Below are 115,343 nucleotides of genomic sequence, written 5' to 3'. Positions count from 1 at the left end.
TAATAAAATTGTAGCTGTACCTGCTGATAATGACATAGCACTTATGTACTTGAGGAAGGATCTTCTTGAAGATCCTGAAATGAAGAAGAAGTATCAGGATATGCATAACCGTACATTAGGAATACCAGGTACCTGGGATGAGTACCTCGCCCAGGTAGCCTTCTTTCATAACTATAAGGATGGGTTTTATGGTTCTTGTGAGCAGCGTAATCCATTAACGGGTTGGATGTTCTGGATGCCCAGATATGCATCGCAGAATGTAAATTCTCAAAAACTATTCGATTCCAACATGGATCCACTTATTAATTCTCCAGCTGGAGTCGAGGCTACAAAGAATTATTTGGCGACAATCCAATATTCTCCAGCTGAAATATTAAAAGAGGGCAACGACTATAGCTACACTCTTCCATTTTTTAAACGGGGTGATTGCTATTCATTCATTTTGACGCCAGCAGGGGCAAAGGTTTTCAACAGTAAATCCTCTAAAGTTAAGTCAAAATTTGTCACCGTACCTTTACCTGGAACATTGAACGGTAACCAACTCACCAAAAGAACAATGTATATTTATGGCAACAACCTGGTGATCTCCTCAAAAAGTAAGAACAAAGAATTGGCTTTTCTCTATTTAATGTGGCTTACCGACCCCGAGGTATCCGCAAAAAGCGTAGGGGTAGAAAAAGGGTTTGCTGATCCATTCAGACATAACCACTTAAACATAAGTTCGATTCAAAAGATTTATGGCAAGGAGACAATGGATGCTTTAGCTGTCTCCATAGATCAGACAATATTTGCAGGAACAGGGCTGCCAGGAGATGCTGAATACATGAATTCGCTCAATCATAACCTGATACTGGCAGCAGAAGGGAAAATCTCTCCCGAGATTGCAATGCAAAAAATAAGCGAGGAATGGGATGAAATAACTGATCGTTATGGTCGTAATAAACAGATTGAACTCTGGAGAAATCAACAGAAGTTTTATCCCTCAAACTGATGATAAAATTAAACTGATAAGGTTGGAAAGTAGAGTAAATGAAATTTCGTTTCTTTCATAAATTGTTTCTCGGTTTTGCAATTATTGGATGCTTTGTTTTGATAGTAGCAATTATTGGTCTGTCAATAATCAGGGGTAATAGCAAGGAGATGAAAACTCTGATTGATCAACAGATTAAGCCTCTTGCAGAAGTTGCCATACTACAAGGGCATGCGAACAATATTCGTAAGCAAGAAGCAGAGTTGGTTAGAGTGACAGATTACTTTGCTATTACTGCTAATATAGATATCCTCTCAGAGAATAAAGATAAATTTGAACAAAAGTTGTTTGAGCAATTCAAATTAAAGAACTCCAATGATGATTCTGTTAAAAAATTGTTGTTAGCCTGGGAATTATATAGGGCTGATCTGGATCAAACCATAGTTTTAATGAACAATGGTGACACCGCCGAGGCCCGCAATCACACTATTTACTCCTCAACTCCACGATTTACTGTATTTGAAGAAAGCCTTCAGGGAATGGCAACTTCAATACAGAGGCAGGCGACAAATATATATGCGGAATCCGTGGAAGCGCAGACTTATAGACAGAAACTTTTTCTTGTTTTTTCGGGTGTCGCAATTGCTTTAGGGATTCTGCTCGCGTACCTGTATACAAGGTCATTGACCTTGAGGGTAAAACTCTTAAATGAAGAGGCCAGGCGACTTTCGACAGGTGCTTTGCATGTACCAATCACTCAGCAGGGAAGTGATGAACTCAGCGAGCTGGCGGGCAGTTTAGAACTAATGAGGGGAAATTTAGAAAAACGTGAACTGGAGCTCCAAAACGCGAAATTATCATTGGAAGAAAAGGTGGCTGAGAGAACACAAAGCCTAAAACGAAGTAATGAATTTTTAAAGAAAGAAATAAACGAACGTAAACAGATTGAACGTGAGTTGCGTGAAAGCGATGAGAGACTAAGAAAAACCCAACGTATTGCGGGCCTGGGTAGCTGGATATATGATGCGGAAAATGTACAAGTTCAATTTCCTGATAACCTAAGAGAAATATTTGGTATTAGTGAGTCATATGTTTCAGCAGATCTTGATAAAATATTGGAGCGATTTGTTCCATTGGAGGAACAGGAAAAAATCCGTCAAATAATTAAAACGGAACCGCCTGAAGGACAGATCACGCCATTTGAGTCAACAATCATATTGCCTTCTGGCGATAAAAGAACAATCTGGATAGAAGGTGAATGCATATATAATGGCAATGGCAAGCTTTTAAAGGTCATAGGTACTGTACTCGATATTACAGAAAGAAAAGCATTTGAGGAACAGTTGTTAAGGTCAAAGCGTGTTGACTCAATAGGTCATCTTGCAAGTGGTATCGCTCATGATTTCAACAATTTGTTGACTGCTATTTCAGGGAATGCCCATCTGGCCGAAACTTCTAAAGACCCCGTTGATCAAAAAAAATACCTGCATGAACTTGTACAAGTTACCGATAGGGCAAAAGATCTCGCGGGAAAATTGCTGACCTTTGCAAAAGGTGGAGTACCGAAAAATGAAACGGTTTCTATCAAATCTTTGATCGATGAAACCACCAAGATTGCTTTTGCTGGCTCATCTATTTTTCCCGAGATTATTCTGGATAATGACCATATGGCTGTTGATATTGATCGAAGTCAGATTGGGCAGGTTCTGCAAAATCTTTTCATCAATGCAAGAGATGCTATGCCTGAAGGAGGTGACCTTCTGGTAACTGCCAAGAAGACTGTGGTTGATAATGACAACTTAATGTCTCTAAACCCTGGTGAATACGTTGAGGTTACTGTCAAAGATAGTGGTGTTGGTATTCAGGAGAAAGACTTAACGCACATTTTTGATTTGTATTTTTCGAATAAAAGTCGTGGCCCAGATAGGGGTACAGGTCTGGGATTAGCGATTTGTCATTCAATTATTAAAAAACACCATGGTGATATAAGAGTAGAAAGTAAGTATGGTCAAGGAACGACATTTACTTTCTATCTTCCTGCATCTAAAAATAGATTTGAGAAGATAAGAAAGCAGGATGTCGAATTAATTGCAGGGAAAGGAAAAGTCCTTTTGATGGACGACGAGAAAATTGTGAGGGATGTCGGAATTAATCTTCTTGAAACTCTCGGTTATCAAGTAGAGCTTGCTGTTAATGGTGAAGAAACTATAACTTTGTACTCGGAAGCGATTAAAGATGAATCAAAATTTGATGCTGTTATTCTCGACTTAACAATAAGAGGTGGAATGGGAGGCTTTGAAACTTTAAAAAAATTGAAGGAGATTGATCCTGGTGTAAAAGCCATTGTCTCAAGTGGTTATTCCGATAGTAATCAAAACAAAGATTACTTAGAACATGGGTTTTCTGCTGCAGTGCCTAAACCATATAACCTTTCTGAGCTGAGTAGTACACTTCATGAAGTCATAACCTCATGATGGAGAGGGCCCTTTGGTAATAGTTCGGAGGCCTTTGTAGCGTTCTACTCGAAGTAGATCTACCTTAACCTCGATTCAATACAGCTTTTTGAGCGTTATACTCTTTTTCATTGATCTCACCAGCAGCAAAACGATTTCTCAATATTTCAAGTGAGCTATCATTCAGCTTGGAACTGGTGTTGGAAAATAAACCTTTGATAATGCTGAATACCAGGTAGGCAATCAGACCCCAAAAGATGAGAGGGAAGAGCCAGCCCATAAACCAGGGGCCATGGCCAAAAGATGGTCCCCAACCGCAAAAAGAGTTACTCCATTCAGATAAGTTAGCTCCCCACATGATTGCTCCTTGTTCGATAGAAAGAAAATGCTGTCTAGGTATATAAGTATTTAATTGATCACTGTATTGACTATACCACGATGTGCTGTATTTGCACCTGATTTATAAGGAGTACGAATAGACGATTTTTAAACGCTCCCGGAGTCTGCGCTTACCTCTCGAAATTGATGCATATTAAAAGAAAGAAGTGGGAGTAGAACGAAATTTATCATTTTGCGAAATGGTACGCCACCCAGTCGCGAGACTTGATCTGGTTCTCTACGTTTTTCGGGAGCGTGATGAGAGGTGGTGAATACAGAAAAATAATATTTTATAGATCTGCCTTGAATCCTTGCAGAAGTAATCTGATCATAGCGACACCCCGCTCAAGCCCCTGTTCAAAGTTATATTCTCCGGAGATCTCAAGGTAATTTGGCCAGAAAAGTGTCAACATCCAACTCATCTCTGCAAGCAATTGCCTCTCCTCGGCATTTAAATGGCGTAACGCACCCCCAGTGACAGTACCGTCGATTAGGGTACGAATTAGACCTAAGGTCTCTACATGAACTGCATTGAAACGCACTTTCAACTCAGGGTCACGCCTCAATAAGATTGGTAGTTCTCGTTTAAAGAAAATATAGCGTTGATTAAACTGCTGGATAAAACGAAAGGTTTCCTCGAAAGCCTGTATTCCAAGATCATGTGCACCTGTTGCAATAGGCTCGAATCCTTCTCTGCTTTCAGCCTCCATTCGCTTGAAAATATGTAGTATGATCTCCTCTCTGTTACGGAAGTGGTAATAGAGGTTTCCTGGACTTATACCCAGTGCTACGGCAATATGGTTGGTAGTAACTGCTGATGTTCCCTTTTCATTATAGAGAGCCAGAGCTTTTTCCAGAATTTTATCTCGTGTTTTTAACTTTACTTGTTTTGTCATGGACTACATCATAGCTCATTTTCTAAACGTGATCCAGATGGGCCGAACGCATTGTCTTCATGGCTTTTCTAAGAAGTCGAAAAGTTCCTGGGAGTCGTCTAAAGCCGTATCGAGAGAAGGTTTTCATTGCTCGATGCGGAGGGATAGCGCTTTGCCAGAGACGCGCGAATTCGGTATAGAATTCTTTCAAAGGCAGATTGGTTGGTAGTACAGTGTGCAGAAAGTCGAACATCTCTGGGCGATAAGGCAGTAACTTTTCATGATACTCTTGGTACATTTGGGTGCCTGGTAATGGTGTGAGGATCGAAAAGGAGGCGTATTGCAGCTTGAGACGGCGCACATAACTGGTCAATGAACGAAAATCTTCCCGAGAAAAGTTCGAATCTACAACAAAGGATGCATAGAGCAGAATCCCCAGTTCTTTCAGGATGCGTACTGCCTGTTCCTGTTGTGTTGTAGTAACGCCTTTATTCATTGAGCGTAAACTGGCATCTGAAAAACTTTCCATACCAACGAATACCTGTTGCAGGCCAATATCCCGCCATTTTTCAAAAAGTTCAGGGTGTCGGACGATGGTGTCAACCCGTGCATAAAGAAAATATTTTTTGTGGATTTTATTTTCAGCAATAAGGTCAGCCAATAGATCCATCCTTTTAACATCACACATTGATTCATCGTCACAGAAGAATACATTTTCCTCTCGAATAGTTTTAAGCTCCTCAACCACTTTCTCATTGTTCCGTTTTAAGTACTTGCCTCCAGTGAGGGACCATAAGGCACAGAAGTTACAACGACCTACACAGCCTAAAGACGTTCGGATAGAAGCAAGAGGACGCAACCACTCACTAAAATAGTGGTTACGATAGCGAGCCGATAGACTACGATCAGGTGTGGGCAAGTCATCGAGATCGCAGTGAGGACGAACAGTGGTATGTCTTAATTTTTCACCAGGGATAGCCAATCCGTCAATGGATACGAAATTCTGCTCTGTCTCCACTTCACGAACAATTTCTCTCAATGCTGTAACTCCCTCGCCGATAACTATCAGGTCAATATCTGGAACGTTGAAGTCGGCAGGATGTACGGTTGCATGATGACCTCCCACGACAACAAATGGGATCGGATCAAGAGCCTTTAGTTTTCCTGCTAGTGTTCTAATGATATTAACCTGGCTCGTATACGCGGTAAGAGCGACGATGTCAGGGAGGAAATCGTTTGCCGCCGTAATTATATCACTGTCAATACGGGCGTCGAACAGCATTACTTCATGATCGTCTAATTTCAATCCAGCCCCAAGGTATTCTAAAGCCAAAGGTTCATGCATAAAGACGCCATCTATGAAATCGATACTGCTCGGTGGCTGAATGAGCATAATCCGCATGATATTCTCCGTTTGTTTTGATTTTGTGTCTGTTAGCTGTTTTAACAATTAGAGTAATTACTCTAAAATGTCAAGGACACAAAATATGAGAGAGTTTTTAGGTTTGAATAAAAAACGTGGATTGATGTGGTGCGGTCTTTGGGGGTTATCTGGGAGTGTGTCGGAGAAAACTTTTTTGAAAATGTCTCGATTTTGACCAAAACCCTTATTCTCGGACAGCCTCCTGATATGGCTGTTACCTTTCGGTTAGCGCTGGCAACATCAAATTACAGGTGCTACAGGTAATTTGATGTTGCTGTCTGAGCACCCACCAAATCCCGTGGAAAATAGTTGAGATGATTTGTAGACGGTCATGGAGCCTGTGCTTACCGCTCGAAATAGATCCATATTAGAGGAAATAGGCAGGGATAAAACGAAATTGCTGATTTTGCTAACCCCTTCATATCATATAGTAACGGTATGTTGGTGATACCCCTGTTTTGAGGGTTAGACCATTTTCTACTGCACTTCTTTTTCTGTGTTGCATTCATCCACTGCCATACTTGATCGCTGCCATTATTGGATTTTTATGTACACGGCTCATTTCCGTAGCTCTAAATTGACCAACCTGAGCAAGGTATGAGTCGTATTCTGTCAATGCTGACGGGTGCATCATAACCTTACCATCGAGTGTTGCGGACAAGATTCCCTTATCAATCAGACTTTCAATCGCGGGATCTTCTAGATCAACTTTTATTCCAGCTATGGCATAGTCGATAATTACTTCAGCAATGGCATCTTTTTCAATGATTGATAGCTGTTTGAATGCCTTATGGAGATCAACCGTCCCATTTGGTATCCGTTCAGTAAGAGACATTGCTAAAAAGACTTCTTGTGGTGTTCCGTCATTAATTAGCTGGGGATAACTCCAGAAGCCAAACCTGCTGAAATATGCAGGTAAACCAATAAGTACAATGCCTTCGCTACTCATAGATTTCAATAACGTTAACCCGCTATTGACCAGTATTGTACCTATTCGGCGTCCTTGAAATTCCGGCACAATAGCTACAGGGCCAAGGTTATACCAATTTTTTGTTCCATCGGAAATTGTAACGGGTGAAAAGGCAATATACCCAACAATACGTCCATCAACTTCAGCTACAAGTGATACGGTTAGTGCACCATCGGCACGTAGGTCTTGAATGGTGAAATGCTCAGTGTTGAGACTGAAAGAGCGATCTTCAAAAGCGGCCTTCGTGATATCGGTGATCACCTCTATGTCTGAAGTATTTTCGCTCCTGATAATCAATTTGTCTTTCCTTTGTCTCCAGTAACTATCTGTATTGTTATCACTTGTTAAAAAGTTGGAGTTGTATCTATGTTGAAAATAACAAGGAATATCTATTTGTCCTTAAAGCAATTAAGAATAATAATTGTTATCGATCTTGCAACGTGGAACTGTTGAAGCAGAAAAGAAAGCTGATGTATGTGAATATGTAATTAGGAATCAAGTCTCATCCGATTACTCCACTGATGTGAGATCAAATAGGAGCTTTTTTTTTAGGTTGCCCACTGTTCGTAAAAATCGTTCCGATGATGAATGGGCACCGTCATCGTCCTGTAGCTTCAGCAAGCTGCTTTGACCACACTCTACCCAATAATTCATTCTGGGCTTTAGTGCCGTTGTCGATGTGCCCTGCGTTGTTAATCAGCGTGCAAATTAGTGTAAAGCCCATTACATGGTCCGTCCCATAGCGAGTTTGAGGGTGCGATTGCTCACAGGGAGTCCGCCTTAACCAGGGGAGCCATTTAAGCCTTTTATGTTTTGTCCGGGAAAATAGGATCGGGAACCGGCGAAAGGGTTACACACAACGGTGAGGTGATTGGTCTTCAGGATAGTATATTGCTCTTTACGTCATGATCCTAACGATATCGTTATCATTTAAAGACGCTAACTCCAGATGAAAGCTACTTGGTTACAACTGTGTATATTTTGCAAATAGCATTCTCAAGAGCATCTCCCAAGGGCGTCATATACCGTGAGGGGTCAATGGTAATAATCCGATCGAGGAGTGAACGTATCTCCAGAAGGGCATTCTCATGGGCCTCTATGTCGGATGTTCTAGTTGCCATCACCTGTTTTGTAATCGTCTCCAGATTCATATACAACGTCTGAATCTGTTGCTGTTGTTCTTCTGTTAATGCCTTGGCGGCCAGCGAGGATTTGGGTATCGGCCGTCGCACATAACCATTTTTTTTCGGAATAATCTCCGCAGCCACCTTTCTGACACCTGTATCGCCGTCCAGTAAATCTCCTTTTGATGGGACTCCCTGCTGTTCAGAATCAGCTTCTTTCCTTTTTCTTTTAACTGTAGTCCATTTCATATCCGTCATAAGCTATCTCCAAACTCATCCCCTCTTTTTTAAGGGGAAAGTATTTCTTTCTAAAATGCGACTCTTCATCCACTCCGGTGAATGAAGAGTCGCGGGAACTAAAGGAAGTAATCTCTTACAGCATTGTATCGAAGCAGGCAATGAATTTGAACGATTAATCGCAATGTTCAACGCTTCTCAGATGCTATTTTGATTACTTGCCGGGCAATTGTGATACCAATGTGAAATACTCGTCATACAGGTTCTTGTAGATAGGTTCCTGTTTCAGTTTTTTGAGTTCGGCAGAAAATTTATCAACAAATGATCCATCAATATTGTTTTTATTGAATATAATATACAAACCGTCTCTTTTAAGTGGGTTTCTCATTAGTGGTTCAACTGTGTTAAGACCCAGCTTATTAACAAGGTAAAGACCGTTACCTAATTCTGCAGGAATAACATCGATACGTCCAAAATTCAATTTGAGGAAGTTTTGTTTATCATTACTAGCTTCCTCATATATCTCATGTTTTTTTACAAAATCCCAGAGTTCGGGGGTGTAGCTATACCCACGCACCATGCCAACAATTTTTCCAATTAGATCATTCAATGAGTCAAACTTGAGTCTATCCTCTTCGCGTGACCACATGACCCAGGGAGATAAAATAATAGTTTCTTTGGGATATAAGGCGAACTGGGATCTACTCTTTTCAAAGTTTACAGAAAATAGTGCGTCCGCTGTTCCATTTTCAAGCATTGTTATTGCCCGCTTCCAAGGATATACCCTTATGGTTCCGATATCGACTCCCATCCTCGAAAAAACCGTTTTGACAACGTTGGTACTGAAACCGTCAACCTTATTATCATCTATTATCTGATATGGAGGCCACTCATCACATATAACATTAAGAGTTTGAGAGACAGAATCTGTCGGTGATGTCAAAGCGACGAAAAAGGCAAACATTGCAACTGTATAGGTTTCAAATATCTTCACTTTTATACTCCAGGGGCGACAATCAATAGCCCATATTCCTGTTGAACCTTTTGGTCAGTCCTAATAATTTCCTCTGCTTGAGCTTTCATTATACATAAATCTCATAAATACCCGAACTCTACCAGTGTTTTCAGGCCCGGGTGGGGTAACATCCAGATATCGTGAAAAAATTTGTCTGGGATACAGGGTAATCAAGACGTGTGGCAAGACATTGGGGTTCTATCTGTCGCATACTCGTAAGGCTACAGGTGCCAAAAGATTCTTAGGTAAATTGCTTGGCCTTTTCAGGATGGGAACTTGGTAGAATGAAGGAGCACGAGAAACCTGTCACCATCAATACTGGCCATGTCCCGAGCTGTGAGCAAACAATACGTGAACTGAAAATGGAGAGCCTCGTTCATAAACAGGTACACCATCGGAAAGCGACATATCTCTAGTATTGCATTGAAGCCGATCATGCCAAATTGAAACGCCTTATCAAACCTACTTTGGGCTTTAAATTCGATGAAGACAGTTTATGCAACCAGTAAAGGGTTTGAAATCATGATCTGTTGGTTTGAATTGGAGTGTATTTATAGGATATGATGAAAGTGTGATTTGCTAAGAGGTGTTTTGATAGTGAACAGAAGAAGAGAGGGTCATGGCCAGCGCTAGTGAAATCTGGGATGTTTTCGAACAATTTCTAAATGTTATCAACGATGAAACAGGCTTGTCTGTTCTGATTTACGATACAAAAGGCATAATCGTAAAAGCAACTGATATCTCAAGAATTGGTGATCTGCATTCAGGTGCTCTCAAAATAATGCAGGGTGAAGTGGAGGAGTGTGCGATTACGCATGAGGAGGCGGCAACAAACCCTTTGGTAAGAGAAGGGTACAGTTGTCCGATTTATGACGGAGATACGATTGTTGCGGGTTTTGGTATTACAGGAGAACTTCGGCTTGCAAAACCGGTGGCGAAAATTGCAGCAAAGATTATCCAGTCCTGGATCGCTGAACTCGAAATCCAAGAACGATTGAGGTTATCAGAAAAAAAATATAAGGCCATTTTCAATGGCTCGATGCATGGAATATTCCAAGCAACCCTTGATGGGACATTTATTACAGCCAATAAAGCTCTTGCCAATCTGCTTGGTCACAACACGGAGAAATCTCTTTTAACTACTGTTGATGATATTGGAAAACAAATTTATGTCGATCCAACCGATAGGCAGCTCTTCCTTGATACAATCATTAAGGAAAGGCATGTGTCTGGTTTCAAAACAAAATTTAAACGCAATGATGGCGGGGTAATAGATGTCAAAATATATGCGCGAATGGTGGAGCATGAAAATGGATTTTTCTTTCTGGAAGGACAGATTGAGGATGTCACAGCCCAGCTAAAAGCGGAGAAGGCGATACGGTTTTCTGAAGAAAAATACGCCAAAGCGTTTAATAACAGTCCAGTATGGGTTGTCCTTAGTTCGTTGGAAGACGGTAGGTATATAGAGGTTAACGAATGCTTTCTCAAAAAGATGGGGTTCAGTCAAGATGAGGTGATTGGTGAGCCATCTCTATCTCTTAATACTTGGGAAAATCCTGAGGATCGAGATGCCATAGTTCGGGAAATACGGACCCATGGCCGTGTGACTGAGCATGAAGTCAGGCGACGGACAAAAAATGGTGAAGTCCTCATTATGCTGTTTTGGGCAGAACGTATTACTATTGGGGATGAAGTGTGCATGGTTTCTGTATCTCTTGACATAACACAGAAAAAGATTGCCGAGAAAGAAGCCATGAGACTGGAGTCGGCGCTAGTCCAGGCACAAAAAATGGAGGCAATTGGCACCCTGGCAGGAGGGATTGCCCATGATTTCAATAATATGCTCGGAGGGATAATGGGTGGTGCCGAGATGCTGACGCTCTACCTTCCGGATGAACCACAGGCCAAGCGATATCACGACATGATCATGCAAGCGGTTAAACGGGCGGCCGGGCTTACAGACAAACTCCTGACGTTTGCCCGAAGCAATCCCAAGTCTTCAACAGCAATCGATATCCATGACCTCCTTAATGATACTATTTTGCTACTCAGCAACACAATTGATAAGCGCATAATCGTTCAAAAGAATTTTCGTGCAGAAACAAGCACTATTGTCGGTGATCCATCTCAACTGCAAAACGCTTTTCTTAATCTCTGCATTAACAGCTCTCAGGCCATGCCAGACGGTGGTGCTATTAATATCAATTCCCGGTTGCTTGAACTTGACTCATTATTTTGCCAAAAATCAGCATTCGACCTAGAACCTGGTAAATATATCGAGATCGAGGTACAGGATACAGGGGAGGGAATAAGCCCGGAGATACTGGGAAAAATATTCGAACCATTTTTTACGACAAAAGAGCCAGGCAAAGGCACCGGCCTCGGTCTTTCATCGGTATACGGCACTGTTCAACAACATCATGGTGCAATTACCATAAACAGTGAACAACGTATTGGAACAACCTTTCATGTGTATTTACCAACTGACAACAGTGATACTATGGCTGCTCAAACCCACGCTGTCCTTAAGAAAGGGAGCGGACGGATCTTGGTTGTCGATGATGAGGAAGTTATGCGAGTGACGGCAAAAGCTATCTTAGAGGAGTTGGGTTATCTCGTGTCGCTTGCAGAAAATGGTAGAGAAGCCTTGGATCGCATACAGCAAGATAGAAAAGGGTATGATCTTGTGCTGCTCGACATGGTAATGCCGATCATGAACGGCAAAGATTGTTATATGGCGTTGAAGAAGATTGATCCAGCCATTCGAGTGCTTCTTACGTCAGGTTTTACAAGGAATGAAGACCTGAAAGAGATGAATCTCAACGAACTAAAAGGTTTTATTCGAAAACCATATCGCCGTTCAGAGTTGAGTCTGGCTGTCCACAAGGCATTGTCATAAGCTTCGTTACCGAAGCTTTGACTTCATTCCATTCAATTCTTAAGAAGGTCGTTGATAAACATACCGAGTTCTTGATTACAATCTTGCTGTCTTGAGTAATATTTACCCGGGGTGCCGTTGACATAGGCCATGATTGTTTTATAATTCGAAACATGTCGAATTCGAAAATACACCATATTGCGCCAAGTGAAGTGGAAGAGCTGGCAGTAATGTTCAAGGCGCTGTCAAATCCAAACAGATTACGACTCTATTTGGAGCTTCTCCCTCATCTCCAGTCAGGTAGGATTTGCTCAAGTAGTGAAGAGCAGGTGGAAAGCTGCCAAAAAGAGATAGCGCAGAGAATGGAGCTTGCACCTTCAACAGTCTCTCATCATTTCAAAGAACTCAAGAATGCAAAATTAATATTTCTAAAACGAAGAGGGAAGAGCGTTGATATACAGATTAATATTCACGCTCTGAAACAGATCAGGTCTTTCTTAAATTTGTGACAATACATGGAGAAAAGAAGATGAAAATAGTATCCCTTTTAGGCAGCCCCAGGAAAAAAGGTAACTCTACCCAATTGGCTGGGATTGTAACCTCTACTCTTAAAGAGAAAGGAAATAGTGTTACAGAATATTTTCTTAATGAACTCGTTTTCAAGGGTTGCCAGGCCTGTATGGCCTGTAAGGGGAAGAGTGAGAGTTGTGTGGTAAAAGATGATCTGGCACCGGTTCTGGAAGCAGTAAAGGAAGCAGATGTGATAATGATGGCCACCCCTGTTTACTGGGGTGAGATATCTGCTCAGCTCAAATCCTTCATAGACAGAACGTACTCATATCTTACGCCGGGTTTTATGACTGAAGAGATTAAGCACCGGCTTCCCAAGGGGAAAAAACTTGTTTTTATCCAGTCCCAGGGGGCGCCCCAAGAGCTTTATGCTGATGTATTTGAGCGATATAATGCTTTTTTTAAGATGTTGAACTACTTTGATGAAACACATCTACTACGGGGTTGCGAACTGAACGAATTGGGTCAGGCGATGAAGAGAGATGATCTGGTGACGAGGGCCAAAGAGATCGCCGAAAAACTCCTGTAGAAATATATTTCCTGTTCAGGAATCAATCAGCTGGTTGGGCCATGGGAGCCTGGCGGGGTGGTCGATTCCTACGGCACCGGCCACTTAGAGAGAGCGACAAAGCCACTTCAAGATGTGGTCTTTAAGTGGCTTTGTTGTGTCTGGCTTATGATCACTGTGGGCAGTGTGGCCGCACCTGTAGTCCATATTTTTATAAGAGCATTGTGTCAGTCCATACAGCATCTTTTTCTTCACTATTTTAGTAATGAACATAGCCAAGCCTTACAACCAATATTGTATCCACAATAAAAGTTGTATGGCACACTTTCAACAACTTCACTACCTCAAGATAATCTCCAGTTATAACCCTAACACTGAAAATATTAGTAGTTGGGAATATAGCTCATGGAAGAAATATATGTAGTCATTTTTCACTCCATGGTTCTTGTTTTGCCTAACATCACTAGCACTCTATAATACTGGCACAAAAACATCTATATCACATATTGCTACAACCTTGGTTGTACATCAATGGTCTTGGTGAAATCCTTCCAAAACGGTTATTTACAAGGAGTTTGCAAACAACCTAAGGTGGCGTCTTTCTTGCATGTTTACTAGCGTGATATAAGTCGTGTTGGGGGGGGGATTGACGACTTCAACTAGTATATCTACAGGAGAAAAAATAATGAGATGCTTTGCCAAGTTGTTATTGCCCGTTACCCTCTTGTATTTGATTTCCCTTACCAATCCTGTATTTGGGAGTAAGATTAAAATCGGTTTTGACATTCCTCTCACTGGTGAATTTGAGGTTGTAGGCAAGAACGCCAGGCAAACGGGCGATTTAATACTAAAACAGGTTAATGATGCAGGAGGATTGCATGTAAATGGACAGGTCCATGAGATTGAATTCATTTACAATGACAACCAATCGACTTCTACGGAAGCGTCTGGTCAAGTGCTTGACCTGGTGAGCAGGAAGAAGGTCCTCGCAATTGTTGGTCCTTTAAGTTCAAGGCAGGCTGTGCCTGCAGGTGGAATAGCCAACTCATTTTCCACTCCGCTGATATCCCCATGGTCGACTTCTCCCGATACCACCAAGAAAAGACCATTTGTTTTTCGCAGTGGTTACCTTCTCGAAGTACAGGCACCAGTACTGACTAAGTTTATAACGAATGAGTTTAAAGCAACAAAAGCGGCGGTTCTTTATGATATCGTTAGTACTTACCCAAGAATCATGGCAAAAAGTTTTAGGGATATATTTGAAGAAACGAACGGAAAGGGCTCTGTCGTCGTTTATGAAGAATTCAGGACAGGTGAAACAGATTTAAGTAAACAGTTACAGAAGATTGTTGATTCCGACGCGGATATCCTCTTTACGCCACAGCATTATAATGAAGTACCGGGTATCGTCAGGCAGGCTAGAAAACTTGGCTGGGAAAAGCCGATTATCGGGAGTAATTCCTGGGCGGGCGGCAATTTAACGAAAGAATGCGGTTCGGCATGTGACGATCTTTTTTTCGTGGGGAACTACGCGGCAGGAAAGGCAACTGGTAAATCAAAGGACTTTGTCGAAGTATACAAAAAGGCATACGGTGAATTGCCAGACGAGGTAGCGGCCCTTACCTGGGATGCCGTCCAGGTCCTATTGCTTTCCATTGAAAACAGTGGGGGGCTCACCGGCAATTTGATAAAAGACAGGGCCACGATACGTGAGAGATTGACACAGATAACAAATTATGAGGGGGTTACCGGCAAAATGAGTTTTAACGAATCGGGTGACCCGGCAAAATGTGCGGTAATTATAAAAATTGAAAATGGAATCAACACGCATTATTCAACAGTCTGTCCTTAATCAAAGAGAAAGAGACTCTTTTTGAGCCTTCAATGGGAGAGTTATTATAAATTGTTTCATCCGGGGGGATGCTCTTGAGGTGCAGTGCTGGAAACCTCTCACGATGAGAACGCTGTGTGCTCATCTCTTCAGTCATGTCGTCGGGGTTGCCATGCTTGCCGGCATTGGCTTTACAATGTCCATATTCATTGGCTCGCTGGCCTTTGAGGTCCAGCCCGAACTGCTGCTCAATGCCAAGATTGGTGTGGTGTTCGCTTCGCTGATAGCTGGTGTTTCCGGGTATGTCTGGTTCTTGAAAACAGGTAAGTCGGAGTGACTATGGCGTTCGCGTGATCCGGTAAAATGGTTCTCCTCTTTTTGTGCCCTCTTTCTCTTTGCTGCAAACCCAGGGGAAGAGGGCACGCGTTAAAGATGCATGTTCGGCAGTTCCGAGGTGCTCTTTTCAGTACTCAAGAGATATCTTGTTACGTGGTTGAAGAACAATTGGTGTGCGTTGTTTGTGCCAGATCTGTTGACCTGCCCAGTGGCAGGTGGGACTTTACATCTGTAAACCGTTCTGGTGTCAGGTGATCCTGCAAAAAAAACGTTGGATATCAGAAAATTCTATTTTGGATCTTTAGCCAGGCGAAACCCAAGACCCATGAGGCGCAATCCCGGTCGTCGATAATTACGGTTGGTACAGCGAAGTATCCAGCCTTGGTCGGCCCAATTTCCCCCTCGTCTGACCTTGAGTGTCTCTAAGCGTGTTTTAAGAACAACCGGATTATTTACAGGGCTTTGTCCATAGTGGTCGCGATCATACCAATCCATAACCCATTCAGATGCATTCCCCGACATGTCATAAAGTCCAAGTTGGTTAGGGGGGAAGCTGCCAACAGGCATAACTGTCATGCCGCTTTTCTCATCTCCCAGATAGAGAGCCAGATCTTTTGAAAGCGTACCATCTTTCGTCCCATATTTTAGTTCCTTCCCGCCGGCCCGGCAGGCAAATTCCCATTCTGCCTCTGTTGGCAGGCGGTAATTCTGGTTTGTTTGAGCGTTCAGCTTCTCAATAAATTCCTCGATATCCCACCAACTCACGATATCAACTGGAAAATTGGAATCAGATTGGTTCAATGCGGGATTATTGTTCATGACATGTTGCCACTGTTGCTGGGTCACTTCATATTTTGAGAGGTAATAATCCTGTAAGCATACCTCATGAACAGGGCGTTCATGCTCACCTCCATCACCAAAAACATCTCCCATTTGAAAACAGCCACCTTTCACCAGCACCAGATCCTTTTCGAAAAGTTGTTCTGCATATATCGCTTCCCCCAAAACAGATATGAAAACAAGGGTAAAAATTTGAATGCATATTGGCCGCAAAGCACATTTTAACAACAGTTTCATGTAATCCTCCTGATAAAGAGCGACAAGCCATAACGTTGATAGTTTTGTCTGTAGGTTTTTTTCACCTTGAGATGATTGGCAGAAATGCAGTGTATCTTCAATCACTGAATTCTATGGATGCAAACGTCCTGCGTATTCCCTTTTGGTAATGAGACTTGTGATATCCAAATGCGACAAAGAGTCCTTCCCTGCTTTTACATTTGATATTATGATCTTCTCGGAATTTTTTGGCTTTTCGTCCATTCTGGATAAATGGATGGACAGCTCCCAGCATGCATGTCCCCAGGCCAAGGGATTCTGCAGCAATCATCGCATAGGTAGCGGCGATAATCGGATCTGCAGGGTCGCAGTAGGGAGAACCGTAAAAATACATGGCCAGAGGAGCATCATAGTTGATGTTATTGATGCCTTTATCCATCCCATCTTCTGTATATGCTTTGTAAAGTGGTTTGAGAAATTTTCTGAATACTTCATCGGTCTCTTTCCCCCATACCGGACGCATCAAAGCCAAAAAGAGCGTGTTGAACATGAACCTGATACTTTTCAAATAGAGAGAAAAATCCTTCGCAAATGCTCTTGTTTTCTCTGTCCCGTTAAATATCAAGACGTTCACATCGGAAGGCGGTAACCCCATTGGCGCGGTTTTCGCAGCTATCAGAATTTTATCAATAATTTCGGGCTCAACATTTCTATCTTCAAACGCCCTTATACTTCTACGGTATTGCAGCGTTGCTAAGAGCTGTTCGTAGTTTGAGGTTTGGTCTTTTGCCGGTAAATTGTACACATCTTCCGGGGAGAGTTCTCTGCCATAAATCTCTATTGCTCCTGTTGGACAAATTGCCATGCAATGCCCGCATCCAATACATTCAAAGAGTGATACGTCACTTCGCTTGACCGTATCATTTTCGATTATAAGGCTGGAGTCACTGCAGACCGAAACACAAAGGCCACAGCCATTGCATGATTCGGAATTTATTCTGATTTCAGGACTTTCTTTTGTTCTTGATGTCGGGATTGCCATTGTATGATCCTGTTATTTACATTCTGAGGCGCATAATGACCGCTGGGAGTGCCAGTGCTTAGCAACCGAAGGGTTACGTTCAAAAAACATGTCTCTCCCACTTTGGTCAACACCATTAAGGGGGCATGCAAAGTTCATGCATTTCGAGCAGAGAAAAAGTTTAAGCGTTACAAAAAAGGCTGTAGTCGCCAGTATGTATAGTGCAAGCAATAGCCAGGCATCGGTGAGAGCAAAAAACGGAAGAGGATATCCCCAAACGACTACCAATCCACCGAAAAACAGAATTTGTTCAGGTGTTGACATAGGTCCCGGCCGATACTTCCACAGTTTAGGGGAGCCATGGTTTGCCCAGCAGGTCAAGGTTTTTCCTTCTTCGGCATAGTGAGGGCAGTGGGAACACATGACCCGTATTTCAAGAAGTCCGAAAAAACCAATGATAAAAGCTATATATAATGCAAAAAACCACTGGTTGTAACCGTTAATAACAGCACCACCGATTATGATTCCCGGGAAGCTGATGAGCAGAAAATGGACGAGATCTTTTAACCGGAAATGGCAATGCACCTTTGCGGAAACCGGGCAATCTGTACATGAAGTGGCCGAGCAGGTGGCGATGGGAAGAGTAGGATCCGGAAATGCCATATCATGATCTCCTGGCTCAAATATATGTCATAGACAGGGATGAGTGAGTCTGCCTGGTATCTCCAGAACAGGTGGGGCAAGGCTATCGTTTCTGAATGAAGGCTTGCCACTGGTTACGGGTGTAATCTTACCACAGTCTGAATCTTCATCCGGCAGTGTGAGTTCTGACCATTGTGTTGGCATATTATATCTCCAATGTTCCAGATTGCCTGAGGTCCAATCATCTCCCTTTTTGAAATAGAGATTATTTTCAAGTAGCATGGCGAGATCGATACCAAGTGGCCCGATAACCAGTAACACCTCCTCTTCAGGAGGTGTCTTTTCTGTAAATAAATGCCATTGAGCGTTCATGGTAACCCTTATTTTCATTCTCTGTTGTTCACATGTAACAGGTTTAGCCCCAATATTTCATGAAAAATCTTCTACTATCCATATATGTTAAATGATATCAAATTTTTAAGCTTTACTGTCTGTGAATTTTGTCGGGTACAGATTGTACCGCGATAGACCGCTTGCACTCAAACTCTCTTTTCACCCTGCGGGCGTGACTGCTGAGTCCATCCTCTTCGTTATCAAGGGTTTGCGGTAGATTATTACAGCTGCACCCTTGATGCCTCGACTATGAACTCAGCAGATACGTGAAATATGGGGTTTAGAAATCTATCTCAAACCAGGTGTTATGATTCACCATGCCAAACTCCTTGAGAGCTGCGCTTATGCGTAAACCGAGTGAGCTCTCACTTTTTGCCCCTGGGAGGATGTCATGCCAAAGGAGGATGCTCAAATCAGTATTCACATGTGCTCTCCTGTACATATGTACCTCCTGGCACGAATCTTCCTCGCTGGCATCCTCTGCAAGTTGCTGTAGGATGGGGATGATTTGCTCAGGGTCTGGTTTCGTGATTCGTAATTGTATCACCTCAACCCATTGCATCATTTTCTCACTGTTGCGAGACGGGTGCTCTCAGGGAAGAGGGTTCTCCAGAATCTCTTCGTGCTGGGGGCATCGCTGGACTGCTCACGGGCCATGCGACGCATCCTCTTTCGTTCGCTTTCTTCCAGCTCCAGCTTTTGCCGTTCCTTAATCATGTAATCGATAGAGTAGAAATTCATTTACATCTCCTTGTGACTTCGATATTTCTCCGTGCTCCTCAAAATATTGCGGGGGGTGAAGTGACAACTCGTGGATTCTATATGTCCAGGATTAGCAAAAGAGATGCCAGAATACATTTGCAGTGTTTTAAGGTGATTAGCGTTATACGCAGGCTTATTTGCCGAATATGGCAGATTTTTTCTGTCTTATACGGTAGCTTGGAGGAAATGACCATATATGGTAACCAGGGTGTGGGAGGAGGGACGTGAATAAAAATGAATTGTTCCGGGAAGCTACATTACGAATTTGCGGCAATTTGGAGATAGAGGAGGCGTTGCGGGAGTTGCGCTTGTTTCTCCAGGAAGCAATGCCGGTTACGCACATTTTTTTGCAGCATTATGATGCAGCATATCGGGCCATGCGGACTATAGCGTATGCCAGTGAGTCCGGATATGGCAAACTGGATTTACTCACACCTCTCTCTGCCAAGGCAAGGGAGTTGGCTGCCAATGCTCCGGCCGATCAGGATGCTTTCCTGTTAACAGAGCCTATGGCCTTTCCGGTGAGTGAGGAAATGACGGCCTTTCATGGCATACAGAGCTCTTCCGTAATTGTCATGACCTTGAGGAACAGGAGGGACACCATAGGCTATCTTGTCCTGGTTTCCGAGGGGAAAGAGACCTTTGACGATGATGATCGTGTGATGATTGAACAACTCAAGGTGCCTCTGGTCCTTTCAATGTCCAATGCCCTGAAACACAGGGAGGTTGTTGCGCTCAATGATTTGCTTGCGGATGATAATCGGTTTCTGCATGGAGAACTTCGACGGCTGTCTGGCGATGAAATTATTGGCGCTCGTTTTGGTCTCAAAAAGGTAACGAGAATGGTCCAGCAGGTAGCCGTACTTGACAGCCCGGTGCTGCTGATGGGTGAGACCGGAACGGGCAAGGATGTGATTGCAAATGCGATTCATTATACCTCATCCCGCAGCGAAGGCCCATTTGTCAGTGTTAATTGTGGAGCAATTCCGGATTCACTGCTCGACAGTGAATTATTCGGCCATGAAAAAGGTGCTTTCACCGGGGCATTGTCACTCAAACGAGGTCGTTTTGAGCGAGCACACAAAGGCACTATCTTTCTTGATGAGATAGGGGAGCTCCCACTGCACGCTCAGACCCGCCTGCTCAGGGTCTTGCAGAACAAGGAGATTGAACGGGTTGGTGGGGTAGATACAATCTCATTGGATATTCGAATTATAGCGGCGACCAATCGTCACCTGGAGACAATGGTGGAAAAAGGAGATTTTCGTGAAGATCTCTGGTTTCGATTGAATGTTTTTCCTATCCTGGTGCCACCGCTTCGGGATAGAACTGTGGATATCCCCGCTTTAATCCAGCACTTCATCAATATGAAAGCAAAGGAGTTGAAGCTTACATCCATACCTTCATTAGCTCCCAGAGCTATTGAAAAAATAATGAACTATGGGTGGCCTGGTAATGTCAGAGAGCTGCAAAATGTCATTGAGCGAGCCCTTATCCTCAACCCACAAGGCCCTTTACAGTTTGAGCATCTTGGGGCAGAGATTTCAAAACCGGTTGTGAAAGTGGAAAGCCCCTCAACAGAATCATACAATCTTGATAACCTGATATCTCATCATATAAGCCATGTCTTGAAAATCACCAAGGGCAGAATTAACGGAGCGAAAGGCGCTGCTGCTCTGCTCGGCGTCAACCCCAGCACACTGCGTAACCGGATGAAACGGTTGGGAGTCAGTTATGGTAGAAAACAAGTGCCATGACAAACAGAGGACAGGGGAAATGAGATTTCACGAACCTGTAATTTTGTTCTTTTCTGTATGGAGGGCTGTTCGTATTAATCGGGCCATATGTGACCTGGGTACCGGTTTATAGGCAAAGCCATTTATGCCTCTGGACTGTGCCAGCTCTTCATCCACCATTTCACTAAAGCCAGTGTAGAGTACGATGGGAATATCCCGGCGAATCTCGCGTAAGCGGTCTGTAAGTTCAAGGCCGGTGAGTTTGGGCATGTCGTAATCTGTAAGCACGAGATCATAGTCCTGGGCGGTGTTTCTAAATAATTGAACAGCGTCGACACTACTGTTTTGCGATGTGACTTTATAGCCAAGTTGCTCTAGGGTCAACTGTGTGATCTGTGACAACATGACATCGTCATCCACAAGCAGGATGTGCTCTTTACCCTGTTCAACAGTGTCACTTTTATCAACCTCTATAACATCTGTCTCCTTGCATAAAGGTAGGTAGACATGAAAGGTGGTTCCAGCTCCGGCACTGCTTTTTACGGTAATGTCTCCCCCCATATCATGAATAATTCCATAGACAACAGCTAAGCCCATTCCTGTTCCCTTGTTCTGCTCTTTTGTAGTAAAGAACGGGTCAAATATTTTATCCTGGACTTCCGGTGGCATACCATGCCCGGTATCTGTTATGGAAAGTAAGAGGTATTTACCGGATGGACTCTGTATATCTTTTTCCACTTCTTCGGGAAGAGACTCAATAGATCGTAGCGAGAAAGTAAGGTCTCCTCCTGTCTTCTCCATTGCGTGAAAGGCGTTGGTTGAGAGATTCATTAAAACCTGATGAATCTGTGTAGGGTCTGCCTCGACGACATCCGGTTCATCGTTTATCTCAAGACGTATCTCTATGGTTACCGGTATGGACGAACGTAAAAGTTGAGAAACCTCTTGGAGTATCGGCCCGATTCTGATCTTGTCAATTTCCTGCTGTGACTGTCGGCTAAAAGCGAGAATCTGTTTTACCAGATTACGTGCCCTGTAACCCGCTTTCTGAATTTGTTGCAGATGTTTTCTCGTGACATCAGCTTCCTGATTATTGACAAGCAGAAGGTCGGTATAACCAAGTATTGCCCCCAGGATATTGTTAAAGTCATGGGCTATACCTCCGGCGAGAGTGCCAATTGCCTCCATTTTCTGGGATTGCTGGCGTAGCTTTTCACTATCCCGAAGTGCTTTTTCAGAACGCATCAGCGAGTCGAAGCGCGAACGTAACTGGGATAACATGCTTTCCAGAGCATATTGGACATTGCGAATTTCAAGGGAAAATCTGCTGCTGTCGATGGGAATCTCCGCCATCTCGTTTCTGCCGATCTCAATCGCATATTGCTCTACCTGCTTTAAAGGCTGGATGACTCGTTTACGCAGCACGATGAACATAGCTAAAGAGAGTGTAATGGTGAGCAGGAGCAGGGTCGCAATGTTAGAGATAATCGCTTTGGTCAGGGTCTGTTGTATAAATTTGTCAGTATAAACCATATCCAGCAAACCAACTTTGCGTTGCTGAAAAATGATAGAGTATGTATCGGCAAATTGTGAGGAACCTGGGGCTTCGTCAATTTCCTGGATAACAGGCTCCCAGTTGGCATCTCTTCCGGCAGCAACAAAAATTGTATGAGGTGGGTAAATGTCCCGAACAATCATTTTCTCGATAGTTTTGTTGTTCATAAATCCCTGGATGACCTGACGGATCTGGTAAGTATCGAGATTATACATCGGGATTGAAAGGCTGTTTTGAGCCTGTGTTCCCAATGTCTTACGATCATTATCCAGTGACTCGTAATAGGACCTCTTAAGGGTCAGGTAGTTATGCAGGGAAAATGGAATCAGGCACACGACGGTAGTGCAGATAAGGGCAATGATGATTTGCCTTGTCAGGGATCGCTGTTTCATTAAGGGTGTCAGTTGACAGAAGTTGTTCTTCATTCAAGAAGATTGAATAGTGTGCTATGGTGCCGACATTAGAGTGAGTCGTCATACATGTCAAACCATATTTAAAAGAGGTTGAAGATGAGAAATTGTATCCTGGTCCTGCTCATGATGTCGGTTACTCTGGCATATCGCGTACCTCAGGCGAATGGTGGCGAGCTGCCCGTCATAGAGTGGAAGGTTTTCTATATCCAGGCCATATACAATAAACCCGGAACAGGAGAGGGATTTGCTGATGAGCTCTTTCGTTTTTATCAGGAACATTTGCCGGAATATTCTCATCAAGCTGAAGGCATGCCGATAAAACGGATTTTTCACGATATGGCAAACACTCATTCCGGTATCTACTGTTGTCCTGGAAAAACCCCTGTGTCTCCTGAGTTGAAAGGGAAGGTGATTCCCTCGAACAGTTCTCTGGAACTTGCCCCCCCTGGCATCGTTGTCCGGCAACGCGATATTGCCACCCTGTTTTCAAGGGGAGAAAATGTTTCCGTGGCTGACCTGATAGAAAACAAGGGCTTACGGACGAGTTGGGTTCGCGGAGCCACTTACCACCCTGAAATTCGAAATGTCATCGAGAGAAATGAAGAACGCCCCAATGTGACGATGCAGGCAACTGTTATCGGTGAATTTCAGGAGATGCTGCTGCGTGGGAATATCGATTTTTATGTTTCTCACGCACTTGATTTTACCTGGCATTCCAATAACAATCCCAAAGTCCGGGACGAACTGGCCTTTTTACAGGTAGCTGAGGCACCGGGTACTGTAAGCACTTTGGCATTTTGCAATAATACCCCGGAGGGGCGGGAAGTAATTTCGAAAATTAATGATTTGCTTCTTACTGATGAGTACAGGATCTTCAGGGACGATCTGATAAAACGCTACTACCCTGCCAGTTTGGTTGGCCATTTTCTTGAGCTGCATAAAAAGCCGTTACCGGAGAATGTGTGGCCGGAATAACAAAAAATCTTAACAAAGACGCCAGACTGCGTTTGAGGTTTTAGTCATACTTGTCAATACCAGACTGGGCAGGAGGGGACGGAATCTCTTTTGAAATATCTAATCGCATAACGTAGCGAGTATCCATGTTGCATTCAGGTGGCTGTTGTCCGTGAAAATGTTACAGGTGCTGTAACAGCTGTATGCATAGTCCGTCATGCCTGCAGTCTTTTCTGATGAGCTGAAGGAAAGTAAATTGTATGGTGTGAAGGTCAGGAATTAACTTAGTTACTTGTCCTGAATCTACCATTTTCCTGATATCTTCGTTATACTCAGGATAATATTTTTGCAGATTTTACCCTCGAACAATACTAGTAAGTTGGGGATAGGAACGACTAAACATCGATTCCACATTCGCCACACCGCTTTGGAAGACTGTAAAAAGAAACTTTCATCATGAGGAAAACCGGATGTAATAATTATCTCTGATGGAAGCTTTCTGGAAGCCTACGGAGAAAAAGCCATGTATGTCAGGAGACAAACACGAGTTGGCAAGGTTCTTCTGGCCTGCCTCTTTATTCTCTTTTTAATTGGCATCCAGATATCGGGTTGCAGGGATAGAAAACCGATAAAGATAGGTTTTATTGCGGGCACCTCCGGGCGGGTTGCCGACCTTGGCATTTCCGGCAGGGATGCAATCCAGATGGTTGTTGAGAAATACAACCAGAACGGTGGCATCAACGGGAGCCGGATTGAACTGGTCATCAGGGACGACCAACAGGATCCGGAGCTAGTAAGGGTCTTAACGCAGGAGTTAATAGATAGCGGGGTCGTTGCCATCATAGGACCCATGACCAGTGATATGGCCATGGCTGTCACCCCCCTGCTGGATAAGCATCAAGTTGTCGCTATCAGTCCAACGGCAACCACCAGGCTTCTTTCCGGCCGGGACGATTTTCTCTTCAAGGTTTCTTCAACAACTTTGATGCATGCTACAAAAAGTGCCATTTATCATATCAATAATACGGATGTGCGACGGATTGCCGTAATCTATGACCAGACTAACAGCTCCTTTAGTGAAGACTGGCTGAAATGTTTTAAAGACACTTTCTCAGCGAATGGCGGGGAAATAATTGCTACGACCGGATTTGACAGCAGTAAAGGCAAATCCTTCACCCAGATTTCCAGCGAGATGCTCCGGCATGAGCCGGATGGAATTCTTATTATCGCTAACTCTCTGGAGTCCGCAATCCTCTGCCAACAGATACGACGGGTAAACCCGGATATTTCAATTTCGCTGGCAGACTGGGGAGCTACCGAACGCCTGCTGGAGTTGGGAGGTAAGACAGTTGAAGGCGTTACTGTGGTTCAGACCTTCGACAGAAATCACCCGGGCAAGAGATATCAGAACTTCCGCAGGGAGTATCTGAAGAGATATAATAGAGAACCCGGTTTTCCAGGTGTTTATACCTACGATGCGACAGATCTGCTGCTGGCCGCTCTTGCCCGGCAGGAGGGGAATAACCTGAAAGAAACAATCCTCTCAATTAAAAATTTTCCGGGTTTACAGAGTGATTTCAGCTTCGATACCTTTGGTGACGTAACCCGGTCGCATGTTTCCATTAGTGTTGTTCAAAACGGTAAGTTTGTGGTACTGGAATAGTCACGTGAAAACGACTCCTTCCCTGCATCGCTACCTATCATTACGGTTTAGCCTGGTCGCCATCCTGCCTATCCTCATCATTGGCCTGGGTATGTATTTCATGGTTCCCAGGATGAAGAGACAGATTGCCATCCAGCATGAGGGAATGGCTCATACAATTGCAGGCCTGATTGACACCCACCTGTCGGGCGGAGAACGCCAGCTGCTGTCTCTTGCACAATTCCTGGAGCAGGAAAACAGCACGGATCCAGGCCTGGTTGGCAGCCTTTTGGATGCCCAGTGCGGTGAAGGCGACCTCTTTGAAACTATTTACATCGCATCCAGACAAAAGCAGGCTATCCTTCACGTCGGCCTTGCCCAAAAGGGGAGGTTTATACGTCGAATAAAGCGAGAGGACCTGAAAGGTCTCGATCTCTCGGGACGACCGTTCATGTTCAGTGGTGGCAATGCCGACCATCCGACCTGGTCTCAAACATTTCTCTCCACAGTCAGCAGTCGTCTGGCTGTTTCCCTGATGGTGCCTGTCTCGGATAACGTTATTATAGGGGAAATTACTTTGCATCGCCTCTCCGAACTGATCGGTCACCTGCCGGTTGAGGCAGGGTTCCAGACTCTCATACTTGACAAGAGCGGACGCATTGTAGCGGATCACAAACAGAGAAAATGGGGTATGCAGCTTAACCTGAAAACTTTTCCACCCCCAAATGTACGGGGTAAATCGCTCGTTTCCTCTATAGCGTTTGAGTTGGACGGAGTACCGATGCTCGGATCCGTGGTGCGGGTACATAATCTCGGGTGGGACGTGCTGGTGTCCCAACCGCTCGATTTGGCGTACCGACCTATGACTGTTATCTATATTGCCCTTGCCCTGGGGCTGGGTTTTGCCTTGTCACTTGCCCTGGTAGTTGCCTGGTCCCAGGCCTTCAAACTCTCAAATATCTTTTATCGTTTTGCCGAGGAGAAGCAGGAAAAGCAGGACAGTCTGCTCCGGAAGAAGCAGGCTGCGGAAGCTACGAACCAGGCAAAATCAGAATTTCTTGCCAATATGAGTCATGACCTCAGAACCCCCCTCAATGGCATAATGGGCATGTTACAGCTCCTCGATCGCACCATCGAAACAAGCGAACAGCAGGAGTATGTTAAAATTGCCCTGAAATCATCCAGACGACTGAGCGTGCTGCTTTCTGATATTCTGGATCTCTCCCGGGTAGAGGCGGGGCAGATGTCGCTTCGTAATGAACCGTTTGATCTGGCTGAGACCGTCAAGCAGGTTTGTGACTTATTGTATATAACCTGCAAAGAGAAAGGTCTTGAACTTAACCCAATGATTCATCCGCCTCTGCCCGAATTGATGCTGGGTGATGGAACAAGGTTGCAGCAAATTCTCAATAACCTGCTGGGCAACGCGATTAAGTTTACCGAAACAGGCGGTGTGACTATTGAGGTCTGTCCTTTGCCGATACAGCAGCCGGGCAGTCATCGTGTGTTGTTTGTCGTGGCGGATACCGGGGTGGGGATTAACTCCCGTGAACTTAAACACCTTTTCGAGCCATTCCGGCAAGGGGGAGACAACTGGGAGAAACGGGATCAGGGGGCAGGGCTTGGACTTGCAATCTGTAAACGGCTGATCGGCTTGATGGGAGGGAATCTTTTTGTCGAGAGTGAACCGGGAAGAGGAACAACGATCAGCTTTTGCCTGAACTTCGGATTGTGTGAATTCTGCCCTGAGGAGAAGGTAACCTCACGTAAAGATACGGAAGCGCAACTTTTTGGTCTTGATCTTCTGGTGGCCGAAGATGATGGCATCAGCGCTCTCACAATTGAGATGTTACTGAAGAGGTGCGGCTGCACCGTCACGACCGCGGAAAACGGTGCCGAAGCCTTGGATGCCATGATCGGTAATCACTTTGATGCGGTTTTTCTAGATATCCAGATGCCTGTTCTGGACGGGTTGAAAACTGCCCGAGCCATACGTCAGGGTAAAGCGGGTCCTGATAATACTCATACTCCCCTTATTGCCTTAACTGCCTGTGTCATGAAAGGTGATGAGGAGCATATACTCGACAAAGGTATGAACTATTATCTGCCCAAACCTGTCGATCTGGAGAATCTGTACTCTGTGCTCAACACTATTGTTGCCCAACGTACACAGAAGACTCAAACGATAAAATGTGCACCGGGTTTTTAGCTCTGATTTTTCATCAGGTCAGGTGGGCCTGTATTCAAAGTGTAGTGAGAGAAGTCGTAATTTTATATATTGATTAGTAATGAGCTGTCGAGGATGGTACAGCGTGGACTTGCTATTGATGAATCTTGTTTTATGATCTGGTGGTGGGGTGTAAGAATCTGATATGTTGGCATAGTGTGGATTGGGACCTGATTCGACCTAATGCTCTCGAGAATTCCAGATGATACAACAAGCGGGAAAAAGATATATGAAATTTCTGGAAGAAAATCTTCTTGACCATCTGCAACTTCCTGCATTTGCAGATCTGCACTCAGTTCTGATCCATCACAAATTTCCGAAAGGTTCCTATATCTGCCAGCCGGGGCAAGAATCTAATCAAGTCTTTATTGTCCAGAGCGGGAAGGTCAGAAAATACCTTGGTTACGAGGAGAAGGAGTTTAACCTGGGCATTCTTTCAAAAGGCGATATTTATTCAACACATACAGGAACATATGTTCAGGCATCCTTACGGATGCTGTTGTCCTGATGACCGATGTGGCAACATTCAGGCAGCGAATGGTTGGAGATCCTGAGGTGACAAAGGCGATGGTCCGGGTGTTGGGTAATATCCTGAAAACGTCCTTTACCATTATTGATGGACTGGCCTTCAAGGATGTAAATTCTCGCCTGGTTGCCTTGCTTTTAAAATGAGGCTAGACGGCATGGTGTCTCTTTGGATGACGGACGGCAGTATAGAGATCACCATCGACTTATCGGTCGAGCAGATTGCCCGATTAGTTGGTTCTACGCGGCAAACAGTATCAATGCTCCTCAATGATCTCGTAAGAGAAGAGCCGATCTCATCGAACGACCCGGCCGCGTGATGTTCCTTATTCCGAATCTTCGGGCCCTGGAATCGGTTGGGGGCGTTACCGCCCCCTGAAACAAGAGCAAAAGAAAGACTAAATTGCGATCTGTCAGCCAGATGACAGTATTTTTGTTCTTTTGACAGTAGCCTGCTCAGTAAGTTGAAGAATTCCAGCTGCTGCATCTACCCGGGTGCAGTATGGCAGGATGACAATTTATTGAGGAGCTGCCGTGTCTAAACAACCCACACCTGCGAAAAATTTATCTATCTGGGATGACGCCCGGAAAATGATTGAGAAGGCAAGACGAGACGGGGTTGAAACCGTCTGGGACCGCTTCGAACAGCAACAACCCGGATGCAAGTTTTGTGAACTTGGACTGACGTGTAAAAATTGCAATATGGGACCTTGCCGCATAAGCATTAAAGAAAATGGCAAAATGCAGCGAGGGGTTTGCGGGGCCGACGGTGATGTGATCGTGGCGCGAAATTTCGGCCGCTTTGTAGCGGGTGGTTCAGTCGGACATTCGGACCATGGTCGTGACCTTATTGAAGTACTTGAGGCCATAACAGAAGGTGCGGCCCCCGATTACAAAATCACAGATGAAGAAAAATTGCGAAATGTCTCTGCTGATCTCGGAATACCCATTGAAGGCCGCGCCCCCCTGGCAATCGCCAAAGACCTGGTAGATGCCTGTTTCTCAGATTTCGGCAGCCGCAAAAAAGAGCTCGGGTTTGTCAGTCGTGTCCCCGAGTGACGTAAGGAGATCTGGCGCAAATACAAAGTAATGCCTCGGGGGGTGGATAGGGAAATCGCCGAAATGATGCACCGCACTCACATGGGTTGCGGCAACGATGCCGTGAGTACGATGTTACATTCTGCAAAAACCGCGTTGGCTGACGGTTGGGGAGGGTCCATGGTCGGCACCGAGCTCTCCGATATCATCTTTGGAGTCCCGACACCTTCGAAATCCCAGGTGAATCTGGGAGTGATTAAAGCTGACATGGTCAATATCCTCGTCCATGGTCATAATCCGGTAGTCTCTGAAATGGTACTTGCAGCCGCGCGTGATCCGGAGATGATTGCCAGGGCAAAAAAAGTCGGTGCAGCGGGTATCAATATCGGAGGACTGTGCTGTACCGGCAATGAGCTTCTGGGAAGACAAGGCATTCCCATGGCAGGCAATAACCTGATGACCGAACTGGCTATTGTCACCGGTGCGGTAGAGGCCGTTGTGGTTGATTACCAATGCATCATGCCAAGTATGGTTCAAGCCGTCGCCTGTTATCATACAAAGTTCATTACTACAGCCGATAAAGCCCGGTTCATCGGAGCTACTCATATTTCCTTTAACACCGCCACAGCAGCTCAGCAGGCAATTGAAATCATTGAGCTAGCTATTGATGCATATGCTGTACGTGACCAGTCAAGGGTGGAGATCCCGGTTGCTCCGGTAGACGTAGTCACCGGTTTTTCGAATGAAGCATTACTCAACATGCTGGGTGGGAGTCTTGAGCCACTGCTCGACGCCATAAAGGATGGGTCTATTCGTGGAGTGGCTGCAATCGTGGGCTGTAACAATCCAAAATTCCAGCACGACTCCCAGAATGTGGGCCTGGCAAAAGAGCTGATTAAGCGGGATATCCTGGTTCTGGCAACCGGCTGTGTTACAACGGCTGCCGGGAAGGCGGGACTGCTTGTCCCCGAGGGCAGTGACATGGCTGGTCCCGGCTTACAAAAGATCTGCTCCGCCCTTGATATACCGCCTGTTCTCCATTTTGGTTCCTGTGTCGATAATTCAAGAGTTATTCATCTCTGCGGCCTGATCGCGAACGCACTAGGGGTTGATATCTCCGACCTTCCGGTTTGGGGGGCTTCCCCCGAATGGTATTCGGAGAAAGCTGTTGCTATTGGCTTATATTGTGTGGCATCCGGGATTTCAGTACAGATTGGTATTCCACCGCAGATTAACGGCTCAAAACTCGTAACCGATATTGCCCTGAATGGTTTGGAGGATTTGTTTGGAGCTGCATTCCTGGTCGAGCCTGACTATGTAAAGGCAGCGGCAAAGGTGGATGAGCGTATCATCGCGAAACGGTTGGCCCTGGGGCTTTCTGCCTGATTTGGAACACGAACTCTTTCTATGTTCTTATAAAGGTACGGGGGAGGAATAAATGTTTTATCTGGTAAATAGATTTTTTATGCAGCAGGTCTCTAACATCTATTCCTCTTCCGGTGTTCTGAGCAATCTTTAGATTTTCTGCTCAACCGTTTCAAAACAGGGTATGCATAAACATTGACCATCAAAATAGCGTGATCGCGACTCCATGAGTTTCTCCAGGCAGGACTCGCATCGTACAGAGTTGAGGATTTTTGCCGGACGTGGCATGTGTATCTGGGGTTCTGAGATGGAGAACAACTCGTCAAGATCTGCGGATAAATATTCCTGTTCACAGCTCGCGCGCAGTGAGTCGCATTCCGTAACCTCCTCGGCGGATGCAGTGCCGGAGAGCTTTTTCTTCATCAGTTGGGTCATGCGAAGGCCCTTGTCGCCGAGGAAATCAGGATCGAGTGTAGCACGGAAGCCCTTGGCATCTGAGCGGCGAAAGAAGGTAAAACTGCTTTTACCATAGTCGAGAAAGATCAGGTTGCCTTTCCCAACCGAGCAACCCGTGAGCATTTGTATTGCATCTACGCCACACATATCGGTTTCGCAGATTGCCACCAGGGCTGACTGACTGTTATGGCCAAGCTCTCGTAAACAAAGCTCAGCTGCGCGTATGCCGATGGCCAGGCCTGGGCAATTGTGTCCGTGAAAAGATATGGTTTTTTCTATATCCCCTGAGGGTATCAACGTTTTCATTGTGGAGTCCTTTTTGGATTAGTGTGTGCCTGTGGCTCTTTGTTTCAGATGATCATTCACAGGAAAAACGAGTGGTAGACCGCGTCGAACTTCAATTTCAACCGGGACACCGTAAACAGCTTCTATGACATTGGTTGTTATACACTCCTTTCCGCCGGCAGCATAAATATCTCCTCTTTTCAAAAAGAGAAATTTATCGGCATAGCGAATGGCGTTGTTTATATCATGCATTGTCATAACCGCAGTAACCCTGTGACTGGTTACTATCTGCCTTATGGTGGTCAAGATCTCCAGTTCATTCTTCATGTCCAGGCTGGAGGTAGGTTCATCGAGGAGCAGGACAGAGGGTTCCTGTACAAGAGCTCGGGCTATTGATACTTTTTGAAGCTCACCGCCACTTAGTTGATTGATGTTGCGGAGACTGAGATGCTCCAGAGAGAGGAGCCTTATGGCTGAATCTACAATACGAATGTCTTTTTGGGCAACTCTCCACTTTATGTGGGGTTTTCGTCCCATGAGTATGGAGTCGAAAACGGTTAGTCGGGCGGTATCCAATCTCTGTGGGACATAACCCAGCAGGGTGGCTACAGTATCGGAGCTGAGTTTGAAAACGTTTTCTTCCTTGATAAAGACGGATCCTGCTTCAGGTCTGTGGATACCATTCAAACATTTAAGCAGGGTAGTTTTTCCGGCTCCGTTGGGGCCAAGGATGGCCAGTACTTCACCTCTTTCAACCTGGAAATTTATATCCTTTAACACCCTGTGACTATTGTATTTAAAATGGAGATTGTGCACTCTCAGGTTCACTTTTGCTTTCCTCCGATAATGAGCCAGATAAAAATCGGTGCGCCGAGAAAGGCTGTGAGTACTGACACGGGGATAACATTAGGTGTCAGGATGAGCCTGGCGGCAGTGTCCGCCGCCAGGAGCAAGGTTCCGCCGAATACACAGGAGGCCGGAAGCAGAAACCTGTAATCATCGCCAATGATCTTTCTTACGATATGCGGGCAGACGAGGCCAACAAAACCGATAATGCCAAGAAATGAGACAATGACAGCGGTGACAAGCGATGAGATGAGCATACCTGTAATCCGGATCCTCTCGACCTTTACACCAAGCCCTTTGGCAGTTTCTTCTCCTGCTTCAATGGCATTGAAATTCCAGCGATTAGCCGTAAACCATAAAAAGGCTGTAATCGTACAGACTGCCATAATTGCCACATCCTGCCAGGAGGCCCTGGCAACATCCCCAAAAGTCCAGAAAACCATGGCGGCCAACTGAATGTCGTCGGCAAAAAATTGGAGAAACATTGTCCCCGCGGTGAAGAGTGAACCAAGTGCTACACCTGTCAGGACCATCATTTCAGGAGTGGTATTACGCATCCTTGAAATCAGAACGATGAGGAGGGCAGCAAGCATGCTGAAGAGGAAAGCAACAGCGGTTGTGAGGTAGGGACTGTCCAGGTTGATTGCCCCAACACTGGAACTGCTCATTGTGCCCAGGTCGAGAATCATTACGGAGAAGGCGGCCCCAAAGGCAGCCGCGTGGGAAATGCCAAGGGTGAAAGGCGAGCCTAAAGGATTGCGCAGGACAGCTTGCATGACCGCACCACAGACTGCCAGTCCGGCTCCTGCAGTAAGAGCTGCCAAGGCCTGGGTTAAGCGAATGTTCCAGACGATCAAATCATACTGCCTGGATATGGATTTTCCTAGCAAGGTAATCAAGGTGTCTGCGGCAGATATGTGGACCGGCCCGGTTCCTATGGAAAAGATGAGAGTAGCTGCTGCCAGCGCAAAGCCGAGTAAAATGAATATGTACTTGGCTCGAATGTGGTTTGTATAATCAGCCGGAATCTGCCCGTCTACGAAATGCAATTTCTCACCTCAAGTTAATTTTTTCAAAGGGAGCCTTACCAAAAGATTTGGCCATGTTTTCAAAAACAGGCTTGCCAAGCAAAAAAGTATAGATTTCATCTGCTTTCTCTTTAGGGGCAATGTCCATGAACTTTTCCGGGTAGAGAACTTTACCAGCATAGTAGGCATCTGCCAGGATAGAACCATAATTTATGGAGTAGAAATTGTAGGGGAGCAGGGTGTAAATCCTATTGTTTTTCAGGGCCTGTAATCCCTGGTAAACCGGGTCTTTTTCAAGTTCATGGAAGCCACTGGCCTTCGTTCCCATCTGGGTTGTGGAGAGATCCATAAATATTATTTCCGGATCCCATGCAACAATCTGCTCTTTCGATACTGAGGCATGTGAGAGAGGTTTGCCGGATTGACCTGGGGGACAAGCTATATTTTTCGCATGAATGAAGAGAAAAGGAGGATAGGCTGGTTCCGTTGACTGAAAGCCATGGGGGCCTTTCTTGGCGACACCGCCGAGATAACAGGAGCGCCGTTGTGAGTCGGGGATATGTGCTGTCCTGGTATTGAGGTCATCTATGGTCCGGTTAAAAAAGGATTGCACGTCTTCTGCTCTTTTCTCTCTGCCGATGATTTTTCCCATGAGACTCAGGGAGGCATAAATCTTTGCCCGCTGAGTCGCAAGGTTGCCGTATGTCAGGCAGATGACAGGAATGCCGGTCTTGGTCTGCAGCTCATCGGGATCATAGCCGATATCCTTATATGTTTTAAAAATTACCTGAGGTTGCGGATTGAGCCCCAGGATACGTTCGGGATTATCAAATCCTCGAAATTCCCCAAAGAGAGGCAAGTTTTTAAATTGTGGATTGGCAAGGGCATAGGGACGCCCCTCGTATGTACTGTTCCTCTTTTCAATACTGTCAACTGCCACCACCATATCCTGGGCACCCAGATAGGAGAGATAGCGCAGGCAGCCTGCACCGGAGCAGATAACATGAAATACCGTCTCTGGAACTTCAACCTGGCGACCTGCCATGTCTGTAATTGTCATGGAGTGTGCAAAGGGAGCCTCAATAAGTGACAGGCTAAGAAAGAGAGAAAAAAGGAGCAGTTTTGATCGTATCATTGGTTTTCCCCCTTGTTTACAGCAGGTAAGAGATTATTTGTAAGGATGGTAACACGTTAATCGGAAAAATATTACTGACAATCATTACACGACTGGTGACTGGAGTCAAGAATAAATGTTACGAAATATGAAAATGTGTTACTAGCGTGGAGGGGCAGGCTGAACAGTTCTTGTGCAGAGGTTGCAGAACTAAGGAAGTATCACCCGAGAGCAGGATTGTTTAAAAAACAATGTGCCCAGCCTGTAAGAAACTGTGTTGGAGCGCAGATAAAAATGGCTTTTTTTCAAAAAATGATAGTTCCAGGAAAATCATTATGGTATTATCTTACGTGTACGTAAACGTGAAAACAAGAGATGTTATTCCTGGAAAGCTTATGACAACTACAGACAGAGTACAGCTCGACATTGAAGAGAATATTGCTTATGTGACATTGAATCGACCGGATAAGCACAACGGGCTGGATGAGGAGATGTTGCTTTCACTTATCCATACTGCTCGAACAATTCGTAAAGACAGGTCGATCCGGTGTGTCATTCTACAGGGTAATGGTCCTTCTTTTTGTGCCGGTCTTGATTTTGGGTACGTGGCCAAGCACCCGATCATGGTTCCGAAATATTTTGCCAAGCTTCCCTGGACCAAGGCCAACAATTTTCAACGGGTAGCCCATATCTGGCGGGAATTGCCTATTCCGGTCATCGCGGTTATTCACGGGAATTGTTTTGGCGGTGGCATGCAGATCATCCTGGCCTGCGACTATCGAATTGCCGAGCCGGATGCAAACCTTTCCATCCTGGAAATGAAATGGGGGCTTATACCGGATATGAGCGGTATGGTAACACTGTCGAGACTCACCAGAGTGGATATAGCCCAGGAGCTGACCATGACCGGGCGCTTTTTTTCAGGTCAGGAGGGCGCGGAGTATGGTCTTATCAGCAAGATAAGCGCTGACCCGCTTGCAGAGGCCCGGGAGTTAGCCCGGACAATCTGTGAAAAGAGTCCCGATGCTATCGCGGCGACGAAATATCTTTTCAAGAAAACATGGAAGAAGGACACCAGGATGGCGCTTTTATGGGAAAGGTTGACGCAACTGCGCTTGTTCGCCAGTAAGAATCAGCGCATTGCCATGCATAACGCTCTGAATAAAGACAATGAGCCTAAAGCATTTAAGAACCGCAAGAGTTTTACCGGTTTTTCATCCTGAATGTTATGCGTTATCCGTTGATGATGTTGACATAAAGTAGTAGAATTCCCTTATAATAGCGGTTATATACTGAAGGACACTCTGGAAATCGAGAAACTATATTCTTTCGTTCCCTAAAGAGAGTCTGAAATGAAAAGCCTACTCTTTTGTTTGCTCATCCCTTTCATCTCCTGTTCATGTTCATACCTTAAATATGCCTCTATCCAGGCAGAGTATTCGCGTATTCAGCGGGCAAAGCCGGGGCAGGTAAATGTAAAACACATGATAGATCAGGATACCTTTTTTGTGCTCGGTAAGACCATTGATGAGTCGAGCCTCTATTCAGATTATTATCTGGCAGTTGCCGCATACTCAAGCAAATTTAAGGAGAATGAGCGTGTGGATACAATGTACTTTGCCGGAGCAGGAACACATTATGGACTTAATTTGCCAGAAGGTGTTTTTACCTTGCTGGTGTTTGCCGACACAAATGATAACAAAGTTTTCGATCAAACAGAAGTAGTAGGTGAGAGAACGATAGAGGTAAATGAAGAGATTGTTCCGGGGAAGGTTTTGGGGCATGTGGATATCACATTGGCAACAGCCAAACGGGTAGATTGGGTTGGGGATATTCCTATGCCCAAGGTTGCTCAACCGAAGAAATCCCAGTTTTATCCGGTTGGCACGATCCGAAGTCTGGATGACCCTCTCTTTGATGACAATGTCGCTACCTTGGGCATGTATGATCCAGCGTCATTTGGTGAAAAAGCACCCACCATGTTTTACGCTCTTGAGGAAGATATGGCGCACAAAATACCTGTTCTTTTTGTCCACGGTATCGGGGGGAGTCCGAGGGCATTTTTACCGATTGTCGACCGTCTTGATCCTGACAGGTATAAGCCATGGTTTTTCTATTACCCATCGGGGGGTGACCTGGAACAATTGGCCGATCTTTTTTATCGCATATTTCTATCCGGCAAGGTTGCAAACCTGGGTGAAATGCCGATAATTATTGTGGCTCACAGCATGGGAGGACTCATCGTTCGAGAGGCCTTGAATAAGCACGGTGACAGGTCCGGAGATAATAAAGTTATGCTGTTTGTCAGTATCGCAACTCCTTTCGGGGGGCACCCTGCAGCTGCCTCAGGTGAAAAACACGGCTTAATAGTGTTGCCTGCGTGGAGGGATGTAAATCCGTCCAGCCCGTTTATCAGGGACCTGTATCGAAAGCCATTGCCTGACTCTTTCAATCATCAGCTTATTTATGCATACCAGAATCCCGATATCTTGAAAATACGCGAAAATAGCGATGGTGTCGTGCCACTATCAAGTCAATTGCATCCCATTGCCCAACAACAATCCAAGGGGCAGTTCGGATTTGACAGCAGTCATACCTCCATTCTTGAAGATGAGGAAATGATAGCCTATCTTCTCAATCGTATAACAGAAGTCAGAAATATCTTTCCGGAAGAGCATCTGCAATATCTTATCGATGGTGGTTACGATGTCTATTTAAGCGATGATTACAGTCCGGATGTTCAATATATCATCCACAATTACGGGAAGTATTTTATGGCAGTGACAGACGGAAGTCTCAAGCCGTTTTACCCGGAGCAGGAGTACTTTCTGAAAGTTACGAAGGGTGAGGCCCCTGCAATCACTGAAATAGACAAAGGATGGCTGAAGTTTTTACGTGATTATCCCGATGTCGGACAGTAAAATTGGCGGTTCCGTCAAAGGACCGTAAGCTTTTGACCGGTTTTTTCCTTCATTTCAGAACGTGATCTGCCAGTTATAGCCTTCGCAGGGCTATCCATAAGTTTTCTTGCTTCTTCAGTTCCTGATTCATATAGTCGTAAATAATAACTACTATCAAAATGTGATTTTCATGGATACAACTGAAGAAAAACTTGCTGAACACCGAATTACTCAGGAACCGTTTTACCTTCCCCAGGGTGATGAGATAGACATAGCCCTTGCTGCCCGTAATAATAATCTGCCCCTCTTGTTGAAGGGGCCCACCGGATGCGGGAAAACCAGATTCATGCAGTATCTGGCCTGGAAGTTACAGAGGCCTCTCATCACGGTCTCCTGTCATGATGATCTCTCAACATCCGATCTCATTGGCAGATTCCTCATCCAGGGAACCGAAGCCGTCTGGGTTGATGGTCCGCTCACCATGGCGGTGAAAGCCGGTGCAATATGTTATCTCGATGAGATTGTCGAGGCGAGAAAGGATACCACTGTTGTGATTCATCCACTGGCTGATGATCGACGTGAATTGCCCATTGAAAAGCTTGGTGTACTCTACTCGGCTCCGGACGATTTCATGCTGGCAGTCTCTTATAATCCCGGATATCAATCGGTACTCAAGGATCTCAAACCATCTACCAGGCAGCGGTTTGTCTCATTGGCTTTCGATTACCCGGAAGAAAACCTTGAAACAAGGATTGTTATGCAGGAGGCAGGAGTTGAAGAGTCATTTGCCCGACAGCTGGTTCAACTCGGTCATATGACAAGGGGGTTAAAGGAGTCTGGGCTGCCGGAAGGTGCCTCCACCAGGCTGCTTATCCAGGCCGCACTTCTTACCGGGACAGGTATTGATAAGACCGTTGCCTGTAAGGCCGGTATTGCCGAAAGCCTCACTGATGATCCGGAACTTTTAACCGCCCTTAATGAGATGATACTCTCTATCTTTTAGCCCCTTATTCTCAACGGCCTATGGACCGACAGGACATTTCCGATACTTTTTATTCCCTGGTTGCCCCCTCTCACCCGAACGATTGGGAGCTGGAGGAGGTCGTCGAGTATCTGGCTACCCTATCTGATCGCTCCTGCCAGCAACTGCTTAATCATATCCCGGCAATATGGCCTATCAGTAACAGCCTCTGTTATGGCTATCTCAGGTATGGATCCGCCCAGATTAATCATCTGGGTGCATCATTGCTGCCGGAGTGGATCCGCCAGATTCTCGCTACCTATGAAAAAGGCGGACTGCGACAGGCGGAGACCTTTATGGCCGATATTCAAAAGAACTTCCTCTGCCGGCAGGAGAGTAGTTCAGAGGTCGCCCTGGCTTCAGTCAATGCGAGTATGACCCACTATATCCGCGGGGTCTCTGCAAGCTCTTTACGACTTGACGAGGACACTGCGGTCTGGACGGATACGGAAACGATATACCTGCCTTCCCAGCTCGATATCTTTTCAACAAAAGATCAGAACAGGCTGTTGTATAAGTTTTTGGTTACCTACCAGTGGGTAATAACGAAACTTGGGATATTTGCCCTTTTTTCCGGACAGGATCCTGCTGCAGGAAGATTGAAAACGCTTGTTAAGGAAACGGAAAATGCCGAACTGCTTCTACGAGTGTATCTGCTCATTAAGGGATCACTTCATATACAGGAAAATCTTCCCGGTCTCTGGCACCGTTGTTCACCTCTTCTGCAATCGCAGTTTGAATTCGGTCGTATCCCGTCTTCTTTGCCGACGAAGAGTCATTCAATCGATCATTTGCTCGTCCGTGTATGGGGAGTGGAAGGGAGACCCTGGTTTGATGATGAGGGGGTGTCTGTCGAGTCAGGACTTGATGTTGAGGAGTGCCTTGCCTTTATCAAACAGCGGTTGGGTGTGGGGGCGGGAAATTTAACGCAGGTGCAGCAGTATATCCTGGGAGCATTAAACCTGTCACGGGCCGAAATGGTACTGCGTGAACGCAGGGAACGGGAGAAGAAGGCCTTTGTCACGATGCTGGCACGACTTGTACCCGCACAGAAGACAGGGCGCAATCCGGATGGTGTATTGGCTGAAAATGTCCAGGCAGGCCAGAAGCAGGAGCTTGAAGGCTCGGTTGCAATTCTCTCGGAGTTTACCCGGAAGATGCTTAGTCAAGGTGGCAAAAAGACACTGCAAATAGACAATGCGAACGTGACGGTCCCTGATGAGCTCGTCCGTCTCGCGGCACAAATCTCCACTGATATGGGAGCCATTCCTACAGGGTATATCCAGGCTGCTGCCGGCCTTGCTGGGCAGGGTCTAACAGCTGAAGGACCTATGCTCACAGGCAACGACAGTATGCAACAGGCCGGTAACGGTCAGTATATCTACGACGAGTGGGACTGCCGGAGACGTGGTTATCGGCGGGATTGGTGTACTATTATTGAAGAGGAACTGCCTGTCACGAAAAGTAATTTTATCCCGAGGACATTACAAAAATATGGGGGGTTGCGTAAGAGATTACGTGCCCAGTTTGAGCTGATGCAGACCACTCACAGGTTCGTGCGCCGACAACGCGACGGTGATGACCTGGATCTGGATGCCATAACCGATGCGATCGGTGACCAGGTTGCCGGGAAGACGGTCAGTGAAAGATTGTTTATAAGACTTTTACGGGATGACCGTTCCATAACGACGCTGTTCCTGATCGATATGTCAAACTCAACCTCGGGCTGGATCAGCACCTTCATCAAGGAATCGCTGGTTTTGCTCTGTGAGGCCATGGAAAAGGTCGGTGACAGCTATGGAATATACGGCTTTTCGGGAATGAAGCGCTCACGATGCAAAATGTATCATATAAAAGAAGTCGGCGAGCCGTACGATGAAGCAGTGCGAGAGAGAATTTCGGCAATTGGCCCGAAAGATTACACCCGGATGGCACCGGCCATCCGGCATCTTACTTCCCTCCTGGAAAAGTCAGATACCAAAACCCGTCTGCTCATTAGCTTATCAGATGGGAAGCCTGAGGATTATGATGGTTATAACGGAGAATATGCAATAGAGGACACCAGGAAGGCGCTGCTTGAGGCACGGGGGAAAGGGGTCAGCCCATTTTGCATTACGATCGATAAGCAGGCCCACGATTATCTGGAGCATATGTATGGTACCGGGAATTATATGTTTATCAACCGGATCGAGAGCCTTCCCGCAAAAATGGCGCAGATATACCGGATGCTGACTCGATAGCTACCGTCCTGAATTGATTCTTCTTTCCTGTTCCGTTCCCATCCGAAAACTACCCTTCTTTCCAATCTCAGCATTGCGACTCTCATTTTTATCTTCAGAATATCAATTAAATGCTTGGGGTAGAAATGAGAGTCGCGCCTCGATTCTGAACAGAATGCCGGGGTCCAAGATGGCAACCCGAAATCTTGCGGTGACGATGAAGGAATATTTCAGAATTGAAAGATGGTTTCAATTTATGACATTGTTCGTTGACTGTCCGCTCGACTGTACGAACTTGAAAATATAGATATTATCCCTGTCAAACGGGCACATTTTCAGTGAGATGAAGAGAGCCCAACGAAAACTGGGTGTCACTCGCGTGTGCGACTCGTTTTTGGGGCATGGATTTTGCTAGCTATCGGGAGTTAACAAGTTGCTTACCGGGGGGCATCTGTGGTATCAAATAGAGTGCCTCTGAAGTATATGTTATTGCATTTTTTTTATTGGTTGTTTTGCAACACGAGATCTTGGTCTCGTAACCTGTCACTTTTTATGGAGGGAAAAATGAAAATGTGGAAGAGCCTGTTTGTCGGATGCACCTTGGTTGCAGCCTCAGTCGGAATGGCATACGCAGGAAATGGAGATACCCTGAAAGCAGTTCAGGAAAAGGGTTATATCCAGGTAGGCGTAAACGGTGACCTGTTTGGATTCGGTAAGGCAGACCAGAAAGGCGTATGGAAAGGCCTGGATGTTGATACTGCCAGGGCAGTTGCCGTAGCAGTTTTTGGTGACCTGAAAGATCGTTTGCGTTTTACCCCGTTGACCGCGAAAACCCGTTTCACTGCACTGCAGTCAAAAGAGATTGACCTCCTTACCAGAAATGCGACCCAGACACTGAGCCGAGATACCGCTCTTGGGTTGGATTTCGTACAGGTCAACTATTATGATGGTCAGGGCTTCATGGTACCCAAGTCTCTTGGTGTAAAAAGTTCAAAAGAACTCAGTGGCGCAACCGTCTGCGTACTGCCGGGTACAACAACGGAACTGAATGCTGCCGATTACTTCCGTTCGAACTCCATGGAGTGGAAAACAGTTACGATTGAAAGTACTGCAGAACTTTCGCAGGCATTCTATGCGGGTCGATGCGATGTGATGACCTCTGATGCATCACAGCTGGCAGGAATTCGGGCAAGTGCACCTAAGGCCGACGACTTTATGATTCTTCCTGAAATCATCTCCAAAGAACCACTGGCCCCAGCTGTACGTCATGGTGATAACCAGTGGAAGGATATTGTGAACTACGCAGTACTGGCCATGATTAATGCTGAGGAACTTGGTATTACCTCCGAAAATGTTGATGAAATGCTCAAATCCAAAAATCCCAAAATCCAGAGATTCCTGGGAGTGAGCCCGGGTAATGGTGCGGCACTTGGTCTTGATGAAAAATTCGCGTACAATATTATCAAGCAGGTTGGTAATTACGGTGAAATCTTTGAGCGAAATGTTGGCGTCAACACTCCGCTTGGAATCGAGCGCGGACTTAATGCCCTGTGGACGAATGGCGGCCTGATGTACTCCCCTCCATTCAAGTAAGATCCATCAGCTATACTATGATCACAACAGTTCTGCGACTGTTGTGATCATCAAATATCAATAGACAATATTTTATGGTCTCAGAGAAAACGGAATCCGGAAAAACCTATTTCTGGAATGACGAAAAGACCAGAGCTATTCTCTACCAGATTGTTACTGCCGGTTTTGTCGCCTTCCTCGGCTATTATCTTATTTCCAATGTCCAGGATAATATGGCAAAGCAGTCTATCGCCAGCGGCTTCGATTTTGTAAAAAAAGAAGCCGCCTTTGAAATCGGCGAAACAATGATAGAGTATTCAGCCGCGGACACCTATGGCAAGGCCCTGGCAGTCGGAGTATTAAACACTCTCAAGGTCTCACTTGTCGGGATGATACTCACTACTATACTTGGTACAATTATCGGTGTTGCCACACTGTCCTCAAACTGGCTGATTTCAAAACTCGGTACCATATATGTGGAGGTCTTTCAAAATATTCCAGTCCTCCTGCAGTTGTTTTTCTTTTATGCCCTGTTTTATGAAACCTTTCCCGGGCCACGCCAGGCATTAAACCCGGTCACGGGGGTATTCCTGACCAATCGGGGGATAGACTTTCCTGTGCCGGCGGCGCATCCAGCCTGGGGATATATGGGATTAGCCTTTCTCGCCGCCTGTGTTATTGTTTATCTGACGAACCGCTGGGCCACAAAAAGGCAGGAAGAGACAGGGAAACAGTTTCCTATATTCTGGATAGGATTGGGAATCATGGCTGGACTGCCACTTATTGCCTGGATAAGCAATGGGGCACCCGTGCAGATGGATGTTCCGGCGCTGAAGGGTTTTAATTTTACGGGCGGCAAAAATATCAGTCCCGAATTTTCAGCGCTCCTGGTTGGTCTCGTACTATACACTGCTTCCTTTATTGCCCAGATCGTCCGGGCAGGAATTCAGTCCATCAGTCACGGTCAGACCGAAGCTGCCATGTCAATTGGTCTCAAGCCCGGCCTTGTGCTCAAACTGGTCATTTTCCCGCAAGCACTGCGTGTTATCGTGCCCCCCCTAACCAGTCAGCTTCTCAATTTGACGAAAAACAGTTCACTGGCTGTAGCTATCGGCTATCCAGACTTTGTCCAGATTGCAGGAACGACTATCAATCAGACGGGGCAGGCCGTTGAGGGAGTCGCCTTAATGATGCTGGTGTACTTGTCTTTCAGTTTGTCCACATCGGCCTTCATGAACTGGTATAACAAGAAAATTGCGATAATTGAGCGATAGAAAAAAAATGAGTACAACCGCGAAGACAGCAGAGATTAGACCACCGGTGACAGATGTAGGCGTGATCGGCTGGCTACGGCACCACCTCTTCAATAGTGGTTTCAATTCCATTGCCACTATTCTTATTTTCGGATTTCTCATCAAGGTAGTACCTGGCTTTGTTCAGTGGGCGTTTATCGACAGTGTCTGGTTTACCTCCGGTCAGGAATGTCACCAGGCAGAAGGTGCCTGCTGGTCGGTGATAACGCAGAACATTCGTTTTAATGTTTTTGGATACTACCCATACGAGCATCAGTGGCGGCCGCTTGTTGCTATGCTCATACTCGTCGCAATGTTGATTTACAGCCGGGACTGGAACAGGTGGAATAAGAAGCTTGGTTATGTCTGGCTGGTGGCCCTGTTTACTATGGGGCTTCTGATGAAAGGTGGCCTGTTCGGTCTTATCCCTGTGGAGAGTACGAAGTGGAGTGGGCTGCCGCTTACCCTGCTGCTCTCATTTTTCGGTATCCTGGCTTCCTATCCCCTGGGAGTGGTTTTAGCTCTTGGCCGACAATCGGAGATGCCGATTATCAAGTCTCTCTGTGTCGTCTATATTGAGATGATCCGGGGAGTACCGCTGATTACCATGTTGTTCATGTCGTCCGTCATGTTCCCGCTTTTTCTGCCTGAAGGGGTAACAATTGATAAGGTGTTAAGGGCCCAGGTTGCAATCATCCTCTTTACAGCCGCCTATATTGCTGAGGTGGTCAGGGGCGGATTGCAGGCAATGGATAAGGGGCAATATGAGGCTGCTGAATCCCTAGGGCTGAACTATTACCAGATGATGCGGCTGATTATTCTGCCGCAGGCCCTGAAAATTGTAATACCGCCAACCGTTGGGATTTTAATATCGGCATTTAAAGACACATCGCTGGTCGTTATTATTGCATTGTACGATATTCTCAATACCACCAAATCAATTCTTACTGAACCTGAATGGACCGGTTTCAGTACTGAAGCATACATATTCATCGCTATTATCTATTATGTCTGTTGCTTTTCAATGTCACAGTACAGCAGGAAGATAGAGAAAGAGCTCGAATACAAATACGTTGAAAGGTAAACATTTCGAACCGAAGCTGAAGGAATCATTATGAATGACGATATAGCCCGTGCAACCGTAACGAGTGAACAACCGATCATCGAAATTGTCGAGATGCATAAATGGTATGATGATTTTCATGTTCTAAAAGACATCAACCTGAAAGTACAGCCTCAAGAGAGAATCGTTGTCTGCGGACCGTCCGGTTCAGGTAAATCGACGATGATTCGCTGTATCAACCGATTGGAGGAACATCAGCGCGGGCAAATTATCGTCAATGGGACAGAACTTACCCGGGACCTGAAAAATATTGAAAAGGTCAGGACGGAAGTTGGCATGGTTTTTCAGCATTTCAACCTGTTTCCGCACCTTACGATACTTGAAAACCTTACGGTTGGCCCGATCTGGGTACGAAAGACCCCCAAAAGGGAAGCCGAAGAGCTTGCCATGCATTATCTTGAAATTGTTCGAATCCCTGAACAGGCCCATAAGTATCCGGGGCAGATCTCCGGCGGTCAGCAACAACGGGTGGCCATTGCCCGCAGTCTCTGCATGAAACCCAAAATCATGCTTTTTGACGAACCCACATCAGCTCTTGACCCTGAAATGATAAAAGAAGTACTGGATGTCATGGTTGACCTTGCCCGTGAGGGGATGACAATGATTGTGGTAACCCATGAAATGGGATTTGCCAAGACCGTTGCCGATCGGGTCATTTTTATGGATTATGGAGAAATTGTTGAAGAAAATGAGCCAAACGAGTTCTTTGATAATCCGCAACATGAAAGAACGCAGTTGTTTCTTAGCCAGATATTATAACGTAGTTTTGTTTTGCGGCTGTGTTCCTCATTCGTTTCTCTGTTTTTGAGGTACTAACGTGTTGTCAGGTTGGCCAAGCCGATTATAGTCATCACCATTGAGGAACTCATCACATGAAAAGAATCATGCCTGCAACCATTTTCGGGATCCTGTTTGCAGTCTTTATGCTGTCCGGTTGTGCCGGTGTCCTCTCAAACTATGAATCTCCACAAGTGACCCTTGCAGATTTAAGGGTTCAGGAGATAAAGCCTCTTGAAACCTCTTTTCTTATTCAGTTACGAGTCGCAAACCCAAACGATTCATCACTGGAAATAACCGGATTGTCATGCGACCTCGAGTTGGATAACACCCATTTTGCTTCTGGACTTCAGGGGGAACGGCGGTCTGTGGCTCCCTATAGTTCTGCCCTTGTCCCGGTCGAGGTGCACGCTTCCATGCTCAATATGGTATCTTCAGTATTGCAATGGCTCCAGGCTGCTCATCAACAAGGCGGAGGAAAAGAAGCTATTACATACGGTTTGACCGGTCATGTCCGTATCTCCAACGGTACGGTGAGCCACAAGCTTCCATTTGAATCAACAGGTGAATTGAACCTGCAGCAATTGCATCCGGCCCGATAGCCCAAAAACGTATGAACAGTACCCTGAAAGGTTGGCTACGTTTTCTTTCCCCTTTTCGTCTATCAATACCTGGCGTCAGGTGAAGTTTATAATGACGCATAAAGTGTGATATATTTTTTCATAAATCCCCTTTGGCAGGAGAGGCCTGAAGAAATATACGGTAACTAAAGAGTTTTGCCTGTGCACTCATCTGCCACATATAAACAGGGGAGGCGAACACAACTCCATCTGCCGACAGGATGTCATCAATAATCTGATACATATCGTCTTTGATGACGCAGGCTCCCTCCTTGCCAGGCTCTTTGCACTGGTAGCAGCTTTGACACCCTTTGATATCCAAACGTTTATGATCATATCTGGTCGTTTCAGCACCATTCTGCCAGGCGTGTTGTAAGGCTTCATCAAACAACTGGGCGGTATTTCCTTTTGGACGTGGACTTCCGTTTATTCCTATTATCTTTATTTGGACCTCTTTAGGGTTAGCCATGTAAACGAGCTTTAATGTCTGATACACTTTCTCCATTAAAACCGTGATGTTCATCACTGAATTCCTAAATAATGGCGGTGAAAAAGCAGAGGGAGTCTGTGTTATTTCAACTGCGGTAGCAGTGACTGTTTCTATGTGTTCTGTTTTTTTAGTAATTTCCCATCTCTCCACGGTTTTCCCGTGCGCTGGCCGATTGACCAGTAGTCAATCATCATGAAGTCAAAGAGAAGGGGATTTATCTTGGCCAAGTCAGGTTTGCCGTCTGTCAGGCATGCTTCATCAATATACGTGTTTACCAACTCGCCGATGAAAATTTCATGTTGACCTATCTGAACGGTTTGTGAAAGTCTCAGCTCCATGGATAAAGGGCAGTTGGCAATGAGCGGTGCATGGTTCAGGCTACCGCTCTCCACTGGAAAGATTTCACTTTTATCAACCTTTTCTCCAGTTACAAGTCCTACATAATCGGTAATCTGGAGCATTGCCTGGGAGGGAATGTTGATGCTGAACTCCCCATATTCGTGAATTCCCTTGTTTGTATAATGTGATGAGTGGAGCCCGATGGAAAGATACTGTGGTACTTCACCATGTGCGTGGTTCATGATCCCAACGTGGGCAATAGTAATCCAGTTCGGTTTTCCATTGACCTCGGCTCCGACAATTGTTGTTAAAGAGGGATAGAGAGCGTTTTTTCCGTCAATAGCTACACGTTTCATTTGTATTCTCCTTTTGTTAGTGAGTTGTGCATGCAAATATGAGCATGCATGTCGCTATATCTCGATTTACTTCCGCATTCATTTCTCAAGGATTGTCCTGTCTTAGTTGTGCATGCAACTGATAGCTTAAATGAGTTACAACTACTCCTGTTGCAATTTCTTACTTGCCTCAAGGCAAAGACGGGTCAATTCATCCCCATTTTTCTTGCCGAGGATGCTGCTATATCGTTCGTAGAGATTTTTCCAAACTTTCTGAATATTATTATTAAGTTGTAAACCTTTATCGGTAGGGTGTATAAAAGTCATACGTCCCTGTCCTTCCTTTTGCAAAATCCCTCTTCTCACCAAGGCGTCAATAAATCGTGAGACCGTCGATGGAGCCATGTTCATTCTTTGAGAAATTTCCTTTTGCGAAATACCTGGAGATTCAATGACAAGCATCATCAGAAAAGCATAGGACGGTGTCATACCAATGCTTGCAAATTCCTCTTCGCCCATCCTTGTGATGTCACGGGCAAGGGAATTGGCTGTAAAAAAAAGACAACATTCTAATTGATTTGATTGAGTGCGTTCCATGCTTGGCTCCTTAGTTGCACATACAAATAAATTACACTTTGATGATCGCCAAGAAATATTTTTTTTGCGATTGGTATGTGGATTAGAATTTTGATAATATTCAACCATGTTCTGCTTCTTGTGAGTACTGGTTTCTTATGGTGCCAGATTATTCGGCAAGATAACAGTAACATGCCTAATTGACACATTAATGATCAGAATAACACCTTGAGTTAATGGTATTTGTTTTTATAAAAATAACGGCAAAATGGGCAAAAAGGGTTTTCTCCGACACGCTCCTGGAAATGTTGAGGATAACGGTTCCATCAGTAGACCCAGCAAAAGGAACAAAACATGAAGTTACATGCAATAAAGTGGGTTGTAATCCTTATCTTCATTTGCCTCGTCACATCAGTAAACGCGCAAGGTGAGCCCTCCAAGATTCTAGTCCTGAATTCATACCACAAAGGTTTTCCCTGGACAGACAATATTGTGGCTGGAATAGAATCTGTTTTAAAACCAGAAGAAAACAATATCGAACTCATTGTTGAGTACATGGATACAAAAGCCATGAGTTATGGCTCGGAATATAAGCAGGTTTTATATGAACTCTACAAATATAAATACCATGATCAAGATTTTGATCTCATCGTCTCATCCGATGATAATGCCTTCAACTTTCTAAAAGAATATCATGAAGAATTATTCCCTCATGCACCTGTTGTCTTTTGTGGGCTGAATAATAGTGATGCACCAAAGCTTTTAAATCCTGAACAGTTCACAGGGGTACTTGAGACTACTGCTCCTAAAGAGACAATTGATCTTATCTTGCAACTCCATCCGGAAACGAAGAAAATCATTCTTATCATTGATAAGACCCCCTCGGGTGAATATCGGTGGAAAATGATAGAGCCAATATTGCGCCATTTTGAACATATCCAATTTATTCGCCTTTCTGATGACTACTCTATTGCAGAGATTGAAGATATCTTAGGGGGGCTGACTCAGGATACCTCGGTAATCTTTTTCACGTTATACCGTGATAAATCGGGCAAGTATTTTTCCGTAAGAGAAGGTGTATCACGTGTCACCCGGGCAAGTACGCGGCCAGTATATACCACGCATCTGCTGGAATTACCTTATGGTGTCGTTGGAGGCAAAGTATTAGGAGGGTTTCATCACGGAGCGTTTGTCGCAGGGATCGCCAAACGCATACTTGATGGAGAAAAAGTGAGCAGCATACCTTTTGTGAAAACGAGTCCAACCCAATTTGTGTTTAATTATATCGCGCTGGAAAGGTGGGGTCTCAAACTTTCTGATCTACCTGAGGGTAGTGTAATCCTCAATGAACCATTCTCCATCTATAAAGAATATAAGCTGTTTATATGGAGTATCGTTTCGTCAATTATTATTCTTGTTGCCGTCATCCTTGCTCTGCAGCTGAATATCCTAAGACGTAAGCGAGCTGAAAAACAGCTTGAGCGTAGTCAACAGCTGCTCAACAAATCTCAGGAAATATCACATGTAGGGAGCTGGCACCTCGATATAAAAAACAACATTCTTACCTGGTCTGATGAGCAGTACCGCATATTCGGACTGAAGCCTCAGGAGTTTGATGCAAGCTATGATGCTTTCCTCGATACTATCCATCCTGACGATAGAGACATGGTTGACAGGACGTACATCAGCGCAATAGAAAACAATCTCCCTTATGAGTGTATTCATAGAATCATCAGACATGACGGCGAAGTGAGGGTCGTTCTTGAAAAATCAGAAGATGTTATGGATGAGCATGGTGTAACTATCCACTCTTACGGTTTCACGCAAGACATTACAGAGCTCAAAGCGGCGGAAGCATCGTTAAAAGAAAATGAAGCAAAATTTCGAAATCTTCTGGAATCAACATCGACTGTTCCTTGGGAACTTGATCTTGAAAATTCAGTATTCACTTATATGGGGCATCAAATAGAACAAATTCTCGGTTATTCAGCAGCATCCTGGAAAGATATGAATACATGGGCAGAAAGGGTGCACCCCGAAGACAGAGAACCCACCATACAATTTTGTGAAATCGAAACCAAGGAAGGCAGAGATCATGATTTCATCTACCGCGCAATACACAAAGATGGTTCATATCGCTGGATAAGAGATGTGGTTTCTGTGGTGATAGAATCGGGTAAACCTAAAAAACTTATCGGTTTCATGCAGGATATCACTGACCAAAAGAATCTGGAGCAAGAGCAAAAACAAATGGAGATTAAACTCCAGCAAGCCCAAAAGCTAGAAGCTATTGGTACACTTGCAGGAGGTATTGCCCATGATTTCAACAACATACTAGGTGTAATTCTAGGCTATACTGAAATGGCAAGAGAAGACAGCCCTTCTGGTTCAGCTATTGCCAAATATTTAGATATGGTATTAGAGGCAAGTAATAGAGCAAAAAATCTGGTTCAACAGATACTTACTTTTAGCCGCCAGGAGCAGAGTAAGTTTGTACTTTTTGAGCCGGCACAGATTGTTGAAGAAGCGATACGAATGCTTCGGCCAACATTCCCATCAACCATAAATATTCAACAAGACATTGCCAGGCAAACTGGATCTGTTTTTGCGGATCCATCACAATTTAATCAAATTCTCATTAATTTGTGTACCAATGCTTTCCATGCAATGGAGAAGTCAGGAGGGCAGCTGGATATTTGCCTGAAGGAAATCTATTTAGAAAGTGAAAATTTGGTAAATGAACCTGATCTAACTCCCGGTAACTACGTCCAGCTATCAGTACATGACTCGGGCCTTGGAATATCAAAAGAAGTAAAGGATAAAATCTTCGATCCATTCTTTACAACTAAAGATCCCGGTAAAGGCACTGGAATGGGGCTTTCTATTATCCATGGTATCGTGAATAGCTTTGGAGGATTTATCACCTTTGATAGTGAATTAGATAAAGGCAGTACTTTTCATGTGTTTATTCCTGTTTCTGACAAAGAAAAAATATCAGAAAATGATCTGGAAGAACAAATCTCAAAGGGGAAGGAAAACATTTTATTTATTGATGATGAACAAATTCTTGGTGAGATGGGTAAGGCAATGCTCGAAAGACTTGGTTACAATGTGACTCTTAGAAACAGTAGTCTTGAAGCACTTGAAACGTTCAATAACCACCATGAGCAGTTTGACCTCGTAATAACGGACCAGACGATGCCAGGTATGACCGGTGCAGATCTTGCCAGAAGAATGATACAGATTCGCCCCGATATCCCGGTTATTCTTTGTACAGGCTTCAGTTCTATTATTTCGGAAGAGGAAGCAGCATTGATCGGCATCAAAGAGTTTGCCTATAAACCACTCACCAAGAGAGAGCTATCGGAGTTAATACGTAAAGTTTTAGATCAAACCTGAAAGAGCCCACGAACATTATTCGTTGAAAAACAGGGTAAGACGTCTTTTGGAGTAGGGGCGGTTTTAAAGAGGTAACTGGATATCATCATTTCATGATATTGTAGTGTGCTGTATATATACTTTGTTATTTCCCGTCAGTAGTCACTGCGTTCCCCAATTACAGTTAGACTTTAAAAGTGTATCTCAAACCTTGAAGGAGGATTTGACCATGAAACGAACCGTAATTGCCGTAACTTTCGCTTTTACCTGTGGGCTGGTATCCAATAACGTCATGGCGTCCGGAAGCATTCACTGGGGGTACTCAGGAGAAGGCGGACCGGAGAACTGGGGAAAATTGGCTCAAGAGTTCGCTTTATGTTCAGCGGGAAAGAATCAGTCGCCTGTCGATATTGCTGACATGATCAATGGAAATCTCGCTGATCTGGCGTTTGCCTATCAAGCTTCTGGTACTGAGGTGCACAATAACGGTCATGCCATCCAGGTTAATTATCAGCCTGGCAGCACTTTGACTGCCGGAGGGAGTATATTTGAACTTAAACAGTTCCATTTCCATTCACCCAGCGAGAATACTATCGCTGGGAAATCTTTCCCGTTGGAAGCACATTTCGTTCATGCTGATACGAATGGTGATCTTGCCGTGGTTGCCGTGATGTATGAAGAGGGAGAGCAGAACGCTGAACTTGATAAGGCATGGACGCAGATGCCGACAGAGGCCGGACAAAAAGCTGCCTTGAAAGAGACCGTAGATGCAAATAAATTGCTGCCGGAAGATAAGGATTATTATTATTTCAACGGATCGTTGACAACCCCGCCATGTACCGAGGGGGTTCGCTGGTTTGTGTTAAAAACGAGTGGTTCCGTGTCAAAGGAGCAGGTTGAGAAATTTGCTCATGTTATGCATCATCCGAATAACCGTCCTGTACAGCCGCTGAATGCGCGCCTGATAAACGAGTAAACACTTTTCTCCGGATGCCCCTGTGGGCCCGGAGAAAACCCTGTTATTGAAGAAGAGTATCCGCTTGCACTGTCCTTTAGTTCTTTTGTATCACAAGAGGCTTAAACTTAAGGGTATCATGCTCATTATGTGTATGTTAGCATAGGAACTATTTCAATGCAGCTATCCTCTCCGGTAACAGGGACATTCTCATGACCAATAACGATATCTTAAGGCGCATCCGCTATACCTTTAATTTTAGTGATGCAAAAATAAAATCTATATTTACATTGGCTGATTATGAGGTGACAGAGAGTCAGGTTCGCAATTGGTTGAAAAAAGATGATGATCCGACATCTTTGAGATGTCATGACACGCAACTGGCTCTTTTCCTGAACGGGTTGATTAATGATCAACGAGGCAAGAAAGAAGGGGTGCAGCCAAAACCCGAGAAACGTCTCAATAACAATTTGATTTTCCTGAAACTGAAAATTGCTTTAAACCTGAAGTCCGGAGATGTGTTGAACATTTTGAAACTCGCTGATTTCCAAATGAGTGAACACGAGTTGAGTGCATTATTTCGCAAACCGGGCCACAAACATTATCGTGACTGTAAAGATCAAATATTACGTAATTTCTTACTGGGGTTGCAGCTGAAGTATCGACCATAAGACAAATCTAAAACCCTGTCCGGGTCACAATCGATCTTGCTTTGTTATCAGGATCTTCGGTTAGCAGTAGGTGGTGACGATGACTCTATAGATAAACCCGTTTACCAATAACCTCAAACGTAAAGCTACTAATATCTCATGAAATATCTAGTAAATAGCGTGTGTATTCGGGTTTGATCTACGTGTTGCCTGGCTGTATATATGAAGTAACAACTTCTTGAAGTTTCAAAAAACGGATGTTATCCTGGCCATCATTTTGAGCATCTCTATGTTCATAGCATTGCGAAGTTGCATATATGGGTGTTGTTCTCACTTGATGTCTTTGTTTTTTTCACCCCTGCCAAATTTAAGGAGGCAAAAATGCAAATTCTAACGAAGTTTTTTCTCATAACCCTATCTCTATTTATGTTCAGTGGCTGCCAAACCACAGGATCAGGCAGTAAAACGTATAGCCGCTCCCAGGCGCAGTCTCCCATGACAGTCTTTTCAGGAACGATTCTCAAGGTGGCAGATGTCCAGATTCAAAATAACCAGTCAGGAGTGGGAGCCGTCGTCGGTGGTGTTGCTGGAGGGGTTGCGGGATCGACAATTGGGAGTGGCCGGGGAAAAACACTCGCAACGACCGCCGGGGCATTGGCTGGGCTCGCAGGTGGGGCGGCAGCAGAAAAGGCGATGGGCAACAAGATGGGAGTCGAGTTGGAGGTCGAGCTTGATAACGGCAAAATTGTCGTTGTTGTGCAAGAGAAAGATGATGAATTTGCGGTAGGAGACCGTGTCAGAATCCTGCAGGGGCAAGACGGATCGATGAGGGTTCGGCAGTAGTCGTCCCGCTTCCAGCTAGCTATGACTAGAGCAAATACTTGGATGAGGGAGGCAGTCGCATATAAATGTAGTGTCTTCCTCTTCGTAGCCTGTCATACAAACGAGAAATCCGGAGTGTATTTTGAAATCATAAATTTATAGTAAGCTCCAGATGGCGAACACCGATAGACCTTGGAACCACCTATATACCCCTGTTGGTTGTTGGAGTAAGTTTATGAAAATCAAGCGTCTATCTGCAGTTTCTCCGCCATGACCTTTTTCAGTATAGCTTTGATTCTTGAGGATAGGCCGGTGCTGAATTTGATGCCGACACCATGTGCTGTGCAACGGGCAATTGTGCCGGCTATTTCAACCGATTCGGTTTCAAGTCCTATCCCGGTGGTTAGGATCAACTGGCATTTTTCCCCTAAAGGTATGTCGCCCTCCACTGGCAGAAAGCACCCCCCGAGACTGAGGTCAATTATAGCACCGTCATGATACATATCCATTTGATACAGGTACATGCTAGCAGGAAGGTCTAACTCAACCCTTGCAAATGCTCTTCTCTCTCTTGTCATTATCGAAGGCTCCTGCCTGTCTTTTGATATTAATTTTTTAAGATGGCGTTTTGGATGGAATGTGCAAGAGTGGAAAGGGTGATAGGTTTTTCAAGAAAGAGAGACACACCTAAGCCCTTTATTTTTCTGATTTCATCACTCTGGGCATAACCACTGACTACAATCACCTTCAGTGCCGGTTTATTGTTCCGGATTATTTCAAGTGTCTCCCGGCCATTAAGGCCTTCTCCCATGACCATATCGAGCAGCATCAGGTCAACATCGTTGGATTGGAGGAAAGCTATTCCTGCTTCACCGCTGGTTACGGAAGTGACATTATAGCCAATTTTCTTCAGTGATTTTTCTATCACCAGATTTTGTTCGGCCTGATCATCGACAATAAGAATTTTTTGACCCTGCCCTTTTAGCTCCTTTACATCAAATTGCTTTGCTACAGGACACGTCTTATCATGGGTAGATGGGAGGTAAATTTCAAAAGAGACACCGGGGTATGTGTTTTTTACTTCAACCCAGCCGCAATGGTCCTGGACAATGTTCCAGACAATAGACAGACCAAGACCTGTTCCGCTTTGCCCCATGACTTTTGTGGAGTAAAAAGGTTCGAAGATGTGTTCGATATGGTCTTCATCAATTCCGGGGCCGGTGTCGGTAATCGTTAGTTTTACATAATCTGTACCATTGTCTGCTGATTCGCCGATGAGCATCGGATGAGTGAAAATGCAGTTTTCTGTTGAGATGTGTATTGCACCATTGTCCTGGACAGCCTCAAGTCCGTTGCCAATCAGGTTTAAAAGAATTTTATGTATATGTTGCGCTGAGCAGCAGCTATTGTGGAGATTTCTGTGGAGTTTGGTGCGAATCACAACGTTTGGATACTCTATCTGTCGTTCACTGTGTTCCAGTGAATTCAGATAGTTATGAACTATGTCATTGAGGTTCTCAACGGATTTTTCCAGTTTCCTACCCCGTGCTATGGTAACAAGGTCCGATACCACTGCGGCGGCTCGTTTTCCTGCTGATTGTATCTTTTTGATATGATTGTAATATTTGTCAGATTCCTCCATTTGCATGAGCAGCAGATCGGGATAACTGACGACCCCTGCTAGAATATTGTTCAGATCGTGGGCAACTGAGCCAGCCATTAATCCCAGGGCATTCAGCTTGTTTGCCTGGGCCAGTTTGTTCTGCAGGTCCCGTTTTTCATCTTCGAAAGTTATCCTGTCCGAAATATCACAGATAGTACAGACCTGACGCTGTCGGCTCTGGTAGATGATAGTCCGGGATTTAGCTTCGACATATAACTCGGTACCATCTTTTTTCAGTCCCAAAATGTTACATCTCAGATTAAAATTGTAATCGAACAGTTGTTGGGTGCTTTTCAGAGTTGTTGGGATGAGGATGAGGTCCAATGCCAAACCATCATTAAGATCTTCACGACTGTAGCCGAACATATCGAAGAATTGCTGGTTGGCTTCAATGATTTTTCCGTCTTCATGAATGACGACGCTTTCCCATGCTGCCTCTGACAGAGCTTTAAATCGTTCATTACTGGTTTGCAGTTCCCGTTTAAGCGTATTGTGTTGAAGGGCTTTCTCGAGTGTCTTGATGAGCAGGTCGTGATTCAGTGGTTTGCTGAGAAAATCATAAGCTCCAAGCTTGAGCGAGTGTACCGCCGTCTGTACAGTGTTAATCCCTGTCAGCATTATTGATGTAGTTTTCGGGCATGAGGTGCTGATGTGCTCAGCCACATCACAACCAGACATGTCCGGGAGGCCGACATCAAGTAACGCCAGGTCAAATTGTTCTCTGTCCAGAAGCTTAAGAGCTTCATGGCCACTATGTGCGAGGAAACAGTTGTAATCGTAATGCCTTAATATATTTTGAAGACTGTCGGTAAAACGTTTTTCGTCATCAACCAGTAGGATTTTGGGTGTATGATTCATTATTTTCCCCAGTTGTACGTGGTGATTGAGTGAGCGAGTTGGGTAAATAGATAGTGAAGGTCGTTCCCTCGCTCTCACTGCTTTTGCAGGTTAATGTGGCTCCAATGTCGTTTACTGCCTTGCTGACAATAGACAAGCCCAGGCCTGAATGACCTGTTTGCTTGGTTGTTATGAGTGGTTGATAAAGGTGTGCGCGAACATATTCGGGTAGTCCTGGGCCGGTATCCGCAACAACTATTTCAATTCCATCACTTTCTCCAACATGATTGTCTTGACTCTTTTTCGTTCTGACAATGACTCTGCCTTTGTTTTCCATCGCCTCAGCAGCATTTTTGATAAGATTGATAAGAATCTGCTTAATGGCACTTGGGGATGTTGTGATGAAGGGAAGATTGGTCCCCGGAATAAACGCTAATGTTTTTTCAGGAGTATCAAATAAGGACAACCTGCTTAACTGAACGATATTGTCGATCGTCTTGTTGATATCTGTTTGTTTAAACTCAGAAAAAGGGGCTTGCGAAAACATATCCATCTGGTTGACCATCGCTGAAATACGATGAATTTCCTCATCGATGATCTTCAGCTCATGCTGGAGTTCGTTTTGATCCGCCATTTTCAGTTTCATGCCAGCAAGGTAGTTACTTATAATCCCGAGAGGATTATTGATTTCGTGGGCAAATTTCCTGGCTGCCATTGAGACGGCTGCCATCTTCTCGGCCTGCACCTTTTCTGCTTGTATGGCCTTCTGGTTTTCAAGATGAAGGCGTAATGAAACTTGCCGGGTGACAGTGTTGATAAGTTTAAGGTCGTTTGATGTTGCGATGTCGTTGGAATAGGGTGGGGTTGCAACGACGATTCCTATCGGTTTCCCGTCCATTGTCAGAGGAATCAGCAAAAGGCTGTCGCTGTCAAAGATGTTACGAATCTGCACGTCTGCGAGACTGGCTGGTTGCTGCTCTTCTGTCAGATAGGCGGGGGAACTCATGTCGTTGTAGCTTCGGACGATGGCGCTTGAACTATTATGTATTGGCAGACGTATTCCTTTACTTACCTGGTGGAGAGGGTTTGTCTCCGAGGTTCTTCCTTTGAGCAACAATCCTTTTTTATCCGGTAGAAGAAAGAGGGTCTTATCGATACCGAATAGAAGGTTGAAAGATTTTTCCAGGGCGGCCAATATGCCTTTCACATCGGGTGCCAATACAAGATTGTCGAGCACCGTGGCAAGCAGGGAAACATTTTTAACGTGTGCTGATAACTCTTTTTCCATGGCACCGAAGGCAGCCTCACTGTCAGTGAATGGTTGTTTCGGGGATTGGCTGTCAGTATCAGTTCTTGCATTATGTGGTTCTAAATGAGGAGCGGAGACTGTCTTTATATGTCGTATGTTCATCTGGTCGGCAATGTTTCGAACCTCACCATTAGTCTCTTCCAGGATTTGTTCAATATCCTTGCGGTCCAGCCCCAACAGCACGTTACATGTAGAAAATACCTGGTCGCTGTTCTGTTCTTCCTCCAGCAAGAGGTTGGCAACATAGATAATTTTGACGAGCGGAAATCCATGTCGAATTTGTTCAAAGGGGTGGTGATGGTAAAGAATGGAATCGGCAACCAAAGAAGACATCTTCCACTGCCGAACAAGCCATGAACCGACTTCGCAATGGTTGATTCCGAGTCCTTCTTCTTCCAGGGATAAAAGGGACGATCCAGTTTTGTTTTTCTCTGTAACTAAGCTATATTTCTCTTGAAATGTTGATGCAAGTATGAGCTTGCCAATGTCGTGAAGGAGGCCGGCGAGATACACTTCATCACTGTTGCCACATGATGTTGCATGACAGAGTCGTTTGGCCAGGGTGGCACACATCAATGAGTGGTACCAGAATACCTCTGTATCGAGAACACATCGTGATCTGTATCGTTTGCCCCTGAATGTTTGGTGGATCGACATGATCACCACCATATTCTGAATAGTCTTGGGACCAAGATAAACAACAGCCTGCTTTATGCTTTTAATGGGTTGGTGCAAGCCGTAATATGCCGAGTTTACCAGTCGGAGCACCTCGGTACAGATAGCGGGGTCTTTGGTTATTGTGTTTGTTAAGTAGGCAATATTGACATCATGCACATCACATATTGCAAGTAGTTTCAGCAGGATGTGCGGCAGAGTTGGCAGGTTACCGCATTTTTCTATTTCAGAAATAACCTGTTGTTTGCCGTACATAAAAATAGCCTGTCGTGTTGTTTAGTTTGTAGCTAAATGGCTGTACTAAATTTTCTGCAATTGCCTCAACCTGAACAAAAATGACAATTCTCCGACATGCTCCTGGCGCCGTGATATGTATAACGCGTATCGAGCCGGGAATCTTGCAGCAACGATAAAAAAACTGACAAGGTGTTGCATTTATTTGTGGTTGTTCAGATTTTCTCTAACCTAACAGTATAGTTTGATACCATTGCTGGCTGGATTTTCAATAGTTTTTTTTATTGATTATTCGTTGAGGGTTCCGAAAATACAGCATGTTTTTTAGCTTTTGCAGGTCGCTGAGTCGCTATCGTGCTGAAAATATGCAAGAAAAAGAAGTGGGTGACTGATTTTGGAGTGATTTCAAGTAAGAAGAAACCGAAACAACGCAAATGTCGAACAACTTACAAAAGGAAGTGTCGCGTAATGGGCCTGGACGGGGCGAGGCTATGCTGGTTGTCCGCGCGCTTAATTAGAAGGGGATTGACTGCGGTAAATATCAGTTTTCAGTTATCGAGTCCGCTGTTTGGGGAGTGAAGAGCTGTTCGGCTGAGTTCTGCAAGATCGCGTGTTGCCTGGGTGGCGAGTTGAAGCAGTTGCTCCTGTTTCGCTGTATATGCTTGAAGACCATGTTTATCTATGCTGCAGGCGAGGACACCAATTTCTCTGTTCTCTTCTTTTAAAGGGAGTCCTAATACTCCAGTATTACCAAGGATCCTGTTTAACTGCTGATCCATAAGACAGGTCTTTTCGGTAACAGAATGGGTGTCGAGAAATTCGATGTCGCCTGTCGTCAAGGCCTTGACCAGCAGGCAGTCTGTAACTTCCATCGAAATCTTCACGCCGTGCAACTGATGATGTAGGTGATCCCCTGAAGCTCCTTTCACTTCAAGGGTAGTTTTATGGGAGTCGAGTAGAAAAAAGATGATGTGTTTAAATCCAAACAGGGTCTGTATGCTATTGACAATGGTTTTCAGACAATCTGAAACATGATTGACAGTGGAGACTGGGGGCATTATGCCTTGTATAAACAGGTAATTCATAAGCTGTTGGCCAAGATTGCTGTCACTGTTACTGTACTCATCTCTTGCCTGTTGGACGACCTGCTTTGCTCTTCGCTGCATGGTTGCCAGATCTTCAATTGTTATATCGTCGAATAACTCAGCGAGGGTCTGCCTCGGTTCCTGTTCTTTTGCTACTTGATTGGCTACGTAAACAATACGCACCAGATCAAATGCGGTTTTGATCTGTTCTTCGGGATAGTGGTGAAAGTGGACCCCATCGCAGATCATGGTGTTGACCGGGAGTGATCTGAGAATGTTAGCTCCGGTTGCAGCATGATCGTCGTGGTGGCAATCCGTTGCAGAGGCTGCAAAAGGGAATTTGCCGATATTAAGGAGAAGACCGCAGAGATAGGCATCGTCCGGAAACGGGTACTTTATATGTATGGCTAACTCGTTGGCAAGGATAGCGCAGCATTTACTTTGTTGCCAGAACTGGATAAGGCTTGGCTCGTCCATGACAGCGGGTTGTGAAAAGGCCCCATCCATAACCGCTTTTAATAACATTGAGCGAATTTTAGATAAAGAACTGGTTTCGAGAAAAATCCTCAGGTTAAAAGTATTGTCTCCATGTGACCCCGGTACTAATGATGCGAGCTTCAGGGCTTGCAGGGTCAGGGCAGGATCATTGAGGATCAGGTCTGTTGTATGGGGTCCGGCAATAGTCCCTTGGGATATAAGCTGAAAGGCAGTATGGAGTATATGCTTAGGGCTGTTGAAATCGGTATTTGTAGGATGACTCGGCCATTGTTGCGTATATCCGGGTACAGTCATTCCGTTTTTGCCATCTCCATGGGTTGTACCGGATGGGAGCGCTGAAGGAGTCTGTTCTTCAGTATATAGCATTTCATCAGGATTGATCGTTTGAACAGGTGGCGCTTGCCGGGTATCAAGGGTACTCAGTTCTGTTCCCGGCTCTTCTTCAGAATTTTTTATGTCATTTGCCTGTTTGGGGTCTGTGTCAGTTTTTGGGCAGTACGTTTGTAAGTAACGTTGCCAGAATGTTGCAAGGGAGGAATCTTCAGTTCCAACATCCCATTCTTCGACTATGTTTGAAGCAAAGGCATGGATGCAGGTAGCTGCAACTGATTGTGGATAGAGTTCCAGCAATGGTTTCTGTTGGGAGACAGCTTTTTCAAAGCACGGATCTCGCAGGATGATGCCGGCAGGACTCACCGAAACGCTTAAATGTTTGTCGACAACTTTTTTATATCGGCTGTACGTTTTCTTGGCCAGCTGAACAGTAGAACAATTATTTACCAGTATCCTGACTCTTCCCTTGTAATTGTTGGCATCCAGTACTTTCAGTAAAGCATATGCGTCAGTGAGAGACGTTGCTTCAGGGGTAAGAACAATGACAGTTTCGTGGGCTGGGAGGCAAAAGGATATGACATTTTGTGATATGCCTGATGCTGTGTCTATGAGGAAATAATCGTAGTCACTGAGTTGGGAAAATGAACGTACTAATTGGTTCAGTTTCGTGCCGCTCAGATTCGCAATTTTCTCAACACCGGAACTGCCGGGGATAATATCAAAACCCCAAGGGGTACTAAGAATAATGTCTTTAAGTCCCTTGTCATTGAAAATGACGTCATCCAGTGTGTACTCCTGTTCCAGCCCCAACAGGATATTCGCATTGGCAAGACCAAGATCAGCATCAAAGAGGCATGTTCTGTAGTTCATTGCTGAGAGTCTGAGAGCAGTATTAATACAGATGTTGGATTTTCCGACTCCACCTTTTCCGCTTGTTATGACAATGACTTTGGACATGTTTGAAACATCTTGGTATTATTCTTTGATGGACTTAGTATTTAGCTTCCAAGAGCTTACATACTATTTATTAGACACACAAGAAGAAAGAGCCTGGTCTCTTCCGCCCGTTTCGGTTGCAGATGGTGTGTTTGTTTTGCCTAACCGGTAGAGGGCTTGTGCCCGAGCGCTATTCTACAGCAAAATACCGGAGAGGTTCAACCTGCATATGTGTTGTTCTATTCTGTTACACCAGTGTTGTTTGTGAAAACGCGAGTTGTCCGTATCCCAACCACTTATCCGGGAGGTTTGCCATGAGCAGCAATTTCGGAAATTTCAAGCTTGATGCACGGCCGGATCGTATCGACTTAAGGGACCGTATCTATCTACCACCACTCAAACCATTAGCTTCGCAGTTCCCGCCTCCACACTTTATACGGGATTATTTCCCGCTCTACCAAAGCCTTATCCTGGATCAGGGATCGGAAGGTGCCTGTACCGGGTTTGGTTTGGCCTGTACTATCAATTATTTGCTCTGGTGCCAGGTGGTGCTGAATAACAGGGACGGGAGGAAACTGACCAGAAAAGATCTGCCTGCCGAGGTGAGTTATCGTATGTTATACCATCTTGCTCGTTTCTATGACGAGTGGCCGGGAGAGGATTATGAAGGTTCAAGCTGCAGGGGGGCTGTAAAAGCCTGGTATAAACATGGAGTGTGCAGTCTGGTTTTTTGGCCATATCGAGACAGAAACAACAAAGTTGTTTTTATTAAGCCGTCTGAAGGGTGGGAGGAGGATGCCGCAACGCGCCCTTTAGGAGTGTATTACCGAATCAAAAAGGAATCGCTTACAGACATGCGATCGGCAATTCAGGAGGTTGGCGCGGTGTATGTCTCCGCTCAGGTTCATGACGGTTGGAGAGTCAAGGCCAGGGGCGGGGAGACTCCAGGCCATGACACCCTGCCCCGGATTAAGTGGAGTGAATCCTCTACCATGCAAGGTGGGCATGCCTTTGCACTGGTCGGCTACAATCAGTACGGGTTTATTGTCCAGAACTCCTGGGGGGCTAATTGGGGAAACCTCGGTTTTGCCATCCTCAGTTATGACGACTGGCTGGAGAATGGCCGGGATGCCTGGGTTTGTGTGATGGGAGCACCGACTGTAAACCGGGTGAAGGCACACTATATTTCATCTTCAGCCAACCGTGAAAAATTCCTGTACAGGAGAGATCCTGGCAGGTTTTCACTGTTTAAGTCTCAGGAGAACGAGCATGTTTACCGTGATCCGGCTATCAAGCCCTGGGATGAGGAAGAAGCGTATAAGCACACCCTGGTAATGGGCAACGATGGCAAGGTTCTGAATCGATTGCTGGCCAATGACGGGCCAATTGATACCGTGAATGATATCATTCTTGAGAAGGCCGGAGAGTGGTTGGCAGACAGACCGAATGGCGAAAAACACATTGCTATCTATGCCCATGGCGGACTTAATAGTGAAGGAGATTCAATTAACCGTATCCGTACAATGGCCCCTTACTTTAAAGAAAACGGCGTGTATCCAGTGTATCTTACCTGGCGTACAGGCGTGTTGGAATCCATTACATCTATTATGGGGGATTCTGTCGGACGTTTTTTCCCGAAGTCGGAAGGGCTGGATGATCTGCTGGAGAAGGCAAAAGATGAGCTGACGGAAGTCCTTGATCGAACCCTCGAAGTCGCCTGCGAGAAACTCGGGGTGAAGGCAATCTGGTCGCAGATGAAACAGAATGCTGAGGAGTCGGCCATGAAAGCCGATATGGACCGGGGAACCTACCTGCTATTGAAATCACTGGTCGCTTTAAAAGAGCAACACGCAGATCTGCAGATACACCTTATTGGCCATTCTGCGGGTTCCATTATTCTCGGCCATTTTCTTGACGATTGTACCCGGAACAGGTTGCAGGTTGCAAGTTGCACCTTGTATGCTGCGGCGTGTACTCTTCAGTTCGCAAACAGCCAGTATCAGAGGGCACATGAGAAAGGTATCCTGACCAAGGATAAACTGGCCATGTATGTGTTGAGTGAAAAAAATGAGCTAGACGATACTGTCGGCCCGTATCAGAAATCGTTACTGTACCTTATCAGCAGAGCGTTAGAAAATGGGCATAAAACTCCGATCCTGGGAATGGCAAAGAGTTTTTCCGCTGCCTCATTGGATGATGGGTGCTGGAACAGTAATCTGGTTCACGAGGTGAAAAAATGGCAGGAGTTCTGGGCCGGCGACGATATAAAAATTCTTGATGCAGAACAGGTGTGCACTGCGGCTAAGTGGCATGGGGATACCATAGTTAATGAATTGTCACGCATAGACGCCGCGCATGGCAGCTTCGACAACGATATCCGGGTAGTGACAGAGACCATTGCCCGGATGACCGGTGCCCCCTTGAAACATAATGTGGAAAATCTCCGTTATTAGTGAATCTTCTTCAGGGCCGGTTATTGGAGATAACATTCCGGCCTGGGAAGGAGATGGGCGTTGTGAAATATAATTTGCTACAGCCAGGACAGAATGATAGCATAAGTGTAATGCATATTTTTATAATGATTCAGGCTCACTGCACACCACTTTTTAGCCACTTTAACACGCGAAATGCTCATCTGGGAATGTCGATACACCATGCAATACAACTGGGGGCAGATGTAACACTGCCGGAATGTGTCGTTTCAGCCAGAGCTTCGACCTCAGTTCGTTCCTGCGCTTATGCCGTGTCATGGCTTTCGGGGATGCTGTTCCTGTTGGCTGTTTTTTTCCTGTATTATTTGTATATCGCCGGGGATTGCCCAGACTACGTCACCTCAGGTTTGCTTTTCTAAAAACCTCTGAAAGTAAACATTTGCTAGAGGTCATAGACCGCCATCTCAATGCCTTAAAGCGCGACCCAAAATCAGTTATTCACCGGATCGTCAACTCGTACCTGGAGGGCAGTCAATATGGCCTTGATTCGTATGGTGATATTTGGCCGACCATGTTCTGGTTGGCCATCCTGAGATAGTTCCTGTCATGGTTGATACGCCTTTGGCAGGGCTTCAGGCTGTTTCGGTGGGAGAGGCAGACTGTTCTGTCGGGTCTTGGGCATTAACGATTTCCTGGTTCGGCAACATGGTATCTCAAACCTGAAGTTGGCCGCACGCTACGACATGTTGATGTCAGGCCAGAGCATGGCTGTCAGGAAAGACTGGCCGGAACTATCCAAGAAACTGCTATAGATACGCTGAGAAATGCCAATCATACTCTGCACCGACTACAGCCCTATCATGAACAGGCAGAAGGCAGAGGATCTTGGTATTAAGGGGTTTTCCCTAAAGCTACTGTCCAAGAGGGATATGGGACTTCTTGTCAGGAAAGTCCTTGATTCAGGAGCAGATAGACAAAAGGCATTCGGGTGCGTTAAGCTGGAGCAGGGTGGGCACTCTTTTACGGGGGGCTGTATGTTAGCCCCCGGGCGCTTACTCGTCTGGCACCTCGACCTGTTCCTGCTCAATGGTGTTTACTTTCTCATCAATCAGGGTGTCGATTTTTTCCATTGCTTCTTCCAGTACCTGGTATATTGAACTGGCACTGTCGTCGTCATCCTTTTTACCCAGATGGTGACCAAAGAGCTTGTTTATAGGGTCTTTTGCCAGGCCGACAATTTTGTCATCGTGGTTATCGAATTGTTTAACAAGTTTTTCGAAAAACTTGTCGAAATCCGCAAGGAATTTTTTGTTATGGTTACCCGGTGCCGACTTGTCAACGTCATTAGCCGGCTTACCCCCATCTCCCTGTGCCGGCAGGGTTTGAGTTGTTGTTGCCGCAACGGCAGAGCTCATCTGATAGGATTGCTGATAACTGATATTGGCTTCAAAGGATGCAACAGACTCGTACCCGCCCATTTCCATGGCTTCATCCAGTGCCCCGAACATGTCGCCCTGCTTCATCTCATGAATAACTCCGTCGAGTCCTTGCAGCAGCGATTCGATATCTGCAAGCTCATCTTCGTTGAGATTTCCTTCCACAGTAAACGAAAAGCTCTGGCCTGAGGCCAACGTAATCTCCCGGATGCTTTCACTGTAGAGTGCGGTTCCGGTTTCGTTCTGCACCATGCCTTTGCTGTCGTACAGGTAGGCATCCATTCGTGAGTAACTGTTTGCCGAAAGAGTAACCTTGTCACCTTCTCTGGTTTCCAGTACCAGATCTGTATCGAGGTTTTCGTTATATTTAACTGATTGTTCCCTGACTATGGCAGACGATAAAGTGTCCGGCTGGGAATTGTGTCGCGGGGATAGTCCCATCTGTGGGAGCTGGTTGGTAATATTGCTCATGTTATTCCTCCTTGAATTTTCAGGGACTCTCCCGGGATGTTGGATTTTTTATGGGGACCCTGAACATAAACAACCGTATTAAAACTTATCGACAGATGATTAATAAAACTTTAACGGTTTTTCGGGATGATATGCGATTACCGCAAAAATCTAATCATGACGTTGGGTTCGTCAGGCAGCCAATGATCGAGGGCTGGCGTTTTTTATGGTAAGGGGGAATTCCCGGCTTCAATGAGTGAGAAGCCGGGATAAACATGGATTAAACAATTTCAGCTGGTTTGCAGAGATGGGCTGAATCCATTGCCAATCTTCCGCATGATTCGCAGGAGTATTTCAGGGATGCAAGTTTGCTTTTGCAGACGTGTGATGCCGCGACATCCTTTTCACCGCAGAATTTGCAGTCGATTCCTTCGCTTGACGGGTTGCAGAGATGTCCCGGTTTGTCAGCCTCTGCACCGCAGTTCTGGCATGTGTAAGCCATGACTATCCTCCTTTTTTTCCTCTATTCGTGATACCCGGTAATGTCGGCCGGGATAGTAGATATCATGTACCACAAAGTGGTACTTCCACGACACAAGCTAAGTGGCGCAACATTACTTGTCAACCCTCTCAAAAGGCTTCAGTGAAAGGGTTGGGACGGTGGATATGAATTGGAGGTTAATGCAGGAGCATCGCATCTTAACCAATGGTGTTGGCATGTGTTCAGTGAGTTGGCACCATTGAAAAAAGAACCGGGCTAAACAAATACCACATTGTAACCGATAAGGTAGATAGAGGATTAGCAACATCGGTTTGCTGATTATTATTGGAGCACGATAATTTGGCGAGTATTTGTGTGGTGACTTACAATCCGCATAGTGTGCCGAGTTTTAGGCTCGAGAAAAAAACAGAAAAGGGCTGCCATGATACAGTCAACCCAACTTCCCATAGTACCGCCTGCAAACTCGGCTGCGATCCTGAAAAGGGATGCCGAAAATAATGAGGCGGGGCAGGGATTCCAGGATATCCTGGGCCAAACCACAACCGACGAGACAACAGCGACTCCTCCTGTTGTCAATAATGGTGCCGCAGATGGCACAAACACAAGCAATCTTGCACCCTACTTGTATGAACTTTTGGGAAATACAAAACCGGCAAGCGTTAACGAGGAGCAATTGTTTGCAGGAATTGTGCATGAACGGCTTATTGCTGCCAAGGGAGAAGAAGCTGCAAACGCCTATGATGTTGCTCTGGAAAAGCAGATGGGTAGCCACGAAAGGGCTGATGGGTATGTTTTTATGGAAGATGCAGCCAGAGCTGCTCTCAGGGATCTTGAACAGCAGGGAATTCTGACCCTGGAAGAAGCCGAAACCATTCATGCCCAGGCATTCCAGGCGTCACAGTTGGATTCAAACAAAAATGCTCTTTATGATTCCTATGGAACAACACAGAGCGTTGCCTCTACGGAATCAGCGATGGAGAGCGCCCTGGCCACTTTGTTGAAATTTGACAGTGGGGAGCTGGAAAGCGGCAGGATGTCACTTTCATTCACCCAGGGTCAACAGGCAGGTTCCAGTGTAGCGGGGACAGCAGCAACTTCCGGTACCACCGATTCAATGACGGCAGCTGGCCTAGTAGCCGGAAGCACGGTTCTTACCGGTACTCAGGCTGATATCTCAGGCATCCGTTGGAATCCGGTTTCTAAAGGTGTAGGCAAGCTGGCTGTTGTTCTGCCTTCCGCATTGCAGGATGTAGAGCAGGTCTATGTGACAGATACCCAGGGCAACATCGCTGAAAAGGGATTTCTTGCCAGCGAGGATAAGGGACGTCATGTTTTTCGGTTTAACGGGAAAGGGGGCTCCTACCCCTCACCCAGCATTCTTCATGTCGAAATGGGAGACGGCAAGCTTTATCAGTTCGAGATAAACTCTCCTGGTTCGATGACGACGGACGTCAAACCATATGTTTCGTAAATTCTTGGTGAAACGTGTCTGTTAAGTAGCTCCGTTGTAATCAGAATATGAAACAGCAAAAGGTGCCGGGATCTTTCCCGGCACCTTTTGCTGTTTCAGGGTAACAATCACATTTTCAATTGGTCTGGCCAAACCAATAGTTACTGAGTATTATATGCCCAGTTATGGATCTTCTGAAAAGAAAAGAGGGCAAAATATGATTTCCAGGTTTGTGTTGAATGTCGTTGCTTTTATAGTGTTGATACTCGGGGCATCGACGGTGATGGCAGGTGCTGTTTCGCATGAGGTTCGTCTATATCATGACGATACGTTCCAGGAGGAACAGCAGAAATTCATTCCATCGGATACCATTTATGTGCTCATCGACTTTTTTGACTTGAAAAAACAGCAATACGCTCTTTCAATCGAGTGGATTCGCCCGGACGGAGTGTTGGTTCGCAATGATAGTTATGAGTTATCTCCGGAGAGTGAGCCGTTGTCAAAACAACTTTATTTCTGGATGCAGTTGCATGAGAAAGGGCCGCTCAGTCAGATGTTAAGCGGTAGTGAATTTAGCCCGAACGTATATGGTGACTGGAAGGTCCGGATTTACTGTAACGGGGAGATATTGTCCATCATCGGATTTACCATGACCGATACGATCTTATAATTCCGAGAAGTTGCCCTCATCCGCCCCAAAGTCCTTTACTTCTTCTCCTCAAGAGAGAAAATTTGGTTTACACCCTCATCGGCAAAAGGTAAAACTCCCTGGTTATAGATTTCCCACAGAAACTGCGGGTCCTTGTTGCCGTAATAGGGTAAAAGGCCCGGTAACATACTAGTAACTAAAGGTTCATTTTGGATAGTGTGACAAATTCGAAAGCGGAAACCGCTGCAGGCGCTGCTGCACCTGGCAAAAAGCCCTTTCAGCTCAGCAAGGGGCTGCGGTACCTTTTCAAAGGATGTGTAGGAGTGGCATTTCTGCTGGTCCTGTTTTCTTTTGTGCAGAAAAATGAGGTGGTCGAGGTGCTGGGCAGGATAGACTGGTTGTATTTCAGTCTCTCATTCCTGCTGGTACCGGTGATGCTTTCAACCAGCTGTTACAAATGGAGAATCCTCTTAAAAGTTAAGGATCCGACCGTTTCGTTCAGGGATTTGATGAGGATTTATCTGGTCGGTTATTTCTTTTCTAACCTGCTGCCCTCGAATGTGGGTGGCGATGTGGTCCGTTCCTTCTATAGCGGCCAGATAATCAAAGACCAGGTCTATTCTGCGGTAGCGGTCTTTCTTGAGCGGTTCACAGGTGTCCTGTTCCTGATCATGCTGGTGATTGGAGCACCTCTTTTTATACCTGAATTGTATAGCAGTCCCTATTTCTATTTTCCGAGCCTGGCAGCATTTATCCTCCTCATTGTTATTCTCTGGGTCATGACTGTAAAGGAACCCTTGAAACTCCCTGATGCAATCGCCCATGCGATTTTTGGCGGTTGTCGTTCCGTAGCAGAGAAGACAGGGCTTAAAATCCTGGTTTGGCCGGTTGATTTTCTGCAGGGCGTGTATGAGAACATTTCCGGCAAGGTCGCAAAATTTCACGTGGAATTGATGCGGGCCATGACCATAATCGTGAAAGAGCCTGTATTACTTGCCAAGGTGGCGGGGGTAACAGCTTTCTTTTATATGCTTACCTGGTTGAACGTCTATGTATCGTTTCTCGCTTTCGGGGTTGATCCCGGTTTTTTCGTGGTGTGTGCGCTGACGCCGACAATCATGTTTATTGGCCATCTTCCCGTTTCAATATTAGGCAATTTCGGTTTTTTTGAATCGGTCTTTGTTTTTTATTTTAGCATGATGGGTATAGCCACTGTGGACTCACTGGCCATGGGGCTGTTACTGCGGGTAAAGATGCTGACACTTGGCGGGGTTGGTTTTATTGTTTACTTGCTTTATAAACACCGCAGGGCAAAAGAACTCACCGAACTGGAAGAGTTTGCCAGAAAAAAAGGCGACGTCTCATAGGCAACTCATAAGAGATATGATGGAAAAGGATATCGGCAGTGTTCAGCGCCAGCTTGCAAAACCGGGGAATGCTTTAACCAAGTACAAAGAGGCCATGGTCGGGGACCGTGGCCTTTTGTATATGGTGTATCTGGAATTGAGCGTGTTGCTGATTGGCTCATTACAGGGAAGCCTGGGTGCGGCGGCACGCAATCTTTTATTACGACCAGCTTTTCGCCATATCGGCCGCAAGGTGAAGATCAGCAGGGATTTCTCTTTTCGGCTACCATATCGTATTGAGATCCATGACGGGTGCTGTATCGGCAATGAGGTCACTCTAAATGTCAAAAGCGAAGAAGGGGAAATTATTCTGGGAGCAGGTACCTGTATCGGTGACAAGGTGATCTTCAGTTGCCCCGGTGGCCGACTTGAGGTCGGACAGGGAACAACTATAGGTCGACACAGTCGGCTTGGGTCTTTGATGGGGCTTTCGGTCGGTAAAAATTGTGTTATTGGTGAAGGTTCCTATATTGTTGGCGCCGGACATGCTATTTCCGCGCTTGATATACCGATAATTAATCAGCCGATTACCTGTAAGGGCGAGAACAGGGTCGGGGATAATGTTGTTATCGGTGATCGGGTGACCATCCTGGATGGTGTTGTTATTGGTAATAATGCTGTTGTCGAGTCTGACTCTGTAGTCATCCGTGATGTTGAGGCTGGCTGTTGTGTTGCCGGTATACCCGCTGCTGTAAAACCGGGAGCAAAGTTCTCATGACAACTCTGTTTGACCGATTTTTACGTTGGTGTCCTGGAGCACTGGGGTTGTGGTTGCGCAGCAAGGTTTATCCGTATCGTTTTGGCTCCTGTGGAAGGGGTGTATTGTTTGGCAGGTTTATCGACCTGTACGGAGCAGAGAGGATTCATCTAGGCAGGAAAGTCGTCATCAGTAATGGTGTTGTTCTCAGTGCCGGTAAGGGTCATGGGGATGAAGGAACCATTTATCTGGATGAAGAGGTCTTTCTCGGTTCCGAGACCGTTTTGTCGACTGCGGGAAAAGGGGCAATCCTCATCGGTGAAGGTTCCAATTTCAGCTCCTATTGCACGGTTGAGACCGACTCAATATTCCGAATGGGCAGGGATTGTCTGATAGCCGGGTATTGTCGGTTTGGTGAGATAGGCGAATGTAGCTCCCCCGGAAAAGATATATATGTCGGGGATGGATGTTGGCTTGGTGTGCGATTACAGGTGAATCCCGGAGTGACCATCGGAGATAATGCCATTGTCGGTGCCCATGCCCTGGTTGAAAAGGATGTGGTTCCTTTTGGTATTGCTGTCGGTTCTCCCGCAGTAACAAAGAAGATTCGTGGTGAAGGGTGACGCGTGTTGTCTTTTGCCTGTTAAATAGAAAATATGAATTTTTCTGAATTACAACAAAACATTGTTGAGAAAGGGTTGTGCGCCCGGTGTGGAATATGTGCCGGTGTGTGTCCTGTCCAGGTCATTTCTTTTGACCAGGATAATTTTCCGCAATTAAGTGGGAAGTGTACGTCCTGTGGACTTTGTACCAAGTCTTGTCCCGGTGGGGATGTGAATTTTCCAGAACTTTCACGTACACTTTTTAATACCGATTACGACCAGCACGACCTGCAGGGATATACCGAAAATCTCTATATTGCACATCCTGAAGATAACGATGTACGTTTTTCAGGTGCCAGTGGTGGTATGGTTACCGGTCTGCTCCTTTATCTCCTCGAGAAAAAGGAAATTGATGGTGCTCTGGTAGTGGATTATGATTCAGATCAGCCGTATCTGACAAAAGGAATCCTGGCAACAACCCCTGATGATATTAAGCAGGCAGCACAATCAAAATATTGTGTTACCCCCTCTATGGAGGTGCTCCGTGAGTTACGCAAAAAGAAAGGGAAATATGCAGTTGTTGCACTTCCCTGTCAGATACATGGATTGCGAAAACTGCAGCAAACCGATCCCGGGCTTGGAAAGAAGATCGGTTATATCTTTGGGCTCTACTGTAATTGTACCCTGAAAACCAACGGGCATCTTGAAGCGATAAAGGCATGCAACATCAAACTCAAGGACGTAGCCCGATTCGGTTTTCGTGGTGCAGGCTGGCCGGGTGGTTTTGTGGTGGATAAGAAGGATGGCAGCCATATTCCGTTGCACACTATCAACATCAAGAATGTGATGAATGTCATGTTCCGGCTGTTTGGGGCCGAACGTTGTTATCTCTGTGTTGATGCTCTTGCCGAGTATGCCGACCTTAGTTTTGGTGATTTCTGGGCTTTTGATTATTCCGGTGAGCTTGCCAAATTGGAGCGATGTACCCTCATATCCCAGAGAACCGAAGCGGGTGAAAAAGTTATGCGTCAGGCGGCTGCAGATGGCGCTATTACTCTTCATACCCTGCCCAAGGAGTTTATGTCGCAACGGATACTGAAGATGGCACAGGGGAAGAAAGGCAGAAACCGTGTGCGGTTTCTCAGGATGCAATCCAAGAGGAAACCTGTACCGGAATATCATGTTTCGATGGATGAACCAACCTCCCGAGCCAAGAGGAGTGAGTTTCTTTACAGATGCTGGTTTCTCTTCAGAGGGAAAATGGGCAGGACTTTTATATTAAAGATCCTGTTTTCACCATTGGGTGATGTACTGGATATGGTGAATGAGAAAAGGAAAAAGCTTTTTGGAGGCTATTCATCTAACTAGTTCCCATCCGAAAACTACCCTTCTGTCCAATCTCAGCGTTCCGGCTTATTTATTGATCCTCCGAATATCGTAATATGCCTGCGGTAAATAATGAAGCCACGCCTCGATATTGAACAGAATGCTGGGTTTTAGGATGGGAACTAACTAGTTTTCAGATGGGATCAAACGAATAACGACAGAAGGTGGTGAATAGAATAAAAAAGGGCCGATTCTCTTTGAGAATCGGCCCTTTGCTCGATTAGAGCGACAACAAGTTGGTCGCGAAACCGATACAAGACAACCCGCTAGCAGCTTCCGTATTGCAACGAGCTTTTACTCGTCACTTCAAAACCTACTGTTACACCGTCTTTAGTACAAGTGATCTTGCCGGAAAGACCTCTGGTGTTGTAATTGGTCCAGATCCAGCGTCCGTAATCCCTGTTTCCATGAAGACGAAGTGAGTCTCCGTTCAGTTCGCAGGAATCATACTTGGGAGCACCCGGACAGAGAACGATAGAAGATCCTTTACCGTCCCATGATCTCGGGTTCCAATGATGGTAGTTTCGTGTGTAATCTACGTTTTCGGTCGTTGCAGATACGTCCTCTTCAGCGGCCTCGGCTGGTTCGGCTTGGGGTGTCTCTGTGTAGGTTTGGTCGACAGCTTCTGGTGTTCCAACTCCACCAGAGTTGTCGTCATCATCATCGTCGAACCAGTCACAGGCGGACAACGACAATGTCAACACAAGATACAAGGCCAGTATAACCAGTCTCATCAATAAATCTCCCTTTGTTTGTTTTCGGTTTGGATTAAAAACGTTTAATCACTATTCTTGCCAGTCGTTCTTTTTATATAAAGCGAAACGGTAAAAACATTTTGTTTTTACCGTTTCGCGATTTAATTAGAACTAATAGTTTGCGTTTTCATATAACAGTTTACCTGTTATGCCCCATTCTATGTTGACACATTCTAGTCGAGTTGCGGTCTTGATGCAATATTTTTCTATATGATTTTTAACCTTCCTGACAAATTATTACACCCCAGTGGGTGGAGAAAGAAATACTATCTCGTATTAAAGATATGAATGTGTTTGTTACGGAAGAAAAACACCTTACAAAAAAATTAGACGGTGTCTTTTGTAGAATTATATACGATGGAAACAGTATGTTATAAACACTATATACGATACTGACCCGGGTCTCTGAGGTTGGAATTCAGAACATGGAATCAAAACTTTTTTTACTTTCGTCCAGCAAAAGGAAGTTTGAGAATTTGATGAACTACGGTGCTTTTTTTTGTCCGCTATTTCAGACTTAATTACGATTAAAAGATAAGGGTAAGAGTCCTAATCCAGCAATTGGTTAGCCATTACAAACAATGGTAATATATGCATTGAAAACGAAAAAGAATTACCTCGAATTGTAAATACTAATAAAGAAGGGGTTCATTTTTTGCGTCTGGTTGAATTGAAAATCTTTATTCCTTTTTCGCTTAACGGAAAGTGAAAACGCAGACAAAATCGCAAGTGAAAATTGTTTTTCTTATCCCGTTATCCATCTAAAGCTGTTGTAGAGATAGCATATTATTAAGCCGTACGTTGAATACCCGACATTAAAATGTATTTGGTCCAAGCACTCTTGAAAAATGATTTGATCTTGCTTGGTTGTTTTTGCAGAGACCGCATAATTGAGTCTACTCGTTTATGCAAGTCGTACGCGCCACGCACTACTTGGCGTCCAATTTTATGGTTTTTCAGATAGTTCCATACATGTTCATCAGGATTCAACTCAGGAGAATACGGCGGTAGATAGAAAAGCCAGAGCTTGCCTTTCGTACTTTTCACGAATTCACGGACTTTGTTGGATCTGTGCACTGCATGATTGTCTACGATTAGAAACACAGGACGTTTAGCGTTGCAAATTAAACGTTTCAAAAAAGCAATGAACACATCAGCTGTTACATTTTCTTCAGTGGCCATAAAGCGCATCGTTCCACGCGGACTGATAGCCGAGATCAAGTTGACCTTATGCCTGGTCACAGGTGCTTTGACAGTAGGTGTTTTTCCACGTGGAGCCCAAGTGGTACCGGAATGGTAATCGGAACGCACAGAAGACTCATCACCGAAATAAATCTCAGCGTTATGCTCTTTAGCGAGCTTGCGGATTTGCGGATAATCTTCAGCCATCCATCTAAATACAGAGAGTTCGTAACGCTCTATGGCTCGATGTGTCGGACGCTGAGGACTCAAACCAAGCTTCTTCAAAAGGCGGCCTACAGATACCTCACTGAGGTTTACTCCAAACTCACGGCGAATCATTTCTCTGATCATGGCCCTGGTCCAGAGAGCAAATTCGAACTTAAGTTGCCTGGGATTATTCCCCACAACAAGGCGATAGACTTTCTTGAGCTGCTCACCGCTGAGTTTTGGCGTTTTTCCAGGAGCTTTGCGACGTCGAAGGGCATCAATCCCACCCTCACGATATTTTGCAAGCCACTCGTATATCTGGGATCGAGTGAAGCCAAGAGCTTTAATTACAATCTCTGGGCTTTCACCGGCCTCAACACGTTTTACGGCTCTAATCCGTATGGCCTCAAGAGCTTTCCTGTCGAGTTTTCTTCCGTCAAATTCATTCATGCCGACATTATACCAATGTCGGCTGATTAATGCACGGCTTAATAATGCCATCCATGTATGGATGGCATACTGTTTGGCAGTGCAAAGAAAAACGTAGAAAAACCTTCACCGATACGATAGGTTGGTCAGTAATAACACTGGGATATATGGGAAGCGCCGGGGGGCTGTTTGTGCCACGATATTTCCTTTCTGTGACTATCCTGGGACGTTGACGGATTAATTAGTTGAGAACAGGGGATTCCATGCATTTTCCGGAAATACTACTCAAAAAACGTAACGGCGGGCGCCTGTCGGCGGCTGAGATTGACTATTTTGTGTCCGGTTATGTGAAAGGTACTATTCCCGATTACCAAATGTCCGCCCTGTTGATGGCCATCTGGTTTGTTGGTTTGAACGACACGGAAACAGCTGAACTGACTTTCGCCATGCGGGATTCCGGGGAGACGATCGATCTATCAGGAATTACCGGTATGAAGGTGGACAAGCATTCTACAGGTGGCGTTGCAGATACAACGACTCTGATTACCGCACCCATAGCTGCCGCTTGTGGGCTGAAAGTTGCCAAGATGTCGGGTCGAGGATTGGGGCATACCGGTGGTACCATCGATAAACTGGAATCGATACCCGGATTTCGGACCGATATCTCCATGCACCGTTTTCGCGAGATTGTTGATCATAGCGGTATGTCTATTATCGGTCAGACCCGTGAGCTGGTTCCCGCAGATAAGCTGTTGTATGCCTTGCGTGGCACCACTGGCACAGTGGACAATATCTCCCTGATCTCATCCAGTATCATGAGTAAAAAGCTTGCCAGCGGCAGTGAGACGATTGTGCTGGACGTGAAGACCGGCAACGGCGCCTTTATGAAGTCGGTCAAAGATGCTGAGCGCCTGGCCCGGGTCATGGTTGCGATCGGTCAGAAAGCTGGCAAAAAAATTGCTGCCCTGGTAACTGATATGAATCAGCCTCTCGGTAATGCGGTGGGTAACGCCCTGGAGGTTCGTGAGGCAATAGAAATCCTGCAGGGGAATCATGAAGGTGATCTTCAAAAGGTCTCAATCGCTTTAAGCGCGCAGCTGTTGTACTTGTCCGGGCTTGCCCAGGATGAAACAGCTGCCACGAAGGCGGCGATCGAGGCGTTGGAATCAGGCAGGGCGCTGGAGCAGCTTGCAGCCATGATAAAAGCCCAGCGTGGGGAACCGGATGTTTGCATTAATCCGGATCTCCTGCCAACTGCTGACAGATTGGAACCTATTGTGTCAGAATGCTCAGGATATGTGACTGATATTGCAACCGATGAAATTGGCCTGGCCGCCTTATTGCTCGGAGCCGGGCGTGTGAAAAAGACGGATATAATAGATCCTGCCGTGGGAATCTGGTTGATGAAACGTGTTGGTGATTATGTGGAAAAAGGTGAAGAACTGGCGTTTTTCCACGTGAACTCCACCGATCGTCTGGAAGAGGCACGTTTACGGTTTATCAAAGCTTTCAGGCTCGGGAAACTTCAGCCAACCCAACATCCAATGATATATACAACGATCTCCTGAAAAAGGAACTCCTATGAAAGCTGAAGAACTGGCAAAATACTTTGATCATACACTGTTAAAACCCGATGCAACCCGGTCCCAGATAGAACAAATTTGCGATGAGGCGATCCTGTTCGGTTTTTTCAGTGTTTGTGTCAATCCCGTTCATGTGAAAATGGTGGCGGAGAAACTCGCTGGCAGTGGTGTCCGGGTCTGCTCGGTTGTAGGTTTCCCCCTTGGCGCCCACACCTCTTCCATGAAGGCGATGGAAACACAACAGGCCATTGAAGATGGTGCTGAAGAGATAGACATGGTGATAAACATCGGTGCCATGAAAGAGGGGTTCGCAGAATATGTTGAGCAGGATATTCGTAAAGTCGTGGAAGCTGCAGCTGGAAACATAGTCAAGGTTATTATCGAAACCTGCCTGCTGAGCGAAAAAGAGATTGTAGAGGCCTGTCTTCTGGCGAAGAAGGCGGGTGCTCATTTTGTCAAAACGTCCACAGGATTTGCGGGGGGTGGTGCAACTGCACATGATGTTGCCCTGATGAAGAGAACTGTCAATGGCGAATTACAAGTGAAGGCTTCAGGGGGCATCAAGTCGCTGGCCGATGCTGAAAAGATGATAGCGGCCGGTGCCGATCGTATTGGTGCCAGTGCAGGAATTGCCATCCTTCAGGAAGCCAAGGGAGGGGGGGAACCGCCGCCGCCATGAGAGCCCTGCTGATAATTATAGACAGCTTTGGAATCGGTGCCTTGCCGGATGCACACCTTTATGGAGATGAGGGGGCCAATACGGCCCTGCATATCTGCGAAGGGGTTGAGCTGGTGGGTTGGCCTACCTTACGAAAAATGGGGTTGGGAAATTGTGCTGAACTCGCCGGACACGTTCTGCCCGGGTGCGAGCCGGTTGCTGCACCTCTGGCTGCATACGGGGCTATGGTCGAGGTCTCGCAAGGCAAGGATACCACCACCGGCCATTGGGAACTAGCCGGTGTGGTGCTGACTGAACCGTTCCAGACTTTTCCTCTGCCACATCCGTCCTTCCCTGAAGAACTGCTCGATCATTTCAGGGATCGGACAGGCTATGAGGTGTTGGGTAATAAGGGGGCCTCAGGAACAGCAATTATTGAAGAGCTTGGCGAGCTTCATATGAAGGGAAAAGGGCTGATTGTCTACACCTCAGCTGATTCCGTGTTGCAGGTCGCGGCCCATGAGCAGGTTGTTTCACTTGAAGAGTTATACCGGGTCTGTGAGATAACAAGGGAGCTTGCCGATCCATACCGGATAGGGCGTGTTATTGCCCGTCCGTTTATTGGCGAACCCGGCCGGTTTAAACGCACCTCTGCCAGAAAGGATTTCTCCATGGTGCCGCCGCATGATACCATTCTGGATGTCTTGCAGAAAAATGATGTTGAAACAATAGCCATTGGTAAGATCGGGGACATCTTCTGTGAGCGCGGGATAGATGTGAGTTATCATGACAGTGGCAATGTTGCCTGTTTGGAGCGGCTTGTCAGTTGCCTGGAGTCTTCTCCGGAAAAGGATCAGTTTATATTCGTTAATCTGGTGGATACTGATATGCATTTCGGCCATCGCCGTGACATTAAAGGCTATCACGATGCAGTTGCAAAGATAGATCGGGTGCTGGACAGAATTATTACCCTGATGTCAGGAGATGATATGCTCATCATCACCGCTGACCATGGTTGTGATCCCGGTTTTAAAGGGTCGGATCATACCAGGGAATATGTGCCGCTGCTTGTCCATTCCGGAGGGATGCCCAGCGAAAATCTTGGGGTACGCGGTAGTTTCAGTGATGTTGGACAGAGCCTGGCTTCCTTTTTCGCGGTGCCGGGGATGAGTTATGGGACGTCCTTTGTTTGATCTTGTACCAGTCAGGAGATGTAGCCAGGCCAGGATTTTTGCTAACTAGTTTTCATCCTAAAAGGAGTCATATTGTGCAAGATCAAGGCGCGTCTGGAAATGCAACCTCAGGCATGTATACGATATCCCATGGAAAAATTTTCAGCTGCAACGCTGAGATTGGGCAAAACGGCAGTTTCAGGTTGTAAACCAATTAGATGCGTTGGGTGAAACTACAGTGCCAACCTGTAAGGTGTGAAACCGATTTTGAATAGAGAATGTGGATATTTCCCCCAAAAAAACTAACCATAAAAGGAGAGATGGATGAAAAAGCAATGTGCGTTGTGGGCTGCTGTTCTTTTTGCAGTAACGGTATGCGTGACCGGTTCGGCGAGTGCCAGGAGCATGAAAGTCGGAATGGTAACGGATGTCGGAGGTGTGAACGACCAGTCCTTTAACCAGTCCGCCTGGGAAGGGTTGACCCGGACCAAGGAAGAGCTGGGGATGAAGATCGGGTATAAGGAATCCAAGCAGGATGCCGATTATGCTCCCAACCTGGAGACCCTCACCGATGCGGAATATGACCTCATCTGGGGTATCGGTTTTCTGATGGCCGACGCCATCAAATCCACTGCCCAGGTTAATCCCGACCAGAAGTATGCCATCGTCGATTTCTTTTATGGTCCGGAAACCCCGAAAAATGTAGCCTGTGCCGTTTTCCAGGAAGAGCAGCCGTCTTTTCTGGTCGGGTACATTGCCGGTAAAATGACCAAGGCCAAGAAGGTTGGTTTTGTTGGTGGTATCAAGTTCCCCCTGATCGAGAAATTTGAGTACGGTTATATGGCTGGTGTGAAAATGGCCAACCCTGAGGTGGAAGTTGTTCGTCAGTATGCCGAGTCCTTCACCGATGCGGCCAAGGGCAAGGCAATTACCAATAATATGTACCAGCAGGGTGCTGATATTGTTTTTCATGCTGCCGGTGGTGTGGGTGACGGTGTCATCGAGGCGGCTAAAGAGAAAAACAAATGGGCCATAGGAGTTGATAAGGACCAGAGCCACCTGGCCCCGGATAATGTCCTCACTTCAGCCATGAAGCGTGTTGATAACGCCATCTTCGGCATCGTCGAACAGCTCCAGAAAGGTGTCTTTAAGGGTGGTGAGTCTGTGGTCTACAACCTCTCCAATGAGGGTGTAGGCATTGCGCCCACCACCAGCAAGCATGTACCCAAGGAGATCCTTGACGAGGTTGACGGCCTGATCGCCAAGATCAAGTCCGGCGAAATCGTGGTACCGGCAACGGATGCTGAGTACAAGGAATTCATAAAGTAGGTTTTTCCCTCTCAATTAGGGCTCGTTGGGTCAGGCTTAAGCCAGAACCCGGGCAAGGGTGGGCAGTTACTACAAAAAGAGGCTATCGGTTCGACAGTCAGGGCCGGTAGCCGATCATCCCGGGGAATTTCGTGGAATCGATCGACTTTTCACACAAAGCTGTGGAAATGACAAATGTCACCAAGAAGTTCGGTGATTTTGTCGCCAATGAAGAAATAAACCTCACGGTCCATAAAGGTGAAGTTCACGCATTGCTCGGCGAGAACGGTGCGGGTAAAACAACCCTGATGAACGTCCTGTACGGGTTATTGCAGCCAACATCCGGTTCTATCAGGGTGAACGGAACTTCTCTTAATATTACTGATCCCAATGTCGCTATTGCCAATGGAATCGGCATGGTGCATCAGCATTTTATGCTGGTTGAGCCGTTTTCCGTCACCGAGAATATTGTACTGGGAAATGAACCCGCGTCACGTTTTGGCCTGCTTAATTTACAAAAAGCGGAGGAAAAAGTTGCCGAGTTGTCGGAAATGTATGGGTTGACAGTTGATCCCAGGGCCTTGGTTCAGGATCTGTCGGTGGGCAGCCAGCAGCGCGTTGAGATCCTGAAAACCCTGTATCGGGGGGCGCAGATCCTGATCTTCGATGAACCGACGGCTGTGCTCACTCCGCCGGAAATACAGGAACTGGTAATGATCATCCATAACCTGACCGAGGCGGGGAAATCAATTATCATCATCACCCACAAATTAAATGAGATTAAGCAGGTTGCCGATTACTGCACAATCATTCGTCGGGGGCGCCATATCGATACCGTTGAAGTGAGCAAGGTGACCGAGGAGGATTTGGCCTCCAGAATGGTGGGGCGTGAGGTGAATTTCAAGGTTGATAAAAAGAAAATGGAACCGGGAGAGACGGTTCTCAGAATCAGGGATCTTTGGGTGGAGGACAGTCGGGGCGTAATGGCGCTGGAAGGTCTTGATCTTGAACTGCGAAAAGGCGAAATCCTTGGAATTGCCGGAGTAGACGGTAACGGCCAGAGCGAATTGATCGAGGCGATGACGGGGCTCAGGAAGGTTAAGAGTGGTCTGATAGAGGTGGCAGGTAAAAACATTGCCAACCAGACCCCGGCCCGAATCATCAACGACCACAAGGTTGGCCATATTCCCGAAGACAGGCAGAAGCGCGGGCTTGTCTTTGAGTTCGACATTGCCGAAAACATGATCCTGGAGACCTATTCCAAACCCGCATTTTCAAAAAATTTCTACCTCCTGCATGATAATATCTACAAGAATGCAGACGAGTTGATAGAAAAGTTCGATATTCGCCCGCCAAATTCAACGCTGGAGGCACGTGCTCTCTCCGGAGGCAACCAGCAGAAGATGATTATCGCCCGCGAAGTGAGTAACGACCCGCAATTGCTTATTGCGGCACAGCCGACCCGTGGGCTTGATGTAGGGGCTATCGAATATGTACACAAGACGCTGGTCGCCCAGCGGGATGCCGGCAAGGGTGTCCTCCTGATATCCTTTGAACTTGATGAAGTTATGAACGTCTCAGATCGGATAGCGGTTATTTTCGAGGGGAAGATTGTTGGAGTCCTTGACGCTGACGCTGTGGATGAAAAGGAGATCGGGATGTTAATGGCAGGAGGCTCAGCTTAGTATGGTGGCAGAGAAATTGAAAAAGTTGTTTCTTCAAGGCCCCCTTGGCTTGACCCTGATCTCAATTTTACTGGGGTTCTCTGTCGGCGCGGTTGTTCTTTTCCTTGCCGGGTTTAACCCTTTTGAGGCCTACTGGGCAATTTTACGGGGAACATTTGCAAAGCCCAAGTACGTATCCTACGTAATTATTTATGCAACGCCCCTTATTATTACCGGTCTTTCTGTGGCTTTTGCCTTGAGGACGGGATTGTTCAATATTGGTGCCGAAGGCCAGTTTATCGTTGGTTCGATGGTGGCGGTGATGGCAGGATACTACCTTCACCTGCCCATCTGGATCCATGTACCAGCTTGTATGCTGCTGGCTATGACGGCAGCGGCGGTATGGGGCGGGTTGGCCGGTTACATCAAGGCGCGTTTTGGGGTGCATGAGGTTATTTCTACCATTATGCTCAACTGGATTGCCCTCTACCTCTCCAACTGGTCGCTGACCCTGAAAACGTTTGGTAAGATGGGTACCGGCAAGTCCTTTACTATTATGGATTCAGCCCGTATCGATCTGTTTGGTCAGTGGAAGATCAGTGAGGCCGGTATTGATTTTATCCGCTCTCATAAGGTGCTGGGAGATGTTCTCAAGACACCTGTAAATATTGGTATACTGATCGCCATCTTCCTGGCATTCGTTGTCTGGTATATACTCAACAAAACAACCTTGGGGTACGAACTCAGGGCGGTGGGCTATAACCCGCATGCGGCAGAATATGGCGGAATAGATGTGAAAAAAAGCATTGTTACCTCCATGTCAATCGCCGGTGCCCTTGCCGGATGCGCGGGTGCTATCCAGGTGATGGGGGTGAGCCACAAGATTGCCAAGCTGGCCATCATGGAAGGGTATGGTTTCGACGGTATTGCGGTCTCCCTTATCGGCAACAATAGTGGGCCGGGGTCAGTGTTTGCAGGGCTCCTGTTTGGCGGCTTGAAATACGGCGGCTCAAAAATCCAGGATGCAGTAGGGGCACCTACCGAGGTCATCAATATTGTAGTCGGCACCATTATCCTGTTTATCGCCATGCCGAAGTTAATCCAAATGTTACTCAGGTCGAGGAGGGGATAAACAGCATGGACCCAATTATTCAGGATATTGGTTTTATTATCGGCACTACCTTGATGTATTCCACTCCTCTCATTTTCACGGCCTTAGGCGGTGTTATCACTGAGCGTTCCGGTATTGTGAATATCGGGCTTGAAGGGATGATGTTTTTCGGTGCCTTTGTGGGTGCGGCAGTGGCTTATTTCGCCAATGATCCCTGGCTTGGGCTGTTGTGTGCGGCACTTGGCGGTGCTATGTGGGGATTGGTGCATGCTGTCGCTTGCGTAACCTTTTCTGCCGAGCAGATTGTCTCCGGTATCGCCATCAATTTTCTTGGTGCAGGGTCCGCCCTCTTTATCAGCCGCATGCTCTTTGATGGTGCCACCCAGACCCTGACGGTCACCAAAAAGGTTCCTCGTCCCCTCGACTTCCTCTTTGGTGAGGGGAAGATGTTCCCGTCTTCCGGTTTTATGGATCTTGTCTTTAACCGGTTTGCTACGGTTTATCTCGCTTTTATTCTTGTGTTTGTAGTCTGGTTTGTACTCTACAAAACCAAGATCGGTATGCGGGTGCGGGCGGTTGGTGAGAATCCGGAAGCAGCCAATACGCTTGGGATAAGCGTCACTAAGGTGCGCTATGGTGCCGTTATCATGTCCGGCTTTTTTGCAGGTTTAGGTGGAGCGGCCATGAGTATTGCCGTGGTGTCACGTTTTTCACATACACTTATCTCCGGACACGGTTTTATTGCCCTGGCCGCCATGATATTTGGTAAATGGACTCCACAGGGGGCTTTTCTTGCTTGCCTGCTCTTTGGAGCGGCCAAAGGTTTTGAAATTTTTCTCGGTTCCAAAGGGGTGCCCGTAGCCAGTGACATCCTGGCCATGCTACCTTATGTGCTGACGATCATCATACTTGTCGGTATCGTTGGAAAAACTACTGCTCCGGCAGCAATCGGTAAAATATTTGAGAAAGGTGATCACTGATGAAACCGGATATGGGAAAAATTGTTGAAGCCGCCAATTATATCGGCGCAAGAATAGGGGAAGTTCCAAAATTCAGTGTGATTCTCGGCTCTGGTCTCGGGACCTTTGCGGAAAAACTGAAGGATCGGGTTGAGGTTGATTTTTCAGAAATACCTCATTTCCCCAAATCGACGGTCGTGGGGCATAAAGGGAGGCTTGTCTCCGGCACACTTAATGATACACCTGTTCTGGTTTTGCAGGGGCGTTTTCATTATTACGAGGGATACAGTATGGAACAGGTGGTATTCCCGCTTCGCTGCCTGCTGTATCTGAAGGTGCCCAATCTGATCGTTACAAACGCCGCGGGCAGTGTCGATCCCGATTACAGGCCCGGTGACCTGATGCTGATAAAAGACCATATAAAACTGCACGGGGACAGCCCGCTACGTGGTGCAAACTATGAAGCGTTCGGACCCCGCTTTAACGATATGTCCGACCCCTATACCCGGGAAATTAGGGATCTTGCCCGGCAGTGCGGGAAAGAACTTGATATTCCCTTAAAGGAAGGTGTGTACTTCTACATGACCGGTCCCAGTTATGAGACCGCAAGCGAGATCAAGGCCATCAATATCCTTGGTGCCAATGCGGTGGGCATGTCAACCGTACCAGAGGTGATTGTTGCTTCCCATGCGGGGATGAAGGTAATGGGGCTCTCCTGTATCACCAATATGGGTACGGGGATTATCGATCAGAAGGTGGGGCATGAAGAAGTTATACAGGCGGGGGCCGCAGCAGAAGAGAGTTTTATCAAAGTTCTGCAGCGAATTATTGACCGCTGGAGTGCTTTATAACGGCCAGTTGATCTTTTTCGGCTCATCCAGAAGGCTTTGTAATGTATCAAAGAAGAGCCCGGAATGATAGCCATCTGCCAGACCGTGGTGGAGTTGCAGTGATACGGGCATGGTCCACTCCTTTCCCTCCTTCGTGAATTTACCCCATGAGATACGTGGGATGGCACGGGTTTCATCCATTTTTGTCGGATGAGAAATCGAGGTGAAATTCACCCATGGCAGGCAGGAGATATAGAGAATATTGTCCATTGTCTGTTGGTCGGCGAGCATCGGGTTGGGGTTAATGCCGTTAACGCTGTCCTGTACTCTGTGGAAGAACGCCCTTACATCGGGGTGGTATTCTGCCATGCAGAATGTGAGGGTGTTATCATTGTTGAGCCAGGTGAATGACGGATGTACAACGTCGTGTTCCACTACACTTTCGCCCCTGATTCGGTAGCGAAGTTCCCGGATACCGTTGGCTGTGTGACAAACGAGCCACATGATGGCTGTAAACCGGTTTAACCCGTTATTTTGCAGAAACCGGAGCGTCTGGGTGATGGTGACGTTGGCGCAGATATTGAATTGGGGTGTTTCGTATCGGTTAAAGAATTCGAAGGCGTTATTCCTGGGCCAGGTCTCTAAATCAAGTATTTTCATCTCTATTATCGGTTTATCCCTTTGGTGTATTAAGCGTTCCCTCAATGAGAAGCCTGAGCTTTTCAAGCGTTTCATCCGGGATGGATTCCGGGTTTGTCATGATAGCTCCCTGAAGACTTTTATTGCAATGGCAGGTCTTAACTGTAGAGATCTGTGGGAGCAAACCGGTGAGTATTGCCTGGGCGTTGGCGCTGTTTTTATGCATATTAGAAACCACTGTTGTAACCGTAACCTCGTCAGCTGACTCTTCCTTCCAGCAGTCGTAATCCGTAACCATGGCCAGAGCCGCGTAACAAATTTCCGCTTCACGGGCGAGTTTCGCCTCCTGATAGGTAGTCATGCCTATAAGATCCCCCCCCCATTGCCTGTAGAGGTTTGATTCAGCCCTGGTGGAAAAGGCGGGGCCGTCAATAGTTACCAGGGTTCCACCTTTGCTGATTTCCGGTGTTACAGGTGTGGCTGCATCATAGATCTGTTTGCTCAGCAGTGGACAAAAAGGTTCCGCAAAGGGGATATGGGCGGCAATACCCTGGCCGAAGAAAGTAGGCTTTCTTGACACCGTCCGGTCTATCAACTGGTCGGGAATGACAAGATGCAGAGGAGGGAACTCATCCTGCAGGCTCCCCACTGCCGTTATGCCAATAATGCTTGTAACACCGAGTACCTTAAAACCGTAGATATTGGCCCGGTAATTGATCTCTGATGGAAGGAGGTGATGGTTGCGGCCATGCCTGGGCAGGAAAGCGACCCGAATCCCACCTAACTCCCCAATGATATAACTGTCCGACGGTTCCCCAAATGATGTTGAAATGCTTTTTTCCTCAAGCAACTGGAAGCCGTCTATCGCGTATATACCGCTCCCACCGATGATTCCTGTTTCAATGGGCTTGCCTGTAATATTGCTCAACGTGTTACTCCCGGGAGAGGGTGAAGGGCGCAGGTAGCAGGTCGCTGAGGCTAAAAACCCGCTTCGAGCCACTGGCTACAATCCAGGCGTTGGGGGCAAGTTCGTTCAGCCATTGGCGGCAAGCTCCGCACGGCATGATCTGGTTTATCTCCGCTTTGCCGGAGGCATCTTTTGTGGCATCAATGCAACTGATGGCGATTCCAATGATAGAGGAGCATTTGTGCATGTGGGCATGGGATAGGGCAACTCTTTCGGCACAGGTTCCGAGATTGGTGCAGGCATTCTCGATATTGGCCCCGTCAAAGACCCCCTTATCTGTGAGCACGGCGGCTCCCACCCTGAATTTTGAATAGGGTGCATAGGCGTTCAGGGCTGCCTTGTCAGCGGCTTTGAGAAGGTCGATTTGTTCAGGGGTCATGAGTGTCCTGGGTGCTGCAAGATTGTTTGATTGCCTGGCTCAAGTGAACCTTTCGAGGGAGAAAATCTCGAGGAGGCATAAAACATAATAACCTGAAAAAAGTCAGCTGTTCCTGTGCTTATAATAACATTGTGCACAGAGAGGTTCGTATTCAACACTGGCCTCCCCGTCGATGGCTACCTGGTCACCTGAGAAAACAAATTGGCCGTTAATTTTCCTGGCATTTGCCAACGCCTTCCTGCCGCATTGACAGATTGTTTTCAATTCCTCAATGCTGTGTGCGAGCAACAACAACTGCTTGCTTCCTTCAAAACCGTTCAGCAGAAAATCGGTCCGTAACCCATAGCAGATAACCGGTATGTCAACCAGCACAGCAAACTCAAAAAGCTGGGTCACTTGTTCACTGGTGAGAAACTGGGCTTCATCCACCAGGATGCAATGAAGCTTCTCCCTTTTTTCTTTTTCCCGGGTGAGGATGGTAGACAGGTTATCTGAACTGTTGGCGACAATATCTACATTTTTTTCAATATCAAGACGGGAAACAATTCGGTCCTGTCCCTTGGAGTCGATCACCGGTTTGACCAGGATGGTCTCCATGCCTCTTTCCCTGTAGTTGTGGGCAACCTGTATTAAAGCGGTTGTTTTGCCGGAGTTCATTGCTCCGTATCGGAAGTAGAGTTTTGCCATCTGGGTCTATTGGTTTGGATGTAAAAAATAGTAACAACATCGATAGTGGCGAGTATGCTACCCCGGCAGCAAAGTTTTTTCAATTTCCAAAATAGTGCCTTGTTGTGCAGTCAGCCAGATTATAGGAGAAAACAGTCCTAATAATAGTTGTGATACCGGCACCTCTGAAGCAGGTTTGGCAAACAGGGGATGCCAGGGTGTATTATGAGTGAGGAAGACTCTTAATTACAGGTGGTTAACCGATATTATCTGTGGTACCAATAGAGCTTGCAGTGGTGCAGAATAACGCAAATAAAAGGATGGAAAGATGAAGCTACTTAAATTTTTACTGGTTTTAGTACCGTTTTCAATTGTAGCAGCTGTGGCAGGTTTTTACGGATATATCGCTTTTTCCGTTGAGCCCCTACTTTTTTCAAGGGAGCAGCTCATTGCCCTGGGCCTTCTGGTTGCCATTGGTGTTACGTTCCTCATTCTTTTTATGCCTTTCTCCTATATACTGGATGAAAAACCATTCAGGAAAATGCAATGGAATCGTTTCCTGCTCTTTTCGATCATGTTGGGTGCAATAGGGTTTCTTCTGGTCGATATTGAGCCGCAGTCTTCACCCTACTCTATTACTGATCTTCAGACCCAAAATCCGGATACGGGCAGCGCCGCTTTTTTAAGCAGATCGTTGTTTAAGGGCCAGGTTGAACGACCTGTCTGGGTTGAAGAATTCAAGGAGAAGCCCCAATTGCTACGGGATGTAACGAATTATGAGGAACAGATTCGAAAGTCCTGGCGACAAATACGCACCCAGCGGGTTGTGCTCGAGCAACTTGCAGCCCTTGAGAGTTTTCCCCAACCCGGGGTTGAGTATATTCAGGGTGGTGAGCTACCGGATTTCATGTGGCTTCGCGATATCGCTTCAATCTATCAGGGGTACACTCTGTTGAGCAGTCGTCAGGGAGATCTCGAAACTGCCTTGAACGAGTTGAATATCATACAGCAGGTAGCGAGAAAAGGTTTTGAAGGATCTCCTCTCTTCATCAGTAAAATGATGTGGAGTGATATCCTCAATATGAATTTGTCAACGGCCTACCAGCTTGTGGAGGAGTATGGTCTGACCGGGACAGACCTGGAAAGAGTCGCAGCGTTGTTTCCCCCTTTATCTGCTCAGGAAATGAGTACTCATAATCCCTGGCTCGGGGAATATCTGGCAGTGAAGCACCAGGCAGCAAAAGGGGCACCACTCATGGAAGGATTGGTGCCTGAACCCTCCTTTATACCAGCAGAATGGAACGTGGTGGAGACTATCTATCCTTATCTGTATGAAGGGCTCTATTACCTTACTTTCAGAAAAAATATGACAGACAAACTGGTTGACGATACATATGTACCTCTTATTAAAGAAACCGAGAAAAAACCAGTTGTTTCAGCTGATACCTGGGAAGAGATAAATGCACTGAGCCGCAAACCGACAGTCAGAAATCTTTCCGGCTGGTATCTTTTCCGCTCGCAGGGTTCCGTTGAGCTTGGAGATATGGTTGTGCAGGTAAAGGTACGGTCCGACCTGCTGGCTCTTTTTCTAGACGGCAAGCAGGGGAGACAGAGAGTGATCCCGGATTATTTCTCCGGTGAGGAGAATAAAATGAAAATTCTGAATGAGAATCTGGTCTCCGCTGGTGGGGATACCGTTTTTGACACGGATGATGATATCAGACTGAACTTATTATATTAATATCAATATGTGGATATTAGCATAGACTGATTTTCTTTTTTTCATAGCTTGTAGTAAAAATCGGTAGGGTAGTTTTAAGACGGGGACCAGTTAAGGGCAATGTCGCAGATTGGGGAGCTTGAATTTTCAGAAGAAGCAGAGGGGAAGACTGATTATGAGCCAACTTACATTTACAGATGCTGTGAAGCGGCTTGGCCGTTACGGAATAGAGGGGCATCAAATCTATTTTATCGATCTGGTGCTGTTATGCGAGATGTCCTGGTCGGATGGGGTGATACAGGAAGCCGAGCGCGAGATCATATACGAATATCTTTACTATCATGTTGACAGCATTAACCGCCTGGCCGGTTGCAAGGTGCTCGAGTATACCGAAGCCCGTCAGTTTATTGAGCAATATCTTGATAACCCACCGGACAAGGAAATGTGTGAAGTCATTCGTGATCTCATGCCAATGTTGCGGATGGAGAACAGGGAGCAGGATGAGGCGGAAAAGATTCGATTGGATATCCTGAATGCCTGCCTTGACATTGCTTCAAGCTCTGTTACCAAGTATCCATACGGCATCTGTGAGCGTTTTACCGCGGAAGAAAAAGAGTACTACCACAAACTTGAACAGCTTCTTACCGGAAGATATCTTAGGTGATAGAGGTTGATGTGGCTGGTATTGACTGCCAGTGCTGTAATCCTATTGGCTTCCGATTCGTCCTGAATCCTCTCTGATACCTAATAGGACAAAGAGGATGTAGGACGGTAAATGGGGGCGTGCAAGTTCGAGAAAAAACGTGAAAAATCAATGAACAGTCTATTAAGAATGGGAGTTTTTCATAAGCTGCTTTTTGTGAGGTTATCACTTTCTTACGGATCTCTCTTTTGTAAAACCGGTGACCATTTCGGGTTAACCCCATATCGATTTTTCCTTACCTGAACAATGCCTGGTATATTCCATAGCCTTGCTGCTCCAATTCCTCCACCGGGATAAAACGGAGAGACGCTGAATTGATGCAATACCGCAGTCCTGTTGGCGGTGGTCCATCGTCAAAAACATGGCCGAGATGGGAGTCTCCTTTTTTACTCCGTACTTCCGTACGAATCATCAGCCAGGTCATGTCTGAGCGTTCAACGATGTTTTCTTCTGCCAGGGGCTTGGTAAAACTTGGCCAGCCCGTTCCCGATTTAAACTTGTCGAGTGAGCTGAAAAGCGGTTCCCCGGAAACAATATCGACATAAATACCGGCTTTGGTGTTGTCCCAGTATTCGTTACGAAAGGGTGGTTCTGTGGCGTCTTCCTGGGTGACTTTGTATTGTAGCGGTGTGAGTTTGCTGCGCGGGTCATCGGTGCCGGAAAGAGAGACTGCCTTATTTTCTTTCCAGAATTTTTTCAGGAATGTGTCTCGCCCAGATCCGGAACGGTAATATCTGTAACGGAGCGGGTTTTTTTTATAATAATCCTGGTGGTATTCTTCAGCAGGCCAGAATTTGGGTGCTTTCTGCACCGGTGTTATGATAGGTTTGTCGAATATGCTTGTGGCGGCAAGGTTCTTTTTCGATGCTTCTGCCGCAGCACGTTGTTCAGGAGAATAATAGAAAATGCCACTTGAATATTCATGTCCCCGATCGACGAACTGCCCGCCTGAGTCGGTCGGGTCAATCTGCCGCCAGAATATATCGAGGAGTTGTTCATAGTCAACTTTATCCGGGTCGTAAGTTATCAGGACAACTTCAATATGGCCCTTGGAGGCGTAGTTCTTGTAGGTGGGGTTTTCACCCGTGCCACCAGCATAGCCTGAGACAACAGACAGAACACCGTCTACCTTTTCAAACGGTTTTTCCATGCACCAGAAGCAACCACCGGCAAAAAGTGCCTTTTCTGTTGTGGCAGTTGATCCGCTTTCCTGGCTTTCATTGGTAGATGTGGCTGGCAGGTAACGTACAGTGGCAAATAAAAAGAGTATTGTTATAAGTGAATAGACATATTTCATACAGTGTGCCTCCTCTGAATCTTTTTTATCCTGTAAAGATAAGAAAGAGTACACTGACAGTTTATTCCTTTTTTTTTTGAAAAGTCGGTTGCTGGACGTATGTCTTGCCGCTAGACCTAGCGGCGTTTCAGGCTTCAGGTTGATCGCGGTTTTGGTTTTGTTTTAGTAGAAGATGAACCTGAAGAAGTATTAGAAGCCTTGGTGACACTCGGATACTTATAGATCCTGCTCTTATTTGCCTGTTGTTTCCGCACCAGGTCGAGGCGGGTTACCTGGTTGGGATCAACCTCGACATTCATGACGATTTCCGGAGGATTCTCTTCCAGATACTGCTCCTTGAATTTATCACCCGCTTTTTTCTTAAGCTTTGTGGCCTCTTGCGCAAACTGGGGGAAATCCTTTATTACCTTCTTGGCGGTTTTGTAGGAAAGGCCATATTCGCCGCAATTAAAGAGAAAGTAACCATATTCGTTTGCAATCCATCCTGCATAGTGGTGTTTTAGAGCGGCCTGATAGTCGTTGTTGGCCTCGATTTTTTGTCCAAGTTTTGCGTAATGGCGGGCCCGATAAAGGTGGAGCTTTGCTTTCGGTTTTCCATCAGGAGTTGAAGCGATCTGTTGTGTCAACGCCTGGATGACTTCTGTTGTTTCACTCCTCTTGGCATAAAGAGAACCGGGAGTTGCAAGAATAGCGGCAAGGAGTATCGGCAAAAGGAATCGACCAAGAGGTTTCAGGGTGAGTGGGAACATTTTAAGAGTATAAATGTCTTTGGGCATACTAAAACTCCAATAGCTTTTTGGTCGATTTGCCGGGAATGGATTCACCGCTCGAATTGTTCACGATTCCATGAGTATACAGGCTTTTTCAGACATTTGCCTTACATTTTATCTACGCATTGGCTTGCCGGCTCTTCAGCACTGATAATCATGTTTCGTCCTTTCTCTTTGGCTTTGTATAAACTGTTATCAACCCTTGAGATAAATGCGGTCATGCTTTCACCTATACCATACTGGCCAAGGCCGAAACTTACGGTAACCTTCCTCTCGAGGCCGAAATCATAGGTTTCAATTGACTTTCTGAGGTTTTCGAGCATTTTCTCGCCACCTTCAAGAGCAGTGTTAGGCAGTACAATAAGAAATTCTTCCCCACCCCATCTGCCCAAATGATCACTGTGGCGAATGGAACCTTCAACATGCGTACTTATTTTCTTGAGTACCTTGTCTCCTGTCGGGTGTCCGTAGGTATCGTTTATCGACTTGAAATGGTCGATGTCGAAGAGCACCAGGGCGAGCGGGGCGCCGGTAATCTGTGTCCGCTCGATTTCTGATTGTAGTCTTTTTTCAATAGCTCTCCGGTTGAGGACCTGGGTCAGGTGGTCCACTGTGGAGTAGTGGTGCAGTTTGTCGTTGAGAACTTGCAGTTTTTTTGCATACCGACCGAGGGCCAGCTGGCGCCAGAGAAGGAATGCCAGCAGCAGGCTGAAAGCAAGGGCTATCCTCAGCACTGTCGAACGATTAATGAAGTGCTGATCCAGGTCAATATCGAGCCACTTCTTATACAATCCGATTTTTTCCTGCTCTGTGAGTGATGCGACTCCTATGTCGAGGATGGTATAGAGCATTGGTTTATCTTTGCGTACACCTAGTTTCATACTGTTTTTCTGTGGCACGGTGCCGACGATCTTTATATTTTCCAGAGCCTGCACTTCAATGGTGTTGACGATGGTCGGCAGTCCGTCGATTGTAGCATAGACGTTACCCTCGCTAACCATTTTGAGTGCCTCGCTGGTATTTTCAACCTCGACTATTTCTATTTGCGGATGATTTCGGCGAACGTACTCGGTAATAAAAAAATAAGCCTGCAGAGCAACTTTCTTGCCGTAAAGCTCGGAGTAATCCCCAATAAAAGAAGCGTCTTTCCTGGTGGCAATGACGGTTGCAAAATCAAAATAAGGACGGGTGAAATCGAGGTAGGATTGGGTCTCCTGCGTCTCATTCATCAACGGAATAATATCGCAGTCACCTTCTTTTATGGTGGACAGGGTGTGTTCCCAGGTTGTGGTCGGAATAAGTGTTAAGGTTACATCAAGTCGCTGGGCAATAATATTGATCAGGTCGGCGGACAAACCGTCATGTTCGCCTGACTTGTTGATAAAGTCGAGAGGCGGCCAGGATGGATCAACGCAAATTGTTACCTGGTTGTTGTCATAGAGGTATTCTTTTTCTGCAACAGACAGATTGACCATGCTTCGCTCGTATATTTCATGTACCTTCAGCAGCCATTTTTTGCGTATTAGATTGAGCTCGTCACCCGAAATACTATTAAGTCCTTTCTGAATGATGGAGTGGAGCAGCGGGTTGTTCCGATTGGTACCGATAGTAAGGTTGCTGAGAAAGGGTTCTTCATGCACCTGGAAGGACAGCTGGATCGTACTCATGACCCTTTGGGAAACGATATAGTCGACTACGCCGATTTCTTCCATGAAGGCGTCTGCCTTACCCGAATGAACGGCCTCGATACATTCAAGTATGTCCCGCACCGGCAGCAGTTCTATTTCCGGGTGGTATTGGGGCATACTGATTTCGAGATCGAAACCGGCGGGTACGGCAATCGTCTTGTTCGCAAGATCATCGAACGAATTGTAAAGATTCCGGTTTTCAGTACTGGTGAAAACCCCGGTCAGGCTTTTAACGTAAGGGGATGTGAATTGGAAGTGTGATTGTCGTTCGGGCAGGTCGATGATGTTAAGCATCACATCAAGTTGGTCTTTTTGTATCATCTTGGTGAACTCATCCCAGCTTGGACCGGTGACATAGTCAACCCGAAGACCTGTCAACTCAGCTATTCGGTCCATCACATCTATGCTTATTCCCTGAGCAACACCATTCTCATAAAAGTTGAATGGGGGCCAGTTGGTTTCATTGTGGACCCGGATAGTGTCGTGATTGACGATAAATTCTTTCTCCTTAAGTGTCAGTTCGATGGCTAAGGCTTGAGGAATAAAATAGAGGTAAAGGGTCAAGAGGAGTATGGGCAGCAGGGCAATTCTATGGAACGGGAATATCATTGTTGATGCTCTTGGTGGTAAAATATTGATGTTGTAAGTGTGGGAGGGTATCGTGATACAACTGTTAAATCAAACAAATTATTGGTAAAGATATTGGTCTGGCAGGAGAAACTGTACACTGCTTCTCTGCAGAAACGGGTGGACATTCATCGGCAGAGAGTGCATTATGAGATCAGTTGTGTTCTTTACTGATATTTATGATGAATCCGGATAGTTTATGCTATGACCATTTCTAAAACACTACGCTTTATTACCAGCAAGTTATGGCAGGCCACCACCGACCTGACACCAATAGTGGTGGTGATCGCCTTTTTCCAGATTGTGGTCATCCGTCAGCCCCTGCCGCAAGTGGGGGAGCTGTTTGTTGGGAGTATTTTTGTTATTATCGGTCTTTCCATGTTTATTCAAGGGCTTGAAATGGCACTTTTCCCTGTCGGGGAAGAGATGGCGCAGGCCTTGTCTCGGAAAGGATCGCTCTTCTGGCTTTTGGTATTTGCTTTCGCCCTCGGGTTTTCTACCACGGTTGCTGAACCGGCCCTCATTGCCATATCCCGGGAGGCTGCTGATGTTGCCATGCAGGGCGGCCTTTTGCCTAATGATAAAAATGTGCTCAATTCTTATGCCCTGGGCCTACGATATACCGTGGCCTTTTCTGTCGGTTTTGCTATTTTGCTGGGGGTGTTGAGGATTCTGCTTGGTTGGCCCATTCACTTCCTCATTATCGGCGGCTATATTCTGGTCATGCTGATCACCACCATCGCCCCGAAGGAAATAATAGGTATTGCTTACGATGCGGGAGGGGTTACCACTTCAACCATAACGGTGCCTCTGGTAACAGCACTAGGTGTTGGTTTGGCCACTGTCATTCGCGGTCGAAACCCGCTGCTTGACGGATTCGGTCTCATTGCTTTCGCCTCCCTTGTACCTATGATATTCGTTATGGGGTATGGAATCGTTGTTTTTGGGGTAGGAGGGTGATATGGAGATGGTAGTAGACTTCTTGAAAACACTAGCCTTAACTGGCAGAGACCTGGTTCCGATTGTCCTCCTGTTTGGCTTTTTTCAGATGGTTATCATCAAGAAACCGCTTGATAACCTGCCGAGAATCGCTGTCGGAAGCATATATGTGCTTATCGGGCTTACTTTATTCCTGGTTGGCCTGCAAGATGCCTTGTTCCCTCTTGGAAAACTTATGGCGGCACAACTTACCGATGCCGAGTTTTTGAAGGATGCGGCGGATTTAGCCGACTGGAAAATTTATGGCTGGATCTATGCCTTTGCTGCAGCGATCGGTTTTGCGACAACTGTGGCCGAACCGTCGCTGATCGCGGTTGCCTACAAGGCTGCGGATGTCTCGGGTGGTAGTATAAGTCAGTGGGGATTACGGATAACCGTTGCTATAGGTGTCGCTTTTGGTATTTCGCTTGGTACCTTTCGGATCGTAACGGGAACCCCGCTGCATCTGTATATTATGGCAGGCTATGTGGTTGTTATCATTCAGACGTTTTTTGCACCGAAATCAATCATCCCACTCGCCTACGATTCGGGTGGTGTAACTACCTCTACGGTGACAGTGCCTATTGTTGCGGCTTTGGGGTTAGGGCTTTCGGCGGCAGTTCCGGGACGGAACCCGGCTATAGATGGTTTCGGGCTTATAGCATTTGCCAGCCTTTTTCCCATTATTACCGTTCTCGGTTATGCCCAGATAGCTGAATACAGAGGAATGCGTAAAGTTAAAGCAAGAGAGGAGAAAAGAAATGCGCTTTAAGATTATTATGGCGTCGGTAAAGCCGGTCCTTACAGATAAAATCGTCGATGCCGCAAAGGATGCTGGGGCAACGGGGGCGACGATCATCCCTGCCAGGGGTACCGGTATTCACGAGGCCAAAACATTTTTCGGATTAAGCCTGGAAGCTCAGACAGATATAATCATGTTCCTGCTTGCGGAAAATCTGGTAGACAAGATCCTGCACACTATTGGTGAGGTCGGTAAATTCGATAAACCGGGAACAGGGATCGCCTTTGTGATGCCTGTGGACCAGGTTATTGGTCTTGAGAGCCAGATAGATAGGTTTAAGGAGGAGGTGGGGGAATGAGAGTAATGATGCAGCAGGCCATTATTGCACAATATGGCCTGCCGCAATAAATCTCCGGACTATCGGTACAGTTTCTTACCCAATTCACGGGCGGCGTCCAGTGACTCCTGGTCGCGGGCAATCGCTCCAACCTCGACAACACCCTTAACCCCAAGGCTCGCCACAACCTTCACCCCAAGCAGGTTGAGGATTTCCTCAAGCTGTTTATTCACCTTGTTGGCAAAATTGAGGTCCGGGTTACCGCAGCAGGAAACGAGCACGGCCTTTTTCCCTTCAATGCGGGAGCTGTAATCCATCTTCAGGAATGTGCCCCAATGATCCATGAAAATCTTCAACTGGCTTGATGGGGCCAGCCACCAGGTTGGGGTGGCAATAACAAGCCCGTCTGCTTCCTTGATCTTGTTGAGTACCTCGGTCACTTGAGGAAAGTGAATACATTCTCCCGCTTGCCGGCAATGACCACAGGCTATACAGACGCAATCCTGCAATTCTACAAGATCGAATTTTTCAATCGTATCATTTGCGGAACCGGCGGACCGGATACCTTCAATCACGCTGTTTGCCAGCATGTCGGTGTTGGATTGGAGTCGTGGACTTCCCATCAGGACAACTGTTTTACTCATTTTTCTATCCTTCTATATTTGAAAGTTCAATATGTATAAATAAACCAATGCATGAATAACAGAAGCAAACCTACCCGTTGTGAAGGTTTTCTGCAAACTCTGTTGACCATGGAGTTGCATATCATTCGTGCAGTTGACCGGCCGCTGCTAACTGGCCATACCGTTTGACACGGTTTTTCGTTGTATCCAGTTTCTTTTTCAACTGCTGCACACGGTCTGCATCCCGATCCGGGTCAAGGCTGTTGATTCGATTCTCAAGGAGTGTGGTGAGCTTTGCGGCTACCCTGGTATCAAAAGGGTTGTAATGCAACCAGTCGTACCAGCTTGACTCCAGCTGCTTCGATTCAGTACCGAAATCATTAAGACCTGTGAGAATAGTGTTGGCCATATGAGTTGCCGGATAGCCGAATTTATCCAAACCCATGATTGTTTTTCTATCCCTGAATTTCTTTTCCTCGCTTGACATGTACGAGTATCTTTTCAAAAAACCTGTTTTCTGTGGTTGAGGCCCGACCGGCTTCCTTCGGTAGTGTCATGTACAATCATCGATCGTTTTGACAAGTCCGGGGAGAGCGCTCCGTATTTTACCCTGTTGGAGATAACTCTGGGCAAGATAGAAATGGAGTTGGCTGTCGTCCTGTTCCTCAAGTTGAGGGATGGCACGCTCCAGATCTCCCAGGGCCAGGTTTACGATAGAGAGAGTCTCTGAGGTGTCGCTACTGATAACACCGTTGGCTTCAATGGCTTCGATCAGCTCCTTTGCTTCTTTCAGCCTGTTCGTACCAATCAGGAAGTCAAGGCTCTGCTTGAGGTCGTCATCACTGTCAGCATAGCTGGAATCATGGTATTGCCCGGCCAGGTGCATTCCTTCGTCAAAATCCCTGCCATAATAGGCCTCTATTCTGGTTGAGATGCCATCAATATCGAAAGTGGAGGAAATTCTTGACCGTGTTGCTGGATAGTTCCTGAAAAGAGTGACGATTGGGAAAAAATAGGACGATGAAGAGGTGGCGGCATATTCCAGGTGGTCAAGATTGTTGAACTGACCGAAAGATTGAACCTTGTGGAGATGGTATTGAAAATAACTGTTACTTTTTTCTTCTATCATCCGGGTCAGTTTTATGGGGAGCGTATCCGCCTTTTCCTGTGGGTAGGCGACGATCATAGTGGAGTTTTCTTTTTTCCACGATTTAATAAAATCTTTCTGCAGGTACTCTACCCACACATCACCGGTCGCCACATCATAGGTTACAAAAGTCTCGAGCTGTTCGTCGTAACCGACTATGACAAAGACATGCTGGGGGACATATACCATTACCGGGAAACCGGCATCGATCGTCTCTTTGATGTCTGCTGTGGACGCCATAGGGATGAACTCATGGTTGAAGCCGTTTTGCTGTGCATACCAGGTCTGGTCTACGGTCATGGTGCCGCCAGCCAGGCTGGTAATTTGCCTGCCGATATCGTCGGCGTCCACATCGGCTCCCCAGAAGTTCATGACCAGGGCCAGTGAGTTTGGTACGCAGTAGGCTCCCTTATAAGTAGTGGGGTTGTCAACTCCGGGCAGGACGACGCGTTTACCCTGGTGGTTGTTTCGTGCCAGATTGTCCAGGAATTGGTTGGCATGGCTTACCAGCTCCTCGTTGTAATTGTACATGGAGACGATTTTCCGAAATCCCTTGATGGCTTTTTCGGTATTGCCGAGTTTGTGTTCACCAAGGGCGATCCGGTATTGCAGATAACTGGCGTGGGGGCCAGTTGGGTTTCTGCCCAACCCCTGCTCGTAACACCAGAGCGACGGCGAGACCCTGCCTCGTTTTTCAAAATACTTTCCGGCGCTGTGGTACCAGTTTGCCGGATACCCGCAGATGATCCCGAAGATAAAGGCGGAGGATAAACAGATAATCGGTGCATAAAGCAGTCGCAGTCCACGCCGGATAAATGACGCCGGTCGCAGGGTGTACATCTGGATGTATACCGACCACCAGGAGCCTATGAATAGATTACCGACCAGGAAGTAGAGAAAAGACATACCCATGGTCTGGCTATCTGCCTGGCTGGTGAGAAAGGCGGGTAAGGTGATTACGACAATGAGGAAAAAGAACCAGGTGAGGGATATCCAGACCAGGGTCAGGCTGTTCCAGATGGTTTCGAGTGCCGAACTCTTCAAAGCCAGCCTTCCGGCCCATCCTCCGGCAATAAAACCTGTGACAAGCAGGCTGAGGATTGCCTGGATCATCAGGTAGAGAGACGTGGAGTCATCAAAGGCCAGCGGCATTATGGTGAGCAGGAGTTTGTCGCTTGCCAGCAGGAACAAAAGGACAAAAGGGGCACCAAGTAGCGGGATCAGGCCAAGCCCCCCCGCCATCCCGGCGAGGACATATCTTTTTTCCTGAATGGCCGAAGGGGGGAGCTCCATCGCGTACTCATCAGGATACCGGGCAGCCAGTTTCCTGAACAGGAAGTAGTAGCTGACCGCAAATCCAATATGAGCCGTAACGGTGATAAGTGATGCCCAGTACCATTTTGTTTTCCAGAGGAGCATGCCTGCATAAAGCAGAGGGCAGCCGATAGCTGCCAGGATGGTCAGGAACCTGTAGGCTATTGGCGTGGAGAGCCTTGAGAAAATGGTCAGGACGGGAAAAAGCGAGATATGCGGTCCTGCCATGAACGTCATCAGGGCAATGGAGCCGGGGCCCTGTAAAGGAGTCTGGCTGATTTTCCGCTCCTGGCGGGCTCTGACTGTGTTGTCAGTCTGGTCAAGTGTATCTGTTTCAGACATATGCTGGTCCTGTATATAAAAACGCTGCGTTCATTTTGAGGATGTCAATATTAATTAACTGCTGCCTGCTCTGCAGACCCCTTTAGCTGAGCTGCCCAGGCAAGTAATACTGCTATCTTGTCTGGCTCTCCATCTTGTTTTTGCAAAAACGTGGCATAATCCAGATGGTAATTGACGTCATATTTGCGCATTCGGATCGCCTGTTCAAAATTGTCTGTTGCCGTCTCGTTGTTGCCCTTCCAGCCAGCAATAACAGCCTTGCAATAGAAATAATCCGGATTAAAACGTGTCTGGGCAGGGGAGATGGTGGAAAGCAGTTTGTCAGCCTGCTCCAACTGACCGGCACGGATATAAAGGTAGACCAACCTGGTTGCCAGCCGGTCATCCCAAAAATCACACTTAAGTGCTCCTTCATAGGCTATGGTAGCGCCGGAGATGTTCTTGTCCCACTCATACAAATCCGCAAGGTAAAGCCATAACCTCCGTGAAGAAGGTTCCTGTTTGACCGTCTCCTTGGTTATTGAAATCAGAATTTTTCTTTCAACTGTTTTGCTGCGGTCCAGAAAGTCTTTATACTGGTTGCGTATACTCCATGAGAGGTTATGGGCTCCCAGGTCTGCCGAGAATTGTTGTCGCGCCTGTTCGAGGAAGGCTTGTGTCGCAGGTTGGGCAAAATACTTTTCGACCTGCCCAAGTTGTGGGAGTTGCCGCTCAAGTTGGAGCTTGTGTCCGATAGTAACCTTGCGGGAATCCCATAACAGTCCTGCCAGGTGGGCAATGTGCAGGGGGAAAGGTTCTTTCAGCATATTGTAGCTTTTTTGTGACCAGTTTATGGCCCCTGCGGCATCTCCGCTTTGCAGCATATTGAGGCTGATAAGACCGGTCAGGAGACCGTCGCTTCGACGGGAGACGACCTGCGGAGTATCGTCGAACAGGGCCATGACCTCACTCTTTCGTTCTGTCGGGAAAACAACAGCTGCGGTTGAAGCGGTGTCTCTTTGGCGGCTGCTTTCCCAGAAAGAGAAGGGGAGTAATGTCTTTGCCATATCGTCGATGCGTGAACGGGCGGTGGTATTTTGGGGGTCTTCCCCGAGAACGGTTTGGGCCAGCTCTTCTTTCTGTGCCCGCATCGCAGCGGTGAGGGTGTCCCGGTAGCAAACGGCTTCTATGACAGACCTGCCCTCGTCAATACCGTAGAGAAGGTGAAACGAGTCTTTGACTGGCTGAAGTATAGGGAAACCCTTCTTGATAAAATGCTTAATGGTTTGGGCATCTGAGGGAATCAGCACAATCCGGTAGCCGAGATTGGTTGCATGATCATCAAGTTCGGCCAGGGTCGGCATCGGGTTGAGTTTTATTTCCGTATCGCTTTTTGAGATATTCTTGAGCCGGATCAAGGTCTCGCTTTCGGTGGAGGAATCCTGCTCGTAATAGCGCATCAACCTGATAAGCGACATCCAGTTGCTGGTCATGTATGACTCATAGCGGAGAGGGGGCAGTTCAAGCCTGAACACCCCTGATTTATCGCCAAAGTGTTCAGAATGCATTATCGTCCTGGCCAGCTCTGCCTCTTTTAACCAGCGTGGTGAATTGCCTGCCTTTTCGGCTACCTTATTGTAGAGTTTAAAAGCCTGTTCAATATCCCCTTCACTATAGTGATGATGCGCCAGTTTTGTGCCGATAACCGGCCAGCCACGATGTTCCGGGAACCGGTCAATCAGCAGCTTTACCCTGGTATAGGCCTTATCCCTTGTTTTGGGGTCATCTGCGGTCATCTGGTAGATGATCTGGCCCTGAATGAACTGCCAGAAATGGTGGGAATACCCCACATAGCCGATAAAGACCAGGACCATGAAAGGAAAATAGAGCAGACTTTTTCGAAAAAAGTCGCGAATTCGTGGAGTGAGTCCAAGGATCAGTGGAATGACAAAATATGCAGAATAGTCATTTTCCAGCGGACCGAGCAGAAATTTTTGCAGGCCCTGGGGATCCTGCGGCAGTATGAACCAGGTGCGGAGAGGTGGTGTTGTGTTGCCGTTGGTGACCAGAAAGAAAAACAGGGTAGACCCTCCTGCGAACAGGAGGTAAAACAGCAGCAGCCCGAAGATGTAGGATAAGACACGGGAGATGGTGAAACGCTCCCTTTCACCGGCCCACCAGAGTCCAAGCGGGATGCTTACGATAAAGGACATTGGGGTGAACCTGAAGAAATCCCAGAGGATGACTTTCTTGGTCAGCAGATCGCTGGCCTGGTACATCTGGCTCCTGTTGGTGAGCATCGGAAATATCGACAGGATAACGGATATGCCGATACCGACAATGATCGCGGTGAGGAACGGTGAAATCCAGTTTTTCCACTCGGACAGGTAATAACGCCTTGGGGCACAGCCGAAAAAGGAATATTGCACCAACCAGGCCCCAAAAGACCAGGCGAAACCGGTACCAATGGCTATGAGGCTCAAAACATCCCATGGCAGGTGACTGAAAAAACCGGCAAGAACGAATGCCGTGTAAAAGAGGGCATTGATGCAACTGAGCAGGGCAGCAGTTTTCCTTTGACCTGTCCTGAAGAACTGACGGATGACCAGGAACCAGGGGAATATCCCTCCCAGGCACCAGCCACTGATTATATGGACATACCAAGGGTAGAGTCCAGATGACGGGGTACGATCTTGCATGAAATACTCGTTTGTACGGTGGGTGTTGTGGAGTTGGGTTATACCTTGTAATTACAGGTTATTTGAAGTGGGTTGCTGTCAACCTAATGTATTCGATCGTTCTTATCAATCATAATTTCTTTTGCCTTTCGCCGGGAATTAGGATTTAGTTCCAGCAGAATCTCAGCAATTTACCAGAGCACAGGGGAGACAGGTCGTCCGGATGGCAAAAGATACGAAGGAATGTGAAAACAGGCTTGGCAGGACAGCCAACAGGCCAATATGGGGGCTGTGGTTCTCTATCGGGATTCGGGCGATTCATCAGGTGGGGGCGGCCATGGTTCTTGCCGCGATATTTCTAATTGACGGCTCACAGGTTCCATCGCTCTACCTCTACCTCGCCGGAGGCAGCGGCGTGGTTCTCTGTATTGCTGAAGGGGCACGCCATCGGCAGATGCATCGGGAGTTTTCCGGCATGATTACGGTGCTGAAATGTGTACTTCTGGGATTTGCCTTTCACGGTTTTGTCAACCCTGCATTCGGAGTGACCTGTGCATTCTTGATAGCCTCTGTTGGTGCCCATGCACCGCGCCATGTGCGTCATCGACTTCTATATTGACACCCACTAGAGAAACAGGCTTTTAGACGAAGGTGCTGTCAATTGCAACAAGGCGGTTACGACCTCGATTTTTAGCGGTATAGAGCGCCTCATCAGCTTTTCGGAAGATGTAATCAACACTGCTGTCCGCGTCCGGATAGAGGGTGAGCAAACCTATCGAGACTGTAACGACTTTCGCTATTTCGCTTTCGCTATGTTCAAGTTCCAGATCCTGGATTTCCTGGCGGATTCCGTCGACAAATGCTGTCGCCTGTTCCGGCTGTGTATCAAGGAAAAGGATTCCGAACTCTTCACCTCCCAGCCTGAAGCAGAAATCGCTTCCCCTTGTCATTTTCCGGTTTAGGGCTTTGCTGATGACTTTCAGGACCTCATCACCTTTCTGGTGGCCGTAGAAATCGTTGTACTGCTTAAAGTAATCCACATCCAGCATGGCAAAAGAGAGCAGGCTCGATTCACGTTGGGCCCTGCCCAATTCCCGTGCTATTGTTTCGTTGAAAAACCTGCGGTTATATAAGCCGGTCAGGTCGTCTTTGATGGAGAGCTCCTCTATCCGTTTCTGGTCAGTTATATCGCGATGGATGATTGAAAAGGCCACCACTTTGTTTGCCGAGTCGTATTTTGGATAGGCCCTGGTCGTGGTATAGAGATGACCTCCATTGGCAGTGCGGAAATGTATGTCACCTTCCCATTTTGTGTCGTTTAACAGGTCTGTCGGAATTTGTGCGCAAACCGATTCTGACTGATCCTGATCTTCAAGATCTGCCAGCCTCATGCCAATTAATTGAGGTTTAAGGTAACCGGTTATTTTAATAAAGGCCGTACTCACGGTAAGAAGAGTACCCTCAAGGTCGGTGGTACAGGAGGGGATATTGGTATCGATGAGTTCAAAATAATCTTTTAGTGTGTTGTTCTGATCAAGAATTTTTCGGGACAGGTTTGCAGGGGCTCTTGAGATAATATACGCGAGTGGCAGGGACAGCAGGAAAATAATGAAAACGAGAAAGACGATAGCATTCCTGCGTTCTTTTTCAATTTTCAGGATCTTCTCTTTTTTTGGCTCAAAAATGATGATAGCGCCGTCTTTGATTAACAAAGGTTCGATGGAAGCGGCAAAAAACTCTCCGTGTTTCCTGATTTTCAGAGGAAGGGCGGTGTTCAGGACAGTGAGGGCCTCGTTGGGATATGCAGTCTGGAGGGTGTGGCCGGACTGGAGATAGCGGGACCAGCGCTTCTCTTGCTGTGGATGAAAAATAATAAAACCGTCCTTGTCGATAAGGCTGATATTAAAAAAGGAGGAAGTCGTAAAGGTGTTGAGAAACTGTTTGGCGTGGATGTTGATGATTACAATTCCTGAGAAAATTTGGTCGACAAATATCGGGCTGGCAACACGGATGACAGGTTTGTGGGGCACTTCTATCTGCCGGTTCTCCACATTCAGGTCAAGATTGGAGGTCCAAAAGCTGTTGGGGCCGAGCTGGGCGGTTTCGGTGAAATAATATCGATGGCTTTTATCCTGCAGTTTACTGCCGGTGATTATGTCAGGTTCGTTTCGGCCAAAACCCTGGTCGATCCTGATCTTTTCAAGACCAGCTGCATCCAGGTAACGTAACTGCATGATGTTGGGATTTGTTTTCGCCAGGACATAAAAGAGGTTGGCGGCTTTCTCCCAATTGGCTGGTGAGGGGGTGCGGATGTAATCTATAAGTGAAGCACTTGTGCGTGCGGCGGTTACATAATTACCCAACCCGGAGAGATAGCTTGTAAGTTCTTCCTGCTTACGGTTGAGTTCGATAGTGACGTCCCGCTCAAGTTCGCTCGCGATATCCATAATGCGGATTTTGTAGGTTACGAGAGCTGTGAGGATGGTTATAAGTATCCCAAAACCAATGAACAGAACACTGTAATAAATACGGTAGTTCCTGTTCAGCAGATTGTCGGTGGGTTGTAACTGTTCGTTTTGTTCCATTGAATTGTTCCGGTATGGACTGAGAAGTTCGTTATGAGAAGTGTACCATAAATTTATTTGAGAGCAGAGTATCATTATGTCAGAGCAGAAACAAATTTTTGTAGGATGGTTGATAGACGGAACCGGGGCTCCTGTGCAAAAGAAGGTGCTTGTGACAGTTGAGAAAGGGATTATCCGATCTCTAACTTCTCATTATACCGGAAGTCTAAGCGATTCCTGCACTGATCTTGGGTTTGCCACTATTGTTCCCCCCTTTATTGATTGCCATGTACATCTCGCCATGTCCGGCGGAGTTGCAGAGGAGATCCGTTCCTCGCAACTGCAGGCTGAATGTGCGGATCTTAAATCAGTTATTAGTCGGCATCTCGGTTATTTATTCTCCCACGGTGTATTGGCTGTTCGCGATGGTGGCGACAGGGGAGCATGTGTGCGCGAGTTCAGGAAAACTTATGAGGGACCGGTTGCTGTCTATACACCAGGGCCCGCCTGGTACCGTGACGGACGATATGGCAGATTGATAGGGCGGGCTGTAACTGAAAAAGAAGAACTTGCCCAATCGTTTGCAGAGATTGATTGGGATTTCGACCATGTAAAATTGGTAAATTCCGGCCTGAACAGCCTGACGGATTATGGAAAAACAACCCGGCCCCAGTTTGACAGGGGAGAGATCGGAAAGCTTGTTTCGCTGTCCGGGCGGGATGGCAAAAAGGTGATGGTACATGCCAATGGGGTGGAGCCGGTACGTGAAGCGATTGAAGGAGGGTGTCACTCCATAGAACATGGATTTTTTATGGGTCGCGACAACCTGGAAAGGATGGCTGCAAAAGGTGTCGTATGGGTCCCCACGGCAGTCACCATGAAGATGTATGCAGAGGTACGCAAGCTTCAGGGAGACAAGGACGGGGCGGAGATAGCTCACCGAAACCTGATGCACCAACTGGAGCAAATATCAATGGCGGTGGAGCTGGGTGTCGAAGTGGGGCTTGGCAGCGACTCCGGGAGTTCTGGTGTCCTTCATGGCGAATCGCTGGTCGATGAAATGAAATTGTTGATAAAGGGTGGCTTATCACTTGCCGGGAGTATCCGGTCGGCCACCTTGGTTGGTGCCCGGCTACTCGGTATCGAGAACTGGGGCACGATTGAGGTGGGCAAGCGGGCCGATTTCCTGGTAGCACGTGGCGGGCCTGGTCAGCTCCCGAGAAAGTTCAGCTACCTCGAAGATATATATACTTCAGGGGTTCCGGACAACCGTTATAGAAAAAACCCCTTTAAACACACGGGTGAGACTGCTGTCCAGCCTATCTGACAGTTGTTACCGGACAAGGAGCTTTCAGTATCACATACTGGGCTGTAGAGCCGAATATCAGTTTTCCCACCTTGGAGCGGCTTTTTACGCCTATCAGAATTTGATCGACTTCCTTTTCCTCGGCGTATCGTACGATATCCTCACCTGCACTGTATCCACGAACCAGCAGGTGAGTCTCGCAATCGATTTTTTTTTCATCAAAATAAGTTTTTGCTTCATCAAGCAGGTCCTCGGCCTCGATGACCTGCTCATTCGTTGTTTTGTCCCCGCCTATCAGGGAGGTTACAATGATGACCTCTCCCTCAAAAGCCATGGCATGTTTTCGGGCGAGTTCAAGCAGGTCCTGGCCGACGTTTGTTCCTCTGTATCCTACGAGAATTTTCATATTGTTCTCCGAGTGTTCTGTCGTTTTTAAAACATGTACATATGAGTCCGCAAATAATATCACCGCTTCAGGAATGTAAAGGCTTCTCTCGATATTTTACGGTATATATTATCACTTTTCTTGAATTTGTTTCAAATCTCATTATGTTCTCAGGTTCAAGGAAAACAGTAGCTTCGTTATAATCTTTCATCGTCGTGGTATTATGTCTTTATCCAGCAAAATGGGCTCCTCCGGTAAAAATAACGCTCTTCTCTGTCCGAATTGCCGTAAATTGATTAGTCGATCAGTGGCCGAGTGCCCTTATTGCAAGCTGGGGAAACCCGGCTCCATACTGAAAGACAACCCGCTCACCAGGGGCGCAGGGCCGGAAAAAACGATCCGCCTGATCATAATCATTAATGTGGTTATGTTTGGGCTGTCGGTGTTGGTCAATTTTAATCCTCATGCTTTTTCAGCCAGTCCGTTTCATTTCCTTTCTCCTTCAAACCTCAGCTTAGCCGTACTCGGAGCTACCGGCACCAAAGCGGTTTTTGGTTTGCACCAATGGTGGACCCTGGTTTCCGCATCCTTTTTGCATGGCAGCCTTCTCCATCTGCTGTTTAATATGATTGCCCTCTTTCAACTAGGCCCCCTGGTGGCCCGTGAGTTTGGGGTGAACAGGATGGTTATCATCTATCTGCTCAGCGGAGTGGTCGGTTTCCTGGTGTCGGCCCTGGCCGGGGTATGGATGACGATCGGTGCCTCTGCTTCAATATGCGGCCTGATAGGTGCCATGCTCTACTACGGGAAGCACCGGGGGGGAACCTATGGGCAGGCTGTGTTCAGTCAAATTGGCGGCTGGGCGATCGGTATCGCTTTTTTTGGTTTTATGGTGCCGGGTATTAATAACTGGGGACATGGTGGGGGAATGGTGGCTGGATTCCTGTTGGCCATGGTATTGGGCTATAAAGAGCGCAAGCCCGACACCTTTTATCACACTGCAATTGCCACGGTATCCCTTGTGCTCACAGGGCTGATTCTGGCCTGGTCCTGCCTGCGTGGAATGGCTCTTCTTATTTCCTGAGGTTTGATGGGTTGTTTCTGGGCGCTTATTAAGTATTTTACTTGGATAAATGAATAAAATTAAATACAATGGGGCGGCCTGGGTTGAGGCGGTAGGCGTCGGACAGCTTTTCCCTGAAGTGTGATGTGAATTCAAGAGCAGGTTGACGATGGATAAAACAGATAGAAAAATTCTTAATATTCTACAGGAAAACGGGCGTATCACAAATTCAAAGCTTGCTGCTGAGATTGGTATTTCTCCACCGGCAATGCTGGAGCGTGTAAAACGTCTTGAAGCTTCCGGTATGATTTGTAATTACACTGCGCTTATCGACCGGGAACGGGCTGGTTTTGGCCTGCTTGCTATTATCATAATCTCTGTCAGCCTCAACCAGATAACCTCGCTGGGTAAGGTAAAAGAGAAACTCGTCGACCTCGAAGAGGTGATGGAGTGTTACCAGTTAACAGGTGATGTGGATTTTCTGCTCAAGGTCGCCGTGCGCGATATGCCGATGTATACAGCTTTTATCAATGACAAACTGACATCGATTCCGGGAATTCAGAATATCCGGACTTCTTTTGTGCTTGATACCCTGAAGAGCACGACGGTACTTCATCTTGAGGAAGAGTAACGACTCTCGACCGCTTTGATCGTACTCGATTCCCTCTTTCCTGTTTTTGCCCTCATCCTGCTTGGAATCGTATTGAAGCGATACCGCTTTACCAGTGATTCCTTCCTGCAATGCTCCGATAAACTCATATATTATATTTGTTTTCCGGTAATGCTCTTCTGGAAGATAGGAGGGGCTTCCTTTGGCGGCACCATTGACTGGACATTCTGCCTGGTAACCCTGGGGGTTGTCTGTTTTATGTTTCTGCTGTCCACCATTGTCCTGAAACTCTTTGGAATCACTGATTATCAGGCCGGTTCTTTTTCCCAGAGTTGTTACCGGTTTAATACTTATATCGGTGTTGCGGTTGTTCTAAATGCTTTTGGAGAGGAGGGACTGGCAATTTTCGGGGTTGTGATCGGGCTTGTCATACCCACGATAAATGTCTTTGCTGTTTCATTATTGATCTGGTATTCGGGGCAGGAGTTGTCGTCTCGTGAACGGGCAAAGACTTTGCTGAGAGCGCTTGCCGCCAACCCTCTTATTATCGGCTGTATGTCGGGAATCCTCTATTCACGGTTTATCGGTGTCTTCCCCCGATTCTTGGATAATACCCTGTCACTGCTGTCCATGGTGACGTTACCCATGGCGCTGTTGTCGATTGGTGGGGCGTTGACCTTTGGCGGGATGAAAAAACATCTTTCTGCCTCTATGCTTGCCGCCTTTCTAAAACTTCTGGTGCTTCCCGTTCTGGGATACCTGGCCTATTCCCTGTTTTCAGTTGGAGGATTACCATTCAAGGTTGGCATGATCTTTTTTTCATTGCCGGCTTCCACGGCTATTTATGTGCTTTCTTCTCAGCTGAACAGCGATACTGAGCTTGCCTCCTCGGCAATTGTGCTGTCGACTATTGTATCGTGTATTTCACTCTCCATTGCCCTGCTGCTATAACCGGTACGACCTGTACCGGGTTTATGAGCTTCAGGAGAGGGTGGCACAACCAGGTTTGTGTCGGGCCCACTCGGGGCGTTTCTGATAAAAATGTTGTTTTTCCGGCTGTTCGTCATACGGGTTCCTGAGCAGGTCGAGTAGTTCCATGATACGCGAGTAGTCACCATTTTCAGCCAGCTCAATAGCTTCCCCAGCAAGATAATTGCGTAGGACATACTTGGGGTTGGTATTGTTCATTTTTTTTACCCTGTCATCTCTTGATGAGGCATCTGTTTTTATCCGATGCCCGTAGGCCAGAAGCCAGCGCGAAAAACGCTTGAGGTACTCCTCATTGATTTCCTCCGGTCTGTAATACGCCATTACCAATGGTTCGGGTAACTGGCTGAATTCGGTTGTGATCGTATCGGGGTGGATAGCGGCCAGTTGCCTGAAGAAAACAGTCATATCCGTTTCAGTATTGGCCAGGATTTCCAATAGCTCGCTGAATAACGCTTCATCATACTGTGCAATGTACTGGGCCAGTCCGAGCTTTGCCGCCATCATGTCCTGCCAGCGAGTGATAAATTCCTGCCGGTATGATGTCTCCAGAATCTTTTGTATTTCATCTGCTGATCCCAGAATGGGCAGTAGGCTGTTTGCCAGCTGGGTGAGATTCCACATCGCCACATTGGGCTGATTGCCGAAGGCGTAACGGAGTGTTGTGAAATCGGTGGTGTTTGGCGTCCATCTTGGATCATAGCCTTCCAGCCAGCCATAAGGACCATAATCGATGGTTAGCCCAAGTATCGACATGTTGTCAGTGTTCATGACTCCGTGTACAAAGCCGACGCGCATCCAGTGGACGATCATCTCCGCTGTTCTGGTACAGATCTCAGAGAACCATTGGAGGTAGGTGTCCTCGTCCGGTTCAGCGAGATGTGGGAAATCAGTTTGAATAGTATGATCAACAAGCTGTGCTAAGATATCAATCTCCTTGCGGGAGGTGAAAATTTCAAAATTTCCGAACCGTGTGAACGATGGTGAAAGGCGGCATACAACTGCCCCGGGTTCGTTTTTAGGGTGTCCATCATAGAACATATCCCGTAAAACCGGCTCTCCTGTTGCAATGAGACTGAGCGCCCGGGTGGTCGGGATGCCAAGATGATACATCGCCTCGCTGCAGAGAAACTCCCGGATAGAAGAACGGAGAACGGCCAGGCCGTCGGCCCGGCGGGAGTAGGGGGTTGGTCCTGCACCCTTTAATTGCAACATCCACCGCTCCCTTTTTTTGTTGACGATTTCACCGAGGTTTATGGCTCTACCGTCCCCTAGCTGCCCTGCCCAGTTGCCAAATTGATGACCGCCGTAACACATGGCAAAGGGTTCCATATCCGGCAGTAGACTGTTACCTGCAAAAATTTCGGTAAAAAGATTGCTGAGACAAGCTTGTTCATTGAGGTCGAGCAATTCTGCGGCTTCGGGAGAAAAAGCGATGAGTTTTGGTTGTCTGACCTTTGTCGGAGCAACGTAAGAATAGCAGGAGCCATATACCTGGCGCCTGCTGTTGTCGGTCTGCTGGTCGCCTGGCAGGGTGTGGATAAAGCTGTTATCGAAATGAAGAGAATCGAGTGACATTTTCTTTTCCTGATTGAAGTTGATTATATTGTATCGAATTATCAGGCTTGTCGATAATCATTCTCAAGAGAGTAAACATTTCGTTGATCAAGACAAGGGAGTTGGGGTTCAACCGCGTCATGAATAACAATCTTTTTTTTGTTACTTTTTCAATTATTTTGGTTTGTCCTGTTCCATCTGTTACAGATTTATCGTATGCTGCTTGTAGTGAGATTGATTAGAAAAGTTCGGTATTTTTTATCAGTAAAATCCAACTATAATTTGTATGATTCACAAATATCCACAAGATCTGGTAGGCAGCCTGCAGGATAAATGGCATGGACTGTCGGCTGCAGGTGAGTTAAGAATTCTACCGGAAACCTCTGTCCTTGAGGATCTTCTCTCGACCTGTTATCAGGCCAGTCAGATGCGGGAGGAAAGTCGTGATATCAGCTTTCGCCTCATGCTGGCTGAACCGGAAGAGTATAGTATCAATGAAGAGAGCCTGCTACAGGGTGTGTTCACCCTGAAATTTACCGAACCCCGGCCATTCAACGCTTACGAATTACTAAAGCTTGTCCCATCTATAAACTTCAACAATTCGCTTGTCGGTGTCCGTTTCAAGGAAAAAGAAGGTTTACAGATCTGGGGTGTGATCCATTCCGGTTCACGCTGGACCCAAGTGATTCACGGCGGCAGTAAGCAGGCGGCTCCACTTCCCGCGGCCCTGGCCATCAATGTCGTCGGACCGGGGCGTCTGACTCTGTTCAGGGGATTGGATTTACTCGTGCAGCTTACCGGTGGCCGGATTATTGCACCTTCCATAAACGTTTTTCAATCACAATGGATGAATGTGCGGTTCGGAAATATCCAGGACCAGTTGGCATCACTTCATGCGCAGAATCCTCTGTTGGTAAAAAATGAGTGGTCCCGTATCGATCCTAATTTTGTGGGCAAGCTTTACCTGGAATTTTTTAAACATGTTATCTCAACAGTCCGCAGATCCGGGCATGGGGGGACAATTCTCTCGTTTCCGGCGGGTATGGAAAATATAATATCGCACGATAACCCATATATATCTATCAAGTACAGATTCACCCGGGATAGCGCAGGCGGTCAACTCAAAACTTTGGTGCTCGAAATTATGCAGGCTTTGGCAACGATTTGCGGTCGCCTGTATGGCCCTGACTACCTGGCAGGATGGAACGATTATGTGGCACTACAGGGTAAACGGTTGGCCCAGCTTGATGAACAGGTCTTTAAGTATGCCAGGTTTGTCGCCAGCCTGACCGGTGTTGATGGTGCAGTGGTAACCACTGAAGCTCCGGAACTGATCGGTTATGGCGGTATTATCCAGGGAAATTTTGAAATGGGTGAGCATGTCTCGAAAGCCCTTGATCCGGAAGGGATGAGCCGTCAGATCGAGAGGATTGAGAGTGTCGGTACCAGACACCGGTCGCTCTATTACCTCTGTAAAAGACTGCAGAATGTTCTCGGTATAGTGGTTTCTCAGGATGCAAAAGTGCGTGCTGTAACCTGGGGAGAGGATACGGTTATTTATTGGGATGTTATCCCTATTGATTTTGCATTATAGAGTTACCCTTTTCTCTCCTCATATCTCGTGATCGGCTGTGGACGAGACCGGATTCGAATATGAAGAAAATTTTCTTCCAGAAATATTCTATCGCCACACGGATCAGTATCGTGGTGGGGGCCATCCTCATGATGATGCTTGTCCTGGCCGGTGTTGAGGTCAAGGGACTCAACTCCATAAGGGACAGCCTCGATGAGATTGTGGAAGGGCATTACCGACGGCTGCAGATTGTCCAGGATATGCGATTTCTGGCTCGGCATGGTGGAGTAATTGTAAGGAATATGTTCCTGGTTCCGGACGAGTCGACAAGAAGTAAGGAGAGGCATCGATTTGATGAGGCTGAAAGAACATACCGCATTCTGCTGGAACAACTGCATGACTTGATAGAAGATGGCGAGGAAGATGAACTGCTTCAGAAGGTCGTCGAAGCCGGTGAGATTACCTATGGTTTATGGAAAACGATAGCCGATTCAATAGGTATGCCGGAAACGAGCAGTGACTGGGTAGCCATCGATATTCTGGAGGAGGAGGTACGCAGCCACCAATGGGGGTGGCTAGACGGGTTGCAGGAGCTGGTTGTACTTGAGCAAAACCTGGCGGAACAGTCACGTGCATATGCTCGTGAGAATTATAGGAAAACAAAGATAGTCATGGCTGTTATCAACCTGCTTGCTGTGGTTATCGCCTGTATGCTGGTTGTGGCCATAACTGCCAGTATTGCTGTACCGCTGAGTGAAATCCGCAAGCGGGTCGACCTGATAGCAAGAGGTGACTTTACTACCCGTATCAACATCTCCCAAAAGGGTGAGGTCGGACAGCTTGCAAATCATATCAACCGGATGGTGGAAAAACTCCAGACAAACGAAGAGGAACTCAACAAGTACAGGTATAATCTCGAGGAGCTGATCGAGTGGCGGACTGGCGAGGTAAATGAACAGAGGGAGAGGTTTATTTCTGTACTTATCCATGACCTTAAGGGGCCACTTATTCCGATTGTCGGTTTTTCCCGCCTGCTGATGAAAAAGAAACATCTCACCAGTGAGCAAATTAGCCAATATGCAAGCGCCATACATGATTCAGCCGGGAAGCTGATGTTTACAGTGGAGCAAAAGTCAGCAGAATTGAGAGAGAAACGGTTGTCCTATAGCTTTGACCGAACCCCGTTCGATATTGAAGAGCTGTTGTGCGCAGTCTGTAAGGGGTTTCAGGCTGGTTTTGTCGAAAAAGAGATCGAGATTCGAATTAACAATCTGTCCCCCGCTGAATACCAGAATGCAGGAAATATTTCCTTTTTGGGAGATATTGGCAAGGTGCGGTCGATATTTGAAAACCTGATAGGGAATGCCGGCAAATATGCGGAAAAAAGAGTTGATATTTCGATTGCTCAGAACGGGGCAGCAATCGAATTGAAGGTGGATGATGATGGCTGCGGCATCCCGCGGGCATTTCATAAAAAAATATTTGAGGAATACTACCAGGCTCCTGGGAGTCGTGCAGGGACCGGTATCGGACTGTACAGTGTGAAAAGAATTGTCGATTACTACAGGGGGGACATAGAAGTTTCAACCTCACCAATAGGTGGAACAAGGTTTAGCGTGACGCTGCCGATGGTTGAAACAGATAGTGTCACCTCGGTGTAGGTTGAAAGCTACCTGATCTGGATGTACTGGTCGTATTTTTTTAAGTAGATATCCGAAAGAGTCAGGAACGCGGTAATAATCAGCGGACCGTAGAAAATCCCCAAAACGCCATAGACACTGAGTCCTCCAATGATGGAGAGGAACACCAGGAGAGTGTGCATCTTAACCTGATTGCCGACCAGTTTCGGTTTAACCAGATACTCCATGGAAAGTGACAGTACCAGATAGGCGACAAAGAGAAAGATACCGGAGCTGAGCCTGTCATTGATTGCGAGGATAACGGCTGCGGGCATCATAACCAGGCCGATGCCGAAGATAGGCAAAAATGCCAGGACAGCCATGATGCATCCCCACAGGAGAGGGGAGTTGAGGCCAAGGATGGAAAAAAGGGAGCCGCCGATTATGCCCTGAATGAGTCCGCAGATACCGTTTCCTTTTAAGATGGCATTGGCGATCTCCTCAAACTTCTGGAGCAGCAGTCTGTCCTCGTCATCCGGCAACGGTGAAAGCCTGACCAGGTATGCCATCAGCTTTGGTTGATCGGTCAGTAAAAAGAAGATAACCAGAATCATCATACAGAACAGGAAAGCAAACTGCATGATATTGGCCGCCCAGACACTGGCTTGATTATAAAGCATCAAACCGCCCATTTTGGCCAGGTAGGAAAAAGCGTCGATAATCTGCGTGGGTTTGAAATCAAATCCAAAGTCCGCCATGTATTCCTGCATCCGTATGATCATTTCGCTTTCCTGCAGAAACTGCACTACCTTGGAGCCCACCTGGCTGTCACGGCCCCAGTTATAGAGGCTCAGCGCTTCATTGGCAAGGGAGCCGATAAAAAAGAAAAGCGGAATAAAAACGATAGCAAAAATGAGCAGGCAGGTAAGTACCGAAGAAAGGTTCTCAGGGAGCTTCCGGTTAAAAAACAGGTATATGGGTCTGAACAGGTTTGTCAGTAAAAAAGACAGCACCAGTATGGACCAGAACGGCCAGAGGATCTTCCCTAAAAAAAAGATGGAAATCAGGAATACCATGATGAAATATTTTATCATCATGGGGCTTGGCTGATTTCTCGGATTCTCCGGGGAGTTTTTTTGATCGCTCATGGCTTTAGAAGCTGTGATTTACTGTTGCAATTGTCCAGATAGCTGGGGTATCGTTACTGCCTGCCGTTTACGGAATAGAAAGCTGGTTGTGGCCTGTCCCATTTCACATCCAGAATATATACCCTCTCAGTGATTAAGCAAAGAAAAAAACAGAGCAGGTGAGGAGATAGACAGAATGTGGGAAGATCTTGAAGTTACATTAGAAAAGATTGAGAACGAAAAGAAGAAGGAGAAGCCGTCTGCAGAAGAACTTGGCTTTGGCATCCACTTCACAGATCATATGTTTATGATGGAGTGGAACCGGGAATCGGGGTGGCATGATGCAAAGATTTGCCCCTACCAGGATTTCAGGATGGATCCGGCCGCCTTGGTTTTTCATTATGGTCAGGCAATATTCGAAGGTTTAAAGGCTTATAGGGGCAAGGACGGCCAGGTCTACATGTTTCGGCCTGAAGATAATTTTGAGAGGATGAACAGTTCTGCAGTCAGGATGTGTATGCCGAGACTGCCGGTAGATAAGGTGCTGAAGTCGATTAAGGCTTTGCTTTATCTGGAAAAAGACTGGATCCCAGTCGCCGAGGGGGCATCGCTCTATATACGTCCGACCATGATCGCCGTGGAACCCCGCCTTGGTGTGCGGGCTGCCGATACTTATTATTTCTATATAATCCTCAGTCCTGTAGGCGCTTACTATCCTGAAGGGTTCAATCCCACTAAGATTTATGTGAGCGATGAGCACGCACGGGCCGCAAAGGGGGGAGTCGGACAGGCGAAAACCGCCGGCAATTATGCGGCGTCTCTT

98 protein-coding genes and 1 pseudogene (2 of these 99 only partly in view) are annotated in these 115,343 nt (G+C 46.4%); 56 read left to right on the top strand and 43 right to left on the bottom strand.

Annotated features, from left to right (window positions below; all coding sequences use genetic code 11):
- Positions 1–991, top strand: the 3' portion of a protein-coding gene (locus GA520_RS19560) for an ABC transporter substrate-binding protein (protein WP_163338922.1). Its footprint begins 467 nt before the window's first position; the window shows 991 of its 1,458 coding nt (coding positions 468–1,458); its start codon lies off the left edge, out of view; the stop codon is at positions 989–991.
- Positions 992–1,029: 38 nt separating this feature from the next.
- Positions 1,030–3,444, top strand: a complete 2,415-nt coding sequence (locus GA520_RS19555) for an ATP-binding protein (RefSeq protein ID WP_163338921.1) — start codon at positions 1,030–1,032, stop codon at positions 3,442–3,444.
- A gap of 64 nt (positions 3,445–3,508) precedes the next feature.
- Here GA520_RS19555 and GA520_RS19550 read toward each other — a convergent pair whose 3' ends face one another.
- The 6 genes from GA520_RS19550 to GA520_RS19525 all read right to left on the bottom strand — a co-directional run bounded on the left by GA520_RS19550 (position 3,509) and on the right by GA520_RS19525 (position 9,424).
- Positions 3,509–3,781, bottom strand: a complete 273-nt coding sequence (locus tag GA520_RS19550) for an SHOCT domain-containing protein (protein ID WP_163338920.1) — start codon at positions 3,779–3,781, stop codon at positions 3,509–3,511.
- A gap of 310 nt (positions 3,782–4,091) precedes the next feature.
- A complete protein-coding gene (locus tag GA520_RS19545; protein WP_163338919.1) occupies positions 4,092–4,697 on the bottom strand; it encodes a TetR/AcrR family transcriptional regulator in 606 nt (201 codons plus the stop codon).
- Between the two features lie 22 nt (positions 4,698–4,719).
- Positions 4,720–6,078, bottom strand: coding sequence for a B12-binding domain-containing radical SAM protein (locus GA520_RS19540; RefSeq protein ID WP_163338918.1), 1,359 nt, complete (start codon positions 6,076–6,078; stop codon positions 4,720–4,722).
- A 526-nt stretch (positions 6,079–6,604) separates the two neighbouring features.
- On the bottom strand, positions 6,605–7,366 hold the full coding sequence (locus tag GA520_RS19535) for a GNAT family N-acetyltransferase (protein WP_163338917.1): 762 nt from the start codon (positions 7,364–7,366) through the stop codon (positions 6,605–6,607).
- 659 nt (positions 7,367–8,025) lie between these two features.
- Positions 8,026–8,451 carry a hypothetical protein gene (locus tag GA520_RS19530; RefSeq protein ID WP_163338916.1) on the bottom strand — a complete coding sequence of 142 codons (426 nt, stop codon included), beginning with the start codon at positions 8,449–8,451 and terminating at the stop codon, positions 8,026–8,028.
- Positions 8,452–8,644: 193 nt separating this feature from the next.
- Entirely contained in the window at positions 8,645–9,424 is a 780-nt protein-coding gene (locus GA520_RS19525; protein WP_163338915.1) for an ABC transporter substrate-binding protein, read from the bottom strand.
- A gap of 640 nt (positions 9,425–10,064) precedes the next feature.
- Between GA520_RS19525 and GA520_RS19520 the strand changes: the two genes are divergently transcribed.
- The 5 genes from GA520_RS19520 to GA520_RS19505 all read left to right on the top strand — a co-directional run bounded on the left by GA520_RS19520 (position 10,065) and on the right by GA520_RS19505 (position 15,569).
- Positions 10,065–12,344, top strand: a complete 2,280-nt coding sequence (locus tag GA520_RS19520) for a PAS domain S-box protein (protein ID WP_163338914.1) — start codon at positions 10,065–10,067, stop codon at positions 12,342–12,344.
- Between the two features lie 152 nt (positions 12,345–12,496).
- A complete protein-coding gene (locus tag GA520_RS27260; RefSeq protein ID WP_370362727.1) occupies positions 12,497–12,832 on the top strand; it encodes an ArsR/SmtB family transcription factor in 336 nt (111 codons plus the stop codon).
- A gap of 20 nt (positions 12,833–12,852) precedes the next feature.
- Entirely contained in the window at positions 12,853–13,422 is a 570-nt protein-coding gene (locus GA520_RS19515) for a flavodoxin family protein (protein WP_163338912.1), read from the top strand.
- Positions 13,423–14,086: 664 nt separating this feature from the next.
- Complete coding sequence (locus GA520_RS19510; protein ID WP_163338911.1) at positions 14,087–15,253, top strand: ABC transporter substrate-binding protein; 1,167 nt, start codon at positions 14,087–14,089, stop codon at positions 15,251–15,253.
- A gap of 103 nt (positions 15,254–15,356) precedes the next feature.
- Positions 15,357–15,569 (top strand): Na+/H+ antiporter NhaA, encoded by a 213-nt coding sequence (locus GA520_RS19505; RefSeq protein WP_163338910.1) that lies wholly within the window; start codon positions 15,357–15,359, stop codon positions 15,567–15,569.
- Positions 15,570–15,856: 287 nt separating this feature from the next.
- On the opposite strand, the gene GA520_RS19500 is transcribed toward GA520_RS19505, so the two are convergent.
- The 6 genes from GA520_RS19500 to GA520_RS19475 form a co-directional block, all read right to left on the bottom strand.
- Positions 15,857–16,645, bottom strand: a complete 789-nt coding sequence (locus GA520_RS19500) for an SUMF1/EgtB/PvdO family nonheme iron enzyme (RefSeq protein WP_163338909.1) — start codon at positions 16,643–16,645, stop codon at positions 15,857–15,859.
- Between the two features lie 97 nt (positions 16,646–16,742).
- Positions 16,743–17,666 carry a nitroreductase family protein gene (locus tag GA520_RS19495; RefSeq protein ID WP_163338908.1) on the bottom strand — a complete coding sequence of 308 codons (924 nt, stop codon included), beginning with the start codon at positions 17,664–17,666 and terminating at the stop codon, positions 16,743–16,745.
- 12 nt (positions 17,667–17,678) lie between these two features.
- Positions 17,679–18,308, bottom strand: coding sequence for a hypothetical protein (locus GA520_RS19490; RefSeq protein WP_163338907.1), 630 nt, complete (start codon positions 18,306–18,308; stop codon positions 17,679–17,681).
- 27 nt (positions 18,309–18,335) lie between these two features.
- A complete protein-coding gene (locus GA520_RS19485) occupies positions 18,336–18,677 on the bottom strand; it encodes a hypothetical protein (protein WP_163338906.1) in 342 nt (113 codons plus the stop codon).
- Between the two features lie 283 nt (positions 18,678–18,960).
- The gene (locus tag GA520_RS19480) at positions 18,961–19,245 is read right to left on the bottom strand and encodes a hypothetical protein (protein ID WP_163338905.1); all 285 of its coding nucleotides are present in this window, start codon (positions 19,243–19,245) and stop codon (positions 18,961–18,963) included.
- Positions 19,242–19,421 carry a hypothetical protein gene (locus GA520_RS19475; RefSeq protein WP_163338904.1) on the bottom strand — a complete coding sequence of 60 codons (180 nt, stop codon included), beginning with the start codon at positions 19,419–19,421 and terminating at the stop codon, positions 19,242–19,244. Before GA520_RS19475 ends, GA520_RS19480 begins: the two co-directional genes overlap by 4 nt.
- A 245-nt stretch (positions 19,422–19,666) precedes the next feature.
- Between GA520_RS19475 and GA520_RS19470 the strand changes: the two genes are divergently transcribed.
- Complete coding sequence (locus tag GA520_RS19470; RefSeq protein WP_163338903.1) at positions 19,667–21,199, top strand: sigma-54-dependent Fis family transcriptional regulator; 1,533 nt, start codon at positions 19,667–19,669, stop codon at positions 21,197–21,199.
- Positions 21,200–21,226: 27 nt separating this feature from the next.
- On the opposite strand, the gene GA520_RS19465 is transcribed toward GA520_RS19470, so the two are convergent.
- Positions 21,227–23,125 (bottom strand): ATP-binding protein, encoded by a 1,899-nt coding sequence (locus GA520_RS19465; protein WP_163338902.1) that lies wholly within the window; start codon positions 23,123–23,125, stop codon positions 21,227–21,229.
- A gap of 117 nt (positions 23,126–23,242) precedes the next feature.
- Between GA520_RS19465 and GA520_RS19460 the strand changes: the two genes are divergently transcribed.
- The 7 genes and pseudogenes from GA520_RS19460 (at position 23,243) to cooS (ending at position 30,918) form a co-directional block, all read left to right on the top strand.
- Positions 23,243–24,121 carry a hypothetical protein gene (locus GA520_RS19460; RefSeq protein ID WP_163338901.1) on the top strand — a complete coding sequence of 293 codons (879 nt, stop codon included), beginning with the start codon at positions 23,243–23,245 and terminating at the stop codon, positions 24,119–24,121.
- Between the two features lie 502 nt (positions 24,122–24,623).
- Positions 24,624–25,763: an ABC transporter substrate-binding protein gene (locus tag GA520_RS19455; protein ID WP_163338900.1), complete on the top strand. Its 1,140-nt coding sequence runs from the start codon at positions 24,624–24,626 to the stop codon at positions 25,761–25,763.
- A 4-nt stretch (positions 25,764–25,767) separates the two neighbouring features.
- Complete coding sequence (locus GA520_RS19450; RefSeq protein WP_163338899.1) at positions 25,768–27,951, top strand: hybrid sensor histidine kinase/response regulator; 2,184 nt, start codon at positions 25,768–25,770, stop codon at positions 27,949–27,951.
- A 247-nt stretch (positions 27,952–28,198) separates the two neighbouring features.
- Entirely contained in the window at positions 28,199–28,477 is a 279-nt protein-coding gene (locus tag GA520_RS19445; protein WP_163338898.1) for a cyclic nucleotide-binding domain-containing protein, read from the top strand.
- Positions 28,477–28,641 (top strand): hypothetical protein, encoded by a 165-nt coding sequence (locus GA520_RS19440; RefSeq protein WP_163338897.1) that lies wholly within the window; start codon positions 28,477–28,479, stop codon positions 28,639–28,641. The genes GA520_RS19445 and GA520_RS19440 overlap by 1 nt, the downstream gene beginning before the upstream one ends.
- A gap of 11 nt (positions 28,642–28,652) precedes the next feature.
- Positions 28,653–28,814 (top strand): helix-turn-helix domain-containing protein, encoded by a 162-nt coding sequence (locus tag GA520_RS19435; RefSeq protein ID WP_163338896.1) that lies wholly within the window; start codon positions 28,653–28,655, stop codon positions 28,812–28,814.
- 214 nt (positions 28,815–29,028) lie between these two features.
- Positions 29,029–30,918 (top strand): annotated as a pseudogene (gene cooS / locus GA520_RS19430) (anaerobic carbon-monoxide dehydrogenase catalytic subunit).
- Positions 30,919–31,047: 129 nt separating this feature from the next.
- On the opposite strand, the gene GA520_RS19425 reads toward cooS, so the two are convergent.
- The 4 genes from GA520_RS19425 to GA520_RS19410 are packed head-to-tail and all read right to left on the bottom strand — an operon-like array spanning position 31,048 to position 34,647.
- A complete protein-coding gene (locus GA520_RS19425; protein ID WP_163338895.1) occupies positions 31,048–31,659 on the bottom strand; it encodes an FmdE family protein in 612 nt (203 codons plus the stop codon).
- An 18-nt stretch (positions 31,660–31,677) separates the two neighbouring features.
- Positions 31,678–32,466, bottom strand: a complete 789-nt coding sequence (locus GA520_RS19420) for an ABC transporter ATP-binding protein (RefSeq protein WP_163338894.1) — start codon at positions 32,464–32,466, stop codon at positions 31,678–31,680.
- Positions 32,463–33,533, bottom strand: a complete 1,071-nt coding sequence (locus GA520_RS19415; RefSeq protein WP_163338893.1) for an iron ABC transporter permease — start codon at positions 33,531–33,533, stop codon at positions 32,463–32,465. Before GA520_RS19415 ends, GA520_RS19420 begins: the two co-directional genes overlap by 4 nt.
- A 4-nt stretch (positions 33,534–33,537) precedes the next feature.
- On the bottom strand, positions 33,538–34,647 hold the full coding sequence (locus GA520_RS19410) for an iron ABC transporter substrate-binding protein (protein WP_163338892.1): 1,110 nt from the start codon (positions 34,645–34,647) through the stop codon (positions 33,538–33,540).
- A 374-nt stretch (positions 34,648–35,021) separates the two neighbouring features.
- Between GA520_RS19410 and GA520_RS19405 the strand changes: the two genes are divergently transcribed.
- The 9 genes from GA520_RS19405 to GA520_RS19365 all read left to right on the top strand — a co-directional run bounded on the left by GA520_RS19405 (position 35,022) and on the right by GA520_RS19365 (position 46,132).
- Positions 35,022–35,849, top strand: coding sequence for a crotonase/enoyl-CoA hydratase family protein (locus GA520_RS19405; protein WP_163338891.1), 828 nt, complete (start codon positions 35,022–35,024; stop codon positions 35,847–35,849).
- 129 nt (positions 35,850–35,978) lie between these two features.
- Positions 35,979–37,547, top strand: coding sequence for a DUF413 domain-containing protein (maoP, locus tag GA520_RS19400; RefSeq protein WP_163338890.1), 1,569 nt, complete (start codon positions 35,979–35,981; stop codon positions 37,545–37,547).
- 169 nt (positions 37,548–37,716) lie between these two features.
- Positions 37,717–38,529 carry a CbbQ/NirQ/NorQ/GpvN family protein gene (locus tag GA520_RS19395; RefSeq protein WP_163338889.1) on the top strand — a complete coding sequence of 271 codons (813 nt, stop codon included), beginning with the start codon at positions 37,717–37,719 and terminating at the stop codon, positions 38,527–38,529.
- Between the two features lie 20 nt (positions 38,530–38,549).
- Complete coding sequence (locus tag GA520_RS19390; RefSeq protein WP_163338888.1) at positions 38,550–40,787, top strand: nitric oxide reductase activation protein NorD; 2,238 nt, start codon at positions 38,550–38,552, stop codon at positions 40,785–40,787.
- Between the two features lie 543 nt (positions 40,788–41,330).
- Entirely contained in the window at positions 41,331–42,359 is a 1,029-nt protein-coding gene (locus GA520_RS19385) for an amino acid ABC transporter substrate-binding protein (protein WP_240910181.1), read from the top strand.
- 74 nt (positions 42,360–42,433) lie between these two features.
- Positions 42,434–43,612 carry an amino acid ABC transporter permease gene (locus GA520_RS19380; RefSeq protein ID WP_163338886.1) on the top strand — a complete coding sequence of 393 codons (1,179 nt, stop codon included), beginning with the start codon at positions 42,434–42,436 and terminating at the stop codon, positions 43,610–43,612.
- Between the two features lie 7 nt (positions 43,613–43,619).
- Positions 43,620–44,714, top strand: coding sequence for an amino acid ABC transporter permease (locus GA520_RS19375; RefSeq protein ID WP_163338885.1), 1,095 nt, complete (start codon positions 43,620–43,622; stop codon positions 44,712–44,714).
- Positions 44,715–44,744: 30 nt separating this feature from the next.
- Complete coding sequence (locus tag GA520_RS19370; RefSeq protein ID WP_163338884.1) at positions 44,745–45,512, top strand: amino acid ABC transporter ATP-binding protein; 768 nt, start codon at positions 44,745–44,747, stop codon at positions 45,510–45,512.
- Positions 45,513–45,625: 113 nt separating this feature from the next.
- Complete coding sequence (locus GA520_RS19365) at positions 45,626–46,132, top strand: LEA type 2 family protein (protein ID WP_163338883.1); 507 nt, start codon at positions 45,626–45,628, stop codon at positions 46,130–46,132.
- Between the two features lie 118 nt (positions 46,133–46,250).
- On the opposite strand, the gene GA520_RS19360 is transcribed toward GA520_RS19365, so the two are convergent.
- From GA520_RS19360 to GA520_RS19350, 3 genes are all read right to left on the bottom strand, one after another.
- On the bottom strand, positions 46,251–46,790 hold the full coding sequence (locus GA520_RS19360) for a flavodoxin family protein (protein WP_163338882.1): 540 nt from the start codon (positions 46,788–46,790) through the stop codon (positions 46,251–46,253).
- Positions 46,751–47,335 carry a flavin reductase family protein gene (locus GA520_RS19355; protein ID WP_163338881.1) on the bottom strand — a complete coding sequence of 195 codons (585 nt, stop codon included), beginning with the start codon at positions 47,333–47,335 and terminating at the stop codon, positions 46,751–46,753. Before GA520_RS19355 ends, GA520_RS19360 begins: the two co-directional genes overlap by 40 nt.
- Positions 47,336–47,476: 141 nt before the next feature.
- Positions 47,477–47,911, bottom strand: coding sequence for a MarR family winged helix-turn-helix transcriptional regulator (locus GA520_RS19350; RefSeq protein WP_163338880.1), 435 nt, complete (start codon positions 47,909–47,911; stop codon positions 47,477–47,479).
- Positions 47,912–48,382: 471 nt separating this feature from the next.
- On the opposite strand from GA520_RS19350, the gene GA520_RS19345 reads away from it, so the two are divergent.
- From GA520_RS19345 to GA520_RS19330, 4 genes are all read left to right on the top strand, one after another.
- The gene (locus GA520_RS19345; RefSeq protein WP_163338879.1) at positions 48,383–51,289 is read left to right on the top strand and encodes a PAS domain-containing sensor histidine kinase; all 2,907 of its coding nucleotides are present in this window, start codon (positions 48,383–48,385) and stop codon (positions 51,287–51,289) included.
- A gap of 208 nt (positions 51,290–51,497) precedes the next feature.
- Positions 51,498–52,244 carry a carbonic anhydrase gene (locus GA520_RS19340; protein ID WP_163338878.1) on the top strand — a complete coding sequence of 249 codons (747 nt, stop codon included), beginning with the start codon at positions 51,498–51,500 and terminating at the stop codon, positions 52,242–52,244.
- A 191-nt stretch (positions 52,245–52,435) separates the two neighbouring features.
- Complete coding sequence (locus GA520_RS19335) at positions 52,436–52,894, top strand: DUF1456 family protein (protein WP_163338877.1); 459 nt, start codon at positions 52,436–52,438, stop codon at positions 52,892–52,894.
- Positions 52,895–53,254: 360 nt separating this feature from the next.
- A complete protein-coding gene (locus GA520_RS19330) occupies positions 53,255–53,716 on the top strand; it encodes a glycine zipper 2TM domain-containing protein (RefSeq protein WP_163338876.1) in 462 nt (153 codons plus the stop codon).
- A 221-nt stretch (positions 53,717–53,937) separates the two neighbouring features.
- Here GA520_RS19330 and GA520_RS19325 read toward each other — a convergent pair whose 3' ends face one another.
- The 4 genes from GA520_RS19325 to GA520_RS19310 all read right to left on the bottom strand — a co-directional run bounded on the left by GA520_RS19325 (position 53,938) and on the right by GA520_RS19310 (position 61,286).
- On the bottom strand, positions 53,938–54,273 hold the full coding sequence (locus GA520_RS19325; protein ID WP_163338875.1) for a PilZ domain-containing protein: 336 nt from the start codon (positions 54,271–54,273) through the stop codon (positions 53,938–53,940).
- A gap of 29 nt (positions 54,274–54,302) precedes the next feature.
- A complete protein-coding gene (locus tag GA520_RS19320; RefSeq protein ID WP_163338874.1) occupies positions 54,303–56,216 on the bottom strand; it encodes a response regulator in 1,914 nt (637 codons plus the stop codon).
- Positions 56,185–58,434, bottom strand: a complete 2,250-nt coding sequence (locus tag GA520_RS19315; RefSeq protein ID WP_163338873.1) for an HDOD domain-containing protein — start codon at positions 58,432–58,434, stop codon at positions 56,185–56,187. The genes GA520_RS19320 and GA520_RS19315 overlap by 32 nt, the downstream gene beginning before the upstream one ends.
- Before the next feature lie 527 nt (positions 58,435–58,961).
- The gene (locus GA520_RS19310; RefSeq protein ID WP_163338872.1) at positions 58,962–61,286 is read right to left on the bottom strand and encodes a P-loop NTPase; all 2,325 of its coding nucleotides are present in this window, start codon (positions 61,284–61,286) and stop codon (positions 58,962–58,964) included.
- Positions 61,287–61,579: 293 nt separating this feature from the next.
- Here GA520_RS19310 and GA520_RS19305 point away from each other — a divergent pair, with 293 nt between their 5' ends.
- Complete coding sequence (locus GA520_RS19305; protein WP_163338871.1) at positions 61,580–63,718, top strand: C1 family peptidase; 2,139 nt, start codon at positions 61,580–61,582, stop codon at positions 63,716–63,718.
- Positions 63,719–64,749: 1,031 nt separating this feature from the next.
- On the opposite strand, the gene GA520_RS19300 is transcribed toward GA520_RS19305, so the two are convergent.
- Together GA520_RS19300 and GA520_RS19295 are read right to left on the bottom strand one after the other, a co-directional pair.
- A complete protein-coding gene (locus GA520_RS19300; protein WP_163338870.1) occupies positions 64,750–65,604 on the bottom strand; it encodes a hypothetical protein in 855 nt (284 codons plus the stop codon).
- Positions 65,605–65,863: 259 nt separating this feature from the next.
- Positions 65,864–66,085, bottom strand: a complete 222-nt coding sequence (locus GA520_RS19295) for a hypothetical protein (RefSeq protein WP_163338869.1) — start codon at positions 66,083–66,085, stop codon at positions 65,864–65,866.
- A 421-nt stretch (positions 66,086–66,506) separates the two neighbouring features.
- Between GA520_RS19295 and GA520_RS19290 the strand changes: the two genes are divergently transcribed.
- The 6 genes from GA520_RS19290 to GA520_RS19265 all read left to right on the top strand — a co-directional run bounded on the left by GA520_RS19290 (position 66,507) and on the right by GA520_RS19265 (position 72,257).
- Positions 66,507–67,556, top strand: a complete 1,050-nt coding sequence (locus tag GA520_RS19290) for a hypothetical protein (protein ID WP_163338868.1) — start codon at positions 66,507–66,509, stop codon at positions 67,554–67,556.
- 196 nt (positions 67,557–67,752) lie between these two features.
- On the top strand, positions 67,753–68,205 hold the full coding sequence (locus GA520_RS19285) for a hypothetical protein (RefSeq protein WP_163338867.1): 453 nt from the start codon (positions 67,753–67,755) through the stop codon (positions 68,203–68,205).
- Between the two features lie 197 nt (positions 68,206–68,402).
- Positions 68,403–69,551: a lysylphosphatidylglycerol synthase transmembrane domain-containing protein gene (locus tag GA520_RS19280; protein WP_163338866.1), complete on the top strand. Its 1,149-nt coding sequence runs from the start codon at positions 68,403–68,405 to the stop codon at positions 69,549–69,551.
- Positions 69,552–69,567: 16 nt separating this feature from the next.
- Positions 69,568–70,308: a DapH/DapD/GlmU-related protein gene (locus GA520_RS19275; protein ID WP_163338865.1), complete on the top strand. Its 741-nt coding sequence runs from the start codon at positions 69,568–69,570 to the stop codon at positions 70,306–70,308.
- Positions 70,305–70,910: a DapH/DapD/GlmU-related protein gene (locus tag GA520_RS19270; RefSeq protein ID WP_163338864.1), complete on the top strand. Its 606-nt coding sequence runs from the start codon at positions 70,305–70,307 to the stop codon at positions 70,908–70,910. Before GA520_RS19275 ends, GA520_RS19270 begins: the two co-directional genes overlap by 4 nt.
- Positions 70,911–71,120: 210 nt before the next feature.
- Positions 71,121–72,257 (top strand): Coenzyme F420 hydrogenase/dehydrogenase, beta subunit C-terminal domain, encoded by a 1,137-nt coding sequence (locus GA520_RS19265; protein ID WP_240910180.1) that lies wholly within the window; start codon positions 71,121–71,123, stop codon positions 72,255–72,257.
- Between the two features lie 284 nt (positions 72,258–72,541).
- Here GA520_RS19265 and GA520_RS19260 read toward each other — a convergent pair whose 3' ends face one another.
- Together GA520_RS19260 and GA520_RS19255 are read right to left on the bottom strand one after the other, a co-directional pair.
- On the bottom strand, positions 72,542–73,009 hold the full coding sequence (locus tag GA520_RS19260; protein ID WP_163338862.1) for a hypothetical protein: 468 nt from the start codon (positions 73,007–73,009) through the stop codon (positions 72,542–72,544).
- A gap of 810 nt (positions 73,010–73,819) precedes the next feature.
- The gene (locus GA520_RS19255; RefSeq protein ID WP_205749309.1) at positions 73,820–74,920 is read right to left on the bottom strand and encodes an IS630 family transposase; all 1,101 of its coding nucleotides are present in this window, start codon (positions 74,918–74,920) and stop codon (positions 73,820–73,822) included.
- 191 nt (positions 74,921–75,111) lie between these two features.
- On the opposite strand from GA520_RS19255, the gene GA520_RS19250 reads away from it, so the two are divergent.
- The 8 genes from GA520_RS19250 to GA520_RS19215 all read left to right on the top strand — a co-directional run bounded on the left by GA520_RS19250 (position 75,112) and on the right by GA520_RS19215 (position 84,154).
- Positions 75,112–76,416: a thymidine phosphorylase gene (locus GA520_RS19250; RefSeq protein ID WP_163338861.1), complete on the top strand. Its 1,305-nt coding sequence runs from the start codon at positions 75,112–75,114 to the stop codon at positions 76,414–76,416.
- A gap of 13 nt (positions 76,417–76,429) precedes the next feature.
- Positions 76,430–77,110: a deoxyribose-phosphate aldolase gene (gene deoC / locus GA520_RS19245; RefSeq protein ID WP_163338860.1), complete on the top strand. Its 681-nt coding sequence runs from the start codon at positions 76,430–76,432 to the stop codon at positions 77,108–77,110.
- Positions 77,107–78,282, top strand: a complete 1,176-nt coding sequence (locus GA520_RS19240) for a phosphopentomutase (protein WP_163338859.1) — start codon at positions 77,107–77,109, stop codon at positions 78,280–78,282. The genes deoC and GA520_RS19240 overlap by 4 nt, the downstream gene beginning before the upstream one ends.
- Before the next feature lie 303 nt (positions 78,283–78,585).
- Complete coding sequence (locus GA520_RS19235; RefSeq protein WP_163338858.1) at positions 78,586–79,590, top strand: BMP family protein; 1,005 nt, start codon at positions 78,586–78,588, stop codon at positions 79,588–79,590.
- A 167-nt stretch (positions 79,591–79,757) separates the two neighbouring features.
- Complete coding sequence (locus GA520_RS19230) at positions 79,758–81,254, top strand: ABC transporter ATP-binding protein (protein WP_163338958.1); 1,497 nt, start codon at positions 79,758–79,760, stop codon at positions 81,252–81,254.
- Position 81,255: 1 nt separating this feature from the next.
- Entirely contained in the window at positions 81,256–82,365 is a 1,110-nt protein-coding gene (locus GA520_RS19225) for an ABC transporter permease (protein WP_163338857.1), read from the top strand.
- 5 nt (positions 82,366–82,370) lie between these two features.
- A complete protein-coding gene (locus GA520_RS19220) occupies positions 82,371–83,324 on the top strand; it encodes an ABC transporter permease (protein ID WP_163338856.1) in 954 nt (317 codons plus the stop codon).
- The gene (locus GA520_RS19215; RefSeq protein ID WP_163338855.1) at positions 83,324–84,154 is read left to right on the top strand and encodes a purine-nucleoside phosphorylase; all 831 of its coding nucleotides are present in this window, start codon (positions 83,324–83,326) and stop codon (positions 84,152–84,154) included. Before GA520_RS19220 ends, GA520_RS19215 begins: the two co-directional genes overlap by 1 nt.
- Here the strand turns inward: GA520_RS19215 and GA520_RS19210 are convergent.
- The 4 genes from GA520_RS19210 to GA520_RS19195 all read right to left on the bottom strand — a co-directional run bounded on the left by GA520_RS19210 (position 84,149) and on the right by GA520_RS19195 (position 86,805).
- The gene (locus tag GA520_RS19210; protein ID WP_163338854.1) at positions 84,149–84,793 is read right to left on the bottom strand and encodes a CatA-like O-acetyltransferase; all 645 of its coding nucleotides are present in this window, start codon (positions 84,791–84,793) and stop codon (positions 84,149–84,151) included. The two genes, GA520_RS19215 and GA520_RS19210, sit on opposite strands and share 6 nt — an antisense overlap.
- A 13-nt stretch (positions 84,794–84,806) precedes the next feature.
- Positions 84,807–85,700, bottom strand: coding sequence for an S-methyl-5'-thioadenosine phosphorylase (gene mtnP / locus GA520_RS19205; RefSeq protein WP_163338853.1), 894 nt, complete (start codon positions 85,698–85,700; stop codon positions 84,807–84,809).
- Between the two features lie 4 nt (positions 85,701–85,704).
- Positions 85,705–86,118: a cytidine deaminase gene (locus tag GA520_RS19200; protein ID WP_163338852.1), complete on the bottom strand. Its 414-nt coding sequence runs from the start codon at positions 86,116–86,118 to the stop codon at positions 85,705–85,707.
- A gap of 102 nt (positions 86,119–86,220) precedes the next feature.
- Positions 86,221–86,805, bottom strand: coding sequence for a thymidine kinase (locus tag GA520_RS19195; RefSeq protein ID WP_163338851.1), 585 nt, complete (start codon positions 86,803–86,805; stop codon positions 86,221–86,223).
- A gap of 307 nt (positions 86,806–87,112) precedes the next feature.
- Between GA520_RS19195 and GA520_RS19190 the strand changes: the two genes are divergently transcribed.
- Together GA520_RS19190 and GA520_RS19185 are read left to right on the top strand one after the other, a co-directional pair.
- Positions 87,113–88,525, top strand: coding sequence for a hypothetical protein (locus GA520_RS19190; RefSeq protein ID WP_163338850.1), 1,413 nt, complete (start codon positions 87,113–87,115; stop codon positions 88,523–88,525).
- A gap of 154 nt (positions 88,526–88,679) precedes the next feature.
- Positions 88,680–89,168 (top strand): hypothetical protein, encoded by a 489-nt coding sequence (locus GA520_RS19185; protein ID WP_163338849.1) that lies wholly within the window; start codon positions 88,680–88,682, stop codon positions 89,166–89,168.
- 274 nt (positions 89,169–89,442) lie between these two features.
- Here the strand turns inward: GA520_RS19185 and msrB are convergent, their stop codons facing one another.
- The 3 genes from msrB to GA520_RS19170 all read right to left on the bottom strand — a co-directional run bounded on the left by msrB (position 89,443) and on the right by GA520_RS19170 (position 93,571).
- Complete coding sequence (gene msrB / locus GA520_RS19180; protein ID WP_163338848.1) at positions 89,443–90,504, bottom strand: peptide-methionine (R)-S-oxide reductase MsrB; 1,062 nt, start codon at positions 90,502–90,504, stop codon at positions 89,443–89,445.
- Positions 90,505–90,638: 134 nt separating this feature from the next.
- Positions 90,639–91,280, bottom strand: coding sequence for a tol-pal system YbgF family protein (locus tag GA520_RS19175; RefSeq protein WP_163338847.1), 642 nt, complete (start codon positions 91,278–91,280; stop codon positions 90,639–90,641).
- A gap of 101 nt (positions 91,281–91,381) precedes the next feature.
- Positions 91,382–93,571: a transporter substrate-binding domain-containing protein gene (locus GA520_RS19170; RefSeq protein WP_163338846.1), complete on the bottom strand. Its 2,190-nt coding sequence runs from the start codon at positions 93,569–93,571 to the stop codon at positions 91,382–91,384.
- 222 nt (positions 93,572–93,793) lie between these two features.
- Between GA520_RS19170 and GA520_RS19165 the strand changes: the two genes are divergently transcribed.
- From GA520_RS19165 to GA520_RS19155, 3 genes are read left to right on the top strand one after another with little or no spacing between them, the layout of a single operon-like run.
- Positions 93,794–94,549, top strand: a complete 756-nt coding sequence (locus tag GA520_RS19165; protein ID WP_163338845.1) for a DUF1538 domain-containing protein — start codon at positions 93,794–93,796, stop codon at positions 94,547–94,549.
- Position 94,550: 1 nt separating this feature from the next.
- Entirely contained in the window at positions 94,551–95,339 is a 789-nt protein-coding gene (locus GA520_RS19160) for a DUF1538 domain-containing protein (RefSeq protein ID WP_163338844.1), read from the top strand.
- Positions 95,329–95,667 carry a P-II family nitrogen regulator gene (locus GA520_RS19155; RefSeq protein ID WP_163338843.1) on the top strand — a complete coding sequence of 113 codons (339 nt, stop codon included), beginning with the start codon at positions 95,329–95,331 and terminating at the stop codon, positions 95,665–95,667. Before GA520_RS19160 ends, GA520_RS19155 begins: the two co-directional genes overlap by 11 nt.
- Positions 95,668–95,726: 59 nt before the next feature.
- Here the strand turns inward: GA520_RS19155 and GA520_RS19150 are convergent, their stop codons facing one another.
- From GA520_RS19150 to GA520_RS19135, 4 genes are all read right to left on the bottom strand, one after another.
- Positions 95,727–96,290 carry a flavodoxin family protein gene (locus GA520_RS19150; RefSeq protein ID WP_163338842.1) on the bottom strand — a complete coding sequence of 188 codons (564 nt, stop codon included), beginning with the start codon at positions 96,288–96,290 and terminating at the stop codon, positions 95,727–95,729.
- A 121-nt stretch (positions 96,291–96,411) separates the two neighbouring features.
- Positions 96,412–96,756 (bottom strand): hypothetical protein, encoded by a 345-nt coding sequence (locus tag GA520_RS19145; protein WP_163338841.1) that lies wholly within the window; start codon positions 96,754–96,756, stop codon positions 96,412–96,414.
- A 66-nt stretch (positions 96,757–96,822) separates the two neighbouring features.
- Positions 96,823–99,072: a C39 family peptidase gene (locus tag GA520_RS19140; protein WP_163338840.1), complete on the bottom strand. Its 2,250-nt coding sequence runs from the start codon at positions 99,070–99,072 to the stop codon at positions 96,823–96,825.
- Between the two features lie 50 nt (positions 99,073–99,122).
- Positions 99,123–101,750: a lipopolysaccharide assembly protein LapB gene (locus GA520_RS19135; RefSeq protein ID WP_163338839.1), complete on the bottom strand. Its 2,628-nt coding sequence runs from the start codon at positions 101,748–101,750 to the stop codon at positions 99,123–99,125.
- Positions 101,751–101,952: 202 nt separating this feature from the next.
- Between GA520_RS19135 and GA520_RS19130 the strand changes: the two genes are divergently transcribed.
- Positions 101,953–102,348 carry a hypothetical protein gene (locus tag GA520_RS19130; RefSeq protein WP_163338838.1) on the top strand — a complete coding sequence of 132 codons (396 nt, stop codon included), beginning with the start codon at positions 101,953–101,955 and terminating at the stop codon, positions 102,346–102,348.
- Between the two features lie 22 nt (positions 102,349–102,370).
- Here GA520_RS19130 and GA520_RS19125 read toward each other — a convergent pair whose 3' ends face one another.
- Positions 102,371–104,314 (bottom strand): diguanylate cyclase, encoded by a 1,944-nt coding sequence (locus GA520_RS19125; protein ID WP_163338837.1) that lies wholly within the window; start codon positions 104,312–104,314, stop codon positions 102,371–102,373.
- A 76-nt stretch (positions 104,315–104,390) separates the two neighbouring features.
- Here GA520_RS19125 and GA520_RS19120 point away from each other — a divergent pair, with 76 nt between their 5' ends.
- A complete protein-coding gene (locus tag GA520_RS19120; protein WP_163338836.1) occupies positions 104,391–105,620 on the top strand; it encodes an amidohydrolase family protein in 1,230 nt (409 codons plus the stop codon).
- Here GA520_RS19120 and GA520_RS19115 read toward each other — a convergent pair.
- Positions 105,613–106,005, bottom strand: a complete 393-nt coding sequence (locus GA520_RS19115) for a universal stress protein (RefSeq protein WP_163338835.1) — start codon at positions 106,003–106,005, stop codon at positions 105,613–105,615. The two genes, GA520_RS19120 and GA520_RS19115, sit on opposite strands and share 8 nt — an antisense overlap.
- A 202-nt stretch (positions 106,006–106,207) precedes the next feature.
- Between GA520_RS19115 and GA520_RS19110 the strand changes: the two genes are divergently transcribed.
- From GA520_RS19110 to GA520_RS19100, 3 genes are all read left to right on the top strand, one after another.
- Positions 106,208–107,068, top strand: a complete 861-nt coding sequence (locus tag GA520_RS19110; RefSeq protein WP_205749308.1) for a rhomboid family intramembrane serine protease — start codon at positions 106,208–106,210, stop codon at positions 107,066–107,068.
- A gap of 148 nt (positions 107,069–107,216) precedes the next feature.
- The gene (locus GA520_RS19105) at positions 107,217–107,678 is read left to right on the top strand and encodes an Lrp/AsnC family transcriptional regulator (protein ID WP_240910179.1); all 462 of its coding nucleotides are present in this window, start codon (positions 107,217–107,219) and stop codon (positions 107,676–107,678) included.
- 15 nt (positions 107,679–107,693) lie between these two features.
- Positions 107,694–108,608: an AEC family transporter gene (locus GA520_RS19100; RefSeq protein WP_163338833.1), complete on the top strand. Its 915-nt coding sequence runs from the start codon at positions 107,694–107,696 to the stop codon at positions 108,606–108,608.
- Positions 108,609–108,638: 30 nt separating this feature from the next.
- On the opposite strand, the gene GA520_RS19095 is transcribed toward GA520_RS19100, so the two are convergent.
- Positions 108,639–110,222 (bottom strand): YdiU family protein, encoded by a 1,584-nt coding sequence (locus tag GA520_RS19095; RefSeq protein ID WP_163338832.1) that lies wholly within the window; start codon positions 110,220–110,222, stop codon positions 108,639–108,641.
- Between the two features lie 265 nt (positions 110,223–110,487).
- Here GA520_RS19095 and GA520_RS19090 point away from each other — a divergent pair, with 265 nt between their 5' ends.
- Positions 110,488–111,795: a putative sensor domain DACNV-containing protein gene (locus GA520_RS19090; protein ID WP_163338831.1), complete on the top strand. Its 1,308-nt coding sequence runs from the start codon at positions 110,488–110,490 to the stop codon at positions 111,793–111,795.
- Between the two features lie 59 nt (positions 111,796–111,854).
- Complete coding sequence (locus GA520_RS19085) at positions 111,855–113,435, top strand: ATP-binding protein (RefSeq protein ID WP_163338830.1); 1,581 nt, start codon at positions 111,855–111,857, stop codon at positions 113,433–113,435.
- 8 nt (positions 113,436–113,443) lie between these two features.
- Here GA520_RS19085 and GA520_RS19080 read toward each other — a convergent pair whose 3' ends face one another.
- Positions 113,444–114,541, bottom strand: coding sequence for an AI-2E family transporter (locus GA520_RS19080; RefSeq protein ID WP_240910178.1), 1,098 nt, complete (start codon positions 114,539–114,541; stop codon positions 113,444–113,446).
- Positions 114,542–114,716: 175 nt separating this feature from the next.
- Between GA520_RS19080 and GA520_RS19075 the strand changes: the two genes are divergently transcribed.
- On the top strand, positions 114,717–115,343 hold the 5' portion of the coding sequence (locus GA520_RS19075) for a branched-chain amino acid aminotransferase (RefSeq protein ID WP_163338829.1). The gene runs 456 nt beyond the window's last position; 627 of the gene's 1,083 nt are visible here — the first part of the coding sequence; its start codon is at positions 114,717–114,719; the stop codon falls past the right edge of the window.

This window comes from Desulfopila sp. IMCC35008 (assembly GCF_010646885.2).
Classification (GTDB): domain Bacteria; phylum Desulfobacterota; class Desulfobulbia; order Desulfobulbales; family Desulfocapsaceae; genus Desulfopila.
This window is presented reverse-complemented; position numbering and strand designations above follow the sequence as displayed.

What these genes read in the sequence shown, in the direction of transcription:
- GA520_RS19395 (WP_163338889.1), top strand. Translation starts at nt 37,717, where the DNA reads ATGGATACAACTGAAGAAAAACTTGCTGAACACCGAATTACTCAGGAA.
- GA520_RS19370 (WP_163338884.1), top strand. Translation starts at nt 44,745, where the DNA reads ATGAATGACGATATAGCCCGTGCAACCGTAACGAGTGAACAACCGATC.
- GA520_RS19215 (WP_163338855.1), top strand. Translation starts at nt 83,324, where the DNA reads ATGAAACCGGATATGGGAAAAATTGTTGAAGCCGCCAATTATATCGGC.
- GA520_RS19290 (WP_163338868.1), top strand. Translation starts at nt 66,507, where the DNA reads ATGATACAGTCAACCCAACTTCCCATAGTACCGCCTGCAAACTCGGCT.
- GA520_RS19425 (WP_163338895.1), bottom strand. Translation starts at nt 31,659, where the DNA reads ATGAAAACGTTGATACCCTCAGGGGATATAGAAAAAACCATATCTTTT.
- GA520_RS19545 (WP_163338919.1), bottom strand. Translation starts at nt 4,697, where the DNA reads ATGACAAAACAAGTAAAGTTAAAAACACGAGATAAAATTCTGGAAAAA.
- maoP (WP_163338890.1), top strand. Translation starts at nt 35,979, where the DNA reads ATGAAAAGCCTACTCTTTTGTTTGCTCATCCCTTTCATCTCCTGTTCA.
- GA520_RS19475 (WP_163338904.1), bottom strand. Translation starts at nt 19,421, where the DNA reads ATGAATTTCTACTCTATCGATTACATGATTAAGGAACGGCAAAAGCTG.
- GA520_RS19295 (WP_163338869.1), bottom strand. Translation starts at nt 66,085, where the DNA reads ATGGCTTACACATGCCAGAACTGCGGTGCAGAGGCTGACAAACCGGGA.
- GA520_RS19200 (WP_163338852.1), bottom strand. Translation starts at nt 86,118, where the DNA reads ATGACCCCTGAACAAATCGACCTTCTCAAAGCCGCTGACAAGGCAGCC.
- GA520_RS19390 (WP_163338888.1), top strand. Translation starts at nt 38,550, where the DNA reads ATGGACCGACAGGACATTTCCGATACTTTTTATTCCCTGGTTGCCCCC.
- GA520_RS19175 (WP_163338847.1), bottom strand. Translation starts at nt 91,280, where the DNA reads ATGCCCAAAGACATTTATACTCTTAAAATGTTCCCACTCACCCTGAAA.
- GA520_RS19305 (WP_163338871.1), top strand. Translation starts at nt 61,580, where the DNA reads ATGAGCAGCAATTTCGGAAATTTCAAGCTTGATGCACGGCCGGATCGT.
- GA520_RS19520 (WP_163338914.1), top strand. Translation starts at nt 10,065, where the DNA reads ATGGCCAGCGCTAGTGAAATCTGGGATGTTTTCGAACAATTTCTAAAT.
- GA520_RS19085 (WP_163338830.1), top strand. Translation starts at nt 111,855, where the DNA reads ATGAAGAAAATTTTCTTCCAGAAATATTCTATCGCCACACGGATCAGT.
- GA520_RS19550 (WP_163338920.1), bottom strand. Translation starts at nt 3,781, where the DNA reads ATGTGGGGAGCTAACTTATCTGAATGGAGTAACTCTTTTTGCGGTTGG.
- GA520_RS19500 (WP_163338909.1), bottom strand. Translation starts at nt 16,645, where the DNA reads ATGAAACTGTTGTTAAAATGTGCTTTGCGGCCAATATGCATTCAAATT.
- GA520_RS19255 (WP_205749309.1), bottom strand. Translation starts at nt 74,920, where the DNA reads ATGGCATTATTAAGCCGTGCATTAATCAGCCGACATTGGTATAATGTC.
- GA520_RS19105 (WP_240910179.1), top strand. Translation starts at nt 107,217, where the DNA reads ATGGATAAAACAGATAGAAAAATTCTTAATATTCTACAGGAAAACGGG.
- GA520_RS19095 (WP_163338832.1), bottom strand. Translation starts at nt 110,222, where the DNA reads ATGTCACTCGATTCTCTTCATTTCGATAACAGCTTTATCCACACCCTG.
- GA520_RS19315 (WP_163338873.1), bottom strand. Translation starts at nt 58,434, where the DNA reads ATGTACGGCAAACAACAGGTTATTTCTGAAATAGAAAAATGCGGTAAC.
- GA520_RS19120 (WP_163338836.1), top strand. Translation starts at nt 104,391, where the DNA reads ATGTCAGAGCAGAAACAAATTTTTGTAGGATGGTTGATAGACGGAACC.
- GA520_RS19555 (WP_163338921.1), top strand. Translation starts at nt 1,030, where the DNA reads ATGAAATTTCGTTTCTTTCATAAATTGTTTCTCGGTTTTGCAATTATT.
- GA520_RS19275 (WP_163338865.1), top strand. Translation starts at nt 69,568, where the DNA reads ATGATGGAAAAGGATATCGGCAGTGTTCAGCGCCAGCTTGCAAAACCG.
- GA520_RS19185 (WP_163338849.1), top strand. Translation starts at nt 88,680, where the DNA reads ATGAGCCAACTTACATTTACAGATGCTGTGAAGCGGCTTGGCCGTTAC.
- GA520_RS19220 (WP_163338856.1), top strand. Translation starts at nt 82,371, where the DNA reads ATGGACCCAATTATTCAGGATATTGGTTTTATTATCGGCACTACCTTG.
- GA520_RS19490 (WP_163338907.1), bottom strand. Translation starts at nt 18,308, where the DNA reads ATGGCATTTCCGGATCCTACTCTTCCCATCGCCACCTGCTCGGCCACT.
- GA520_RS19310 (WP_163338872.1), bottom strand. Translation starts at nt 61,286, where the DNA reads ATGTCCAAAGTCATTGTCATAACAAGCGGAAAAGGTGGAGTCGGAAAA.
- GA520_RS19350 (WP_163338880.1), bottom strand. Translation starts at nt 47,911, where the DNA reads ATGGAACGCACTCAATCAAATCAATTAGAATGTTGTCTTTTTTTTACA.
- GA520_RS19155 (WP_163338843.1), top strand. Translation starts at nt 95,329, where the DNA reads ATGCGCTTTAAGATTATTATGGCGTCGGTAAAGCCGGTCCTTACAGAT.
- GA520_RS19510 (WP_163338911.1), top strand. Translation starts at nt 14,087, where the DNA reads ATGAGATGCTTTGCCAAGTTGTTATTGCCCGTTACCCTCTTGTATTTG.
- GA520_RS19495 (WP_163338908.1), bottom strand. Translation starts at nt 17,666, where the DNA reads ATGGCAATCCCGACATCAAGAACAAAAGAAAGTCCTGAAATCAGAATA.
- GA520_RS19375 (WP_163338885.1), top strand. Translation starts at nt 43,620, where the DNA reads ATGAGTACAACCGCGAAGACAGCAGAGATTAGACCACCGGTGACAGAT.
- GA520_RS19465 (WP_163338902.1), bottom strand. Translation starts at nt 23,125, where the DNA reads ATGAAACAGCGATCCCTGACAAGGCAAATCATCATTGCCCTTATCTGC.
- GA520_RS19435 (WP_163338896.1), top strand. Translation starts at nt 28,653, where the DNA reads ATGGTGTCTCTTTGGATGACGGACGGCAGTATAGAGATCACCATCGAC.
- GA520_RS19115 (WP_163338835.1), bottom strand. Translation starts at nt 106,005, where the DNA reads ATGAAAATTCTCGTAGGATACAGAGGAACAAACGTCGGCCAGGACCTG.
- GA520_RS19240 (WP_163338859.1), top strand. Translation starts at nt 77,107, where the DNA reads ATGAGAGCCCTGCTGATAATTATAGACAGCTTTGGAATCGGTGCCTTG.
- GA520_RS19355 (WP_163338881.1), bottom strand. Translation starts at nt 47,335, where the DNA reads ATGAAACGTGTAGCTATTGACGGAAAAAACGCTCTCTATCCCTCTTTA.
- GA520_RS19135 (WP_163338839.1), bottom strand. Translation starts at nt 101,750, where the DNA reads ATGCAAGATCGTACCCCGTCATCTGGACTCTACCCTTGGTATGTCCAT.
- GA520_RS19330 (WP_163338876.1), top strand. Translation starts at nt 53,255, where the DNA reads ATGCAAATTCTAACGAAGTTTTTTCTCATAACCCTATCTCTATTTATG.
- GA520_RS19410 (WP_163338892.1), bottom strand. Translation starts at nt 34,647, where the DNA reads ATGATACGATCAAAACTGCTCCTTTTTTCTCTCTTTCTTAGCCTGTCA.
- GA520_RS19460 (WP_163338901.1), top strand. Translation starts at nt 23,243, where the DNA reads ATGAGAAATTGTATCCTGGTCCTGCTCATGATGTCGGTTACTCTGGCA.
- GA520_RS19285 (WP_163338867.1), top strand. Translation starts at nt 67,753, where the DNA reads ATGATTTCCAGGTTTGTGTTGAATGTCGTTGCTTTTATAGTGTTGATA.
- GA520_RS19505 (WP_163338910.1), top strand. Translation starts at nt 15,357, where the DNA reads ATGAGAACGCTGTGTGCTCATCTCTTCAGTCATGTCGTCGGGGTTGCC.
- GA520_RS19380 (WP_163338886.1), top strand. Translation starts at nt 42,434, where the DNA reads ATGGTCTCAGAGAAAACGGAATCCGGAAAAACCTATTTCTGGAATGAC.
- GA520_RS19130 (WP_163338838.1), top strand. Translation starts at nt 101,953, where the DNA reads ATGGCAAAAGATACGAAGGAATGTGAAAACAGGCTTGGCAGGACAGCC.
- GA520_RS19150 (WP_163338842.1), bottom strand. Translation starts at nt 96,290, where the DNA reads ATGAGTAAAACAGTTGTCCTGATGGGAAGTCCACGACTCCAATCCAAC.
- GA520_RS19145 (WP_163338841.1), bottom strand. Translation starts at nt 96,756, where the DNA reads ATGTCAAGCGAGGAAAAGAAATTCAGGGATAGAAAAACAATCATGGGT.
- GA520_RS19445 (WP_163338898.1), top strand. Translation starts at nt 28,199, where the DNA reads ATGAAATTTCTGGAAGAAAATCTTCTTGACCATCTGCAACTTCCTGCA.
- GA520_RS19195 (WP_163338851.1), bottom strand. Translation starts at nt 86,805, where the DNA reads ATGGCAAAACTCTACTTCCGATACGGAGCAATGAACTCCGGCAAAACA.
- GA520_RS19325 (WP_163338875.1), bottom strand. Translation starts at nt 54,273, where the DNA reads ATGACAAGAGAGAGAAGAGCATTTGCAAGGGTTGAGTTAGACCTTCCT.
- GA520_RS19485 (WP_163338906.1), bottom strand. Translation starts at nt 18,677, where the DNA reads ATGAAAATAAGGGTTACCATGAACGCTCAATGGCATTTATTTACAGAA.
- GA520_RS19170 (WP_163338846.1), bottom strand. Translation starts at nt 93,571, where the DNA reads ATGATATTCCCGTTCCATAGAATTGCCCTGCTGCCCATACTCCTCTTG.
- GA520_RS19210 (WP_163338854.1), bottom strand. Translation starts at nt 84,793, where the DNA reads ATGAAAATACTTGATTTAGAGACCTGGCCCAGGAATAACGCCTTCGAA.
- GA520_RS19080 (WP_240910178.1), bottom strand. Translation starts at nt 114,541, where the DNA reads ATGAGCGATCAAAAAAACTCCCCGGAGAATCCGAGAAATCAGCCAAGC.
- GA520_RS19300 (WP_163338870.1), bottom strand. Translation starts at nt 65,604, where the DNA reads ATGAGCAATATTACCAACCAGCTCCCACAGATGGGACTATCCCCGCGA.
- msrB (WP_163338848.1), bottom strand. Translation starts at nt 90,504, where the DNA reads ATGAAATATGTCTATTCACTTATAACAATACTCTTTTTATTTGCCACT.
- GA520_RS19225 (WP_163338857.1), top strand. Translation starts at nt 81,256, where the DNA reads ATGGTGGCAGAGAAATTGAAAAAGTTGTTTCTTCAAGGCCCCCTTGGC.
- GA520_RS19190 (WP_163338850.1), top strand. Translation starts at nt 87,113, where the DNA reads ATGAAGCTACTTAAATTTTTACTGGTTTTAGTACCGTTTTCAATTGTA.
- GA520_RS19110 (WP_205749308.1), top strand. Translation starts at nt 106,208, where the DNA reads ATGTCTTTATCCAGCAAAATGGGCTCCTCCGGTAAAAATAACGCTCTT.
- GA520_RS19385 (WP_240910181.1), top strand. Translation starts at nt 41,331, where the DNA reads ATGAAAATGTGGAAGAGCCTGTTTGTCGGATGCACCTTGGTTGCAGCC.
- GA520_RS19140 (WP_163338840.1), bottom strand. Translation starts at nt 99,072, where the DNA reads ATGTCTGAAACAGATACACTTGACCAGACTGACAACACAGTCAGAGCC.
- GA520_RS19540 (WP_163338918.1), bottom strand. Translation starts at nt 6,078, where the DNA reads ATGCGGATTATGCTCATTCAGCCACCGAGCAGTATCGATTTCATAGAT.
- GA520_RS27260 (WP_370362727.1), top strand. Translation starts at nt 12,497, where the DNA reads ATGTCGAATTCGAAAATACACCATATTGCGCCAAGTGAAGTGGAAGAG.
- GA520_RS19250 (WP_163338861.1), top strand. Translation starts at nt 75,112, where the DNA reads ATGCATTTTCCGGAAATACTACTCAAAAAACGTAACGGCGGGCGCCTG.
- GA520_RS19165 (WP_163338845.1), top strand. Translation starts at nt 93,794, where the DNA reads ATGACCATTTCTAAAACACTACGCTTTATTACCAGCAAGTTATGGCAG.
- GA520_RS19455 (WP_163338900.1), top strand. Translation starts at nt 24,624, where the DNA reads ATGTATGTCAGGAGACAAACACGAGTTGGCAAGGTTCTTCTGGCCTGC.
- GA520_RS19515 (WP_163338912.1), top strand. Translation starts at nt 12,853, where the DNA reads ATGAAAATAGTATCCCTTTTAGGCAGCCCCAGGAAAAAAGGTAACTCT.
- GA520_RS19125 (WP_163338837.1), bottom strand. Translation starts at nt 104,314, where the DNA reads ATGGAACAAAACGAACAGTTACAACCCACCGACAATCTGCTGAACAGG.
- GA520_RS19160 (WP_163338844.1), top strand. Translation starts at nt 94,551, where the DNA reads ATGGAGATGGTAGTAGACTTCTTGAAAACACTAGCCTTAACTGGCAGA.
- GA520_RS19335 (WP_163338877.1), top strand. Translation starts at nt 52,436, where the DNA reads ATGACCAATAACGATATCTTAAGGCGCATCCGCTATACCTTTAATTTT.
- deoC (WP_163338860.1), top strand. Translation starts at nt 76,430, where the DNA reads ATGAAAGCTGAAGAACTGGCAAAATACTTTGATCATACACTGTTAAAA.
- GA520_RS19090 (WP_163338831.1), top strand. Translation starts at nt 110,488, where the DNA reads ATGATTCACAAATATCCACAAGATCTGGTAGGCAGCCTGCAGGATAAA.
- GA520_RS19270 (WP_163338864.1), top strand. Translation starts at nt 70,305, where the DNA reads ATGACAACTCTGTTTGACCGATTTTTACGTTGGTGTCCTGGAGCACTG.
- GA520_RS19260 (WP_163338862.1), bottom strand. Translation starts at nt 73,009, where the DNA reads ATGAGACTGGTTATACTGGCCTTGTATCTTGTGTTGACATTGTCGTTG.
- GA520_RS19320 (WP_163338874.1), bottom strand. Translation starts at nt 56,216, where the DNA reads ATGAATCATACACCCAAAATCCTACTGGTTGATGACGAAAAACGTTTT.
- GA520_RS19440 (WP_163338897.1), top strand. Translation starts at nt 28,477, where the DNA reads ATGACCGATGTGGCAACATTCAGGCAGCGAATGGTTGGAGATCCTGAG.
- GA520_RS19365 (WP_163338883.1), top strand. Translation starts at nt 45,626, where the DNA reads ATGAAAAGAATCATGCCTGCAACCATTTTCGGGATCCTGTTTGCAGTC.
- GA520_RS19340 (WP_163338878.1), top strand. Translation starts at nt 51,498, where the DNA reads ATGAAACGAACCGTAATTGCCGTAACTTTCGCTTTTACCTGTGGGCTG.
- GA520_RS19235 (WP_163338858.1), top strand. Translation starts at nt 78,586, where the DNA reads ATGAAAAAGCAATGTGCGTTGTGGGCTGCTGTTCTTTTTGCAGTAACG.
- GA520_RS19480 (WP_163338905.1), bottom strand. Translation starts at nt 19,245, where the DNA reads ATGATGCAATGGGTTGAGGTGATACAATTACGAATCACGAAACCAGAC.
- GA520_RS19530 (WP_163338916.1), bottom strand. Translation starts at nt 8,451, where the DNA reads ATGACGGATATGAAATGGACTACAGTTAAAAGAAAAAGGAAAGAAGCT.
- GA520_RS19230 (WP_163338958.1), top strand. Translation starts at nt 79,758, where the DNA reads ATGACAAATGTCACCAAGAAGTTCGGTGATTTTGTCGCCAATGAAGAA.
- GA520_RS19405 (WP_163338891.1), top strand. Translation starts at nt 35,022, where the DNA reads ATGACAACTACAGACAGAGTACAGCTCGACATTGAAGAGAATATTGCT.